The sequence below is a fragment of the Streptomyces sp. NBC_01244 genome, from assembly GCF_035987325.1.
Classification (GTDB): domain Bacteria; phylum Actinomycetota; class Actinomycetes; order Streptomycetales; family Streptomycetaceae; genus Streptomyces.
The window spans coordinates 1,035,270-1,148,535 of record NZ_CP108488.1 but is presented as its reverse complement, the minus strand read 5'-3'; the positions used below and the strand labels follow the sequence as shown (position 1 = coordinate 1,148,535).

Below are 113,266 nucleotides of genomic sequence, written 5' to 3'. Positions count from 1 at the left end.
GCGTCACCGGCTCCCTGACGGCCACGATCGGCAGCCACGACAACGCCATGTTCACCGTGGCGCCCGGCAGCTGCGGCGCCGCGAGCGCGGTCGGCCAGATCCAGGCCGCACAGAGCGCATTCCAGAAGGAGGCGCTCTGCCTGGACGCCTACAACGGAGCCACCAGCGGTGCCAAGGTCGCCCTGTGGGACTGCACCGGCAACACCAACCAGCAGTGGAAGCGCCAGTCCAACGGGCTGATCTCCTCCCTCGCGAACAGCGGCCTGTGCGTCTCGGGTGACAGCGCCGGCCTCAAGCTGGCCACCTGCAACACGGCCGACGCCAAGCAGAAGTGGACGTACAACCGCGCCGGGCAGCTCAAGCAGGCCGACGGCACCTGCGCGGACATCGCCGGTGGCGTCCTGGACAACAAGGCCGCCGCCGTGACCACCTACAACTGTGCCGACCACCAGCCCAACCAGACCTGGAGCGCCCCGTTCACCACGCCCCCCGCGGCGTGACCCCGTCACACACCGCGGCCATATAGGCCCGCGAATGCGCCCGCGCCCCGCCGTCCCGCACTCGGGGACGGCGGGGTCGTCGGTTGAGGGACACTTCCCACGGTGTCCGGCGCCTTGGAGGTTGTTCGAGCGCGACAGGCCCGAGGTCAGCAGTGACAGCTCGTGTTCCCCGCCGACCAGAGGGAAGCTGCAATGCGCGGTCTCGGCTGCCTAAACACTCGCCCGGTGGGCTTACCCGCACGGCCGTGGCACTACCTGTTCTCCACGGATACGTGCTGTCGCGGGTGTATGCGGGGGCACTACGTACTGGGGGGCAGGCATACGCGTACCGGAACAGGTAGTACCACGGCTGTGCACCGCACCCGGTCCGGAGAGTCTGGATACACCACCCGATATGTCCGATCCCGGGAGTCCAGATGTCCACCGCAACCGTCCAGGTCCAGACCCGGTCCACCTCCGCGGACGCCGACCCGGCCCCCGTCCTGAGTCTCACCACGGACCACGTCGCGGGCATCCGCTCCCTGCGCCGGAGCGTCATCGAGACCCTCGGCTCCTGCGGCTGCACCGAGCTCCTGATCGACACGGCCGCGCTGCTGGCCACCGAGCTGCTCAGCAACGGTCTGCAGTACGCGGACACCGGCGGCGAGACCTGCACCGTCCGCCTGGACGTGTACTGGAACGGCCACGACCTGACCATCTCCGTGACCGACCCGGACCCGCGAGTCCCGGCCGCGCGGACCGCTGCCGTCGCCGACGACGACGAACACGGACGCGGCCTCGTACTCGTGGAAGCACTGACGACCTGCTGGGGCACCGTCCCCCGCTCGAACGGCAAGACCGTCTGGTGCCACCTCACCTGACAACGATGGTCCGTCCCGGGACCCGCATTCTTTCGACCCCGCCGGCACCCGGCGGGGTCGCTGTCCTACGTGACAAGCGGGGAGCGAGGTGGGCAGCCCCCCGACGGCGGCCTGCTGCCAACCGGCAGCCGTGCCGTCCACGGCCCACCCCCTCCCCGCACAGCTCCACCTACGAAACCGCCGCGCCGAATAGGGGTGGGTCCGCATTGTTCCGCTCGCCTCCAGGCCTTTTCCTGGAGATGTCCGGTCCGTGCTTCACCTCGGACGGGGGGCCTCGCCGCACTGGAGTCGCCATGAATCGCCCTCTCATCCCCCATCAGCGTCAGGTCGCTCGATCCGCTCCGATTTGGCAGGCCTCCGGCATTCCCTCCGTATCCGTGGTCCGTGCGGGCCGACAGATCAATGAGGCGTTGCACGGGTGGGGCGTGCCGGAGCTGGTCGCTGGTGCGGTGCGCATCGACTCGGGACTTGTGACGAATGCTCTGAGCCAGGGCATTCGACCCGTGTGGCACGCACTGCGGCAGGTGCTGTTCGCTGACGGTGGCAGCTCGGTCAGCATCGTGGTGGGTGACCAGGGCGAAGGCTGGGGGCTCCGTTCGAGTCAGGCGACCACTGCGGCGAACCGCGTCTCCTCCCGGGGACTGGACATCGTGGCCGTGCTCGCACTGGCTTGGGGCGCCAACCGTTCCTATGCGGGCCACCTCGTGTGGGCCGACTTGAGGTCCCTGGCGCAAGGCCCCCCGGGATCCTGTAAGCCTCGGCCCTGGGGACTGACGGAGTGGCACCTTCCACCGAGCACACCACCGTCCTGAACTCCATGTGGGATCAACCACCTGATCCCCTCCCACCCGCTGCCTGATGGCAGCGGCCCAGAACGACGGCTCGCGGCCGCCTTCCCTGCCCTGACCGGCGTGGCCGCGGGCCGTCTTCCATGCCAAGGCCGGCGGTCGGATCAGATACGTGATCCTGCCGAGCAGTCGCCGCCCCTCGCCTCACTCCTCCTGTGGGCCGGATCCTTTGACGACGCTGCCCAGCCAGACCGCAGGATCTACGATCAGTCCGCAAGGTCGGCGGAGCCGTAGACGCCGAACCTCCAAAGCGAGTAGCCGTAGCCGGTGCCGCGCTTCTCTCCGAGCATCCGGATGTGGCGTCCGATGCCGTCGAGGCCGGTCAGTGTCTCCGGGCCGCCGTTCCCGGTGGTCGTGGAGTAGATGTCGCTCCAGGTGTTGCCGTCGATCGATACTTGGATGCGGTATTGCTCGCCGTAGGCGGTCTCCCAGTCCAGATCGACCCTGGTGACCCGCCAGACAGCTCCGAGATCGATGCGAATCCACTGCGGGTCGGTGTGCTGGCTGGCCCAGCGGGTCGTGGCCGATCCGTCCACGACGCGCGACGGTTCACGGCCCGTAGCCTCCGTGCTCGACGCCGTCACCGTCACCGTCTTCCCGAGGGCGATGTCCACGGGGGCGGGGGTGAGCGGGATGGACACGTTCTTGCTGACGTCGGAGGAGCCGACGCGCATGGCGCAGAACAGGGCGATCGGGGTGTCGGTGTCGGTGTCGAACAGCAGCTGGGGTCGTTCGAGGTTGGCGAGCGGCAGGGTCGATCCGTCGGTCAGCTTCAGCTGGGTGAGTGACACGAGGGGGTGGGCCGATCGGTCCCAGGCGATGCCGTCCTGCGAGGTGACCAGGGCGAGGGCGCCGTACTGCGGAGTGAGGGCGTTGGTGCGGTCGGCGCCGCCGTAGAAGTCCTTGACGATGGCGTAGTAGCGCGTGCGTTGGTGGTCGTACCACAGGTACGGGTCCTCGGCCTGCGTCGTCGTGGTGGCGAGTGCTTTCGCGGCGTACCTGAACGGGCCTTGTGGCGAGCCGGAGGTGCCGACGACCGTGATGTACCGGCCCTGGGCGTCCCAGCATTTGTAGGTCATCAGGTAGGTGCCCGCGAGTGTCCTGTCGACCGAGGGATTGACCGCCATCTGGAAGGTGTTGACGTTGTCCGGTGCGGCGATCGGGGAGGCGCTGCGTTGCCCCCGTCCGTTGATCAGGTCGTCGAAGGTGTCGGCGACGACCACGCCGATCCGTTGTCCTGCGTGGTAGTTCAGCCACCTGGTGCTCTGGCCCGTGGTCGGCCTGGTGGCGATGTAGTAGAGGTACCAGTTGCCGTCGAACTCGCGGATGTGCGGGTTGTGCGCGTTGTACTGGTCCCAGCGGGTCGGGTCGTTGGTGCTGGAGAGGATCGTTCGGACGTGGGTGTAGGGCCCGTGGGGGTGGTCGGACACGGCCAGCGCTATCTCCGAGTACTTCATCCAGCCGCTGAAGCCGTAGAAGATGCTCTCCGAAGTGCCGCTCGCGCGTCCGGTGGAGCCGGTGGGCCAACGTGAGTAGAACGTGTAGTAGCGGCCCTCGTGAGAGGTGGGTGTGCCGCACCACACGTACCAGTTGTCGATGCCGAAGGCGTTGACGCTCAGATCGACGGGCTGGATGGCGGTCGGGAAATCCGGGTCGGGCGGCGGCGGAGCGGCAGCCGAGGCGGGTGGCGCGAGCGCGAGGGCGGAGTAGCCGCCGAGCGCGGTGGCGGCCAGTGCCACCGCGCCGGCCAGGACGGACCGCCGGGTCGGCGGGGCGGGGAGGTTTTGGGGGCGTTCCATCATCTCGATCTTCTCGTGAGCACGGATCGGGTTCAGTGACCGAAGACGTTGACGTCCCAGAGCGAATACCCCCAAGACGGATTGACCCGCTTGGTGAGGAGGAGCCTGACGTAGCGTCCGCTACCGTTCAGCCCGTTGAGGTTTACCACCCCGCCGGTGCCGGCGCTGGTGGACCACAAGGTGGTCCAGCTGCTGCCGTCGTTGGACACCTGGACCTGGTAGGCGGAGGCGTATGCGGCCTCCCAGTTGAGCCGCACGCCGGTGACCTGGCGGACCACGCCGAGGTCGATGCGCAGCCACTGCGGGTCGCTGTAGGCGCTTGTCCAGCGGGTGCTGGAGTTGCCGTCCACCGCGTAGGCGAGGGCGCGGGCGCTGTTGAGCGTGCTGGAGGCGGTGACCGGTGCCCGCAGGGCCAGGTTGGGGACGGCGACGGCGGATGCCTTGGCCAGGAAGGTGTCGGCCACTCCCGTGGCGACCTGCTGGGGGATTGCCGCGAGGGCGGTGCGCTGGGTGCCGAGGGTGGACAGCAGGTTGGCGGCCGTGCTGCCGTCCCCGCTCGCCGCCGCCTGCACCAGACGGACGGCGGTCTGCCCGGCCTGCCCGTAGCGGGTGAGCTTGTCCAGCCAGGGTGCTGCCTCTTCGAGGAACCCGGGGTTGTCGAGCCTGGCCGTGAGCACCGACTGCGCGGACGCCAGCTGCCCGAACCAGTCGTACAGCGCCTGCCCAGAGGCGGTGAGGTCCCTGTGCGCGGCATGGTCCGACCAGAAGGTCGCCGCCAGGGCGGTCAGGGTCGGTGACTCGGTGGTGGTGAGGATGGAGGAGTAGTTGTTCTCCGCGAACGCCCGCAGAGCCTGGTAGGTCTGGGTGTCACCGCCCGCGAACTCGAGCAGGGAGTTGCTCCAGGACGTGTCGGGGTTGTAGTCGGTGGGGTTCCAGGTGTAGTCGGCGATGGTGTAGAGCGGGATCAACGAGGTCTGGAACTCGATGGCCTGATTGGCCGTCAGGCCGACGGCGACGGTGTCCAGGTCTGCGCTGCGGCCCCGCAGTGGACCGAGCAGCAGGCGGTTGGTGATGTAGTCGTTGACCGGGTAGTTGTCGAAGATCAGCAGCGGGCGCCCGCCGAACTGGCCCTTCACCGTGGAGGCCTGGGCGGTGGTGATGGTGCCGGAGTCCACCTCGGGTCCGGTCCAGTAGACGGTGGTCCCGGACGGGATCAGGGCGTTGAAGCGGGTGCGGTAGGTACTGGCGGCGGTGCCGTGGTAAGCGGTGGGGATGGTGATCAGGCCGGCCCCGCTGTGCGTGGCGATGAAGTGCTGCTGGACGTAGCCGAGCACGTGGGCCTGGGCGGCGGCCAGCGGGCTGGTGTCGGAACCGAAGGCGGTGGTGTCGGCGGTGCAGGTGAACTTTTCCTTGACGTCGTCCCATCCGATGATGAAGGTGCGTACGCCCTGGTCGTAGACCTGCTGGAGCCGGGCGGTGAGCGCGTCCAGGTCGGCCTGCAGGCTGTGGCAGATTCCGGCGGAGGGGGCCAGCGGAGCCTCCGGGTTGATCCGGTACATCACGTCCACGTGCTGGCGCCGGCCCCGGGCCACCACTTCGGCGAGGTGGGGCAGCTCAGTGTCCGGGTAGAGCACGCGCCAGGTCGAGCCGGAGATCCTCGGGTCCCTTGCGGGCATGAAGGAGAAGGCGTTCATCTTGTGGGCGGCGAGGAAGTCCACCTCGGCGTCCTGGTCCGCAGCGGACCAGGGGGTGCCGTGGAAGATCTCCTTGCCGCCGCGATGCGCGAACCCGGGCCAGTCGCGGACGGCCACACCGGGCAGGGTGTGCGTGGCGGCGGCCTTGGCCAGCAGCTGGCGCAGCGTCTGCGCGGCATAGAAGGTGCCGGCCGCGTCCACGCCGGACAGTACGGCGACCGGGCCGATGCCGGCCTTGCCGGTCGCCAGCTCGTAGCCGCCCGACACCAGGCCGGCCGGACTGTCGGCCCCTATCTCGCCGAGCAGCCCGGCACTGTACGGGTTCTCGGTCGGCCCGCCGACCGAGATGGTCAGGGCGGCGCTGCTCGGGGTGGCCTCGGTGGTGACCGCGGCCCCGGCGGAGCGCAGGGTATCGGTGACGACGTCCACCGCGGCCGGGTCGGCCCCGGCCGGGGCGAGAAGGGTGACCTGGGCCGGGATCGCCAGGTCGAGGCCGGTGGCCCGGATGGACTGGGGGGTCGGTGAGACCACCGGCAGGGCGGTGGTGGCCGCCTCGGCGCGGGGCGGCGGCCCGGCAGCGGCGATGCCGACGGCCAGGCTCACGGCCAACAGGGCCGCTCCAAGGGGACGGACGACAGACACGGTGGAACCTCTCTTCGTGGTGATCGTGGTGATCGTGGTGATCGGGGGGATGGGGGGAATGAGCCGTTCGTCAGCCGACGTGGGACGGCACCTCGGCGGGCGGGCCCTGCTCGTGGACGCCGAGCTCGGCCAGCAGGCGACGGCGCAGTCCGGCGAAGGCCGGGGTGGCACGGTCGCGGTCGGGAGCCAGGCCCTCCTCGCGCAGGTCCAGGTCCAGTGAGATCCGGCCGTCGGTGAGTACCAGTACCCGGTCGGCGAGGACCAGCGCCTCGTCCACGTCGTGGGTGACCAGGAGGACGGCGGGGCGGTGGAGCGTGCACAGCCGGACGAGCAGGGCGTGCATCCGGATCCGGGTGAGCGCGTCCAGGGCCCCGAAGGGTTCGTCCAGGAGCAGCAGGCGTGGCTCGCGGACCAGCGCCCTGGCCAGGGCGGCGCGCTGGGCCTCGCCGCCGGACAGTGTGCCGGGCCATGCCCGCTCCTTGTTCGCCAGGCCCACCTCGCCGAGCAGGGTGCGCCCAGCGGCGCGGGCGCGGCTTCCGGACAGGCCCAGCAGGACGTTGTCGAGCACCCGGGCCCAGGGCAGCAGCCGGGCGTCCTGGAACACCACCGCGCGCTGCGCGGGCACGTCGACGCTGCCGGAGCCGGCCACCGCGCCGTCCAGCCGGCCCACCGCGCGGAGCAGGGTGGACTTGCCGGAGCCGCTGTGCCCGAGCAGGGCGGTGAACTGCCCTGCCGGGAGGTCGAAGTCGATGCCGTCGAGGACGGTCCGGCCGGCAAAGGACCGGGTCAGCCCGCGCAGGCGGACGGCTGGGGTGCTGGTGCGGGACTCACCGCTCAGAGCCCCACCGGTCTCGGGGGCTTCTTCGGTCACGAGGGCTTCGGTCAGCCCAGGGTGGTTCGCCATCGGAGTGCCTTTCGCTCCAGGAGTCGAACGAGGGTGTCGGAGACCAGGCCGAGCAGTCCGTAGAGCACCAGGCCGACGACGATCACATCGGTCTGGCCGAAGGTCCTGGCCTCGGTCATGAGGTAGCCGATGCCACTGGAGGCGTTGATCTGCTCGCTGACCACCAGCACCAGCCAGGAGACCGTGACCGAGAGCCGCAGCCCGGTGAAGAACCCCGGCGCGGCCCCCGGAAGAGCGATCCGCAGCAGGAACCGGCGGCGGTCCAGCTGGACGGTCCGGGCCAGCTCGGCCCACTTGAGGTCGAGCCCGGCCAGCGCCGCCTGGGTGTTGACGTAGACGGGAACGAAGACGCCCAGCGCCACCAGGATGATCTTGACCTCCTCGCCGATGCCGAACCAGAGGATGGCCAGGGGCACCAGGGCCAGGATCGGTAGGGCCCGGAGCAGTTGGGCGGTGCCGTCGAACAGGGCCTCGCCGATCCGGGTCAGTCCGGCTGCCAGGGCCAGCAACACCGCGGCCGCCACCCCGAAGAGCAGGCCGATTCCCGCGCGTTGCAGGGAGATCCACAGGTGCTGCTCCAACTGCCCGCTCCGGGCCAGGTCCCATCCTGTGGCGGCGACCGTGCCGGGCGGAGCCAGGGTCTCCGGGTCCAGCCAGCCGGTGGCGGCGGCGGTCTGCCACAGCGCGAGCAGCAGCAGGGGTCCCGCGGCGCGGGCGAAGGGGATCCGCCGCCGCGTGCGCGGGATCGGCGATCGAAACGGCCGCCGGCCGCCGGCCAGGGGTGCGGGGGTGGTGGCGCTGATCGGTGCGGCAGGCCGCACGGTGAGTGTCATGGCGTTCTTCCTTACTCCGCCTCGATCCTCAACCCGCCGACTTCGCGGCGGCCTGCTGTACGGCGTCGAAGCGCTGGTCGAAGGCGGCGGCGGCATCGACCTTGGTGGGCAGCGCCCGGTATTCCGCAAGAAGATCGGCGACCTTCTGCAGGGCGGCCGAAGCGGCGGCGTAGGTGGGGATGGTGGCGGTGCCGTTGTTGGCGACCACGGCGTCCCCGACGGCCTTGGGGAGCTTCTGGGTCTCCACGTAGTACTTCTGCACCCAGACGTCCTTGTGCGTGGTCAGCCACAGCTCGGCCTTGGTGAAGCGGGCGGACAGGTCCGCCAGGGCTGCCGCTTTGGCCGAGTCCGCGGCGACGGTGTCGGGGGCGATCAGGAACTGCAGCCCACTGGTGAGGTTCTGGTCGTCGGCGAGTTCGTGTGCGCCCTTGGTGCCGTAGGCGGCGCCGTACTTGGAGACCAGGGGCTCGGTCAGGGCGCCGACTTCCACCTGATTCGCGCCCAGCGCCGGCGGGGTGTCGGTGGGCGAGAGCTTGGCCAGGGTGACGTCGGAGGAGCTGAGGCCCGCGTTCTTCAGAGCCTGTAGTACGGCGACCTGGAGGGTGGTGCCCTCGGTGACGGCGACCTTCCTGCCCTTGAGGTCGGCCACGGTTTTGGCCGTGCTGGTGGGTGACGTCCACAGGTGGGTGGCGCTGGTGCTGCCCTGGACCGCTCCGACGATCCTGATCTTCTGGCCGGCGGCCTGGGCTACCAGCACCGGGGCGTCGGCGACGAAGCCGACGTCGACCGCTTTGGCGCGGAAGGCCTCCAGGACCGCCGGGCCTCCCTGGAAGGCGGACCAACTGATCTCGTAAGGAAGGTTCTTGTCCTGATCCGAGGCCGCGAGCAGGGTGTGTAGCAACTGGTTCTGGTCGGCCACCCGCAGGATGGTGCCACCCGGAACGCCACTGGGCAGGGCGACTGTTGCCGCGGCATCGGTCGTGGGTGTACTGGCGGCGCTCCCCGTGGCGCACCCGGTCAAGGTGGCAGTGGTCAGAGTGAGCAGTGCGCCGAAAACTGGTACGGCGGAGCGGGGCGAACGGGACATGGAGCTCTCCTAGGAACTGCCCGCAACGGTTCGGGCAGGGATGCGCAGAGGGGTGACGTGGCGTCAGTGGGGGACGAGCGGGAAGGCGGCGGGGAACTCAGCCGCGACAGCGGACACCCGGGAGGAGTGGACGGCGAGCGACGATGCGCACCGGTCTTCCCTCCCGCAGTGGATTCCGACTGGGCCCCATCGTGTTGACCCGGCCCTGCTCCAGTCAATTATTTCCGCAAACATCTTTCATACTGAGAAGTAATATTGCGTCATATTGCCAGTACGTGAACGCAACCCTTGGTGCAGCTCGGTGGGTTGACGATGAACCTAGTTCCGGGATGAAAATAAGTTTCATACCGAAGGGGTCTGCCACCTGTGTCAGTCGATCTACTCACCCACATCCGTGCCCTCCAGGACAGCCTGCCCAGGGCCGAGCGCGGCATCGCCGACCTGGTCCTCCAGGACCCGGGCGCCGCCGCCGAGCGCACCATCTCCGAACTCGCCCATGCCTGCGGGACCTCCGTGGCCACCGTCCACCGCTTCTGCCGGAGTCTGGACCTGCGCGGCTATGCCCAACTCAGGATCGGCCTGGCCGCAGAGGCCGAACGGGTGCGCGCCGACGGCCGGGCCGTGCTGGACCTGGGATCCGACATAGGCGCCGGCGAGCCGCTGGACCTCGTGGTGCGCAAGATCGGCGCCGCCAACGCCCGTGCGGCCGAGGAGACCGCCGCCCAGCTCGACCTGACCGCTCTCGCCGCCCTCGCCGACGCCGCGCAGGGCGCCCGCCGTGTCGACTTCTTCGGCGTCGGCTCCAGCGCGCTGGCTGCGGAAGACGGCGCCCGCAAGCTGCTCAGGCTCGGCCACGCCGCCGCCTGGTGGAGTGACGTGCACGCCGCGCTGATGAGCGCCGCGGTGCTGCGGCCGGGCGATCTGGTGATCGCCGTCAGCCACTCGGGACGGGCCCGGGAGGTGGTCGACGTGCTCACCGAGGCGCGCCGCTCGGGGGCGGTCACGGCCGTGGTCACCAGCAACCCCCGTTCCCCCGCCGTCGACAAGTCCGACCTGGTGCTGACCACCTCCGCGAGGGAGACCACCTTCCGCAGCGGCGGCATGGCCTCCCGCAGCGCCCAACTCACCGTCCTGGACTGTCTGTACGTGGCCCTCGCCCAGCGCTCGCATGACCGCGCCATGGACGACCTGGAACGGGTCCACGAGGCGGTACGCAGCCGCACCCTGGGCCGCACCCGAAGCTGAACGCCCTTCTCCCCACCCCGACAGGACTTCCCATGCCCGCAGAAGTGCCACCGGACCGCCTGCCGTCCACCGAGCTGCGCAACCGCGCCAGCACGGACCTGGACCACCTCAGCACTCCGCAGATCCTGGCCCTGATCAACGAAGCCGACGCCACCGTGCCGGCCGCGGTGGCCGCCGCCCTGCCCGGACTCGGCGACCTGGTCGAAGCCGGGCTCGCGGCGCTGCGCGAGGGAGGTCGCGTCCACTACTTCGGCGCGGGAGCCGGCGGACGGATCGCCCTGGGGGACGCGCTGGAGCTGGAACCCACCTACGGGGTCGGGCCCGAGACGCTGTGCCCGCACCTCGCGGGAGGCCCTAACGCCGCCTATCGGGCGGACGAGAGCGCCGAAGACAGCGGGCCCGACGCCGCCCTCGCCGACTCCCACCTGGCTCCGGCGGACCTGGTCATCGGCATCACCGCGAGCGGCCGTACCCCGTACGTGGCCGGCGCACTGACAGCCGCCCGCGCGGCCGGCGCGCGCACCGCCCTGATCAGCTCCGACCACACAGCGCCGCTCGCCCGCCTCGCCGATCTGCACATCGTGCTGGCGACCGGGCCGGAAGTGGTCACCGGATCGACCCGGATGAAGGCCGGCACCGCCCAAAAACTCGCCCTCAACGCCTTCTCCACGGCGCTGATGGTCCGCAGCGGCCACACCTGGTCCAATCTGATGGTGTCCGCCTCGGCCGGCAACGCCAAGCTGCGCGAACGGGCGGTCCGCACGCTGGTCGCCGCCTGCCGGGTGGCCCCGGCGGAGGCACTGGCCGCGCTGGACTCCTGCGACGGCGAGACGGCGACCGCACTGGTCGTCCTGGCCGGCGGGGCCTCTCCCTTGACGGCCCGTCAGGCGCTGGCCGCGTGCGGAGGCCGGCCCCGGGCCGCCGTTTGGGCCCTGGCCGGTCCCGGTTCCGGTCCCGGACCGGAGCCGCGATGAGCGCCTCCGGCAGTTCCGGCATCAAGCTCGGCCTCGACGTGGGCGGAACCACCACTCGGGCCGTCGCCCTGGATGAGTACGGCCGACTGCTCGGACGCGGCACGGCCCCCGGCGGCAACCCCGCCTCCCACGGCACCGCCACCGCGCTCGCCCGTCTGGCCGACGCCGTCCGGCAGGCCTTGGGTGGAGCGGACCCCGGTCTGGTGAGCCGCTGCCTGATCGGCCTCTCCGGCTATCGCGCCCTCGGCGACCGCACCGCCAGGGACGCCTTCGCCACCGATGCCGGCCGGGCCTTCGGCCTGCACCCTGGCACCCCGGTCCTGCTGACCTCGGACGCCGTCATCGCTTTCGCCGCCGGGACCAGCAGCCCCAGCGGCACGGTGCTGATCGCCGGCACCGGATCCATCGCCTGCCGGGTCGAACGCGGAGTGGTGACCCGGACCAGCGGCGGCCTCGGCTGGCTGCTCGGCGACGAGGGCGGCGGACACTGGCTCGGCCGCGAGGCGGTGCGCCGGGCACTGGCCGCTCTGCGGGGCGGCGCCTCCACCGGCCCACTGGTCGCGGCCGTCCTCGCCCGCAGCGGGTGTCACGATCACGACAGCCTGATCCGCTGGGCCTACCAGGGCAGCCCGCAACACCTGGCCGCCCTGGCGCCGTTGCTGGCGCCCGCAGCCGAACAGGGCGACCCGGCGGCACTCGGAGCGATCGAGCTGGCAGTACGCCATCTGCGCGACATCACGCGCGACGCGAACCAGGGGCACCTGGACGGACCCGTCGTCCTTGCAGGCTCGGTGGCCACCAGCCCCGGGCCCTTGCGGGACCTGTTGACGCAGTCGCTCACCCGTGCCGGAGCCGCTGCCGTCCTGCTCGCCCACGACCCGGCCCTCGCCGCAGCCGACAGCATGATCGGGCACGAGAGCCGACCGAGTCAGAGGGGTGGCGGTCCTGCCCAGTTGGGCCTGTGAGGTGGCAGCCCCGAGGTACGTGGATGCACGCTTCGTCACCGCTTCCGACAGGCAACATCGGCACGACGAGAAGGAGTGATCATGCGGGAGAACAGTGACGGGTGGGAGGTCGTTTCCGATCCGTCGCAATGGGTCGGCATAGTTTTCGTCGACATCGACGGAACCCTCGTACCTGCCCCCGGCTCCGCCGTACACGTGGCCCGCTATCTCGGCACGGAGGAGCAGATGACGGAGGCCGAGGCGGCCTATGCGGCCGGCCTGTTGACCAACCCCGAAGTCGCGGCGGTGGACGCGCTCGCTTGGGCGGGCCATACGGAAGAGGAGATCGACGGCTGGCTGACTCAACTGCCGCTCGTCGACGGAATCGCGGAGACGGTCGGGTGGTGCCGTGAGCATCGTCTGCTGCCGGTACTGGCCACCCTGGCCTGGCAGCCGATCGGGAGGCATCTCGGCAGGAGGTTCGGGTTCGCCGCCTACTGCGGGCCCGAGCTGGAGAGCGTCGACGGGTCGTTCACCGGCCGAGTGCAGGCCACCTTCGACGAGTTCGGCAAACGCGACTTCGCGCTGCGCTATGCGGAGAACCTCGGCCTCGGCCCGTCCCAGTGCGCCGCGATCGGTGACAGCCGTTCGGACCTGCCGCTGTTCGACGAAGTCGGTCTCAGCATCGCCTTCAACGCGGACCAGCAGGCACGTGACAGGGCCTCGACGACGGTGGACGGCGAGGACTTGCGGGCGGTGACGCCGCTTCTGGCGGATTGGTATCCGCGTACTCGCTGAGGCGCCCAGGAGCGTGCTGGTGTTGGGCACGGTCCGGAGGAGCCCGTCAGTGACCCGGGCCGAACGTGTGTGGCGGTCCCAGCTCTTCTCCACCTTCCAGCTGTTTCCAGCCGGATCTCGTCACTCGCGCTGTCGCCCACGGCGAGCGAGGAGGTTGGGCTCACCCTGCGGCGACCGAGGTGGTGTGGCGGCACACCCCATGACCCGAACGCCGGCCCTGCAACCCTTCCGCTACGACTGTGCCGGTCGGCCCCCCGGCTTGGCGGTCGCGGAGCGCCGTGAGGCCGGTGGCAAGGCGCCCGACGGCCATTGGTTGGCCTCGTTCGCGTAACGACCTTGGTGCACAGGCCTGGTTCGTGTTTACTAGGTGCACCATGGATGCGTGTTAGTGAGCGAAAGGTCGCAGCAGTCTCCATGTTGCGCATTATTTGAGTTTGCTTCTGCTCCCGGGATCTCCGGCTTCGTCGCTTGCGACGGCTGGGAGATGCAAGGGCGAGGCTGACGATGAACAAGCTGTCGTTCGTGGCGGCCCGCACGATCGGTGTCCTCACTCATCCCCGAGGCCCTCGAAGATCCGGCCGTGATCGACGGCCTCGGCCGGGCCCCGCGCGCTGTTGCGGATCACCCTTCCGCTCGCGATGCGGGGAGTCGTCACCGCGGTGATCTCTACTTTCATCGCCGCGTGGAACGAGTGCGTGATGGGGCTACCCCTCTCCACCATCCCGGAGAGCCGCCCCCCCCGGTCGGCATCGACAGTCCCATCGGCAACCACGCCGCCCGCCCCCTGCCGGCTTCCCGACGACCGGCAGGGGAGCCGGGCCGTTCTGCCGTCAGCCGCCCTGCAAAGCAAGAAGGGGTATGCGCATGCCGAGGCGCCGCCACGTCCTGACCGCAGCCGCTTCCGTTCTCGTCCTTGTCGCCTCTTCGGCCGGCTGCGCCGCCGAGCAGGACAAGGGCGTCACCTTGCGGCTGGCCTCGGAGGCGTAGTCCGTCCCCTCCGTGCGCTGCGAGGACTCGATGCCCCTGTGGGCTATGCGGTGCTTGATGCCACGTCCGCGTAACCATCGTCGCAGGTGGGCGTAGTCGTATCCCTTGTCTGCGTGGAGCCTGGCGGGCTTGCGTCGTCGGCGTCCGCGGCGTGAACGGATGGGCGGGATGCCCCGAACGAGGGGTTCGAGGGCCTGGCCGTCGTGCAGGTTCGCGCCCGAGATTCCGACGGACAGGGGCAGACCGGTCCGCTCGGTGATCAAGTGGATCTTCGATCCGTACGTGCCCCGATCGACAGGATTCGGACCTGTCAGGTCCCCCATTTCAGAGCCCGCACGTTGACGGAGTCCATCGCGCAGCGGGACCAGTCCAGCTCGCCGCGGGCGCCAGGCTCGTCGAGGACCAGGCGGTGAAGCTTGGCCCACACCCTGGCTTTCGTCCACTCAGTGAAACACCGGCGGGCTGTCGCCCCCGACGGCCCGAACGAAGCCGTCGGCAGCTGCTGCCATGTACAACCCGACGTGGCCGCGAACACGATCGCGGCGAGCACTTCCCGGTCGCCGTGCCAACGCCGGCCACCACTCTGCGGCCGCGAAAGCGCCTCCGGCACCACCCGTTGGAACAGCATCCACAATTCGTCCGGCACCAGCCGCTCAACGATCCCCACCACGGCCCACAGCCTACCCAAGTCGCCAATTGAGTTGGCGTCTAAGGGAGTTCGGTGCGCCTGCGACTCGCACGCGCTGTGCAAACGTGTACTCGTGTTGCGAAATCTTGTGTCATTTTTGTCTGCGCGTTTCGGGATCTTGTCCTTCCCGTGAAGAGGTGGGTCCCAAATCCGGTATGAGCGTCCGAACCCCCTTTTGTGCCAGGTGACATGTGCGAGACGGGCTGGGAGTGTCCGTGCCCAGCAAGCCAGTTCCTTGCACAGGCGGGCGGCAAAGCCGTCCGACTCCCCATGTACCTCTGGAGAAACCGCATGTCTCCGTATTCCCCCACCGGCGGCACGGCCCGCCGTCTCGCCCTCACGTCCGGCGCTGTCGTCCTCACCGGCACCCTGCTCGCCACCGGCGCCGCCACCGCTTCGGCGGGTGCCGCCACGGAGCGCCACGACGGCCCCTCCGTCGCGGCCACCGCCCATTCGATCGGTCTGGGCGTAGAGGAGAAGCTGGTCGTCAAGGACGTCGTCAAGGATGCCGACGGCACGGTGCACACCCGCTACGAGCGCACCTACGCGGACCTTCCGGTCCTGGGCGGCGACCTCATAGTCCACCGTGCCGCGGACGGCACGGTCAAGGACGTCACCAAGGCCGTCGAGACCACCATCACAGTCGCCTCGGTCACCCCGAAGCAGACCCCGGCCACCGCCGAGTCCGCTGCGCTTAAGGCGGCTGAGACCGCGAAGGCCACGGGCTCCGCCACGGACCAGGCCCCCCGCAAGGTCATCTGGGCCGCCGGCGGCAAGTCCGTCCTCGCCTACGAGACGGTCGTCACCGGCACCCAGCGCGACGGAGTCACCCCGAGCCGCCTGCGCATCGTCACCGACGCCAACACGGGCGAGAAGCTGTACGAGGTCCAGCTGATCAACGACATAGCCGACGGCATCACCGCCGGGGTCGCCTCCGGGGTCACCAAGCCGACCGACGCCCGGGTCGCCGCGGTAGGCACCGGCGCCAGCCAGTACAGCGGCACCGTCAGCCTCAACACCACGTCGTCGTCGAAGGGTTACACCCTCGTCGACAGTGCGCGCGGCGGATCCAGCACCATCGACCTGAAGCACCGTACGGGCGGCAAGGGCACGGTCTTCTCCGACGCGGACAACGCATGGGGCGACAGCACCCCTGCGAACAACCAGACCGCTGCGGTGGACGCCGCCTACGGTGCCGCCAAGACCTGGGACTTCTACAAGAGCGTCCTGCACCGCAACGGCATCAAGAACGACGGCCGCGCCCCGGTCTCCCGGGTCCACTACGGCAACGCCTACGAGAACGCGTTCTGGGACGACAGCACCTTCGCCATCACCTACGGCGACGGCGCGAACAACCAGCACGCGCTGACCCAACTCGACGTGGCCGGCCATGAGTTCAGCCACGGCGTCACCTCAGCCACCGCTAACTTGCTGTACTCCGGTGAGTCCGGCGGCCTGAACGAAGCCACCTCGGACATCTTCGGCACCGCGGTGGAGTGGAACGCGGACAACGCCCAGGACCAGGGCGACTACCTGCTCGGCGAGAAGATCGACATCTTCGGCAACGGAAAGCCGCTGCGCTACCAGGACAAGCCGAGCAAGGACGGCCGCGGTTCGGCCGACTACTGGAGCGCCGGCGTCGGCAACCTCAACGTCCACTACTCCTCCGGTGTCGCCAACCACTTCTTCTACCTGCTGTCCGAGGGAAGCGGCGCGAAGGACATCAACGGCGTGCACTACGACAGCCCGACCGTGGACGGCTCCACGGTCACCGGCATCGGCCGCGACAAGGCGGTGCAGATCTGGTATCGGGCGCTGACCACCTACTTCACTTCCACCACCAACTACCACGGCGCCCGTGAGGGCACCCTGAAGGCAGCCACCGACCTCTACGGCGCGGACAGCGCCGAGGCCAGGGCCGTGGCCGCCGCCTGGGCGGGGGTGAACGTCAAGGCCTGACCCCCGCGGCGCTGAACTGCTGAACTGAGGTGCACGAAGAGGCGGTGGCCGGGTTGCCGGTCACCGCTTCTCTTCCTGCCCGAGACGGAGGCGGGCATGCTGGTCGGTTGCCGCCAGCGGCCCCTGCTCGCGGCCGGCATGGACGAGAAGGAAGAGCTCAAGCGCCTGCGGCGGGAGAATGCCCGGCCGAAGGAGGACAACGAGACCCTCCGGAAGACCGCCGCCTATTTCGCGCGGGAGACCACACGGTGATCCGCTTCCGTTTCGTCGACGAGCACCGGAACGCCCACAGGGTGAAGTGGATGTGCGACGTTCTTGGATGGGACCGCTCCGGCTACTACACCTGGCACCAGAACAAGGAGGCACGGCAGGAGAAAGTCGATGAGGAAGAGGTCCTAGCCCGCCGCATCCGGGAGATCCACACGGACTCCCGGGATCCTATGGGGCTCCGCGGATCACCAGGAAACTCTGGGACCAAGGGAACGTGGTGAACCGCAAGCGTGACGCTCGTATCACGCGGGAGCGTGAGACCGTCGGGATAACGCGACGGAAGTCGCGGTCGCTGACGAGACAGGACCGCACGGCGCCGTCGGCGCCGGATCTGATTCTGCGGGACTTCACCGCGCCGATGCCCGGGCTGAAATCCGTCGGGGAACATCACCTGCCTGCCGACGGCCGAGGAGTGGCTGTACCTGGCGACGGTGACCGCTCTGTGCACGCGGGAAGTCGTGGGCTGGTCGATGGCCGACCACATGCGGACAACGCCCCCGCGGAGAGCTACTTCGCCACCCCGCCGTCCGGACCGGTATCCAGGGCGCGGTTCGGCTTCGCCGGGGACCTTCGGGTGGAAGGACGGCCTCATGGGAGAAGCAGACTGCCTGTCAATCGTCCCGGTGGGCGATCTCGGCAGCGATCTGAGTACGGGACGTGAAACCGAGCTTGGTGAGGATGCGTTCGACGTGCCCCTCCGCGGTGCGCACGCCGATCACCAGTGCCGCGGCGATCTGCTTGTTGGACATTCCCTGGGCCACCAGCTGCGCCACCTGTCGCTCACGCGCGGTCAGTGGATCGGGCTCGGCTTGCACGGTGTGGGTGTCGGCGGCCGTTGCAGGTTCGTCCTCGGCGCCGAGTGCGTAGGCGACGGCCTCGTCGGCGGTGAAGGCGAGACCACGACCCACCGCCGCCTCGAATCGTGCCTCGCCGAGCTCCGCCCTGATCTGTGAGCTGGCAGCCTCGATGCTTGCGTTCTCGCGTTCGGTCAAGGCGAAACCGGTGATGCGGAACAGCTGGCGGATCCGCTGGCGCGCCCCGTGCAGTACGGCGGCGCGATCGAAGTCGCCGTCACCTACCGAGGAACACAGCAGAAGAGTAAAAGCTGCGGAAATGCCGATCCCATTGTTGAAATCGCGGGCCATCGAAACGACCTGCCGGGCAGACTTGATCGCCGCCTTGTTCTCGCCTGCGAGGAACTCGGCGACACTCCGAGCGAGCAGCGCCCAGGTCAGACTGGAGCGGTCCCCGGTCGCCGCGCTGCAGCGTCGGGCCTCCTCGAAGGCGGTCATGGTCTCGTCGTAGTGACCACCCAGCCCATGTCCCACGGTCAGTTGGTAGAGCGACTCCATGCGTTCTGGCAGTGCGGCGTACTCTGAGCACGCCAGCGCCTTCTCCGAGAGGGCGACCGCTGTAGCGGGGTCGCCGCGCAGCACCGCCATTTCCGCCTCTGCGGCGTCCGCCCGCGCGGCTACCAGAGGGGAATCCAGGAAGTCGGCCAGAGCCCGGCACTCGCGCAGCGCTGCTTCTGCGGCGGCGAAGTCCCCCCGGTCGGCACAGATCCTGGTCAGATTCACAAGGGACGTGGCACGCGTCAGGGTGGGTTCCGGGGCCGCTGCCAGGGCCCGGTCAAGCCAGAGCCGACCCTCGCCGAGCTGGAAGGCTCCGAGCCAATATGGCAGCAGTGCGGCGGTGATTCGCAACCCCGCCTCCTCCTCCCCGGGCGTGGACAGGCAGTACTCCATCGCGGCGCGCAGGTTCGGGTACTCACGGCGCAGCCACCGGGACCACTTCACCTGGTCCGGGCCATACCACTGGGCCGCCATCCTCTCGGCCGACTCGAGGTACCAGTCGCGGTGGCGTCGGACCAGTTCCTGTTCCTCTTCCGCGTCCCTCAGCCGGGCACGTCCGTAGTGGGCCAGGGTCTCCAGCAGCCGGTACCGCACTTCCCCGAGCTGCTCCTCGGGCACCAGGACGGACTTGTCCACAAGCCCGGCGACCACGTCCAGGATCTGCTCGCGCGGGATGTCCGCACTGGAGCACACGCCCTCTGCCGCTTCCAGACCGAACCTGCCGGCGAAGATCGAGGCCCGGTCCCACAGCAGCCGTTCCTGCGGCGAGCACAGCTCATGGCTCCAGTCGATCGCCGCCTGCAGGGTGCGGTGCCGGGCCGGGACCGCCTGGTCGAGCGTGCCCCCGGAGAGCAGGGCGCTGAAACGCCGGGCGAGCTGCCCGGGCGACAACACCCGGATCTGGGCGGCGGCCAGCTCGATGGCCAACGGCAGACCGTCCAGTTTGCGACACAGCCGCACGACGTCCGGCCAGTCGTCCCGGGCCAAAGGAGCCCCGCTGGCCGCGGCGGCCCGCTCGGCGAACAGCACAAGCGCCGGATACTGCGAGGGCTCCGTGGCACTAGCCGGCCGGGGCGCAGCGGGCGGCAGGCTGGTGGTCAGGTGTGGAGGCGGCTGTTGGTGCCGTCGTGGCTGTCCGCGTGTTCGTCGTCGAACCAGTAGTCGCCGGCCGCGAGGTAGCGGAAGGAGTGTGCGCTGTGGGCGGGCAGGGCGACGGTCGTGGCGCGGGTGCCGTCTCCGCGGGGCTCCAGGGGGTGGGCTGCGGGGTTCCAGTGGTTGAAGTCTCCGACGACACTGACCGGCCCGTCCGGTGTGTCCTCGGGCAGGATGAAGGTGACCCGTGTACGGCCCTTGAGCTGCTTGCGTTCGAGCATAGAAATGACTCCAGCCACCAAGATTGGGAGAGGCCCGTGCATCCTCGCGCCGCTGCGCGCGTAGAGCAGCGGTATAGGCCGTGGGTCGGGAGGAGACCACCCGGGTGGCCGTGAGCCGCACATCGCGGACCGCCGCGGGGCCGCTCGAGCGGCGGCGAAGGCCCGGACGCGGGCGGACAGCTGCACACCTATGCGCCGGCCCTTGGAGTTCTGCAGAAGGATCAGAATCCTGCGGGCCTTCAGCCGGATCACGCCGCCGCCTCCCAGCCGTAGGCGCGGGCCTGGCGCACCCGCTCGACGCGCGCATGGCGGGCGAGCACCCGAAGGTGGTGCAGTCGGGGCGGGAAGCCAGCGCCCTGGAGAGGTCGATGAGCCGGCGGCGGGGTGAGCGAGCGCCTCGTAGGTCCGGATCCACCGCTCCGTTCGGCGGCTGCAGCGTCATGGGTTTCTCGTTTCTGCTCAGCGTGGCCGATGAGTTTGTGGCCCTTGGCCAGTCCAAGCTCGTGACACCCGAGGAAAGGACACCGCTATGTCGGAGCTTCTCGTCGACTTCATCACCTCCCTCGACGGCTACGCATCGGGAAAGGGATGGCCCGGGTTCTGGGGCCTCGAGGGCCCGGAGTACCTCGCATGGCTCGGGGACCAGCCCGAGGCCACCTACTTGATGGGAGCGAACACCTACCGCCTCATGTCGGGCTTCGCTGCAGGCGAGGTCCCCAATGGCCAAGACGAGTTCAGGCCCGAAGAAGAAGCGTCCGTCGACGAGCTCACGCGAGCGTCCAAGGTGGTGTTCTCCTCCTCACTCGAGGAGCCACTGACGTGGGCCAACTCCAGGCTCGTCCGCGACGACGCCGTCGAGGCGGTCCGCGCCATGAAGTCGAGTGGCTCGGGGCTCCTCAGCACGATCGGCAGCCTCAGCCTGTGCCGGTCCCTGCTACGGGCCGGACTCGTCGACCGCTTCCGGGTCGTGATGTTCCCGGTGATCACCGGGGCCACGGGCGAGGAACGCATCTACGACGGCTATCCGGACGTTGCCCTCGAGATGATCGAGCACCGTACCTTCGACGGCCGTATCCAGCTGGTCGAGTACAAGCCCCGGGTGCTTGAGCACCCGCCGCTCGGCGTCCCTGCGTGACGTCGCCCCGGCCGCCCGGTTATCGCCAACCCCAGACCAAGGACACAAGAGCGTTGTCCCCGGACACCGGCGGGCCACCGACCCCTGCGAGACAGCCGCGGCGTGGCCCCAGGATCTGCCCACCGAACAGGCCCCCTGCCTCACTCTCGTTGGCGGCGGAGCGTGCTGAGGGATCGTCGGCGTCCTGGCCCGGCTCCACAGCATGATGGCGGCGCCGCATATGGTTCGCCAGCAGGCCGCAGGCGAGGGCTACTACGGTCAGAGCGATGGTGATGGTTGCGGACGTGGGCGGCCGGCCTTCGGCGGCGTTGGTTCTGTTCATTCCTCCACCACCTGGAAGGCCCGCTCAGGGCGGTTTCGCCACCGCCTGCCGCAGCGCGTCGGTCATCTCGGCGCGGCGGCTCTTCGACTCGGGGACCTGCGCGTAGCCCTCCTCGTCGAAGTCGACGGTCTCTGGGAGGAAGGAGAGGCAGCGCGCGTGTCCCTAGCAGTGCTGGGAGTCGATCCGGATTCGGTACACCGCACTCACCGTCCGATCCGCAGGGTGAGCGGGCCCAGACCGTGCTCGGGTCGGTGCGGGAGAAGTCCGGCACGGCGGCGAGGAACTCCTGCAGGGCGATGACTAGTTCGCGCCGCGCGCGAGGTTGGAGGCGGCACACCGGTGGGGGCCGACGCCGAACGCGAGGTGCCGGTTGTCCCGGCGATCCAGGACATGTCGTCGGGGTCGTCGTAGGCCTCCAGGTCACGGTTGCCGGCGCCACAGACGAACACGACCGGCTCACCGGCCTTGATCCGATTGCTCCGCCCTGTCGGAGGGCGAAGGCGGCCTTCTCGGCATGCTGGGGTTCGTCGTGGTCGATTCGGGCCAGGACCATGCTGTCGTCGCTGGTCGGGCGGAATCCGTACTCGGAGAGCACGGCGCGGGCGAGGTAGCGGTCGGGGCTGCTGATGGTGGCGATCACAGCGCTGCTGTGGTCAGGGTGGAGGGCCAAGCGGACGTTGTGTCGGGTTTGGCGTGCGGCATGGGGCTCGATTCTCGGGTCCGGCCGCCGGGTGGCCGGCCGGACCCGGCTGGGTGGGCTATCGGGCGGATCGTGATGAGGCGCTTGGGGGGCTGGTCCGCTGAGGGGAGGGGCCGGCCCGGGAGGCTGGGGCAGGCGGTGCCGGCAGGCGGCCCGCTGGCGTCCGGCCGGTGGCCTGCTGCCAGCGGGCCCGGACCGCGGCGAGGTGGGCGAGGGCCCGGCGGCTGCCGGTGATCACCTGGTGCGGGGAGTTGTTCAGGTCCTGGGCGAAGGCCTGGACCTGCAGCCCCGTTCGGTGGGCGTGGTGCAGGAGGGAGCGCCGGAGGATCTGCTCGCCCCAGTGCTCTGGGCTTCCTGCCGGGGTGGCCAGCAGCTCCAGGGCTTCCTGTGAGCCGAACGCGGGTGTCAGCAAACCGTGTTGCTGGGCCTCCCAGAGCACGGTCACCCTGTCGACCGGCTCTGCCCGGCCGGCCAGGGAGATCAGGCACCGGTACAGCCCGCCGTACAGCTCGGTGGTGAAGTCCTCCGGGCGCAGCCACCGCATCGACGTCAGAGCCTCCGGGTAAGCGGTGGCCGTCGACAGCAGCAGCTGCTCCTCGCTGGCGACCTCGGGCCCCACCTGGAGGCCAGGTAGCGCCGGGGGCGGGGTACGCGGCAGGGAGCCGGGGTGGGAGGGGAAGGAACCGGCGAGCTGATCGAGCAGCGTGGTGAGAACATCTGCCCGGCTCAGTGTCACGGTGGCCGGGTCCGGTAGGCCCCGGTCGGTTGCCGCCTGGACGAGGAGACCGGCGTGCAGGAGGACGGTCCGCCGGGCGTGGTCGGAGCGGACCATCCGCGCGTACGCGGGTGCGTGAGCCGGGTCGGGGCAGGCCCCGGCGAGGGCGTGGAGGTAGCTGGGGGTCAGCCCGCGAGCGTGAGGGCGGGCGTGGGCGAGGACTGCTGTGATCCACACCGGCTCTTTGGCGTGGAGGTCCGGAGAGGGTGCGGGGAGTGCGGCCATCGCCGCGAAGATCGCCCGGTGAATGGCGGACGCGAAGCGATCCGGGCTGAGCGGGCCGAGCGTCTTGATCCGGTGCGGGTCGAGGAGAAGGCCGCCAAGAAGGGCCTGCTCGGCAAAGTGGACAGGTGGGTTCGGCGGGATGTCCGCCAGGCCGAAGTTGGGCGTGGAGTTTGGGGAGTTGGGCATCAGGCGGCCAGGATGAAGTCGGAGCGGGACAGGGTCTTGCCGAGGTGCGGCGCAAGGAGATGGCCGGCCAGCAGGGGCGGGACTGCGTTACCGATCTGGCTGAATTGCGCACCCTTCGTGCCCGCCCACGGATAGCCAGCGGGGAAGGTCTGCAGCGCCCCTGCCTCAGCGGCGGTGATGCGGATGGGATCGGGTGCAGCGGCTTCCGCGTCGGGAGCGGTGCCTGCCGGCCCGGCGACCCGCACGCACTCGTTCGCCCGGTGCCCGAAGAACAGGGTCCCGGTCGGTTCGTCGATCCCGCGGAAGGTGGCGTTGGCCTGGTTGTTGCTCCGCAGCGACCAGGCCCAGGGGTGCCGTCCGCAGGTCCAGGCTGGTGCGTCAGGGCGGGACGGACGCGTTCGTGTCCGCTTGGCTGCGGGGGACGATGCGGGGGGCTTCCAGGTGCCGCGGTCGCGGGCGTCGGTCAGGGTCCTGCGGGCTCCGGACGGGAAAGGCTCCGGGCCTCCGCCTGGCCCGCCGCCTGCGCAGACCGTCGGGACGGGGCGGTCCGTGGCGCCCCAGCCGAGCGCCTCTGCCATGGACACCCACTTCTCGCGGCCCGGGCCGAAGAACGACTCGGGCTCGGCACTTTGGGCGTGCGTCGGTGCCGGCGGCTCGGCTATGCGGGTCCGGGAGGCGATCAGGATCGCCCGCCGCCGGGTCTGGGGTACCCCGTAGTCGGCAGCGTTGAGGATTCCGGTCCAGACAGAGAAGCCCCAGGTCCGGAGTATGGAGGCGTATTGCCGCCAGAGCGGCAGGACGTCCGGGACCTCCTCCATGGCGATCCACTCCGGCTGGCCCACCGAGTGCAGGGCCTGGAGGTAGCGCATCGGCTCCGCGGCCAGCAGACTCCGGGGGTCCTTGCAGGAGGTCAAGAGCTTCGCCCGGGTGTCCCGTCCGGCGGCGAGGTCGGCGACGGCCTGGTGGACCAGCGGCTGGTCGACCAGGCCGAGCCGCTTACCGGCCATCGACCAGGCCTGACAGGGCGGGCTCGCTATGAACCCGAGCGTGCGGCCGACCAGCGGCCGCACCGGATACATCGCCACATCGGTGCGGATCGTCAACTGGCCCGCGCGGGCGCGGGTCTTGCACGCCCACTCGTCCCATTCCAGACCGACGTCGCGCACCCCGAGGACGTGCAGGGCGTGGCTCCAGCCCCCAGGGCCGGCGAAGAGGTCCACCACGAGCTTGTCCATCACGAGGCAAGCCCGAAGTCGTCCTTCCCCGGCTCGTCGGCGTCGCGTTCCGAGCGGGTGACGTGGTCGAGGGGAGCCACACCGAGCGGGACGCGGGAGCGGCGTAGAAACGGCTGCACTCCGGCGCCCAAAGAAGGGATGCGGTAGCGGGGATATTCCAAGAGAGCGGGTCCAGGAGTGGTGCGGGCGCCGAAGCGATCAAGGCGCGAGGGGGATGGGCAGCGAGGCGAGGCGAGGCGAGGCGGGAGGGGCAGCGGGCGCGAGGGCGCCCTGTGTTCAGCGGGTCCGTGCCGGTGCCGCAGTGGTGCGGGCAGGGAGCGGACTGGGGGTTGATGCGGGGGTCGGGGGGCGGCGTCGGAGGGATGCCGTCAGGGCCGTTGCCCCGCGAAGGGTGAGCCGGACCCGGTCGTGAGGGGGGCCTCCGTCGAAGGCCGGCGGTGCGGATCCGGGCTCTATTGCGACGAGCCCTGCCTGTTCCAGAGCGTGCAGGGTGTCGATGTGTACGGAGCTGCCACGGCTGTGGACGTATGGGTGTCCCTTGCGCTGGCCGACCACAACGTGCCCTCGGGCGATAGCGTGAAGTGCGGTTCGTTCGGCCGGTGTCAGGCTCTCGGCCACCGTGGTCGTGGCTGTCGTACGGCGGTGGATTTCCGACGCGACGGAGCTCGCGGACTCCACGGCCGCGACCGGAGCCAAAGCCGTCATCTCCCTTGCCAGCTGGATTTGGCGCTCGACCTCACCATCCCTGGAGGGGGGCTCGGCTTCCGAAGCCGGGGCGTCGAGGAGCGCTTTGGCTTCGGCGAGGTGACGGACTGCCTGCCCGGTGAGCACGGCGAGCTGCTTGATCCGAACTGCGGCCTCGGTCAGGGCGACGTTCGCGTACATCGGCTGATCCTCGATGGCCTGGGCAGCCTCCAGGCAGGCGCTCACCAGGAACTGCGCCGAGGCGTGACCGCGGTCGGCACCATAAGCCGGCCGGAGCCGGGCCAGGCTGTCGTTTAGCTGGGTGAACTGGTCGCCGAGCGCGAGTAGACGCACCACCGGAGAGGGCCGATCGGGGATGATCGCAGGGGCAGGGGCAGGGGCAGGGGCAGGGGCAGGGGCTGGTGGAGTGGGAGTGGGGGCGGGCTTGGTCGGGGAGGGCGTATCGGGGAGGGAGAAGAGGACGTCTTCGGTCAAGGGCGCGGGCCTTCGAAGGGGAGACGTCGCCGGATGGGCTGCTCCGCCACCAGGCAGTGATCAAGTTCAGCGGGCCGGGGCGGGGCCTGGGCGACGTGCAGGTGCGGGGGGTGCTGGTACGGGCGCGGGGCCAAGAAGCCGAAGGAGACGGTGCCCGTCGTCGGTCAGGTACAGCCGCTGTCCCTCGTGCACGCTGGTGCTGCAGTCTCGCTCGACGAGGCGCTTCTCGGTGAGGGAATTCACAGAGCGCAGAGTGACGGTCTCCGGCGTCTTGGCGGTCACGGTGGGCGCCTTCCCCGGCCACCGCCAGTACGTCACGGTGCTGGTGTGGACGAGGTGCAGAGCACGGTTGCTGGGCACTGGTCAGCTTGGTCACGGCAGGAGGTTGACGGGCGTTGTCCAGGGCTCGGCGACCCTGCTCGGTCGGCCGCAGTCTCTGCCCTGCGGCGAGGCTGCCGCTGGCGTCCAACCGGATCAGCTTCATTTCCGTGAGTGAGTCCACGGTGCCGGGGGAGATGCGGTCGCCGCTGCCGGCCCAGACCCGGCGGCGGTTGCGCCGGTCAGCGGAGAGGAGGACTTGGTCGTCCGTGATGAGGAGCAGGGCCTGGCGTTCTGCCCGGCTTAGTTCGGGCAGCGGGGCCGGTTCTGCGGCCCGGGTGGCCTCACGAAGCGCGGCGGTCTGCGTGAACGCGATCGCGTTGTGGCAGGCGGCGCGTGCGGCGGGGATCAGCCCGAGAGTGCGCGCGATGTGCTGGTCGAGGTCTTGCCTGTGGAGGGCTGGCCGGGCGGCTATCCGGCCGGTGACCGTGTCAGGGACGCCGTCGATGCGGTGGTACTCGGTGGCTATCGCGACCGCGCCGACGATGTGGGCGGTGACATCGGCAGAGCACCTGGCGAGCTGTCCGAGTGCCTCCACAGCACGATGGCCGGACACAGTGGTGTGCGCGTACGGCTGCTCGGAGGCGGTGAGGAGCAAGGCGAAGGCGGTGGTGGAAAGCCCCTGGGCGGCGGCGTACCAGGAGGCGAGCTCTGGCAGTGCGGGAGTTCCAGCGACTGGGTGTGCGCTGTCCAGAACCTCACGCAGCGTGCCGAGGTCGTGGGAGAGGGCCCGAAGGCGCTCGATGGAGCGATCGGCTTCAGAAGGCGGCGGACTCAGGACAACTCCTAGGATTTGGCGGGGATTACGGGGTCTGCGGGGGCGCGGTCCGTGGGCGAAGGGCTACCGGCGGGGCGTGGCACGCGGCCCTGCCGCGGCGGGTGCTTCGGCGACAGCCGTGCGGGCTGCGGCCTCCTGGGCTGCGCGGACGTAGTCCGTGTGTCGCTGGTTGGGTGCTTGATCGGCTACGTCCAGGTCCCACACCACCCAGTCGTAAACGTTCCGGCAGGCGAGGGCGCCGTCTTCCAGCAGGTTCGAGGCTCCGGCCAGGTGCCAGGCCATCTCGTACCCCGCTGCGGCATGGTGACCTTGGGGCATGGCGGCCGGCTGGGGCGCGGGAGCGGCGTCTGCGGGCATCGCGTTGTCCCTGAGTGCGGTGGTGAAGGCCAGACTGGCCTTCGCGGTGTCGCGTACCAGGGCGTGCATTGATTCCAGGACCCACGTGCGGCGATGCATCGACGTGTAGCGCGGGTGGTTGAACTGTGTAAGGAGCTCGGCCGATGCGCGTGCCAGGACCTCCGTCTGCAGGACAAGAGGGGTGATCTTGTTCTGTGCGTCGGTGCCGACGGTGTAGGAGATCTGGCGAACATCGCTGGTGAGCAAGTTGAGTTCGTCGTGGATCCTGTCGCACTCGGTGAGGGGAGCGGTCAGGTCGTCGCAGAGCTGCTCGTATTCATCCACGGTGAGGTCCTGGAACTTCTTGCGGGTGGGTTCGGTGATGGGATGCTCCAGGTGGTGGTTGGTGCCGGGTCCAGTGAGCGCGCGATACGCAGCTGTAGTGGGCTGCCGCTGGGGTGTGTGATCAAGGTGGACAGCGGCCGGGTGAGGGTGCTGTCGCGTCACGCCGTGGTGTCGAAGTCGGCCTGACTGGGTGCGACCTTGGCGATGGCTCGGGCGGTGATGGCCTTCGAAGCCCGGGCGGAGGCGGCGGACAGCTCGTCGGCGCCGGGCTCCAGGTACCAGGGACGCATGTCGAGCATCGCGGGGCGCATACCGGTGGCGAAGAGGAGTCCGGATCCCTTGGGGAGGGCTCGGATGGCATCGGCGGGCAGGATCCGTTCTTGCCGCATGGAGACGGAGGTGGACTTCCCGGAGTCGGAGGTCGAGGTGGAGGTGGTCTCGACGTCGTGGTCACCGATCATCCTGCTGAGCTTGTCGGCGAAGTCGGGGTCGTCGATGCCGCTGCCGATGACCTTGATGGTGGAGGCGCTCCACATGGCGTCCATGCCGGCGTCACCCCAGACGCGCTGGCCCTGCCTGTAGGACTGCAGGATCGTGATGGGGATGATGCCGCGGCTGCCGAGGTGGGAGTACAGGTCGGGCAGGTCCGAAATTTTGCACACGTTTGCGGCCTCGTCGAGGACGCAGATCATGGGCGGGTCGAGGCGTCCGCCGGCGCGCTCGGCCTGGGCCGTCGCGGTGCGCATGACGGAGTCCGCGCAAGCCGCGATGAGGGCAGAGGCGCCGCCGCCGCCGTCCTTGCTCAGGAGGAACAAGGTGTCGGTGCTGGTCACGAAGTCGCGGGGCTTGAACTCGTCCGCGTCCTTCTGCGGGGTGACCCACTTCGCGATGTCCGCGTTGAGGAGGCACGCGGAGTACTGCCTGCTGGTTTCGAAGATGCCGTCCCGTGTCTCCGGCGGCCCTTCCACGGTGCCCTTGAGCTGGGAGGCGACGGCGGTGAAGCCGTGGTCGCGCAGGAGGTCGAGCGGGGTGCGGTCGGCGGGGAACGCGAGCCAGCTCATGACGTCGGTGATGGGGCGCTCGTCGAGCGCGGCCGCGAGGAAGAGCTGCGAGAGGACGTTGCTGGCGGCCTTGGACCAGAAGTCGCCCTGCTGGCTGGCATCGACGGCGGCGGTCAGGAAGTGGCCGGCGAGGCGGCCGGCCCCTTCTAGGCTGTCGGCGTCGGCGAGCGGGTTCCACCACATGGTCCGCTCCGCGTGGGCGATCTGCTGCGGGTCCATCGACCAGGTCCGGCCCACCGCGCCGCGGGCGTCGAGGCAACAGGTGTAGGCGTCACCGGCGGCCTTGTTCGAGGTCAGGAGGACCGGTCCGGGGGCGGACAGGATCATGGGGATGGCCAGCGTGGTCGTCTTGCCCGACCGGGGTGCCATGATCGCGACGGCCACGTCCTCGAAGTTCATCCGGACCTCGGTACGGCTCCCGGCGATGTTGCCGAGGAGGATCCCGGTGTCCTTGGGCGCGAGGTTCTTGACCTCCTTCAGGCTGGGGCGCAGTGATCGGGCCTTGCCGTTGAGGGACTTGGCCAGCAGCGGTTCGATGTCGCGGGCCTTGGCCATCCCCACGACCTTCTTCTTCGTCCCCCCGCCGGCGCGCTTCTTCCACAGGCTGAGTGCGGCGAGTGCGATCGTGGCCAGGAGGACCCCGGGGACGATGAGGCGGCCGATCACCAGGGCGGTGCTGCCGGTGGTGGGCCACAGCCGTTCCGGGTGGAGGAGAGCGTTGGCCGGGTCGTACGGGGCCCAAGCGCCTGCACCGGTCAGCCAGGTGGTGCTGTTGCCGCCCAGCCAGGCGAGGTTGGCCCAGGGGATGGCCACGGCCAGGGCGCCGAGCAGCAGCTTGAAGGCCAGGTCGGTGAAGTCGTTGGAGGAGTCGGGTCGGTTGGGCGGCAAGCGGAGGTCCTAGGAGCGTTGGTTCAGGGACGGTTCGGAGGCGCGGCACGGCGGCGGGGAAGTTGCGGCAGCCCGGGAACGCGGGCCACGGGAGCGGTGAGACCGCGCGCGAGAACGTCGAGCTGAAGGATCGTTTCTGCGGAGCGGGCCCAGAGAGACAGGTACGGCCAGGCGGCATGGTTGCGGCGTTGCAGGACCGCCTCGTACTCGGCCCGCGTATCGCTGTCGCGGGCGAGGATCTCCTCGCGGTCCACCAGCCACTGGGCCTGGAGTTCCTCCAGGCAGCGGGCTGCGTCGCGCAAGCCCGCGCAGACGTCGGCCCAGGAAGCAGGCAGGACATCCGCTGGCAGCCGCGTGGCCTGGATCTCGGCGACGGTGACCAGCTGCCCGGTGCTGTAGGAGATCTTCCGGAACGCCCGCCACGTGGCCGCGTGCGCTGCGGAACTCGCGATCGGCGGTTCTTCGGTTTCGTCGCGGGGGTTGTCCCGTGCTGGTTCGAGGTGGGCGCGACTGTCGCGTACGTACACGGCCAGTTGCTGGAGGCGTAGCCGGTGGAGATCGGTGGGGGACAAGGCCAAGGGGAGGGGTGTCCTTCGAACGGCAGGGGAGCGGGGTTCCCGGAGGGCGAGCACGGGGTGCCGAGCCACCCTCCGGGATCAGCTACCGGCTGCGGCCCGTCGCCGCGGCAGGTGCGGCAGGTGCGGCAGGTGCGGCCGGGGCGGGCGAGTGTGGTCGGGCGGATGGCAGCTTGGCTGCTCGGGCGAAGGCTCGGGCCCTGGCGCGCGCCGCGTCCAGGCGTGCGCTGTGGGCTTCCACGATCTGGGGCCCGGCGGCGAAGACGGCGCCCTCAGTCGCTCGGTAGTGGGCGCCTTGGTCGTGTGAACCTCGGAGCAGGGCAGCCGGGTTGGCGAGCTCGTCGATCAGGCCGGCCATGACGTGGGTAGGGGTGGTTTGGTCGAGGGCGGCAGACCAGACCGTTTCGACCCCGCCGCCGTAGGTCTCCTCGACGGCCTGGATCCTCCACCAGAAGCGGTCGTCGTCCCGCTTGTCCGATCCGAACTGTTGGATCTTCAGTCCCTGGCCGGGTGCTGAGGCCTCGCGCCCGTGAGGTCCGTCGCTGGCGTTCCATCCGGCGGCGGCCAGCGTCTCCCATAGGTCTGGCGGAGCGTGGGCGGGGGCTGGTCGGATGAGGGAGTCGGTCAGTCCCGCGATGATCTCGACCGGGGTGTTGCGGGTGAACCCGGCGTGCCAGTAGCCGGGCACGAACATCAGGGCGCTGCCCACCGACCATGCCTGGTGTGGTGAGAAGGGGTCGAGGACGAGACCCAGCGAGCGGTCGGGGCTCGTCAGGGAAACCTGCGGGAGACCGCGGTCACCATCGTGCTTCCAGCCCGCCGCGCGCAGGCTGTGCGTGATGTGCCGGGGGTCCCCCGCACCGGCCAGGTGGCGGGGGCTGACCTCGCAGTGGAACTTGCCCTTCTTGTCTTCGATGAAGGCTCGCAGGTCCTCGTTCACGGGATGCTCTGGCCCCGGAAGGGAGTCTTGCGCAGCCGGCTGACGTCGAAGTGAAGGATGGTCCAGTCCTGGATGTCGTTAGCCGCAAGGGTGAGCCACTGGACGGTGTGTTCGACCTGCGGGCTCCATGGGACGGGTGCCTGCTGGACCAGGTAGCGGGAGGTCGCTCGGAGGGCTTCGGAGAGGCGGACGAGGACTCCGTGGTCCTCGTCGAGGAGGACGGCAGCCAGGTCCAGGGCCTGTTCGGGGGCGGGGCCCGATCGCAGATGTGCGGTGAGCTTCAGGAGTGTGTTCGCGGCCTCCTGGAGCTGCTCGGGCGTGATGTCGGTGGTGCTGTCGGGCATGTGCGTCCTGTGGTGAGGTGGTTAACGGCGGCCGGCTGCGGCGCCGCTCCGGGAGGTGTGGGCGCGGGGTGCGGCCTTGCGAGGCTGGCGGGCGGCCCACGCGTTCCTGGCCCAGGTCGCGGAGCGGGCGGCGGTGACGCGCGCCTGTTTCCAGGCGGCGAGATGGGAGGGCAGGACGGACACCGAGGTGGTGCGGATCCTGTCGGTGGCCGGTACGTGGCCTCGTGGCCGCATGACAGGCTGGGGGTCGGCGAGGGCGGTGGCGAACTCCTGGACTAGATGCATTGGGGTGGTCTGGGAGAACACGGCGTCCCAGGCCCGTCCGTGTTCGGTTCGGGCGCCGGCCCACCAGTGCGCCTTGCCCGGCCCGCTCTGGTGGAACTGGATCCAGGCGTCGCCGTCCGGGCTGGTCGCGGTGAAGTGCTTCCCGCGGGCGGTCGCCCAGTTCTGCTCCTCCAACGGCGCCCACACGTTCGGGGCGTGCGCCGGGCGGGGCTGCGTCAGCGCGTCGGTGAACCCCGCGATGATCTCGACGGGAACGTATGCGGTGAGGGTCACATGCCATGCGTCCTGTTCCGGGGTGGCTCGACCGGAGACCGTCCAGCCCGGGGGCGTGGCGGCGACGCTGTACCCGATCCGGACGGCCTGGTCGGGGCTGTCGAAGACGACCGGAGTACCGGCGCGGGGCGTCCTGTCGGCCCATCCGCTGGCACGGAGGTATTCGGTGACGTGCCGGATGTCGCCGCCCCCGGCCAGGTGGCGGGGCTCGATGAGGTAGTGCTGCTCAGGGAGCTCGGCTCCCGGTCCCCACCCCTTCCACTGCCGGCTCATCGGCCCCGCCCAGTCAGCGGGGCCGGCGGGGGAGGCGCGAAGGCGGTGGCGGGCTTGGCCGGAGCGGGTTCGCAGGCTGGCCACTGGGCGATCTCGGCTTCGGTGCCGAGGAGCTTCTCTGCTTGGCGGAACATTGCGTCGCGGGAGTTGGCGAGGTCTCGCCAGATGTCAGCGTCTTCGACGCCGGCGTCCTGGGATCGCTTGGCCATCCGGCTGACCGCTCCCAGGACGTTGCTGACCTGGTAGAGCAGCCCGTCGTCAATCTCGAAGACGGGTGCCAGCAGTGCTGCGGCGTCCTCGGCGGGTAGTCCTTCGTCCAGTTGTGCAGCCAGGGCGGCGAGGGTGGGACGGAAGTCATTGAGGTCCTGCGCGGTGACGTTGAACAAGCGGCCTCCTTTCAGGCATCGGGGTGAACGGGGTGCTGCCCGGGACTGCAGCGCGGGGAGCGGCGGCGGCTCCCGCCGCCTGCGTCGAAGGGGGTCTTCGCCGTTCTCGGGGTGGGGCGGTGGTCGCTGCCGAAGGTGCAGTCCTTCAGGTAGCGGCGGATGAGGAGGAAGGCGAGCCGGGGTCTGCGCCGGACGGAGATCGGAGGAGGCAGGACGGGGTTGGGTGTTGAGGTGATCGGGTCTCCAGCACGTCAGGAACGCCGGCGTGGGGCGGCGCCCGGCGCAGGGAGGCCTCGTGGCGGATGCGGCACTGGGCCATTCCGGGCGGTCATGGCCTCGGAGTAGGTCGCCTCGTCGAAGAGTTCGGGGGCGATGTTGACCCGGTAGCCGGCCTTCGTCCCGGCGGCCATGGCGCGGGTCGCGTGCTGCCGTTCCTCGTCAGGGCTGAGGGCGTCGGGGAGCCGGTGCCACACGTAGAGGGGCGGCAGGATGTTCCGCTCGAAGCCCTGGGCATCCAGCAGCTTCAGCAGGCGCTCGGGGGCTCCCGTGCGGGTGTCGGCGTAGACGGCCTTGTCGGAGTAGTGCCGGTAGATCTCAAGGTCGGTGCCGAATTCGTCAGCGTGGTTCAGAAGGGCTGTCCTCTCTCAGGATGGGTCTGTGGGGTGAGGTCACCGGCTTCGGACTGGGACGCCAGGGCCGAGGGCGGCTGGCCGTGCCGGGTTGGAGGTGAGCAGGGGACGGACAACGACACCGATACCCAGACGCTCCAGGCGCTGCGAGGCAAGGTGGATGCGGGCGATCTGCTCACGGTCGCCGTACGCGGCTGGTAGCACGAACATCCGGTCGTACGGATGGAACTGGAAGCCGGATCCGTACAGGACGTCGGCGGCGCCCTCCGCTCCTGATACCGCGCCCACGACTCCGTCGGGATACCAAGCCATGCTGACCCGCCCAGTGAGCAGGGGTGGCACCGGACGGCGGGGGACGGGGTGCTCCGTGTTTCGCCTGACCTGCTGCAGGGCTGCTTCGTACCGGGGCACGAGTCGCCGGCTGACCTGTGAGGCCGCGCGGGCCGGTTCTGCGGGGACGGTGATGCCGTTGGGCTCCTCCACCTTGTGGAAGGCGTCCGGAGCGGCATCCGGTTCCAAGGCTCCGATCATGAACTGGCGGGGCAGCATGGGTCGGTCGAAGACGAGCAGGCGGGCTCCGTCGGCACGGCTGAGGACCGCCTGGTGGCCAAGGACGAAGTTGGAGGCCGCGTATCTGATGGCACCGATGTCCCACAGCGAGTTGGTCGTCGGGATCTGATCGGTATACGTGGCGTGGCGGGTGTACGTGCTGGTCCAGGTCGGGCCTGGCAGGCGGGTGGCGAGGGAGACGGCGAAGGCGGCGAGGTCATCGCGCCGGCGGGGTGAGGGCATGGGGAACCTTGTGCGTGGTGGGGGAGTTCAGCGTCCGCGTCGTACTGCGGGAGCCGGGGAAGGTGGTGGTGGACAGGAGCAGACGACGGAGGCTTCACGCTCGGTGCTCTCGACTCCGATGCAGGCCGGACGGAGCGGGTGCGCGGTGTGCCGGTCAGCGAGAGCGTTGCGATACGCGGAGATCTCGGTGGTGACCACCGCGATCTTCTCCGCGAGGCTGCGGATTCGTGCGGCGTGATGGGGGTCGGCGTCTGCGCCGAGGCCGGCGAAGAACTCGGCCGCTGCTTCGAGGACCTCGGCTGCGGCCGGCAGGACACCGTCTGCGGGAGCCACAAGCTCGGTCAGGGCGGCCGTGGCGTCCTCGCTGTGCTGGGCGTCCCGGATTCTCTGAGCGAGGTTCGCGACCTGCCCGCCGAGCGTCAGGTCGTGGAAAGCCACCTGGTGTGAGGCGAAATCGGGATCGTGCTGTACGGCGTACCCGGCGGCCTTCAGCAGTGCGACCGCTCGTTGGGAGAGGTGAAGCTGCTCTTCAGCGTCGAGGCCGTACGGCAGGCGGTAATAGCGGTCATGAGCGCGGACCACATTGATGAACTTCGCGCGCTGCAGTATTGCTTCGGCTTCCGCGTCCCCGCCGCGGGCGATGACTTCGGCGGAGTGCGGATCGCGGGCTATGTATACGACGCGGTCGGACAGGGCTATGGGGGGCTCCAGATGGGTCAGCGTCCCCGCGGGCCGGGAATGCTCGACTGGGTGGGAGCTGGCGGTACGCGGGGCATGTGCGGTTGGGGCGGACGGGTCCATGAAGGGCCGGCGAGGGTGGCGATGGTGGTGACCTCGGCGTTCAGTGCTCGCAGGTGGGTAACGACGGCCGCGATCCGAGTGCTGATGTCGTTGGTGTGCCCGAAGCGATAGGACAGGGCCTCGGAGGTGCGGGCGCTGATTTGGGTGGCTCTGGCCAGCAGCCCCCGGTCGGGATCGGCCAGTTCTGCGAGCAGCTGGTTGGTGTCCGCTCCGAGGTGGACGGGTGGCTCGTGAGGTGCGCTGTCCGGCGCCGGGGAGTGGAGGTCGAAGTCGCGTTCGAGACGTCGTGCCTCGGCAAGGAGGGTCCGCGCGAGGGTGTGAGGTACTTCGGTCCACGAGCCGTCGGCGCGGATGAGGTTGGCGACGATGTGCAGGGTTCCCGATTCTCCGAGGAAGGCCACCCAGCGGGATCCTGGGGCGTCTGCGGGAGCGGTGATTCCCGAGGCCTGGGCCAGCCGCTCGGCGATCTGCTCCCACGCAGCTGGATGCTGTGGGCGGTCAAGAGGGTGGAGCCGGACCTCCAGATGCAGGACGGCGTGCCGGTCACCCCCCGGGCTGGTGGTGAAGGGGTGCTCGTGGAAGGGTTCTTCGAGGTGCTCGACCCAGTCCTCGGCACTCCACATGCGGGCGTTCTCCTCCAGCACCGGTCGCTGGCTGAGGGCCGGCCCGTGGGCCACGACGGTGAAGTCGGTGAGCTCGTCGACGTGGAGTACCGGCCGGCCGAGGGCATCCTCGAAGACGTCCTCGACGTGAAAGAGCCGGGGTCGTACGCGGGGGATCACAGGCCCTGCTTGGCGTCGGCGACGTGGACGAGCTGGTCGAGTGCGGTCAGGCTGTACCACCCGCAGTCGATCTCGGTGTTCTCGTCTGCTGAGGAGAGGCGTGGCAGGAGGAGTTCCTCCAGGGCCCGCATGTGGATCAGGCAGTCCGGGCAGTGCCGGTCCAGGTGGATGAGGTAGCGCGGGTGGCCGGTGACGAAGGTGTGCTGGCCGCCGAGCGGGTTGCGCAGCCGCCAGCCGTCCTCGTCGGTGGGGGTGTGCCAGGAGGGGGCTACGACGGTGACGGCGTCGCCGTAGAGGCTGTCCCCCGCCACGCCGTGGATGATGACGACTCGGTCTCCGGGGGCGAAGTGGCCGTGGGTGATGTCGCGGTTGGGAGTGAGCGCGTCCTGGGGCGTGGCGTAGGGCGGGCGGGGAACAGCTTCGGGCATGGACGGGTCCTTCCGCGAATGGGTGCCGGGTGGCGGTGGGGATTACTTCAATGGTGCGGAGAATCCCGGATTATCGAATTCGCGGAATGTGCGATAGAAGCGGCTACAGGTGGGGGTTCTCGTTGCCGCGGTCGGTGTCGGAGGCGGCTTCGACGAGCTCGGGGAGGTCGCTCCCCTCGGCGTCGCGCTGGTCGATCCACCAGCCTGCCCGGCGGATGCCGCGGACGGCTTCCTCCAGCGTGGCCCACTCGGATTCGTCCCAGGACCCTTCGACCACCAGACCCTCGTACGCAGCGGTGACCAGCTGATGTCGGCTGCGCTCACCCCACGCCAGAGCCCGCTCGGGCCCTTCCAGCGGGGGCATCGAGAACTTGGCAGCCCACTCGTCGGCGGCTGCTTGCTCCTCGGCGCGCTTCCCGGCGAGCCAGGCTTCCCGGCTCTCGGTGTCGCCGTCGCGAGCGGCCTTCCAGCAGGCTGTGCAGTCCTTCGTGCCGAGCCATCGGGCGAGACCGGCGCGTTTGTCGGCAGGGCGGTTTGAGAGATCGTGCTCGACCTGGTGGCCGCAGGGGTGATCGATATTCCAACGGGTCGGAACCCCCGGGGAATTCCGGTTGATGGGCGTTACGTTCGAGGTCGGGCTGCTGGTCTGGGGCTTCAAATCGAGTGCCCTTCGTTGGCGGTTGGGGTGGTGGCACGCGTCGCTGCGGACGGTCGAGCATCAGGTGCACGATTCATGCGGCGGACGGAGGTGGTCTCGAGTGCTGGGCGGTGGTCTCGGGGACGCTTCCGCCTTCTGCGTCGTCTCAGCGTGACCTGCGGATGGCGTCTGTGGCCGCCGCGGCGATGGCGGCGGGAGCACTGGAGGGCCGGGGCAGGTACAGCAAGGTGGTCCCCGGCAAGTGGTGGGACCCCGCGGTGAGAGTGAGCTGGAGTACGGCGCAGCCGGCGGTCGTGAGCTGTCTGACGCGGGTGACGGCTTGAGCGGTTTCGTCGCTGCCGTACCGGGCGTCGGTGACGATCACGAGGAGGCGGCCGGCGCCGGGGCGGCTGAGTTCGAGGCCGTGGTCGAGTGCGTCGATGGCGTCGCCGAGGTTGTGGTGGCCGCCGTTGGCGTCGAACGTCGTCACGCGCTCTGGTGCCTGGTGGGTGGGTCGGATCAATGCGGTCAGGTGCCTGTCGTAGGCGATGGTGGCGGTGAGGGAGTCGGGGTCGGTCAGGGCAGCTGCGCGTGCCACGATCCAGGCAGCGGACGCGACGGGCGCGCAGGCGGCACGCATGGAGCCGGAGACGTCGACGGCGATACCCACACGCAGCGGTGGGGTGGGGGAGTTCCGGCGGCGGGTGTGGGTGAAGGGTTCCGCGGTGGGGACCGACCCGGCCGCGCGCTGAGCGTCGCGGGCGAGGGCCGCGCGCATGTTGAGGCGGCCGGGCGGGGTGGGGCTGGTGGTCCGCTCCTCGGTCCGCTCGCGGTAGGCGGCGGCACGCAGGGCACGGCTCAGGCGCGCGGCGGCACTCTGCTCGGCGGCGGTGGGCCTGCGGGTGCCGGTGACCGGGTTGCTGTAGGGCGCCGGTGTGCCGTCGGGGGTGACGGTGGTGCCGCGGGTGTTGAAGACCGACTTGGCGGTGGCGGCGGCTTTGCGTCGCTGGCCGGCCTGCTGGGCGCGGTCCTGAGCCTGCGCCTTGGACTGCGCGGCCATGGCGTTGGCCGCTGCGGCCTGTGCCGCGCGGTCGGCGGCGTCGGTGGCGGCCGTGCTGTCCATGACGACCCCCACGGCGCCGGACAGCAGATCGGTGAGGTTCTCCGGCACGGGCAGGGCAGGGGCCGCGGTGGCCAGAGCGTCGCACCATTCTTGACCGTGCGCCAGCATGGTCGGGGCGTCGTGGTCGGCGCACTGGTGGGCTGCGGTCCAGATGCGAGTGAGGGTGGCCAGCAGGTCTACGCCCAGTACCTTCTCGCACAGGTCGGCGACGGCCCGGGTCTCGCCGGCGTCCAGGATGCCGATGTCACGGCGGCCGAGGATCAGGGCCGCCACGGAGGCGGCGTGCTCGATGCCCTGGAGGGTGGGGTGGGCGATGTCGGGCATGACCAGGGTTCGGGCGCTGGTGCGCAGGTACGTGCGGTCGGTGGGCCGCCTGGTCAGGTGTGCGCCTTCGACGCGGCTCTCCTCCAGCAGGAGTGCGGCCTCGACGACACGGGGGTCCGCTCCGGCAGGGGGTGTCCAGACGGAGTGGGCCGCGTGCGCGGCCTCGTGGACGAACACTCCCCAGGCGGCGGGATACCGCTCCTCGTCGCCCACGATCCGCGGATGGATCTCGTGGGGCTGGAGCGGGGCGAACAAGCCGGAGTCGAACTCGACCTCGCCCAGAGTGGGGAAGAACGCGGCGGGTGCGCCGCTGCGCGTGCCGGGGCGGCAGGTGACGAGGAGGTCCTGGCGGCCGGAGAGGGCGACCAGCCGGTCGCCGAGTTCGGCTCCCACGCGCAGCCACGCGTCCGGGGAGGAACGCGGATGCGCGGGCGGGGCGCCGTCGTCGTCCCATCGCGCGAGGTCGGCGTCGTCGTCCGCCATGGTGACGGGGTACTGGACGTGGTGGTGGGCGCTCATCGCGAGCGGCCCCGGTGCGCGGGGACGGTGCTGCCCGGGGGCTGCCGGACGGCCGAGGCCGGGAGCTGCTTGCCGAGGGTGAGGGGAGCGATCTCCTTGACGCCGACAGTCTTGATGACGGCAGCGGCGACGGCGTCGCGATCCTCCAGAGGAGCGATGCCGACCAGGTTCGCGAGCGCGGCTTTGCTGCCGAGGACGGCCTCGGTCTTCTGGTAGCTGAGCAGCTCTCGCAGTTGGGGGGCCCAGCCCAGCTCGCCGAGTTCGACTTGGCGGGCGAGGTGTCGGGCGACCCGGACCACCCGCGCATCGATCCTCAGCGCCAAGGCGAGGTCATAGTCCGTGCCGATCTGGATCTGCACGCTGAACCGGGACGACAGCGCCTCCGTCAACACCGAGCCGTGGACGCCGGGATTGTGGCCCGCCACCACGTAGAAGCCCGGCTCGGCCGTGATGGTCTCGCCCTTGTGGGCCTTGACCTGGATCTGCCGGCGCCCGTCCATCGCGGGATACAGCGCCGCCAGGACCTTCGGTGAGATCAAGGTGGCATCGTCGATCAGCAGGGCGCGGCCCTCGGTCATCGCGGTGACCAGGGGACCGTACTGGAAGACGTAACCTCCGCCGTCGGCCTGCGTGTACTCACCGATCAAGTCGCCGACCGTGGTGTCGCCGTCACCGGCGACGGTGAGCAGGTCCGGGAAGGCCGCCTCGACCAGACTCGTCTTGCCGGTGCCCGGAGGGCCGTAGAGCAGCACCGGCACGTCGGCGTCGCGCAAGCGATTCAGCGCCTCGACGTCGGGCAGATCGGCCAGCTCCCGGGGGTGGTAGAGCTGGCCCCCCGCGCGGCGGATCGGGCCGGTCTGCCTGGGCGTGGCTGCTGCGGGAGTGGTCGTGCGGCTCGTGGTCGTCTGGGCGCGGGGAGAGTGGGTGCCCGGTGGGCTGATCACAGCGGCCTGCGCGGCTGCGGCGGTCTTCGCGTTCGCGCGGAACTCCGGTTGCCCCTTTCCGCTTTGGTCGGCTTCGCCGCGTCGCACCAGGGTGAGCGCGGCGTTGCGAACGGCGCCATGGGAGTGGCCCAGCTGCCTGGCCATGTCACCGATGGTGAGAGTGTCCGTAGGCCGGTCCGCCAGCAGTCGGGCTACCTTGGCCCGTAGTTCGCCGCCCTTGGTGCGCGCTGGACTGGTAGGCGTTCCGGGTGTGGTCAAAGCGGGCTCCCTTCAACAGGTGGGTGTACGGGCGGGGTTGGCGATGCGCTGGAGAGGCCGGCCGCTCTGGGACGGATCACGGACTGTGCCGACCTCGGCGACCGGGCCAACCGGGGCGTTCCGGCGGAGCTCACCGGTCGACCGGGGGCTCGGTCCAGGTGCAGGGGATGGTCGGCGACGGGCAGTTCGCTGGCTGCCGAGCAGGCTCGTGCGTCCGCTTCGTACCGGGTTCCGTCGCCTGGCAGGCGCAGCCTGGCGTCTCTTCGAAGCCGTCCTGGAACAGGATCCGCCGGGCGGCGGCGTTGTAGCCGGTGGTGGTGATCTCGCCGGTGATGGTGTGCCGGATCGTCATGAACGGCTCTGCTGGTGTTTCGGGCAAGGCGGATCTCCTATCGGTGATGGCAGGAAAGCGGTGGGGTGTTGGGCGAAAGCGAGGCGTGCCCGGAGCTTCCAGTGCTATCGACTTCGTGCTGTGCCGGTGACGGTGCCTGTCGGTGCGGCGACGGGTGCCGGCCTGGGAGTCGGGACCACGGTGCTGGTGAGGGATGCTGCGCGCTGAGGCGACCGCGCCGTGGCTGCGCCGGCGATGCGGGCCTGGCGCTCGGCGAGCCCGTGGCGCAGGGTGGGCCGCGGCGGGTCGGCACTGAGCTCCGGATCGAGGGTGAAGTCCGCCTGGACAACGAGGCCCAGGCTGCGGATCGCGGTCACGGCCTGACGTGCCCGGCGCTGGCCGTCCTGACCAGGCTCGGTGAGGCGGTGCAGGTTGGTGCCGGGGACGGGTTCAAACTGGACACGTTCGAGGGCCCAGTCGCGTAGATGGTCGGTCAGACGTGGGGTGGACGCGGCGACGAAGCCGTACTCGGGATGCCAGCCGAGGTGCAGGTGCGGAGATTCCAAGGGCTCAAGGGGCCTTTCATCGTGGGGAGCCAACGCCTGCTCGCGGACCGATGGCGCTGCGTGGGTCGGCTAGAAGTTGGTGCGGGCCTCGCGTGCGGCACCGAGCAGGTCGACGCCCAGCTGGTAGAGCAGCCGGTCTGCGACATCGAAGAGATCGCTGGTGTGCGCGTAGCGCCGGGCGAGGGCCGGCTCTTCGTGTTCCCGGCACCACGTAGCGGCGCCTCGAAGAAGGTCGCGCAGGCCGAGCAGCGCACCGTCCGCTCCGGTGGCGCCTTCCACAAGGAGGTGGAGTGCCTCCGCTGAGGGGACCTGCGCGACCTGCTCAGCCCAGGCCCGGACCGCGCGGCCCGGATCTGGGAGCTCCAGGCCGGCGAGGTACGGTCCGGCTTCCAGGCGGGCTTGTCGGCGAAGGTCTGCAGGCCCCGGCGGCGGATTAGCCTCCGGTTGTGCTTCGTCCCTGGCGGTGGCTTGGGAGGAGCCGCTGCCGCTATCGCGTGTCACCGTCGTACGGATTTGACGGGAGCGGTGCTGACGGGAGCCGGCTTGCGGACGGTGGTCGCCGGCGGCGTGCGCCGTCCTGGGAGCCAGGCACGGACGTCATCGGGGAAGACGGTCATAGGGTCCTGATCCCAGGCCACGACCGATCCCGTGACGGTTTCCGAGAGTGGGAGGACCTCGATCCCGTGCGGGTGCAGGACGTAGGCCCACTGCAGCCACCCCTGTCCGGCCGCGGCCTCGTTGCACGTCATCCGCTCTGCGGGGCTGCCGTCGAGGGGGAACATGTTGTCGATGGTCGAGCTCGGCCCGGGGCCGCCGTGCGGGCCGACGACGTGCTGGCGGACTTCGTCGGGTGCGCCGTCGAGGAGGTCCTCCCCGAGCGAGTTCCACCCGACGGCGGGCGAGTCGATGAGGTGAGCGGCGAGGGCCTCGGTGTCACCGGCGAAACGGTGCTGATGAGCCGCGAGCAGGAGGGGGAGGTGGTTGCTGGGATATCCATCCCAGTGAACGTAGATCCCGGTAAAGCCGGTCTCCGTGGGGCGGGCGATGGTGGCTCGGGTTGCCAGGGTGACTCCAGGTGAAGGTGGCTCGCTCGTGGCGCGGCATGGATCGAGAGGGGAAGGGCGCCGTCTGGTCAGCGGGTCGGACCGGCGGTCCTACCGGGTGGCAGGACTGGTGCGGGAGGCGGGACGGGCTTGGTGGGAGGCCGGAAGGCGTACTTCCAGGGATGTGCCGAGGTGAGCGTGATCGCGTAGCCGTAGGCGCGAAGGAGAGTCGCGGCGGAGCGGACGAGGTTCTCGCTGTCGCCGGCGGGGCCCCGAAGGCGGCACAGGCCGGACTCCGGATCCAGCAGCCAGGGTGAGCCGTGCTGCAGTAGGAGGCGCGCCGCGTGCTGCGACAGCACGTTGATCAGGGGGGTGCCGTCGAGGTCCCGGCCGAACACGACGCTGTTCACTTCTCCGAACCGCGTCTCCCGCGACACTCGCGCAGCGGCAACCCGGTAGTGCCAAAGGAACCTGCGGTGGCGCATGACGGCGGCGGCCCGTACCGAGTCCCTCGGTACGGAAATCGCGGCCGGGCCTTCGGTCACGCCGTACGAGTTGATGCCGGCGGGGAGCACTCCGGCCACGAGAACCTGCCGCGGCCGTCCGGGCCTTTCCATCAGGTAAAGCTGATAGCCGTGGGGATGGGTGAGCACGGCCCGCTCGCCATCCTCAGCGTGGCGCAGGGCCCTCCACAGGACGCCGTCTTCCCTGTCCCAGGAGCGCTTCTCGGCGGGATCCCAGCCCCTTGGCCCTGTGGCGTAGGGGCTTCGACGGGACGTTGCGCTCCATCCGGCACCCAGGCGGGAGGCGACCTGCTGGGAGAACTGGGACAGGGGGCCGTACGTGGTCGAGGCGTCCAGAGGTTGCTCCTTGCCCGGATTCGTCATCCGCCGGCCACTGGATGGTGGAAGTGCGCTACCGGATAGCCGAGGGCGGCCACGGCGTGTACGGCTTCATGGACAAGGTGGACCTGCTGCTCGCCGGGCAGTACCCCCGGTGCCACGTAGCCGTGATAGCGCGGCGAGTAGGTGAACCCGCGACCCCACAGCAGCCGTTGGAGCGACGTCTTGGAGGCTCGGTCCAGCGGGCCTGGTGTGTGCAGGCCGATGCGGATGCTGGCGGGGTGGTGCACGGAAGGGGGCCTCTCTATCTGGTTGTCCTGGGTCAGCGCCGGATACGAGGAGGAGGCCCAGGGGTGGGGAGTTGCGCGACTGCGGTTGTCCGCTTGAGGCCGCTGGCAGGCGGAGTCGGGGTGATCAGGGTCTTGGCGGAGCGGATGGCCTCGCCGGCCCGACGTAGGTCTTGGCGAGCGTCGGCATGGGCGAGCACCAGATGCCATTCCTCGTGGTGCCGGGAATTGCTGGAAGGTTCAACCTCGCTCCTGAGAGCCTCGGTCAGGCTGCGCACAGCAGCGGCACTCAGGGACGCGGCGGAAGCAAGGTGAGCGAGCGCGGTGATACCTCGGACCGTCGGGAGCTGGTTGGGCCTCGTTGCCTCGTCGAGCACTGCGTTGGTGGCACGCGCGAGTTCTTGCGCCCGGCGCACCTGCTGGTACAGCAAGGGCTGCAGGGAAGCGCTGGGTACCTGGCCGGACGCGTTCAGCAGGACGATGCTCTGCGTGGCCTGCTCGAACCCGTATGCGAGATCGTCGAGGCCACGGGGCCAGGTGTGGTCGGTTGCCTGCTCCCAGGTGAAGTCGTACTCCTCATGGGGGCTGAGGAGTCCATTCTCGATCTGGGCTTCGCGATCGGCGAGTTCGCTTTGGACGAGTGCGTCATCACGGGCGGCTGCGCGGTAGTCCGCCCAGTCGGCCTCGCTTAGTCCGGATGGTCGGTTCATGGTCATCCGATCGGATCTGGTCAGCGGGTGTGCGTTGGCCGGCTTGCGGGCGGCCCTACTTGCCGGGGCACCGCCGAGATGGGGGCCGTTGGCGCGCGAAGACGGCGGGCGACATGAGCGTCGACGGCGGCAAGCAGGGGAGCGAGCTGGTGGCCGTGCTCTGCATCAGGGCCTGCGGGCGGTGTGCTCCCAGCGCGGGAGTCGTAGACGACGGAGAAGTCGGTCCAGTCCTCCGCGGGTGCCTGGTGGGTCACCAGCCAGCCGCTGTCCTCGGGGCCGATGATGAAGACCGAGTCGTGGCCGGGCGGATAGGCGTAGACGAGCCCGTACTGGAGACCTTGCTGGACGTCGCAGACCATGCCGCGCTCGCGGAGCGGGGTCGTCAGGTACGCATTGTTCGCCCACGCCCGCTGCCACGCGGGGTCTTCGGTCTTGCGATGGTCGGGGAGCGGAGCCAAGGGGCGCGGCCCCTCGGAGGAGGTCATCGCTGCTGGCCGTCATCGAGAAGGCCTTCGGGATCCGGCAGTGGATCGTCATCGTCGAAGGGGTCCTCCGCTTCCGAGGCGACGTACCCGAAGACGGTCTTTTCCAGCTCGCCGAGGAAGTCGAAGCCGGTGTGCTCGCGGAATGCATCGAGACGCTCGGCGACGTAGCGCTGGCGGTCGATCTCGGCTGTTGCGACCTGCGCAAGGTTCCGGGTGGACAGGCGGCCCCACTCCAGGAGGTCGTTGCGGGTGGCGCGGTCCATCCAGACCCAGATGCCGTTGCCCAGCTTCAGGATGCCTTCGGGGTGGAACATTCCCGACTGCCGGCGCGGCTTGGGGCTCCGGCGCTCGCCGAACCCCCGCACGATGCCCTGGACGAGCTTGTCGGCTGCCGCGGCCCGGACATGTACTTCGAGATCTTCGTGGGCGAACCGCGTGCGGAGCTCGTTTTCGAGGTCGCCCTTGCGGAAGCGGCCGGTTTCGTCGGTGACAGTGGCGGCGGCGTCCTCGACGATCTGCCACAGGCGGGCGTCGGACTGGGCACTCATCCGAGATCACGCTCCCGCAGGGTCGCGGCCATCTCTGTCAGGGCGGTCATGGCGTTCTCGATGACTTCCTGGGTTATGGATCTGCCCGGCAGCACGAATTCGGGGTCGAACTTGCCGGCGGTGTTCGTGCCGCGCGCCTGTGCGAGGGGCGGGACGACCTCGCACAGGAACTGGGTGGCGACCTTGCGCTGGCGTACTTCTTCCTCCGCGCGGGCTTTCCGCTCCGCCCAGGCGCCGGCCAGGGTCAGTTCTCCTTCGACCACTCGATCGGCCAGTTCCTGGTCCTCGGAGCGGAGCCGGGCAAGCTGCGATTCCGCCGACTCGGCGCGGTTCTTCGCTTCGCGTGCCGTCTTGTAGGCCTCGTCGATGGTGATGGCACCGTTGATGACGGGATCGACCAGATCGGGTGCGTGGCGCAGGACGGTGTTGGCCTGCCCGATCCGGCCGAGGGACACTCCCGCCTGTTCACTGACTGAACGAGCGGACTGTTCAGCGGCTGAACGGTGCGATCGTTCAGTGATTGAAAGGGCCTTGGCCGCGATCATGGCCAGCTGCCCCTTGGTCAGGTTGCGCCGACGCGCGTTCACAGAGAGGGCGTACGCGTCGGCATCGTCGCCGTCGTAGGTGGCGAAGACCGGCTTGACGCCGATGAGCTCGCAGGCCTTGAGGCGGTTTCGTCCGTCGAGAAGGCGTCCCGCGCTGTCCAGGACGATGGGCTGGAGCTGGCCGAGCTGGCGGATGTCTTCTGCGAGCGCGTGGAGTTCGTCCTCGTCGAGCATGGGGAAGATCGTGGCGGTGGGGTGGAATTCGATGATCGGTTCCTCAGTTGCTGGGCTGGCCAGGTAGCTAGTGCATCCGGGCATCTGTGTCGAAGAGGGCGGCTTCGTGGGGGTGGAGGAGGTGCTGGACGATGAAGGATCGTCCGGCGACTCGCCATAGTCCGCGGCCCCGGTTCAGGTGGGAGATGGCCTGGGTCTCGACGCTGGTGAGGCCGAGGAGTCCGGCGGCTGCGGCGAGCTGGTCGTTCTCCTGGCGGTAGATGATGCGGGTGGAGCAGTCGGCGAGGAGACCTTCGGCGAGGGCGCGGCCTCGGGAGCCGACGTCTCCGGCGGTGAGCAGGTCGGAGAGCCGGTGGATGACCATCAAGTTGGCGATGCCCAGGCCGCGGCTCAGCTTCCACTGGGCCTGCATGCGCTCCAGGAGGCCCGCGTGCCTCATCAATCTCCACGCCTCGTCGTAGACGACCCATCGGCGGCCGCCGCCCGGGTCGGTGAGCGCGGACTCCATCCAGGCCGATGCGCAGGTCATCGCCAGCACGAGGGCGGTGTCGTCTCCGGACCCGCCCAGCCGCGAGAGGTCGATGGTGAGCATCGGGCTGTTGGGGTCGAAGCGGATGGTCGACTGGGCGTCGAACATGCCGCTCAGGTCTCCGTGGACCATGCGCCGTAGGGCGTGGGCGAGGTCGCGGGCGGCGTCGCCGAGGTGGCCGGACATGGTGCCGCCGGCCTGGTCGAGGAGGTTGGGCTGGTTGAGGGTATGCGCGATGTCGCCCAGCAAAGGGGTGCGTCCGGCAGCGGTGGCCGCCTGGACGACGGCATCGAGGGCGACATCCAGCGCGGTGTGCTCCATGGGCTGGAGGTCACGGCCCAAAACGGTCCGGGCTAGCGACCCGAGGAGCAGGAGACGCCGCTTGCGGATCTCGCCGGCCCAGTCGGCCTCGGTGACGCTGGGCGGGCGGGGTGCGGCGTCCAGCGGGTTGAGCTTGCCGGGCAGGCCGGGGCCGAGGGCGATGGAGGTCCCGCCGAGGGCCGTGGCGACTGGGGTCCACTCGCCCTTCGGGTCGCAGGGGACGTACACCTTGTATCCGAAGGCGATGCTGCGGAGCGCGAAGCTCTTGGCGAGGGCGCTCTTGCCCTGGCCGATGACGCCGGCGAGCAGAACGTTCGGGTTGGTGAAGCCCTCGATCTTCCCGTACAGGGAGAAGGGATCGAACGTGAAGGACGCCTCCGCGTGGACGTCGCGGCCGATGTAGACGCCGTCTGCGCCGAGGCCGCCCTCGGCGAGGAAGGGGTACGCGCCGCTCGCGGTGGCCGTGGTCATGCGGTGTGCGGGCAGCCGCAGCTTGTTCCCGCGGGCGGATGCGGCGCCGGGCCGGCCCGAGGGCGGGTACAGCGCCAGCGGCATCTCGGCTTCGGTCGGCAGGTGTCCGCCGGGGAGTGAGGCAGCCGTGTTGCGGGCCTTGGCCTGGGCTTCGGCGAGCTGGCGGCGCGCGGTTCGGCGGGTGGCGCGGTCGGTGCCGTGGGGGGTGAACAGGGGTGATGCGCTGGCGCGGCGTGCGCGGCGTGCGGGCCGGTGGGTCATCGGGGGCGGCCTGATCTCGTGAGGGCGGGGTGTTCATCGCCCGCAGTGGGTGACGTGGCCGCGCAGGTCGGCGGGGGTGGTCTTGCGCCGGATGGCGTGGCCGGCGGTGAGGTGGCGCTGGCAGATGGTCAGCACGGGCGGTCCCTCGGGAAGCCGGTTTGGATCGCAGTCCTCGGCCGCGCCGGGGGCCGCGGCGGTTGTTGCCGGGAGGGTGTGGAAGGCGTCGTGGACTTCGGCTGCGGCCTGCCACAGGCGGGTGTGGGCGCCGGCGAGGTGACGGCCGGCGGTCGGCCAGGTGGTGCGGGTGGTGTCGGCGAGCTTGTCGAGGAGCTGGTGGAGCGCTGTGAGGTGGGCGTGCACGGTGTCGAGGTGTGCCCGGACGGCGGGGGCTGGGGTGCTGGTGGTGGTGCCGCGGGTGTGGTGGCGGATACCGGCGGTGGCGGCGCGCAGGTAGGGGTGTGAGTCGGGGAGCGGGGTGGGGGGTGTCACGGAGTCCTTCCTGCGGGGCAGGGATGGTGCGGCGCGGCTAGAGGGCGGCGCGGGCCAGGGGCAGTGCGGCGAGGGCGAAGGCGTCGGGCTGCTGGAACAGGAGTCGGCGCAGGTCGACTTGGGCGGTGACGGCGGCGGTTTCGATCTGTGCGCAGGCCGCGTCGAGGAGGGCGTCGGTCTCGGCGCTGACGGTGATCAGGCCGGTGAGGGCGACGTCGGCGTGGCCGGCGATCAGCTGGCGCTCGCGGTCCTTGACGTCCGTGTACTCGACGTTGTCCTCTTCGCTGTCGACCATGCCCTTGCGCCGGCGCTCGGCGACGTCGGCGATGATCGTCGCCTTGCGGCGCTGGACATCGCGCAGGGCGGCCGTCAGGGCCTGCGGTGCGTATATGAGGGAGAAGCTGCGCCGGACGCCGGCGCTGAAGAGGAGGCCGTGGAGGAAGCCGGCGCCCGTCTCGGTCCGCGGCCAGGCCTCGACCCAGTAGGTGGCGTGGCGTGCGGAGTCGGTGGCGAGCCGGTCGCTCTCCTCGATCTGGACCACGGGTCCGGCGGCGGCCGGGTCGGCCTCGGCACGGCCGTTGGGAGACCACTGCTGCAGGGCGGACATGGCCTTCGGGTCGTACGCGGTGCGGATGACGGCGGAGATCTCGCGGGCGGTCAGCCAGCCGGTGACGGTCAGGCCGGAGGAGCGGGCGGCCTGGGCTACGGAGCTGGTGGTCGTGGCCATGACGGTGAAGGCTCCGGCGAGTCCGCCGCCGGCCTGGGAGATGAGGCGCTTGGCGGCCTTGAGGTCCAGGGAGATCGCGATGTACGCCTCGTGCGGGGCGGCGGTCGGTCCGGCGGAGGCCAGCAGCTCCGAGTACACCTGGCCGGCGACGGGGGTCTGGGCGTTGCCGTGCTGGGCCCAGTGACGGGCCAGCCCGTCTCCGGAGTCGGGCACCGTGCGCTCCAGGACCTGGATGGTCGCGACGTGCCCGGTGCGGGCGATGCTCGCCAGTGCCCGGCCCCAGTTGGCGACGTTCGCGTTCTGGGTGCCCGGGTCGAGCAGCGCGAACGCCCGGGAGGTGACGCGGGCGACCGCGGTCAGGGTCTGCTGCTGGGGGTCGTGGACGGCGGCGGCCTGGGAGCCGTCCGGTGTGACGACGCGCAGCGAGGCGGTGGTGCCGGGGAGGTGGAGCAGTCCGTCCACGCGGGGCCGGGAGACTGCGCGGGCCAGCCACATGGTCTGTCCGGTGCGGCGGCGCTGTGCGTAGCGGACGATGATCGGCGCCCAGTCGATCAGGGACCGGCCTTGGCGGCGTACGAAGGTGAGGGTGGCGATGGCCGCCCAGAGCGGGGTCAGGGTGAGGGCGCCGAGCAGGCCGGAAGTCACGACGGTCGCGAGGAGCAGCGCGAGGGTGATCGAGACGAGGACGAGCTGGGGGAGGGTGAGGCCGAGGAGGATGCCGCGACGGGAGCGGATGGGGAACTTCACCGTCATGGGGGAGAGCGTCAGGTCTGACAAGGGAAGGGCCGTTCAGGTACGGGCGGGAGGCCGGGGTGGGTCCGTGGGACGCGCCGGAGCGGGCGCGGCGCGTCCCACGGGGCTTCCTGCCGTCAGCGGATGGGGATCAGTTGCCGGCGGGAGGTGGCGTCGGGGCCGCCGGTCCGGTTGCCTGGCCTGCGTCGGCCGACGGGGAGGCTCCCTGCGGAGGCGGGGAACCGGCACCCCGGCTCGACCACTGCGAGCCGCCGGAGTCCGGGCTGGCGGGGGACCCGCCACCGGGCTGGCCGGAGGGGCCGCTGGGCTGTCCGCTGGAGTCCTGCTGCGGGCTGGTCGGCGGAGGCTGGACCGCCTTCGTCAGCGTGCCCATCGCGGGCGACATGCTGCCGCCCTCCTGGGAGCCCTGCTTCTGCCCGCCGTCACCGCTCGACTGGGAGGCGACATCGCCGGGGAACCTACCGCTCGCAAGGGAGTCGGGGCCCTGGGGAGCAGCGGATCCTGCTGCCGCTCCACCGGCACCGCCTGTCGCGGCCATGGTCGCGACCTTGCGGGCCGCCTGCTCAGTGTGCTGACGGGCAACCTGTGCACCGGCTCCACCGGCGCGGTGAATCGATTCGCCGTCGGTGCCTTCGGCGGCCCAGTGCACGAAGCGGAACGTCGCGTACGGGGCGAGGAGGACCAGGCACATGATGACGATGCCGGCCATGACGTCGGCCAGGGCCTGGGTGCCGTCCTTGCCCTCGGTGTCGCCGAGAGCGGAGATCCCCAGGATGAAGATGACGGTCATCAGGAGCTTGGAGACGACGAGAGTTGCGGTGGCCTCGATCCAGCCGCGCCGCCAACGGCGTGCGACTTCCCAGCCGCCGCCGGCACCGGCGAAGACCGCCAGCGTGACCATGACCAGGATGCCGACCTTGCGCATCAGCATCACGCACCAGAACATGAACGCGCCGACGGCGGTGCCGATCCCGACGAAGGCCGGCACCATCCAGCCGAGCCCGGCCACGCCACCGATGACGGAGGCCTTGATGCTGCGCCGGACGGCCTCCTCCATGGAGGTACCGGCCGCCGCGAAGAGCCCGTCCGAGAGGGCGTCGACGACTTCGATCGCGACCGTGGTCAGGGCGATGGCGCTGAACGAGAAGAGCACGCCCACGAAGGTGCCGGTGAACGCCTGGGTCAGGGCTTGGCCGTCGCGCTTGATCGCGGCACGCACCAGCTGAGCGCACATGGTCGCCACGAGCATGACCAGACCGATGGGCAGCAACGTTTCGTAATTGTCCCTGAACCACGTCGCGTTGAGGTCGATCTTGGTGGTGGCGGTGATGCCGTCGACGGCGAGGTCGGCTGAGGCCATCGCCAGTTCCCCGACCGATTTCGCGATCCAGTTCCCGATGCCTTCGGTGATCGCCTTGCCGGGGTCGTTGGCGAAGTCGATCAGGTCGGCAGCGGAGCACAACTTGTTCGCCATGGGCAGGTCACAGAACCCCATAGGGGGATGCCTCCTTTCAGGGAGCGGGGCGGATCACGGCAGGGCCCGGGGCGAGATCGCGACGAGGGAGCAGTCGGCTCCTGGCCGGCACTGGACGGCGAGGGTGACCGAGCGGTCCTCGGCCCCGGCGCCGCCGCCGTTCCAGCTGATCTGCTGCTTGCCGGTGACGGTGACGAAGTAGATGTACGCGGTGGTCAGCGCGGCGGGATCCTCGGCCAGCGCCTGCTTGAAGCTGCTGGGGAAGCGGGACTCGGTGACGGTGGCCTTGGCGTGCTGGGCGTTGTCGTGCATCCGGGTCCACAGGACCGGGTCGGGGATCTGGGCCTGGATTCCGGGCCAGTCCGCATACTTCGTCTCCTGGGTGACCCAGCCGCGAAGACCGGCGAGGTGCTGGGGGTGGCTGGTGGTGCGGGTGTCGTAGGTCCACAGCACCTGGGCCGCTGCCTTCCCGTACGCGAGCGGGTCGGAGATCTTCGCGGGCGGGGCCACCGTGCCGGTCCCGCCGGCCGGAGACTGCGCCGGGGCCGTGGTCGGCGGTGCGCTGGCAGGGCTGGGGGAGGCGAGCCGGTTGGTTTCGGACCGTCCGGTCCACCAGGCGGCGAGTCCGGCGAGGGCGAGGAGGACGGCCAGGCCGATGGCGAGGAAGGTGATGCGCTTGTTGGCCGGCCAGCGGCCTGCGTGGCTGTACATAGGGAGGCGAGCGCGCTTGCGTGATCGTTTCGCCACTACTTGACCTGGGTGCCGAGCGTGGAGAAGAAGGCGACGGCGCCGTTAGCGGCCCCGAGACCGAGGGCCGCGCCCGCGCTGACCAGCGCGCCCTTCTTCCCGTTGGCCTCGCTGTTGTGGCCGCCGGTGAAGTGGCCCCAGGCCCAGACGGCGAGGCTGACCGAGAGAGCGCCGACGACGGCGACGATTGCGTAGAGGTTGATGGAATTGACGACATTCTTGAGGACCGACAGGCCCGGCAGGCCGCCTTCCTTGGGGGCGACGCCCGGGTCATAGGCGAGGTAGACGAGGTGATCGATCAGGGGCATGGGTGTGCTGAACTCCTTGCCCGCACGGGTAGTTCAGCCTCGTGCGGTGGCGTGTTCTGAGGGGAAAGCGACGGCGGAGCCCGGTGCGGGCAGCGCGCGGTCGCTGGGAAATCCGGTCGGGAAGCCGGATGGGAAGGACGGCCGTCAGACGGTCAGGGAGCGGGGACCATCCGCCGGACGGCGATGATGTCGCCGAGACTGGCTTGGGTGACGATCCGGACCGGCTTCCCTGTCCGTGGGGCCTCGATCGCGAGGGGCGTGCCCTTCGCTGAGCCGATGGCCATGGCCACGTGCTCGGGACCGTTCGGACCGGGGCGGGTGAACAGCAGGTCGCCCGGCTTGATGCCGGAAACTGGCACGCTGGAACCTTCGTTGACCTGCGTGTACGTGGTGCGGGTGAGGGTGATGCCGGCCGCGTTGTAGGACTGCTGGGTCAGGCTGGAGCAGTCGCACCGGCCCATGGGGTCCGGGCCGTGGGAGGCGAGGCAGGTGCCGCCCCACTGGTACATGGTTCCGAGCTGACCCATGGACCAGCGGATCGCGGTCTGCACCTTGGCCGGCGCGTCCTTGGGGATCTCGTACCCCTCGGGCACCGTGCCCTCGGGGATCGGCCCGAAGTCCCCGCCGCCCTCGCATCCGCCGCCAGCTGGGGGCTGTCCCCCCGGGGTGGGGGTTCCGCCGCCGGGCAGGACTTTCACGATGGCCTGCTGCAGGGCCTGGGCGAGCGGCTCCCACTGCGCGTACGCGCCGGGGAACCCGCTGAGCTGCACCTTCTGTGCGGCCTGGGTGATGGTCAGGCTCTCCCAACCAGGGACCTTGAGGAGCGCGTTGTAGAACTTGGTGCTCGCGTAGACGGGGTCGCGGATCTGCTCGGGCGTTCCCCAGCCCTGGCTGGGGCGCTGCTGGAACAAACCCAGGCTGTCGCGGTCGCCATAGTCCAGATTCCGCAGACGGGATTCCTGGATGGCGGTGGCCAGCGCCACGACCTGGCCGCGCTCGGGGACGTGCAGGGAGATGCCGGTGGCGACGATGGTCTTCGCGTGGGGGATCTGTTCGGCGGGAAGCTCCAGGCCTTCGACGCGTACGTCCTGGCTGGAAGAGCCGTTGCTGCCGAGGATCGCCTCGACGGCCTTGGCCACGGCCGCCGCGTCGGTACCCGACCCCGTGTTGCACGTGGTCGAGCGCCCGGCGGAGCCCGCCGCCGCTACGGCTGCGGTGGCTGCGAGGAGGAGCGGGGAGAGGCAGACGAGGCCTATTGCGGCGGCCAGCGCCTTCAATCGGGCCGCCTCAGCGCGGGGACGGGCTGGTCGACGGCGGCATCAGCTGCCTCAGGGCATGGGTGTGCCATGGGAGTTGTCCTTGGATGAGGGCCAGGCCGTGGCGCGTTGAGGAGCGGAAAGACGCCACGGCCGGCGGTAGGTGATCGGGGAGGCCGGCGTATCCGGTCGAGTTGCCGCTCGACCGGGTCCGGCGCACTGCTAGGTGATTCGGATCAAGGCATGCCTCCGGCACGGAAGTCGAGGAAGGGGATGTCCCACCGGGCCGTGCCGGTCGGGACATCCAAAACTCTAGGCGCCGATCCGGACTTACCGAAATGGCCGTGAGCGGCCATCGCCATTCCCGGATCGTGCCCTAGCCTTTTCGATATCCCCGCCACCGCTCCCCCCGGACGTCACTCTCCACGACGTCCAGGTGACGCCGCCGTCGCGCTGGGGATTCCCCCTTCACCAACCAGAATCGCGGTACACCCTTGCCCTTTTCCCTTCACCAGGGCGATGCGCTCAGCGTGCTCGCCACCCTGCCCGACGCCTGCGTCGACTCCGTCATCACCGACCCGCCGTACAACAGCGGCGGCCGGACGGCGAAGGAGAGGACCTCCCGTACGGCGCGGCAGAAGTACACCTCCAACGACGCCAAGCACGCTCTGCCGGACTTCACCGGCGAGAACATGGACCAGAGGTCCTATTCGTTCTGGCTGACGCAGATCATGACCGAGGCCCACCGCCTGACGAAGCCGGGCGGCACCGCGCTCCTGTTCACCGACTGGCGGCAGCTGCCGACCACGACCGACGCCCTGCAGGCCGCCGGCTGGCTGTGGCGCGGCGTCCTGGGCTGGCACAAGCCGCAGGCCAGGCCCCAGAAGGGCCGTTTCACCCAGAACCTGGAATTCGTCATCTGGGGAAGCAAGGGCGCCCTGGACGGCTCCCAGAACGAGGTCTATTTGCCCGGCTTCTTCAGTGCCTCGCAGCCCTCGGGCAAGGAGCGTCAGCACATCACGCAGAAGCCGGTCTCCGTCATGCGCGAGCTCGTGAAGATCTGCCCCGAGAAGGGCACTGTCCTCGACTTCTGCGCCGGCAGCGGTTCCACCGGAGTCGCCGCTCTGCTGGAGGGCCGCAGCTTTATCGGCGTGGAGAAGACCGCCGAGTACAGCCGGATCGCGGCCGACCGGCTTACCGAAACCCTCAACCAGACCCTCACCCGCGAGGACTTCATCCTCGCCGCATGACCGGATCCCGGGGCAGGGGTCTCCCTGCCCCGGTCGGACATAGCACCTGGTCCGTGAATTCCGAATCCGCGGATTCCCGGGCTGCTGGAAGCGGCACCACATTTCCCGCATTGTGCGGCGTCAAGGAGGACCCCCATGTCTGAATCCACCGATCCCGGCCAGGGACGGTTGGAGCCGATCAGGCTGGCAGACGCAGAGCTGGACAACCTGGAGGCCTCTGTGCGCCGGCTGATGGACCAGTCGGCCGAGCAGGGCCGTCTCCTGGACACGCTCTCCGCCGAACCACTGCCAGGGATGTCCCCGTTCGCCGGCATGCCGATGCCGGGCTCGCGCTCGATGCCGGAACCGCCCCCCGAGCCGCGCTTCATCCTCGCCCTCGACGGCGAGGAGTACGAGGCCGAGCTCGACGCCCTCACCGACTGGGTCCAGGACGTCCTCCTCGACGTCTACGGCGCCGAGGTCACCACCTCGACGCCCTGGTGCCAGCAGTGGCAGGAACACCTCGACGTCGTGGGCTGGCTCCACGCCCTGTGGATGGCCTACCAGCAGCACATGGAACCAGAAGCGGGCCTGTCAGGTCCGGCCGTGTGGCACCGCGACTTCCTCACCCACACCATTGCTGCGGTGCGTGCCCCAGGCGGCCCGCTCTCCGCTTGCATGACCGATCCGAGCCGGCCCTCCCACCGGCTGCTGCCCGGACCGAAGGCGCCCGTGCCGACCGAGGCATCGTGACCGGCCCGGCCGAGCCCGTGTACAGCCTGTCCTTTGACCCCCGGGCCCTGAACGACCTCCTCGCCGCGCCCGCCGACGTCCGCGATGTGGCGCTCTCCCGCCTCCAGGACGCCGTCACCGGTCAGCGTCACGGACCGGAACTGACCGGGGCTCTGGCCGGGTTTCGGAAGATCTACATCGACTCGGCCCGGTGGCGCATGGTCTACGGACTGCGCCCCGCACCGGAAGCGTCGGCTCACCGGAGCGAGGTGTTCGTCGTCGCCCTCAGGCCGCGCGCCCAGTACGAGATCTACAAGGTCGTCGCCGAGCGCCTGGGCATCGAACACCGACCCCTGAGCGCGCTGGCCCACGCCGCCCGGGCGCGGTCCCCGCAGACCGCAGCCCACCCCTACCCCATCACGGCAGGCCTGCCCACTGCTCGGCCCGCCACCACGTCTCCCGTCTCCCTCCACCCGAGAGGTCCCTCTCTTTGAGTAGCCGAGCCTGTCCCGCCGCAGCCCCCTGTACCTCCACGTCCTGCCCGCGGTCGGCCGCCAGCGCCGACATCGCGAGCACTACCAGCGCAACCTGCGTCTGCTCCCTCCTGACCGCGCTTCTGGCGGCCTTGAGCACCCGCGTGACCTGCTGCTGCACCTGCGAGGCGAAGGCTTCCGCGTGCTCGCGGAGGAGCGGCGCGCACTGAGCACCCAGCACGCCGAACCGCTCCAGATCCGCCGGACCGGGGTAGACGACTGGCCACTGATCGAAGCGTTCCACCGCGCGTGCACTGAGAAGTCCCTGCACAGCCGCTGGGGTCACACCCAGGTTCGGCAGCGCGACTGGGAGCGGTTGTCGGCGCTCTCGGAATGCTGGGTGGCAACCGAGGCCAGCGCAGTTGTCGGGCTCGTATCCGCCGGGCCAGTCCTGAGCGAACCCGGCACCGTTGACCTGGGTCTTCAGGTCGCCGACCCGCACCACCGCCGCGGCATCGGGACCCGCCTGATCCAGACCGCCGCCGACCGTGCACGGACAGCAGGCGCCCTCACCCTGCACGTGTACGTCGAGCGGTCCAACCGGCCGATGCTGGCCCTCCTGCGGCAGCTCGGTCCTACCGCGGAGCACCCCGTCGGCGCCCACCTCGAAGTACGGCTTCGGCTCTCACTCCTTGCTCTGCCGGCCGCACCCCGCCCCGCCCGACAGGACCCTCATGCCCATCCCCAAGAACCAGACCGGCATCGATGACCGCATCGAAACCGTCACCGGGAAATCCATCGAAGCCCTCTGGCGCCTCGACGACAGCAACCTGCTGACTGAGCCCGTCACGCAGGTGGTCCGCGCGCACCGCGCCCTGGCCCATGCGCAGGCCACCTTGACCTTCAACCGGGTCCTGCTCCAGCGGCTGACCAGCGGACAGTTCGAGATCGACAGCGCCGTACTCGGCCGGATCGACCGGGGTCTGGGCCAACTGAAGGAAGCCGTCGAGACCCGCGACCAGCTCCTCGGTGAAGCCCTCACCCTGCTCGTACCGCTGGAACAGCACGCTCCCCGTCCTTCCCGGTCCCTGGGCCCCGACATCTCGCCACCGGACTTCGCGGCGCTGCTCGCCATCGCCCGCGGCGCAAAGCTCCACGAGAACCTCATGACCCGGCGCATCTCCGTCGCGACGGCAGCCGGGGCCAAGATCACCCAGTACGACTTCGAGCGCCTTGAGGACGCCGGCCTCGTCACCCGCGACACCTCACGCCCCTTGCACGCCGGCCAGCCCGTGTCCGTCACCGACCTCGGCCGCTCAGTCCTCGCAGGCAGCCGCCCAGCCATTGGCACGCATCTGCCCCCACAGCCGGGCTCCCGAACCCCTTCCCGTTCCCCGCTGGCCTGACCCAGCCACTGCCGAAAGCAGGCACGTGCCGAACCCCGAACGCCAACCCGTCCTGAGAATCGACGGCTTCGAGCCCGCCGACGATTCAGTCGACGACGATTTCTACGACGCGATCGACTCCAACCTCGACCACCTGGGCCGGATGGCCGAGCATCACACGCCCGACGGCCGCCACAGCTACCACGTGATGTTCGACGAATCCGTCACCTGGGGGATCCCCGGACTTCCCCAGCTCCTCGCCCTCCACATCGACCGCAACCTGAAAGCCAAGACGTTCACCTTCGAATACGCCAGCCTTCCGCTCCCGGTGATGGTGCAGTCTTGGCTGATTTCCCGAGGATGCCCGCGTGACGAAATCCGGCTCCCGAAAGGCATGGGGACCGCGCCCGCTGACAAGCGCACGGCTGCGCTGCAGGAGCGGCTGATGGGGGACGGAGACCACTTCGCCCTCCTGCACAGCAACACCGACGACTCGCTGCCGGCGCCGGTCGTGGTCGTCGTCCTGCGCGCCCTCGACGAGAAGGATCCCCACCCCTACCGGGTCCTGCACGAAGTTGCCGACATGGGAGCCTTCACCCACACCCTCCGCGAGGGCGTCTTCCCCACTTACGAAGCCGCGATGGACTGGATCGACAGCCCGGACGCACCCCTTCGCCCGGCGCCCCTCGCCTCCCGAACGGCCTTGCGCCCGGCGCTGGTTCAGCCCACGCTGCCCGGCCTCGCTCGTCGGCGCTGACAGTAATCCGGCGTACCGCCGTCGGCCCTATATCAGGCTCTTCGTGCTTATCGAATTCCCGGATTCTCCGGATGCTTAGAGAAGGCCGCAAGCGGAACATGTCTGCTGGTCGGCTACTGCATTTGCGAAAGGAGAAGACGTGTCATCCGACCACGTCATGGGTGTCCTCACCCAGCGCATAGAGGCGGCATTTCAGCAGCCGCTCGATGACCTCCGTCGAGTAGCGACCGCTACCGGCCGCGCGCATCCCGCCACCGAAGCGCTTCACTGGTACGGGCTGACCGCCGAAGCCCAGACCGTGGTGGACCGGGCCGAGAACACCCTGCTCGCGGCCATCGGCCGCGCTCCCGGCGAACTCACCCCGTCCCAGATGGCCATCGTCCACCAGGTCAACACCGCAGTCGCGGCGAGAGACGGCCGAGCCATGGTCCTGCGCCACCTCCTCGAACCCAACGCACGCCGGGTCTGGCGCGGGGAGCGCCCCCAGGCCCGCATCGCCACGCAGGTTTCCACGGCACTGCCACCCCGCCCGCCGGCGAACGCCAGCCGCGCCGCCGGACGATGAACACGCCCTTGCAGCGCAGCAGTCAGGACCAGGCGATCGAATCCGCGTTCAACGGGCCGGTTGCTGAGCTCCACCGCACGGCGACCGCCGGCCAGGCAGGGCCCGCGCTGTTTAGGGCGATGGAACTCCGCTCCTTCCTCGCCGTCGCCGAATCCCACGTGGACCGCGTACGGGACCGACTCCACCAGGCCACCGCGCCCGGCCGCGACCAGAGCGAACTCGACGCTGGCGACCTGCGCACAGACGTCGAGTGGATGAAGGCGGCACTCACCTCCCGCACCGAGATCGTCACCGCCCTCACCCGGCTGCTCCGCAGCATGCCCGGCCGAGAAGCCGCGGGCCCCCGCCGACACCAGGCCATCCCCACGGCCATCCCCAAGGCGAACACCGCCCCACCCGCGGCCCGGTCCCGACACCCCTGAAGGAACCCACCTGTCCGACCAGACCTCGTCCGAACTCCGCAACCGCATCGAAGCCCTCTTCGGCCAGCCGCTCACCGAACTTAAGCAAGCGGCCGCCCAGAGTCCCGACTCCACCCTTCTCGGCGCCATCCTCACCATCCACGGTGACCTGGTCTTCGCCGAACGCAGCATCGACTTCCAGCTGGACCGCCTGCGCACGTACACGGGCGAAGACCGCGACATCGGCTCCTTCGAGGCCGGCCACATCCGCGACAGCGCCGAGAGGCTGCACCGCGCAGTGACCGCGCACGAGGTGCACGCCAAGACCCTCGCCGCCGTGCTGCAGGGACTGCGCCGCACCGAGCCGCCCGTGGACCCGCCCGTCGCGAAGGCCGCCCGCGCCGTGTCCAGCACTTCCTCACGCACCCACTGATCCGAAACGCTCAGGAGATCCTCCCGTGGCTACCCCCGGCCTGCCCCGCCCCATCGCGAAAGACCTGTCCCGCGTCACCGAGGCTCTCGACATGCTCAGCCCCCGCTGGAGCGTGTGGATCCTGATGACCCTCGGGGAACAGCCCCTGCGCTACACCGACATCAAGACGCGGCTGCCGATGCTCTTCGACGCCCAGCTCTCCGGCCGGCTGACCACGCTCACCGCTGACGGGCTCGTCGACCGGCACGAGGAGTCGGCCCGACACGTCACCTACCAGCTTTCCGGACGCGGACGCAGTCTGGGAACGGTCATCGCCGCCCTCGCAACCTACGGGGACACCCACCTCGACAAGATCAAGAAGCCCAACCGGATCACAGGTGAACTGGAGCCCGAGCGGATACCCGCGGCCCAGCACGCCGAGGACACGCTCAAGCTGATCACGCCGAAGTACGCCACCTCTCTGTTGTGGGCCCTGCGCTCCCAGCCGAGCGCTTCGGGCCGAGAGCTCGCCGACGTCGTCCTCGACCACGCAGCCACGACAGCTCCGATCTACCAGCCGCTGCGCCAGCTCGTCGAGGATGGCCTCGTCGACCGGCTCGGCCACAGCAGCTACCGGCTCTCCCGCCAGGGCGAAGCCCTCACCAACACCTTCCAGGCCCTGTCCACCTGGGCCGCCGGCCGCGCCAAGGCCACCCCGCACCCGCTGTGGGTACCCGCCTCCGCTCCCAGCCGTCCGGCCATGTGGGCCGCGAACAGCTCGCCCTCCCAGCGGCCCGCATCGACGGTGGCCACGCCGGAGAGCACGGCGCAGCGGCCCACCGGCCTGTTCTCCCACGGGATCCCCGACCGGCCCCGATCCGGGTCCTCCATGGGAGGCCGCGTCCGATGACGCAGCCCAGGCACGAGACCGAATCCCTCGTGCGCGCGGCGACGCTTCTCAGCTACCAGTGGACCACGAGGATCATCACCGAACTCGACGACAACGGGCCCGTCGCCCGATGTCGAGGCAGCCTGCCGGCCACGTTCCCGGATATCCCGGTCGACGTCTTGAAGACGGCCGTGGCCGGACTGCGCCGCCGTGGGCTCCTCCGCCGCGAGACCCTCAGCACCGGCGAGCGCCAGCTCAGGCTCACGCAGGCGGGCGCTGGCCTTGCGGACGTGTACGACCAGCTCGGCCGATGGGCCCGCCAACACGACTATCCCGGCGGTCAAAGCGACTTCGTCAACCGAGTCGAAGCCACCCTCGGCCTGCTGCGCGACCCCAACACCGTCACCGTGCTGCTCAACCCCCATGCACCGTACGAAGCCAGCCGGGTCGCCCGAGCTGTCGACGCGGGCTTGGTCCGCCAAGGCGCACGCGTCCCGTGGATCTTGACCGACACCGGACGCGAACTGCGAGGACCGCTGGCCGAACTGCAGGCCTGGGCCACCGCGAACACCGCACTCGTCCAGCGCGTGCGGCACACACGGCCTGCCCCGCCTGTGGCCAAGGTGCAGGCGGCTATCCCCGGCGTAGCGAAGGGAGCCGCCCTGCCCGGAGCGGCCCCCCGGCGCTCCGCCTAGCAACGGGCCCCTCCACGCGGGCACGCTCCCGGCGCACCAGCGCCGGGCCGCGAGGGCTGAAGACTCCCGGCCACCACCCATCGGCCACACCCCGACTGAAAGTGATCATGACCCGTCACAGAGCCGCTGGTGGCCGCCACGCCCGCCTCCCCGACCACGGCATCTTCCGCCGCATCTACCTGCCGCGGACCATGGATGCCGCCGCGTTCAACCTGGGCACCTACGGGATCCCGCTGCTCGTCCTGGCCACCACGTCCTCGGCCATGCTGACCGGCCTCGCCTTCGTCCTGGAATGGATTCCCCGGATCGGAGCATTCGTCGGTGCAGGCGCAGCCGTCGACCGCCACGGCGCGGCTCGAGTCTTCCGTACGGCGACGACCATCCGGACTCTCGTCGTCACCACGGCGGTCCTGGCCCTGACCTTCATCGACGACAAGCTCATCACCACCGTCTCGGTGATGGCCCTCGCCGCCGTCATCGGCGTCCTCACCGAATATTCCTACGTCGCCGCGGAGACCGCCGGCGGCGCCGCCAGCCGGGAACCAGGCCGAGTCGAGCACCGCGTGCAGTCCGTACTGCTCAGCATCGACCAGTCCGCCACCCTCGCCGGACCCGCCGCCGGCGCCTTCCTCCTCCAGTACGCCGGCCAGCAGACCCTGCTCGTCACCATCGGCGCGCTCTCACTCCTGGCCGCCGTCACCTCTCCCCGGGACCGCCGGACCCAGCCCAACCCCGAGACCACAACCGTCCGCCAGGGCCTGCGCATGGGCTGGTCGACCCTCAGGGCACTCCCTGCCCTCGGATGGTTGATCGCAGGCCTGACCGTCAGCAACTTCGCCACCGGCCTCCTCCAGGCCGCGGCCCCCGTGATCGTCGTACAGAACTTCGGCCTCAGCACCGCGTCCGTCGGCCTCATCTGGTCCGCCGCCGCGACGGCCGCCCTCCTCGCAACGACCCTGTCCCGATTCGCCATCGACCGCTTCGGGCTCTGGCCCGTCGGCACAGCGGGAGCCCTGATCGCCTCTCTCGGCGGCATCGCCGTCTCCCAGGCCGACGCCTACATGCCCTTCCTGGTCCTCGTCGCCATCCTGATGGCCGGCGAAGGCTCCATGACCGTGGTCCTGCGCACCCTGCGCTCCCGCCTCATCCCGCGCGACGTCTTCGGCGCCACCCTCAGCATCACCATCCTGATCATGCTGCTGCCCTTCCCGATCGCCGGCGTACTCGTCGCCATCACCCCGCCTTCGGCACTCGGCCACGTCATGACCGCCTGCGCCGTGCTCCAAGCCATCGGCCTGGCCACCGCGTTCTGGCGCCTGCGCCGCGATCCCGCCCTGCACGACACGAGCAGACCGGCCCTCGAACCGGCAACCGCCTGAGCACCGACCCACGGAGAAGCCATGTCGTCCCCGAACCAGAACACCTCGTCGTTCAGCGCCGACCAAGCCGTGGCTGCCGGAAGCCTTCTGAGGAGCCTCACCTCACGACTCCGCACCCTTCCTCGGACCGAAGCGGAATCCCTCGCCAAGTCGCTCCTCGTCCCAGCCGGGCTCGTGCACGACATTTGCCTGCTTGTCGAAGCCGCGACTGCTCGTGCCGGAGCCGCGGTGCCCCCTGACCAGGGTCTGCTGCCCGAGCTCAGCCAACACCTGGCCGTCGCCGAGCAGCGACGTGGTGGCACTCCCTCCCCGGTCAGACGGCTACCGAACCGGTCTTCCTTTCCGGGCACCCGAGGTCTACCCCATCCCATGACCTCTGTCGCGCCGGAGTAGCCGTCCGTACAAGGTCACCCACCCGCGCTGACCCGGCACCTCAAGCGGGCCACCGCCCCTCCACCGAACACCTCTAGAACGGGACCCTTCCGACCCTTGCCTTCCACTCGCCCCGCTCCCTCCCGCCCGGTCGTCCTGGTGGTCGCCCCGAATGACTTCCTTTACCGCGGCTACTGCCTGGAATCGGTCGCGGCCGCCTACGACACCGTCGTCATCACCCCGAGCCCCATCACCTGGGAGCACGGACTCGTCATCGACCACGAGACGGCCGACCCGTACGACCGCGAGGCCCTGCTGACCGCGGGCGAACGCCTCGCCGCGCGCAACCCCGTTGCCGCAGTCGTCACCTGGAACGAAACGCTCCTCGTGGCGACCGCACACCTGGCCCAGCACCTGGACGTCCTCACCGACGACCCGCAGGTCCTCCATGCCTGCCGCGACAAGGCCACCAGCCGAGCCCAGTTCGCCCGCCATGCCGTTCCCTCCGCGCAGTCCATCAAGGTCGCCTCTCTCCTGGAGAGCGCCCTCGCGGCGGAATCCATCGGCTACCCCGTCGTCCTCAAGCCTGCGGGACAGGCCGGCAGCGTCGGCGTGATCCGCGTGGACAAGGTCGAACAGCTGCCCGAGGCATACGAGTTCGCGACCGCCGGCGCGAACCTGCACGGCGGCGACTCCAACGACGTCCTCGTTGAGGAGTACCTCGATGGACCGGAGATCTCCGTCGAGTGCGTCACCCATCAGGGCCAGACCACCGCCGTGGCCGTCACACGCAAGGAACTGGGCTTCGAGCCCTACTTCGAGGAGACCGGCCACAGCGTGGACGCGGCCGACCCGCTGCTCGCCGAGGCCGGCCCGATCGCCACGGCCGCCGTGGCCGCCCTCGGGGTGACGACCGGCATCTCCCACGTCGAGCTCCGGCTCACCGCGACCGGCCCGCGGATCATCGAGGTCAACCAGCGGATCGGCGGCGACCTGATCGGACGCCTCGTCCAGCTCGCCACCGGAATCGACCTGCCCCGCGCCGCCGCAGACCTCGCCCTTGGTATCGCACCCGACCTCACACCCACCCGCCGGCAGGCCGCAGCCGTACGCCTGCTCTACCCCGATGTCTCGGGAACCGTCATCGAGCGCGGCATCGACCCCAGCCTGCTCGACGCCGACTGGCTGGCTCAGATCAGCTGGATCAGCGAGGTCGGCGACCAGGTCGTCCTGCCTCCCGAGGGCGACGTCGATGTCGCCCGGGTCGGCCTCGTCGTCGTGACCGCAGCGGACGCGGCCCAGGCCGCCGCCCGTATCCAGGAAGCCCAGGACCACATCACGGTCGTCGTCCGCCCCACGCCGGGGAAACCCGTCAGCAGCACCGGGGGACAGGACTGATGGGCGAGACCCTCCCCGGCGCCGAAGCCGAAGACCTCGACGGCGATGTCTACGTCACCCCCCCCCCGCTACCTCGCCGGCTCCACCGCGATCGGAGACCCAGGGCTTCAGCCCCTGCGCGACCTGGGCTGGCCACTCGAACACGATGACCTCGGCAACTGCTACGTGACCGCACCCAACCGACGTGTTCGACTCGGCTACCTCCCCGAAGGCGAGGACGACGGCCTCTGGCGGATCTCCGCCTACCGCGACCCGCACGCCGCCCCTATCTGGGGCGTCTGCTTCAGCGACACAGCGCCCACTGAGTTCGTCACCGCGTTCACCGACGCCCTCGCGTAGAGCTACACCGAAGGACCCCAGGCCTACCTTCCCCACATGAAGGGGAGCGCCTACGACGGGCTCGTTCCGCTGATCCATAACGGGTGGAAGCTGACCCGTGCTGAAGAACGGACCCTCGAATGGACGTCGCCCGACAAACTTGCGGGCGTCGCCTTCACCACCGGTGACCTCGACCCCGAGATGGAGTTCACCACCCTGGACGCCCGGTGGCTCATGTGGGGTGGCCCGCAGGGATGGCACCGCTGGTACGCGACGGCCTCCTCCGAGACCCCCGTCAGCCTCGTCACCGCGATCACCGCCTCGATTGCGGATCCGGCCCCGATCCTCCGCTGGGAGCAGGAGATGCCAAGGGTGCTGCGCGAGCGCGCCGAGCTCACCCCAGTGCGACCGGCGCCGCCCAAGGCACCGACACCTCTCGACGTCGCCCGTGCCCGCCCCCGAACACTGCCCAGCGCCCGCACACACAGCGTGCCGCGCTGGTCGACCAGCACCGCACCGAGCGCGCGCCTCCCCGCACCCACCCGCCGGTCGGGCCGCTGAACATGAACCTCTGGAGGTGCTGAATTGTCCCTACAGCCACGCTGGTTCTTCGACCAGGAACTCGCCCTCAGCCTCCCCGGCGGCACGGTCATCGGACAGAGCTACTACGCAACGCCCAGCCCCCGGAGCCCACTGCGCCTGCGAGTCGACTTCCACCCGACCATCGTTCACCGCGAATACGGGGGACTGCGCGTCCGGATCCTCCACGAAGACAAGGGCACGATCGACGACGTGGTCCTGTCCTTCGCCGACCACCGAACCTTCGAGCGCCGCGACCAGGCCGCCGGCAGCTACCCGGGCCTCAGCGGGCACGGCGTCTTCACCGACTACACCACCGCCAAGGGCGGACCCGGCTGGTCAGGAGGCGACTGGACTCCACTGAGGGAAGCCATCACACGCTACGCCGACCTCTGGTTCCCCCCGAAACGTCCTCGGGGAGTCGTTCGGTCAGCCGCGGCCCCGACCCTTCAGGCCACGCCAGCGAAGCCCGCGACCATCCCCAGGCGATGAACCGCACGTCAGTAGGACAGTCACCCACTTCCACCCGATGTCCCCAGAACGGCAGACCGCTCTTCCCGAGCAGCCGCCCCCACCACCCACCACCAGGAGCAGCACCACTTGCCCAGCCGCCGCACAGCCCCGGTCCTCGTCCTCACCCTCACCGCACTTACCGCCACCGTTCCCTTCGCCCACGCCAACGCGAGCCCCGACCCGTCCACCCCGCCGCCGGCCCCGACCGGGCGCTCCGCGACGACGGGCGGGATCGAGATCCAGAAGAAGGACCCGGCCGGAGACGTCCTTGCCGGCGCTTCCTTCGCCCTCCTCGACGCCTCCGGCAAGCCGGCGGCCGAAGGGAAGACTGGCGCCGATGGCCTCCTGCGCCTCGACGGCCTCATGCCCGGGGCCTACCGCCTAAAGGAGACCGCCAGCGGGAGCCCGATCCACGACACCGTCGCTGACCAGGACGTCATCATCACGGATGCCGTCACACCCCTGGTGATCATCGACCCGTTCAAGGCGGCCGATCTGATCGTCAAGAAGACCGACAAGGAGACCGGTAAGCCCTTGCCCGGCGCGGTGATCAACGTGACGCCTGCCGGCGCAAAGGGGGAGGCGGTCACCCTGACCACGGGACCCGACGGCATCGCCAAGGCCAAGCTGCCGGTCTTCGCACGAGCAGGGACCGCCTACATCGCCACCGAGACGAAGGCCCCGGGCGGATACCAGCTGTCGGCCAAGCCGGTGACCGTCACCGCGAAGCCGGGCGCACCGGTCACCGCAGAGTTCACCAATTCGAAGATTCCGCCTACCAAGCCCCCGACCAGCACGCCGCCTACCTCCCCGACCTCGCCCAAGCCGAGCACTTCGGCCACCCCTTCGGCGACGGCCTCCGTATCCCCGTCGGGCACGCCCACGGTCGCCGAAACGGCGTCGAGCACCACCACCCCTGCGCCGACCGGCTCCCTTGCCAACACAGGGGGTGGAGCGGCCCGATGGATCGGCATCCTGGCCGGGGCACTGATCATCGCGGGCGGCGGAGCCGTCTGGGCCTTGCGCCGGCGGACAGAGCGAACGACCCACTAACCGCTCCTTCGCCGACGCCCTCCCACGCAGAACAGACGGCCAGCTCACTGGCCCCCTCCTCCAGGAGCTACATGACTGACTCCATCGAGCCCGACGTCCTGTACGGACAGACTCCAGGCAGTTCGCATCCGCTGTGGGTTGCCGTGCTCAAGGACCTACCCCATGCCCTTGCCGTACTGGAACGGCATGGCTTCCAGCCGACCATGATCGGCGATCTGGAACTGTTCGCGCTCCCAGAAGAGACCAGCACGCAGTTGAGCGCCGAACTGCACCTTGCGTCGTACACGGAGCTGGCCAACGCCGGCTACACGGTCATCTCCACCCCCGCGCACCCGGCCCTCCCCATCGAACTGCTCGGACGAATCGAACGACGTACGGTCTTGGGGCCCACCCGGCCGCCTTCCGCAGGGCCTGAACAGGGACAGGGGGCGAGCCCTGGCAGCCCGAGGACGGCTGCACCGGCCGCGAAGCCCGCTGTGCCGGATACCTTCCGCCGGCCTCCGACCCGTGGTGGCGGCTGACCGTGGCCTAGACCTCGCTGATCAAGTCGCACGTAAGTTCGAATGCATGTTTGAATGGATGGATGCAGTACCTCCGTTTTCCTGACGATCTCCTGGCGCTGGCAACAGCCTGGTTGTGCACGTACGAGGCGATGGCCGTCGTGCCCGCCGGAACGGGCACCAGCCTGCACCGGCGCCAGCTCATCCGGCTCTCCTGTGCTATCTCGGCTCACCCTTTCTGGGCGATGCCGGGGCGTTCGACGGCCGCACGGGTGGAGCTGCTGCGGCAGGCACGTGCGGATCGTTGGGCGCGTGCCGCGTGAAGCGGATCACGCCCAGGCAGTGGGCGATCCTCGAAGCGCTCCGCGATCATCTTGCTACGTACGGGGTTGGCCTCACGGTGCGGGAGCTCGGGGAGAGGGTTGGGCTGGCCAGCAGTAGCAGTGCTTCGCACCAGCTTCACCGGCTGGAGGCGGCGCGGCTACTGACCCGGAGCGGGAGGGAGTGGACGACGATGACGTTGACCGGCGCCGCGATGAAGCTGCTCGCCCACCGGCCCTTGGTGGGATCTCGTCGGGTGGTGTAGCTGGACCGGACGCAGGTGGCGAACAGCCGGCGGGCATCAGCGAGTCTCCGTGGGGTCTCCGGATAGGCCGCCTAGTCAGGGCTTGCGGTGGCGGCCTGGCTGCTTCGGCGGCGCCGGCTGCGCATGCTGCTGCGGCTGGGGTGTCGGGTAGAGGATCCGACACGCCTCCGCGAAGTTGTCCACGATCATCAGCGCCTGCCAGGCAAAACCGTCCCACTCCAAGATCATGCGCGGGGCATCGGGGTTCATATGGGCCGCGCGATGCGGGCCGCTTCCGAGCGTGACGGCCTTGAGCTCGCCGGGTGCACGCAGGCGCCCTTGGCGGCGTGCGGCCCACCGGTCGAGGGGTTCGTCGTTCATGGGCTTCCCTCCGTGAAGAGCAGCACCCTACCGAAGTCGCACAGCAAGCCGCTGCCATCTCCGGCGCACTGTGTGCATCCAGGCGGCGACACGTACCGCCACCGTCGTGCGTTGGGCGCGGAGCCCCATCCACAATCGAAGAACACCGAGCGAGGGCGGCACCCCATCAGGGGTGCCGCCCTCGCTCTGTGCTGTCCGGACATCGCTCACGGCAGACGGGTAAGACGCGCACACCTCTGGAGCGACCGGCCGACCCATGTCAAGGTTGACCCCTTCCCCGAAACCGCAGGTCAGAGAGGTGTTCGCGCATGACCGTCGAGATAGGACGCCCCGGTTTCTCCACGACCATCGAGGCCCTGCGGATCCGGACATGGATGCTCGGACGGGGCCAGCCCTCCCAGGTGATCGACCAGTTCACGGCCGAGGACTTCCACTTCGTGGTGGACGACAGAGCCGACATGCACATCGCCAGTAAGGACGGGCGCCTCTACCTCGGCTGGTTCCCCGACGGCCGACCGGGCCAAAGCGATGAGGGATGGCGGCTGGCCGTCACGGGAACGGCAACCGTGCCCGGCTACAGCATCGGCTTCGACGTCGAAACCCCAGCTCATCTCGTCGCCTCGGTGGTCGCCGCCGTCATCTCCACCTCACGTCCGGCCTGAAGCCCAGATCGTCGAGCACGACTCCTCAGCCAGCTCTTCAACAACCAGCCCCGGAGGCTCCGTGCGTCCCATCGCCAGTGACCCCACCAATACCGAGATCATCGAGCACCTTTTGCGCTACGCCCCCGGCACCCCGGTGCGCATGGCCATCAACCCCGAATTCCCCTACGCCCACACGCTGGGAGGCATCGTGCTGGGCGTGGGCCACGACGGCAGCCCCGTCATCTACATCGGGGAGGCGGGACAGGCGGGCTTCTTGCCGGCCCTCACCGCCCAGGAGCTGGGCTGGCACCCGCGCACCATCGTGCCGGCCAGGACGCGCCGAGGAGTAGGAGCCACTGACCAGTGACCATCCAGTGGAAGCCCCGGAGGCGCCCCTGAACGCGGAACAGCCCGAAGAGCGTCCGAGCGTCGACGTGCTCTGGGTCAGCCCGAGACACCTGGCCGGCGACGACGGAGAGCTGGCGGAACGTGTGGGAGACGAGCTCGTCGGCGCCGGATGGTCGTACTGGGTCACAGCACGCCGGACGCTCTTCTACGCGAGCCCCGATCAACTCCGCTGTGCCGAATGGGTCATGGCCGATCCGCTCACCACGGAGCTGGCTGACCTGCCCGTCGCCTGGGAGATCTCCGCACGCGAGGACTCGTCGCGCGCCACCGTGAACTGGACGGCCTACTTCACCCGCGGCGTGCCCTACGAAGCCGTTGCCACCTTCGCCCTCGCCGTTGCGGATCGCACGGAACCCGCGTGGGGTTTCGACGGCCCCGAGGCCGTCCCCGAGATGCTGGTGGCCGGCGGCTGGCAGGGCGACGTGGACGACCCGAACTTCACGCTCTGGGACGAGTCCTTCACGGCGTGCATGACCCGGGCGCCGCTTCCTGACGGGATTCATGACCAGGACCCCCGCCCCGATATGCCCGGCTGGCAGGCCTGGTCCCAGCCGGAAGTCGCGGGTCCGTATCTGTGGGTCGCTGCGTTCAGCACGTCCACACCGCATGAGCTGGTCGCGGCCTTCGCGGCAGGCCTGGTCGGCGAGGCGCCCGTTCCGCGCCGCGTCCTGCCGGCGTCTTCCCGGGCACGTCTTACGATCCGGCCTTCCCTCTGACGAGGGCGCAACTGGAGGTTGATCCGCGACGCACGTGATCCGCATACAGAGCCCTGGCCCCCAGCGAGATTCTTCGCTGGGGGCCAGGGCGTTTTCGGGGCGCGTCAGCCTGCGGGCTTCAGGGCCTTCGCCAGTGCCTTGTCCACGTGGGCGTCGACCAGGGCGGGGCTCCCCGAGAGGACGATCAGCACGTTGCCGGAGCGGACGGCGATCTGCTTCATCACGCTGGGGCGTCCGCCTGCCGTGAGCGTGAGGACGTGCCCCCACTGCTCGTCGCCGCGCTGGGGCGTGGTCACCTTCTGGACGGTCACGTCGATGGGGACGTTGCCAGAGACCATCTGGTACTTCGGGCACGACTCCATGGCGGTGAAGATCTCCCGGGACCGGACGGAGATCTTCTCCTCGGTGTCGCTGTGGACCTCTTCGCTCAGGTCGGAATCCTTCGAGGCGTACGTGAAGGACACCTTGGCCTGGTTGGGGAAGTCCAGCGAGCCGTCCGCCGGTCCGGAGCCGAGCTTCTCCAGAGCAGGGCACCCGACGACAGCCATGTCGTCGTGCTTCGACGTCGTCTCGGGCTTCACCCGGTAGTCGGAGCCCAGATCGATCAGGTCCAGCAAGCGGGGGCCGAGTTCAGCACTGGTCAAAGGCTTCGCGGATACGCCGGATCCGTCGCTGCTCTTCGCCTCTGCCCGGGCCGATGAGGCCGGCGCGGAAGGTGCGGCAGCCTGGGAACAGCCGGTCAACGCGAGGGCTCCCAGAGCCGTCAGGCTGAGCAGATTCTTGACGTTGTTTCGCATATGTGATTCCCCCCAGAATTCGTGTGCGGCCGTACGCTACCCCGATCACCTCGGGTGGGGTAGATCCATCTCGCCTGGTGTGTGATCAGAGGATCACTCCCGCGAAGGTTCCGTCGTAGCCGAACGAGGCCTCGCCATCCTCCCTGCTGGTGTAGAGACCCTCGACCGGCCCGGCGGTCCGCTCGTACCAGGCCGAGTCCAGCCCGGGAACGGGGGTGTCGTGTCCGGAGCGGCAGCGGACCCACACCCGCCCGCCGGAGTTCAGTACGAGCCAGTCGCGGTACACGCCGCACTCCGCGCAGGAAACCACGACCCCGTCCACGGTCAACGGCGCCCAGTAGCGCATCATCGACCCGGCCAGATCCCCGGCCGCCGGGACGTGGAGCTCCGCCGGTATCTCAAGCTCTACGTCCTCGGGCTCCATGTTGCTGGGCTCGGTACTCGCCGGGGCAGGCCGGGTGGGCTCCTCAGCCGCCGCGATCAGTTCTGCCGCGGCAGCACGGAACTCGTTGGCCTGGTCGTGGTGTCGGTTGTGCCGGCGGAACATGGGCGCCTCCCGGGCCTGGTGTGTGGTGGCAGGGGAGAATCCTCTCCCGGCAGCGGTTCGTACTTCTACTAAGGAAACGATCAGCGGCCCGGCGCCGGACGATCCTGTCGAGGGCTGCCCTGACCTGGGACGGAGCTCTGTCGCGAGCGGATGGTGCTAGCCCTGGTGCCCTTTGCGGGAGAGTCCGTGCCAGCGGCGGCAGGCAGGTCTGCCAACCGGCGAAGGCGCCACACCAGCACGTCGGACATCGACTCCGCGGTGTCCAACTCGCGGCGCGAGGCTGCCTCGGCCAGTAGCGGGACCACGTCATGGCCCGCGGCCTCGGCCTCGGCGAGCGTTGCGGCCAGCGCCGGCCACCCGGCCTCGTCGAGCACCCGCTGTGCGAGATCCGGGACCGCCTCGCGCATGGCGGAGCTGTATCTGCGCTGGAGAGGCAGGGTCAGCTGGCGGCCCCGTTCACGCAGGACGCTCAGCGGCGCCACGGCGGCGTTGCGGTACGCCGCACGCAGGTGCTCGGCTGTCTGCTGCGCCGCCGCGGCCTGCTGGGCGTGGCCCTTCTTCGCATGCCAGGCGGCGGCGGTGATGACGAGGAAGAACAGCATGTCGATGACCATGGCCGTGCCGGCGCCGTCCTCGCCACGCCCCAAGGCAGGACCGCCCCGTACGAGGTCGCGGGCTGCCTGACGCAGGACACGGTCCTGCTGCCGTTCGGCACGGATATGAGAGCGCGATGCCCGCTCGAACGCGAAGGCGGCGTCGGAGAGTTCACGCCGGGTGTGGGCGGCGCTGGTCTTGGCCAGGGCGTCGAGCACTTCTCCGACGTCGGCGATCTGGGCGGCTGCCGCGCCGTCGTCGTCCTGGCCGATGACCAGCAGTGCAGTCCACACCGCACCGGTCGCCGAGCGACGGGCCTGCGACGGCCTCGGCTGCGGGCTGCCGACCGCGGTCTCGTCGGGAGCCTCCTGCCCTTCGTATCGCTGGCGAATTCGAGGGAGGGAGAGGTCGGGAGCCAGCTTGGCGCCGGCGTAGAAGATCGGTTCGCCGTCCTTGTTCCGGTCCGAGGGCAGGGCGACCTTGTAGCCGAGGAGATCGCCGCTGGGTGCGACGCGGCGTACGACGAGGAGGCCGGAGGCGCCGAGGCGGTCGAAGAACTCGGCGTCGTTCGCGGCGCCGGCCACCGCGCGGCGGACGGTCTCGCGGAGCTCCTCGCGCGCGGTACGGGTCCGGCCGGTGCGCTCCGCCTTGTGCCGCTCGGCGCTGGTGGGGCGTTGAGCAGCGGTCTTGTCGCCGGTGTTGAGACGGCGCAGGCCGTAGTCGGCTTCGATGAGGCGCGCCTCGGCCTGGGAGCGGGCGGCATCGTTGTGGAGGCGGGGCTTGCGGCCGTCCTCGCGGACGGTCGTGGCGATGATGTGGATGTGGTCGTCGGCGTGGCGCACGGCCGCCCACCGGCATGCAGCGGGGTCGTCATCTGCGGCGATGCCGGTCGCGGCGACCATGCGACGGGCGATGTCCGCCCACTGTGCGTCGGTCAGTACCGGGTCTTCCGGGGCGGCGCGGACAGACAGGTGCCACACGTGCTGGTCCGGTCGCCGGCTAGCGGGAAGCGCGTCCACAGGCTGGTCGAGCAGCTGCTGCAGCTCCTTCAGGGTGGCCTCGATGTCCCGGCCAGGGTCCGGGGCGAGGCTGTCCCAGGCGGCGACCAGGTGGGGGTCGGTGTGCTCCTCGTGGGTGCCGGGGCCGTAGAGGTAGTGGAGCAGGCCGATCGTGCGGCTTCCGCGTTTGTGGACTCGGGGGATCATGCGCAGGCGCCTTAGCGGTCGATCAGCTGTTGGGTAGCGGCTTCCAGGCGTCGTGCGACCCGGTGGACAGCGGCGAGTGCGGCGTCGGTCTGAGGGGTGTCACCGCCGGAGTTGAGGATGCGGGCGATCTGGTTGATGTTGTTGCCGATGTAGCCCAGGTGCCGGCGGGCGGCGAACAGTTCCGCGACCACCTCACGTTCAGAGGCGATCTCTGCTGCTGTCTTGTGTATGTCTCGTGCTGCGGTGAGTGCGGCGTGAGCGATGAATCCGGCGACGGTCAGACCAGCTGCCTGGGCGCCGGCGGTGATCGCTGCGAGTTCGTCGTCGTTGAGTCGGGCGTTACGTACATGCGGGCGCTGCCCGCGCTGGTACGGACGGCGGCGGCGCGGACGAGAGGGGACGGGTTCGACGTGCTCGCACGTGCTGTCGTGGCAGGTGTGCGGCTGCTCCTCCGACTGCGATCCGCCCCCGGTCGCAGTCAACCCTCCTGGCGCCCCCCGGTGCCAGGAGGGCTCCCGGCTCCCCTGGGGGCCGGCTCCATTGGATACTCCGCCGACGGTGGAGTATCCAATGGGATAACTTGCTCGCCCTGAGGTCGAGTTGACGTGCGCCTGGTCGAGCTCGCGGATCGGATCCGAGAGCGGGTCGGTCATCGGCTGACGCCCCGGACTGCGTTCTCATCGCGCTGGACCTGGGCCGCGAGGTCCAGCAGGTCTTCGGGGCCAGGCAGCACCAGCACTGGTGACTTCGGCCCCTCCTGGACCAGCCATTGACCGGTGGGCACGGGCAGGGCAGCGTGCAAGTGCCCGCGGCGCACGAGTACATCAGCCCAAGCGGAGGCGACGGCGCCGGTGTTCGCCGACTGCGAGGGCTGGCTGGTGGTCGATGAGGACACGAGGACTCCTTGGGAAGGGAGCGGGGCGTCGGAGCTGTCTCCGGGCCGCCCCGCTCTGCGATGTGTTGCCGACTGGTCAAGACGCGCGTTGTCCGCGCGTCAGCGGGTTCGCCGTTTCGGTCGAGGCAGATGCTCCAGCGCGGGGTCCTCGTAGAGGACCTCTTGCAGCTCCCGGAACCGCTCGTTGCTGATCGTGAGGCGCTGGTCGCGTAGGTACGGTCCGATCACTCTGCGGGTCATTCGGCCGCCTGCCAGAGCCGCATCGCGCGCGATCGGGACGAGCACTTCCAGGGGGATCGGATCCGGGAAGGGGCCGATGGTCTGGTCCACCGAGTCTTCGACCCTCCGGCCGCCGTGATGGTCTGAGGCTGGTTCTGGTCCGGGGCCCGGAGGCTCCGGCACAGGTTCCGCATCATCAACGTGGTCCGCTGCCCGGTCTGGTCCGCCCTCCTCGACGGGGTGTGAGAGGTCTTGGTCCGCGACACCACCTGCGGCTTTGGCGTAACGGTCGTGTTCGGGCTCGCTGGAGACGAAGTCTTCCCCCGAGTGCGGCCGGTGGTCCGCTGCTGGGATGCCGCTGCTCACCGCGCTGAGCAGGGCTTGGTCCGCCTCGCGGACGACGGTCTGGCCGCCGGCCCCGTTGCGCGCATCGGGGTGCGCGGTGTGGTCCGCCAGCTCTTGGTCCGCCTGAACGTTGCTCGCGCGCGGGTGGTCTGGTCCGGTGGCGCCCTCCTCTGCGCCGGCGGACCGGGCGACGGGTGTGTCGGACCGGACCAGCGAAGTAGGTTGCTGGTCCGCAGGGTTGGTCCGCGTCTGGTCCGTGGGGTGGTGCCGCGTGATGAGGATGTAGAGGTGGACCGCGCCGGCGAGCGCGAGGGGGGCGAGCGTGGACAGGATCGCCACCACGGTGTCGCCCAGGCGCAGGCCGCTGGGACTGGGTGCCTGCTGGTTGAGGCGCACCGCGTGAAGTGCGTTCGCCCAGATGCTGGATGCGGTGGCCGTACCGAAGAGCGTCCACACGTAAAGCCGTGCACGCAGGGGGGCTTCGGCGAGCACCAGCAGGGCCCGTACGCCGTAGGCAATGAATCCGTCGACCACCAGCGGAAACAGGTAGGTCAGAAATCCGCGAACGTGGATGGCCACGGCCATCTGCTGGAGCGCGTCGTACGACAGCGCGCAGCCGGCCGTGCCGAGGGTGATGATGGCGAGGCGGTCCCAGAAGCCGATGGGGGCGGCGGCATGCGCGGGGGAGTCCATCACGCGGCTTCCCCATAGGCCGTGCGAGTTTCCGAGTCGCAGGAAGCTGCGGCGTCTGTGACGGCCACGGACGAGGCCTTCGCTGGTCCGCCGGCCTCACGCGTGGCGGACATCTGCTGGAGCCACTGGTGGTCGCGCGCCGATACCTCCTTGGCCTGCTCACGCATCAGCTTGCGGGTGTAGTCGAAATCGCTCTGCAGCAGCATCGCCAGACGTTCGACGCTCCACTCGCGGAGGTAGGCCTGGCGGACCACAGCGTTGCGTTCGGGGATCGACAGGGCGACATCGCGGCCCCGGAAGACGGCGTGTACGCGGTTGTAGTCCAGACGCTTGGCGACCTTGTTGTGGAAGGGGCGCCGGTCCTTCTCCGTGAGTCCGGCTCGGAATCCCTTCCGGGCGTCGCTGTCCATGGCGCCGTCGAAGCATTGCTGCACGACCGGGCAGCTCTTGCAGATCGCCCGGGCTTCCTCGGTGCTCTTGCTGTTGGTGGCCGTGGGGAAGAAGACCTCGTCCGCTTCGGCGGGGTCCATGCCGTAGCAGGAGCCTCGCTCGGTCCAGCTGCGATCGGTGATCCCGAGCATGCCGACGATGGGGTTCTCGTGGGTGGTGATGTATCGCAAGGTGCTCTCCGTGGTGCTTCACGGCCGGCACACGGTCACCACGGCGCGCGCTGCGACGGTGCAGCGCGGCGTGGCGGGTCCAGGCGGTGAGGGCGGGCAGGGGCGCGGACTTAGACGCCGCGCTGGTAGGGAAGTTGGTCAGGCCGAGGCTCGTGTCCGGCGGCGGTCCGGCCCGGACATGGCGATCTGCTGGCACATCCCCGCGAGGCGCGAGGCGACCCGGTCACCGATCTGCTCACGCAGGACCGGCTGCTCCGCTGGCATCGTGGCGGAACGGACCGGGGCGAGGTTGCTGGTGATCAGCGTCGGCAACTCGCGGTTGTAGCGCCAGTTGATGAGCCGGTACGTCAGCTCCTCGGTCCACCGGGTGGTCGTCGCCGCGCCCAGGTCGTCCAGGTGCAGTACGGGGATCCGCACGAGGCGCCGCATCATCCACTCCGGGTCGACACCCGCGCTGGGGCGCATTTCGGCGTAGAGGTCGGCAGCGGTGATGGACTCCCACCGCACCACGGTCCCCGTGGCGATCAGCGCCCGGAGCGCCCCGAAGGCCTCGTACGTCTTGCCGACCCCGGTCGCGCCGAGCAGCAGCAGCGAGGGGCCGGTCGAGACCTCCCGCCGTCCTCCCGTCGTGGGGGCGGTGGCGTTCGCGACGACGTCGTCCACCCACTGGCGGACACGCGGGTCCGTGATCGTCGCCTTCTGGTAGCGCGAGGGGATGCGCTGTTGGGCGGCCTCAAGCGCCGGGATGCCAGCGGGTGTGTCAGCCAGCGGTCGGTCCGGGTCGATCCCCAGCTCTGCGAAGCGTGCCGGCCAGCGGCGGACCACGGCGGCCGTGCCCAGCTTGTGCGGTCCGGAGGTGTCGAAGCGTCGGGTCACAGGGACTCCTCGTAGACGGAGCTGTCAGTGGGGTTCTGCCAGGGCTGATACGCGGGCCGGGCGCTGGCCCAGAGCCCCGCGCCGGAGGCGGACGCCGGGGGAGAGGCGTTCAGTGCCTCGTTGACCAGGCTCGGCAGGACGCTGGCGTGCAGGCCCTTGATGCGCAGCCGCTCCAGGGCGGTGCGGATGACCGCAGGATCGAAACCTTCTTCCAGCAGCCCCTTGGCGTGGCGGCCGATGAGACCGCGCACCGTCTGCGGCACCGGTTGCGAGCAGGCCGACACGTACTCGGCCACCAGGTCCTTTGCCGATACCGATCCGAGTGGGGACTCCGGCGCGGAGGCATCGCCCCCCTTAGGGAAAGATCCAGGATCCAGGATCCTAGATCCAGACGCCGAGCCCTCGCGCAGATGCGTCGAGGCCTCATCGAGAACCGTCTGACCTGCGACTTCCTCAGGATCCTCGGGGACAGCCTGGCGGAGGGCCGGGGGAGCCGCCTCCACGGCGGTCCTGCTGCCAGGGGAGGAGGCCGTGGGGGCCATGGACGGCACCGAATCTGACGAAATGGTGCGATCGAGGACTCGTCGAGTATTCGCCGAATCCTGCGACCGGTCGCCGCCGCAGAGCTCGGCCGGAGTGGTCGGAGCCGTCGTCCGGGCCGGAGCCGAGGAGACCGGGCAGGACGCTCCGTCGCACTCGCTGCACCTGTTGTGAGCCTGGTGTACGGGGCACCGCGGTCGCCGCGACGCTGAGGCGCGGTCGATCTTCTGGTGCTTCTCCCAGGTCACGAAGTGCAGGTAAGCGCCACCGTCGCACCCGGTGTAGCGGCAGATGAGACCAGCGCCGGCCAGCTGGTCGAGGTCCCTGGCTACGTCTGCCGGGGTGTGGTCGGCGCGGAGAGCCCAGAGCCGTCCGGCGATGATCGCGGGGTGGTCACGGAACCGACCGTGGTCGTCAGCCTGGGTGAGCAGGCCGAAGAAGGTGACCATGGCAGTGACGTCGACCGAGGCCAGGTCTTCCGACTCGAAGGCCTCAGGCTTGATCGTGCGGATACGTGCCATCAGACATCGCCGCTGTCGAGGGCGGCGGACCGCAGATCAAAGGTGCGACGTTCCGCCCAGCTGGCTGCAGGGTAGGTGCGGATGATCCGGCGGGCGGCGACGTGCGCCTGAGTACGACTGATCCGCACCGATCGGCCATCGGAGCCGGTCGCCCTCACGTCGAGGTGGGGCCATGCCGTCCGGCCGTCCTGAAGCCGGATCTGCAAGGAGGCGACTTGCGGCAGCATGATGGCGAGCCTCTGCGCCAATGCGCGGGCTCGGAGGGTTGGTGTCTCGGCGCAGGCCGGATTCAGTGGCCTTTTGCGCAGGGCGCTGGTCATGCAAGACTCTCCGGTGAGGTAAGCCCCACACCGGTGTGCCCCGTCAGAAGGGCCGGTGTGGTGGTGATTGATGGATCTCCCGCCCGGGCAAGGGTTAGAGGTCCATTCGGTGTGCGGCGTCTGGGAGTTCGCTCTCCCAGGCGCCGACTCTGTTTCTGGTCCGGTTTCGCTCCCGCTGTCTCGCTGCCTGCCTCCAGCTCGTCGTCTCTCGCCTTCTGCGGGTATGCCCCTCGGGTGACGACGAACATATGCGGATGCCGCGACAAGATCCAGACTTAGCTAACGAAATACCGATCAGACGTGATCGGGGTGCCAGCATTGACGCTCACTGTGGACCTGCGGAGTGACGCAATTGGTGTGGCGATCGCCGAGACGATGCGAGTGAAGCTCGTGATCATGATTCCCCCTGCAGCAGCCAGTTGTGAGCGGATCTTGAAATGGTCGGTCGGAGGGATTTAAACCCGACTGACCAGCCTCGTCAATCTATGACAAAGAGTCCTATTTCGGGCGCTAGTTGCTTCGTGCCTCGTCGCGGGTGCTGCCGCCTCGCCCTTGCAACTTGCCCTCGCTGGAAGGGGGATGGGGTCACTTCGCGAGGGGGTGGCCCCGGCGTTGTGGGGCGGAGCGGGTCTAGCGAGCTGAAAGTCGGCAATTTGTTGCCGATTCCCAGATCGGAAATCAGTTGCCGATTTCCGTGTCCGATTCGCTCTCAAACGCACCGTGTGCCCCGGTGGGATCGTTCTGGGGTGTGAACTTGCAGCGAGGTGTCATTGGTCACAAGGGGGTGATCTTGACCCTGAAGGCAGGAGCGCGGAGTCGAGGGGGCGGGGTGCGTTCCCGGTTTGACTCTTCGGTCGATTGGGGGAGGCGCGGCCGTTGGGCGGAGTGCCTTTGGCGGGCGCACCTGATGGTCGTGTCTGATCCGAGGCGGGCTTCTCTGCTCTCGGAGGGGCTGGGTACTCGTTGAGTCGTGGGCCGCCTATGGTCATGGCGCGTCGGGGGCCTGCGGGGCACTTTCGAGCGAATCCGCTGGTGGAGCCTGAGTGGGAGAAGGGGAGGGGTGCTTCTGGGGGTCTTTGGTCTGGAGTGCTTGGGCACAAGGTCCTTGCATCTGGATCTGGTGCGTGGTCCTTCTGGTCGATATTCCTGTCGGTGCGCGTGAAGTGTGAGCTTTGGAGGGGTAAGCGGGCGTATTCTCGAGATGCCTGGCCTCGGGGGCGACGGCTTGTCGCCAAAATCAGCGCATCCGGTAGCTGTGAGAGCTGCCGCTTATTTCTCGCTACCCGAATGAGGTGCCGCCGCTATGCAACACGGAGCCGATCCGATCCCGCCAGGTGATCTGGATTCGATGCCTGGTCAGGTGATGGGGTTCGCGGGCCTGCTCAAGGCGTGGCGTGCGTCCGCCAGTGCGCGCCGGGGGCGGACGATCACACAGAAGGAAGCTGCGGCGGCTATCAAGCGCTCCGTTCGTTCGTACGGCGCCATAGAGCGGGGTGCTACTGCCACCAGGCTCACCAGTGAGCAGTGTGAGGCGCTCGCCGAGCTATTGATGCTGAGCCGGGATGAACGCCGAGCCTTGATGCTCCACAGTCTTGGCACCTTGCCGGAGACGGCGCCTCGCCGGCCCGACCCGCGAGTTAAGAAGGCCCTGCAGCTGTTCATCGATCAGCAGATGCCCAGTCCTGCCTACCTCAGTGACGGCACGTGGTCCATCTTGGCGTATAACCATGGAATGGCTGAATGGTGGCCATGGGTGACGGAGCCTGACGCGAATCTCATGAGGTGGGCGCTGCTCTCGCCTGAGGCTCGCGTTCAGTACTCCGACTGGGAAAAGCATGCGGAGGTTTACGTTCGTCTGCTGAAGTTCGCTTTGGCGAGCCGGAGTGGGGACAAGGCTTTGCTGCGTCTCATTTCGGACGTCTGTGCCGACCCAGACGTTGATCGAATCTGGAAAACGCATTACGACCTTGGTGCCGACCGTGACGGTCATGTATTCCACATGAACGTTCCTGCTCTCGGCGAGACTGTGGAAGTAGTCAGCCATGTCCTCTTCCCGGCAAGCCTGCCCGAATGTCGACTCGTAGTCATCACCTGGGTGGAGGGGGACGAGTCCAACAGCCACAGCCTTGACGCCCTGGGTGGTGTGCGCGATTCCTGGGCGGAGAGGGCGAGCGGTGTCCGCCATGACTCCCGGGACTGGACACGCCCTGCTGAGATTCCTCGACGAAGCGTGTCCTGTTGTACGCCGGACGAAGCCGCAGCTCTTGCTGGCGATGGTGGTATCCATCTTCCGGCGCTGAGCAAACATGTTGGCCCTGACGTGCGGCTGACGCTGTCACCTTCGAGCGGGTCTGTGATCTGGGCGACTCGGGAGTGCGGAAAGTGGGCCGTTGCGGAGTTCGACGCGTCGGCTGTCCTGTCACACTTCCCACTCGCACAGGATCCGGACACCACGACAGAGCTCGATGCCCTAACGCGTACCACTTTGGCCTGCCCCCACCGGCCGGCCGGTACCAAGCGATCCCGGGCAGTCTCGCGCGGGCAGATCAGAGCCATACGAGCCGGTGCGTGTCCGCCAGTTGCCGCTGGCCGGATCTAGCTGGAGAGCGACTGCGGTGAAGTCGCATGACGATCCCACGCGAGCCTCTGCTCAACTCGTAACGGATGCAGCCGGCTAGTCGCAGCTTTGCTGTCTTGTGGACGGAACACATTGTCGAATTTCCCAGGAGGAGCCATGCCCCGTTTCAACTACCTGTGTCCCATCCGCTGGTCAGATATGGACGCCAACAGCCACGTCAACAACGCTGTTTACCCCCGCTATCTTGAAGAAGCGCGGATGAACATGTTCGAGGCGCTTGTGCCCAGCGATCCCACGGAGCGCCTCAGTAAGAACTTCCTCCTCTCGGAGCAGTGGATGAAGTTCTCCAAGCCGCTTGTCTACAGCAAGGAGCCGGTGGAGATCGAGGTGTGGGTGACAAGATTGAAGGGCGTCTCGTTTGAACTCGCCTATGAGATTAAGGACAGCGGAGGCGTGTACGTGTCCGCGACCTCCAAGATGGCTGGCTTCGACTCAGTTGCCGGACGCGTTCGTCGCTTTGATGACGACGAACGCGCTGTCCTTGGCAGCTTCCTGGACGAGTCATAGAACTGGATTGAGGTACAGGGCGGTGTGGAACATCGCCGTGCCGTTGGGTGACGACCTCGGAGAGTGCGGCGAGCGTGGTCTGGAGCGATGACGGCCGTGGCGGCGATGGCGGGTTCGATCTGGCCGGTCATGGCGAGCCAGGCGAGTGCCTTCCAGGCTGCGAGCAGGAAGAAGACGCCGCAGGCCGGTGCGGAGGAGATCGGCAGGCCCGCGGTGCCGCGTCCCCGTTCCATTGGGCGAGGCAGAGGGCCTCTCGGCGTGGGGTTGGCTGGGGCCCCCGTCAGAGGCCCCATGCTTGCTTCCGGCTACCCCTTCATGGCGCCCACCAGGGCCGCTCGCTCGGTCAGCGTGCGGACAGCCTGGATCTTTGCGTGGGGTTTCAACCTACGTCGCATCGTGTCGAAGTGCTCGTCTCCCCTGGATGAGGAGAGATGCTCGTACTCGTCCAGGAATCTGTTCCACGAGTCGCACGCAGCCTCCACGTGTCCGTAGGAGTGCTGGCGTTGTGCGAGCACTGCATAGGAGTGCAGGCGGCCTTGCCGCTGTCCTGATGGCTGAATGCGGATGGATTCCTTTAGTGCACGGATGGATCCGGAAAGGTCACCCGTTTCGTTGAGTACGTGCGCTTCGTGAAAGAGGAGGGCGGTCCGGTCATACCCGCCGACGGAGTCCTTGCCGTCGTCAGCCCTCGCCAGAGCATCGCCGGCTTCCCTCAGCCGGTTGAAGGCCTGCCGCCGGTCTCCCACCATTGCGGCCCCGTGGGCCTGTTGGCCTCGCAAGAAGGCAGTCAGGCGCGGTCCGGCCACCGGAGCTGCCTCGGCCGCCGAGTCAGCCAGCTCCAGCGCTCGCCGTCCATAGCCGAGGTTCGAGGCCTGCAACGACATCCCGCGGAGCGTCCGGCAGTACGTGATGTGGTCTTCCGCCTCACCAGCCAGTTTGAGGGCGGACACGTAGTACTGCTGGCCCAGGCTATGTGCCCGCTCGTACATGGCCATCCAGCCCGTGAGGTAGGTCAGGTCGGAGGCGGCCGCGAGCATGTCGCGTCGGACCTCGTCGGAGGCTTGCGCCTTCAGCCATGGGCCGACTGAGTTCACCAGGAAGGCCGCAGCCATCGGGCGAGCATGCCCCGCGCCCAGCTCATCGAGGATGTCAGCTATCCGGTCGGTCATCGTTCGCACGATGGCAACCTGGCCGGTTCCGATCCTCGTAGTGGCCTTCCCCGGCAGTACCGGCGCAGGCTCAGCAGCCACGGCCAGATCAGGGAACAGGGGAACGATCAACGCTGCGGAGAAGATTCCGGCGGCGAGAATGCCGCGCCGGGACGGGTCCATATCGGCCTTTCCGAGGTCTACAAGTTCCCCCACAGTGTCCTGGGTTGTCGCAGACGGCGGCGGCGTGAGACCAGCCTCGGAGAAGGTGACGGGGCGGCCCAGTTTCCGCGCGAAGGCCTCGATGATCAACGCTCTGACCTGTGAACGAGGCTGATGGCCGGCGATCCACTGGGAGACAGCCGGCTGGCCGTAGGTGAGGCTCAGTCCGGCCTCGGCACCAACCCGGTTGATGATGCTCGCGAACTGAGACCGGGACCAATTCGCCTGGTCAAGGAGCGAGGGCAAGCCCGTGTTGGGCGTGCGTGAGCGTTCCGCCATGTGCAACTCCCGACATTGCATGGCTTGCATACTCTGCTGACCTCTCCACGGTACTCGCGGAGCGTGCTGGTGCGGTTACCTCTTCACAGACCCGAGCAGGCTGTGACGAGGGAGGCCCAGGTGACCACAGTTGCCCCCGATCAGAATGAACAGACCGACGTCGAGCACGACTTGTGCTCAGACGACCTTCCGGTTGACCTGGAGACGATCCGCCAGAGCATCACCCTGGCGAAGGCCCTCGGGCTGCTCGCGCCCCGGGCGGAGATCGACGAACTCGCCCTGCACATGCGGGCCCACTTGGCGCTGCTCCTGGCCGAGGACATCGGCGATGAGTCCCAGCTTCGGGAGTTCTACCGGCGCGGGTACCGGCTCCTGGAGAGCGCCCGCCGGGTGACCGGGGCGACAGCGAACTTCGTGGCGTGGGAACACCTGCAGCGGGTTACGTCGACCACCGAGAGCTGTGCCCGCCTGTGGGAGATCCGCCACCAGCACGCGGGCGCTGCGTGAGCGCGGTTGAGGATCAACCGAAACTGCCCGCGGGAGACCTGCGGTGATCCGCAGCGCAGCCGGACCGACGGAGTACCACCGGGCAGGGGCCCGGCTGGTCTCCTGGGGCCGTCGCGCCCAGCGGCGCATACCCGGGCCGTGAGGACGGTGTCCCGACCAGAGGGACCACACACGTGCCACGGCGCCTGGCCGTTCTCCGCGTACGACGCCCCGGTCGTTACCCCCACGGGTGCGGTCAGCTCGGGGGCCGCAGGGCCAAGCACGACTAGAAGCATCACCTCATCCGGAGCGCGAAGTTCGTCCGGATGCTCCAGGAACTGAACGACAGGGAGCCAGCACGTGACCGAAACCGTCGAAGAATCCACCGCGTCCGCCGAGGAGCTGCGTACCGCGATGACGGACCAGCTCGTCAGGGCGGGCACGATCCGCACCAAGCGGGTCGAGGCCGCGTTCCGGACCGTTCACCGTCACGCGTTCGCACCGGACGCACTGCTCGTTGAGGCATACACCGCCCACGAGGCCGTGCGTACGAAGAGGGACGAGTACGGCATCGCCACCAGCTCCGTCTCGGCCCCCGACATCCAGGCGATGATGTTGGAGCAGGCAGATCTCCAGGTGGGAATGAGGGTCGGCGAGATCGGCTCCGGCGGCTACAACGCTGCCTTGATGGCCGAGATCGTGGGGCCGAACGGATCGGTTGTCACGATCGACATCGACTCCTACGTGACCGACCGGGCGCGCACCTTGCTGAACGCGGCGGGCTACGGCTGGGTGGAGGTGTTCCTCGCCGACGCGGAGCACGGCTTGCCCGACCACGGGACGGTGGACCGGTGGATGGTTACCGTCGGCGCCTGGGACGTTCCCCCTGCGTGGACTGATCAGCTGGCAGAGGACGGGCGGTTGGTCGTGCCTCTGCGGATGCGCGGCCTGACCCGGTCGGTCGCCTTCGACCGCGATGGTGACCGTCTCGTCTCCCGGTCGGCGCAGGTGTGCGGGTTCGTCACCATGCAGGGTGAGGGGGAGCACGCGGAGCGTCTGCTGCTGATCCGGGGCAAGGAGATCGCCCTCCGCTTCGATGAGGGGTGGCCGGCCGACGCCGAGGCCCTCAACGGTGTGTTCGACACCGAGCGTGTGGAGACGTGGTCGGGGGTCAGCGTCGCGCGTACCGAGCCGTTCACCGGCCTCCAGATGTGGCTGGCGACCGCTCTGGACGGCTTCTGCCTGATGGCCGTGGACCCTGATCTGGACACCGGCCTCGTCGCCCCGCAGAACAAGCAGTCCTGCCTCGCGCTCCTCGATGGCGACTCCTTCGCCTACCTGACCATCCGCCGTGACGGGAACCGGGCCGAGTTCGGTGTGCACGGTTACGGCCCGCGCGCCGAGGCCGTGTCCGCGGCCCTGGTGGAGCAGATCCGGACGTGGGATCGCGACCACCGGCAGGACGAGCCGGTGATCTACGCCTACCCGATCAGCACCCCCGAGACCGACCTGCCCGCCGGGCGCGTCATCACGAAGCGGCACCGCCGCATCGTCATCTCCTGGCCCCACGAGGGCCAGGCCGACCACCGCACCATCAACGACAAGGAGAACTGATCATGACCCACCAGATCGAACAGGCCACCACCAAGCTCGGCGAATTCAACCTCGACCTGCGCGTGGTCGAGTCCGCCACCCCGGTCGCGAACCTCCTGCGTGCCACCGACGACGGCTGTGGCTCGTCCTGCGGCGGCTCCAGCACCGCGTGCGCCTCCTTCACCGGCGACCCTTCCTGACCCGGTCCGCCACGAGGTGGCCGAGCCCTCACCGCCGGCCGCGGTGAGGGACGGCAGCTGATCTATCCCGCCGCCGGGCACACGGTCGTGTGCCCGGCGGCGTCACGAGGACACCACGACGACAACGGGGGGCACGGGACTATGGCGGGTCGAGGACGGCTGTACCGGGCTGCGGAGGTTGTGCTGGTTCGGGCGACCACCCACCCTGGGCACTGGGTGCCGGCGGTGGACGTGGACCTGACGGGTCCGGGCGGAGTCGAGCGGGGCCGGGGCTGGCTGGCGGCCGTCCACGCCCACGAGCAGTTCCGTGAGGCGTTGGAGGCGGCGAGCCCGGTCTTGGTCGCGCAGACCGCTGCGGTTCTGGCTGCTGACGGTCCGGACGGGCGGGACGTTCGACGGCTGGTGCACTCCACCGCCGCCTACCTGCTGCGCTGGCAGGGTCGGGCGACGCCGTTCGGGTACTTCGCGGGGACCGCTCCCGCCCGCGTCGGTCCCGACCCACAGGCGGACTGGGGGACGGAGCATCGGGTGGTGTTGCGGCCGGAAGCCGACTGGCTCGGTGCCGTGGGCGACCAGTTGGTGGACCGGCCCGAGGTTCTGGAAGGGCTCCTCGTGGTGGTGAATCCGGCCGCCGTCGTCCGGGGAGGGCGCGTCGTCGCCCCGGGCCGGGCGCCGGCCGAGGGCCTGGCACCCCTGGAGGTGTCGGTGGCGGCCACCGGGCCCGTCCGGACCGTGCTGGACGCCGCCCAGGTCCCGGCCGTTTTCTCCGATGTCGCCAAGTCCGTCGCCGCCGCCTTCCCCGATGCCGACGCCGCCTCGGTCCAGGCTCTCCTCGCACAGCTGGTGGACAGCGGCGTCCTGCTGTCCTCGCTGGACGCGGTGGCCACCGACCCCGAACCCGTCGCCGTCCTGCGTGCGGTATTGGGCGGCCCTGCCGTCCACCACGAGCCGCTCCTGGCTCCGACGGAGAAGTCCGCCGGAGGTGTCTCGCCCACCTGGCCGGACACGGTGCTCACCGCCCAGGTCACGATCCCCGCCAACGTCCTGTCCGAGGCGGAGAATGCCGCCTCCGCCTTGCTGCGGCTCTCCCCGTACCCGTTCGGCGCCCCGACCTGGCGCGACTATCACCAGCGGTTCCGGAAGACGTATGGCCACGGCGCGGTCGTGCCAGTTATGGACCTGGTCGCGGACTCCGGGCTCGGGTTACCGTCTGGCTATCTCGGCGCCGCCCACCCGTCGCCGGCCCGGAACCTCTCCGCCCGCGACGAGAGGTTCCTCGCGCTCGCCCAACAGGCCGCGCTCGACCGGGCCCGTGAAGTCGTCCTCACCGAGGAGCTTCTCGCCTCGCTCGCCGTGGTCGGGGGCGCCGACTTGGTGCCGCCGCCGTGCGTGGAGCTGGCCTTCCACCTCCACGCCGACAACGCCGAGGCTGTGCGGCGAGGCCGGTTCGAGGTGTGGGCGGCGTCCGCTGCCCGCCCGTCGTCGTCCATGGCCGGACGCTTCACCGATCTCCTGCCCGAGGATGACCGCGACGCGTGGATTGCGGCGCTGGCCGGTCCGCCCGGACCGCTCCCCGCGCAGCTGCTGTTCCCGGCACGCAGGCGCCGCAGCGGCAATGTGGTCCGTACCCCGGCCGCGACCGGCAACACCATTGCCCTCGGCTGGCCCGACCGCGGCCCCGGCAACATCCCGCTCGCCGAGCTCGCCGTCACCTGCGACGCCCGGCACCTGTACCTGATCTGGTCCTCCACCGGCCAGGTGGTGGAGCCGCGCGTCCTTCACGCACTGGAGCCGGCCGTCATGACGCCGCCCCTGGCCCGCTTCCTGGCCGAACTCGCCGGGGCCCGCCGCACCGCATGGCGGCTGCCGGACTGGGGCGCGGCCTCCCGTCTTCCCTACCTCCCCCGGCTGCGGCACGGGCGCGCGGTGCTGGCCCCGGCACGCTGGCTCCTGGCCGGCACTGCCCTGCCCGGCCCGGCAGCTGCCCCCACCCTCTGGGAGAAGGAGTTCGAGCAGTGGCGGTCCCGCCGCGACGTCCCGCCCTGCGTGCTCTTGGTCGAAGGCGAGATGCGTCTGCCGCTCGACCTTGACGTACCCCTGCACCGGGACCTGTTGCGTGCACGCCTGACCAGGACGGGAGAGGTGGCACTGCGGGAGGCACCTGCCCCGGCAGACGGGTTCATGGGCCGTGCCCACGAGTTCCTCACCGTCTTACACGCCGCCGAACCGGCCCCGGTCCCGCGGCGCTGGTCCACCGTCGCGGCGACGGCCCCGGAGCAGCCTGGCCTCTCCCGCACGGTCTGCGCCCACCTGCACGGGCACCCGGGGAGGCAGGACGAGATCCTCACCGAGCACCTGCCCCGGCTGCTGGCCGGATGGAATCCGGCGCCCCTCTGGTGGTTCACCCGCCACCACGACAGCAGCCACCCCGAACGTGACCGCCCCCTGACCTTCACCATGCATGTCGACGAGGGCGGGTTCGGACCGGCAGCCGCCCGCCTCGGCAAATGGGCCGACGGACTGCGTCGCCAGGGCATGGCCGCCCGGCTCGACCTGGCCGCCTACCAGAGCCAGGACGGCCGGTACGGGTACGGACCCGCTCGCGCCGCAGCCGAAGGGGTGTTCGCGGCCGACAGCGCCGCCGCCCTCGCGCAGATCACGTACGCCACCCACACCGGTATCCCCGCCGAGGCGCTCACCGCTGCCTCCCTCACCGACCTTGCCACCGCCTTCGCCCCCACTCCGGCCGAGGGCTGGTCCTGGCTGTCCGCCAACCTGCCGCGCGAGTCCGGCCCGGTGGACGCCGTCCTGGTGCGGCAGACACTCGCGCTGGCCGACCCCGACACGTCGCGCCACGAAGCCGGCGCCCGCCCGCTCCTGGCCGCGTGGACGGCCCGCGCCGCCGCTCTCACCTCCTACCGCTGGGCTCTGGACGGTCAGCGCGAAGACCCGCTGACCGTCCTGCGGTCGCTCCTTCACCTCCACCACGTGCGTGCTCTCGGCGGTGGCCCCGACCGCGAGGCGCTCACCCTCCGCCTCGCCCGCACCGCTGCCCTCGCCCACACCCACCGCACCGATCGCCGCCGAGGTCGCTCATGAACGCCACCACTGTCCTCGCGACCCGGTACGGCCGCCGTCTTCAGACCCCTGACCCGGCCGCGGACCCGGCGCTGGGCCAGTCCCTGAGCCAGGGAGCAGCCGGAATCGCGCTCTGGCACGTGGAAAACGCACGGTGCGGTGCCGGGTCGTGGGAGCCGGTGAAGGCGTGGCTCGCGGCAGGGGCCCGCGCCGACGTGACGGCCACCGACTCCGCCTGTCTCTCCTACGGGGCGCCGGCCCTCGCGTTCGTCCTGCACGCCGCCGGGGCCGACGGCACCGCGCGTGACCGTCTCGACGCCGCGACCGCAGCCCTGGCCCACCGTCGCGTGGCAGCCGGCCGGGCTCGTATCCGGTCCGGTGCCCTCCCGGCCTTCGCCGAGTACGACCTCCTGCACGGTCTGACCGGTATCGGCCTCCACCTCCTCCACCACGCCCCCGGTGATGACGCACTCGCCGCCGTCCTCAGCTACCTCGTCGCCCTCACCCGCCCGGTGACCGTGCACGGCGAACAGACGCCGGGCTGGTGGTGCGTCCACGACCCCGCCCGCCACTACACGCCGGGCGGACACGCGAACTTCGGGATGGCCCACGGCATCACCGGCCCCCTCGCTCTCCTCGCCCAAGCGGCGCGCCGGGGAATTCTCGTGGAAGGCCAGATGGAGGCCGTCTCCACCTTGACGGACTGGTTCGACCGGTGGCGTCAGGAAGGAGAGGGCGGCCCGTGGTGGCCAGAGACGATCACGCGAGCCGAGATGGCGACCGGCCGCCCATCTGGCTCCGGTTCCGGCCGTCCATCGTGGTGCTACGGCATCCCGGGCATCTCCCGCGCTCTTCAACTCGCCGCCCTGGCCACGGCTGACACCGGCCGTCAGGAGGCGGCCGAGAACGCACTGGCCGCTTGCCTCGCCGACGCCGGCCAGCTCGGCCGGATCACCAGTACGGGCCTGTGTCACGGCATGGCCGGACTGTTCCAGACCGTCTGGAGGACTGCCCAGGACGCCCGCACGCCCGACCTGTCCGTCGCCGCAGACAGGCTCGGCACCGTTCTCATGGGTCAGCGCGCCGAGAGCGACCCCGGACTCCTAGAAGGAGCAGCCGGACAGGCCCTCGCCCTGGCCACTGCCGCACGAGGCCGACCGCCCGCCTCTGGCTGGGACGCGTACCTCCTCATCAGCTGACCCTCGACCGGCGCGGGTGGCTGACGCCACCTGTGCCGACCACACCTGTCTCGTCCCCTTCCCCGGAGAGGATCCATCCCGATGACCACCCTGCACGTCCCCGAGCAGACCGAGAGGGCAGTCCTCGCGGTGCTGGCCGGGCAGTCCGTCGCCGCAGCTGCCATCCACGCCGGGATCGATGCCGAAGAACTCGGCGACGCCACCGCCCTGTACCGGGCCGCAGGGCAAGCCGCGCTCGCCGAGCAGGTCGCCAGTCGCGACTGGCACCAGTCCCGCGTCGAGTTCGCGGACTTCGACCGGGCCGAGGACATCGCCGCCCACCACCTTGCCCCCCGTCTACGTCCCCTGGAGGACTCCGGCCTGCTCGCTGCCTGGTGGTTCATCCGTAAGGCACCCTGCTGGCGGCTGCGACTCCTACCCGCCGCTGGTGCTGATCCCGGCCACCTCCACGAGGCCTTGTCCGAAGTCCTCGGATCCCTTGTTCAGTCCGCCGAAGTCCTGCGTTGGTGGCCCACCGTCTACGAACCGGAAGTTACGGCCTTCGGCGGGCGCGAAGGCATCGACATCGCCCACGGTCTCTTCCACGCAGACTCGCGCCACTTCCTCGAACGCACTCACCACGTCCCCGGCCTCGGGCGGCGTGAGACGTCGCTTCTGCTGGTCACGGCAATGCTGCGGTCAGCCGGGCTCGATTGGTTCGAACAAGGAGATGTCTGGGACCGGGTCTCTCGGCTACGCCCCCTGCCCGGCGACGTCACCCCCGGCAACCTGGCCCAGACAGCCAGAGGCGTTCACCGTCTCCTGAGCCTCGACACCCGACCGCTGACGGCTGGTGGAGGGGCGATGGAGGCCATCGCCCCGTGGCTCGCCGCCTTCGAAGCCGCAGGCCAGGGCATCGCGCACGCCGCACAGAGCGGCAACCTCCAGCGTGGCCCCCGCCGCGTACTGACGCACCATGTGATCTTCCACTGGAACCGACACGGCCTGTCCGCCCGCACTCAGGGAGTCCTCGCCCACGCCGCCCGCGCCGCGATCCTGGCTCCCACCGCAACCAGCTGACCAGTGGCAGGTGCGGAGGAGTCGCGTCGATAACTCAGCAGGCCGGGCTGACCCATGGCGTCGTCTGCTCGCGCTGAGCTTCCGGCGTCTGATCAAGGCCGTTGGATACGACCTGCACGTCACGGACTTCGACGCCGTCTGCGCCACGCCCAACCACGACATTGCGCGGTACTTCGAGCAGATGGGGCCGCGAGGTCCTGTCACTCAGCTGGCCTGGCCGGGCGAAAAGCTGGACCCGACTTACTGGGCAGCGGCAGCTGATCGCACCACCTAAAACTTGCCGTGGGCCAGCACCATCCGGTGTCGCTCCTCGTGACGGGGCCTACGCCCAGTACGAACAGCCCAAGGATTCCCTGGTTCCGAGGGTGTCGGAGAGCCGGTCTCGAACCGGCCGACGGCTGATGAGCGCCGGAGGACTTGGTTATCCGGTCAGCGATGTAGGTGCTCCTGATGAACCCGATCAGGGCCCAGGCGCAATGGACCGCCCCCGCGCACGGAGTCGGCCCTGAGGATGCAGACCACGACTCGACGGCCGAGTGGTGGATCGAGTGGATGATCCATCTGCCCAGCTGCAACGCGCTGAGGGTGCGGGGTGTTCGCTGGCTGGCGCCCAGTATCGCCGTGCACTTGGCCGTCCTTCCCGATCGGCGACCAGCCCTTTGGATATCGAGGCTGGCGGCTCCATTTCTGTAGCCCAAGGTCCACGAAGGGGAAGTCGTTCCGGTACCGGCCTTGCCGCGCAGGTGGTACGCGGTCTGCCGTTGAGGGGCGGTCGATGAATCGAATGTGATCGGGTACAGCTCGGCCGGGTGAAGGCCCGGACGTGGGTGAATGCCGCAATGGTGGCTGTTGTCCGTTGGCGTTCCCTGTGCCGGAACCAAGTCGAACATTCCCAGTTCGCTGGTGGCAGACGAAAAGGCACGCGACAGGTGTGGAGACCTTGCCGCAATCCATGTCAACGTACTGACCTGCCCAAAAGGTGGTGGTCATAACGTTGGTCTATGGGGGGCAGTAGCCGGTCGGGCCATGTGAAGCGGTTGTAGGTCATGCCGTCCGGATCGACCAGGCTGAATGAAGGCGGAGCGGTGTGGCCGTTCAGTGAGCGTATATCAGCTGATCCAGGAATTCGGAAATCTCGAATTCTCTGCAAGATTGGTCCCGTCGCACCTGCTGCACCCGGTGAGACGATTGCGTGGGTCTCATCGCCTCCGGCTTTCGTGGGTGTGAGGAATATGTTCTTGGAGAGGGGAAAATGTTGGCGCGCGGAGGGAGCTACGTTTTGCTTACATCGGCTGAAGTCGCTGATTGGTTGAAGGTCAGTGAGGTAACGGTGAAGAACAAGCATCGGGCGTGGGGGCTCAGGTCGCAAAAGGTTGGGCGTCTGTTGCGCTTTCGTGAGCGCGACGTTGTGGACTACCTCGACCGAATGTACGGGTGAGAACTGATTTATCGGACGGCATGGCTAGAGAGAAATTTGGGGCGCTAGCTTGGCAGCGGTTTTTCAGAAGTGCAAGGAAGAGGCTCGGAGCAAGAACTATCCGTGCGGAGGGGTAAGATGTGGTCACCCTTGGACTGTCCGGTATAGGGAGCCTGGTGGCCGCAGTGGACGCCAACGTGAGGAGACCTTCGAGAAGAAGGGAACGGCGGACGCATTCGCGGCGAAGATCGAACGTGAAAAGGACCTTGGAACCTACATAGAGCCGCTCGGATTCATGACGCCACTCGTAGAGGTGTACCGGGAGTTCATTGCCTCTGGTGAGCGCGTCAATGGAACGCGCTATCAGTACGAGACAAGCCTTCGTCTGCACGTCAGGCCGTACTTCCAGAACAAGCCGATCGGCGCGGTCAAGCCCAAGGACCTCACCACCTGGCTCCGGTGGATGGTCGAGGAGCGCGGCTACGAACCGAGTACAGCTGTAAACCGGTACGAGACGCTCAGTGGCGTATTCAGCTTCGCCGTCGCCAACGACTACATCGTCAAGAATCCTTGTCGGCACGTACAGGCCGGCCGTAGGAGGGCGAAGCGGAGGGTCAAGAAGACGATCCACCTGCCCACGCTGGAAGAGATCGCTACCATTGCAGCCCACTTGCCCGGACCGTACCAGCTCCTGGTGTGGCTGATGGCTGGATGCGGGCTGCGCATCGGCGAGGCCAGCGCGGTGTGCCTCCAGCAGATCGACTTTGAGGCCGGGGTCATCTACGTGGACAGGCAGATTACCCAGGATGGCGAGAACGAACAGCCTAAGACCCGTCGCCAGAAGGCTGCCACTAAGGGACGGGGCCGAGCACACTGCATCCGCCACCTGAAGTGGCGCGACCAGGATGAAGGACGGGCCGTCCCTATCCCGGGAACCATCGTGGAGAGGATCCGGCAGCACGTCGAGCAGCACGGAACCTACCGGGTCCCGACGGGCTTGAATCGGATCGAGGGCGACTACCTGTTTTCGAACGTGGGTGGCACCAACATCCTCATGTACTCGCTCGTGGACCGGCTCTGGCGGAAGGCCAAGGCTGCTGCCGGGATCACCCGGAAGATCACCCCCCACTGGCTCAGGCACTTCTTCGCCTCGGCTGGACTGTCCAAGGGCGTGCCGGTGACGGACATGGCCGAGTGGCTCGGACACCGAGATCCCAAGATCACCTACCAGACCTACGCCCACGTGATGCCGGACGCGCCGCAACGCTTGCGCACGGTAATGGACTCGGTGTTCACCCTCGAATCGGAGCTGACTCTCCCCCTGTCGTTCGAGGCGCTCGCCGAGGCTGCCTAACGGGGAGCGGCATCTTCGTGCGACGCAGGCCGCGCTCTACTCACAGGACGTCAGTGAGGCCTTCTCGGCGATACAGCGCGATCGGCTCGAGCAGCGGCTTGCGGTGTTGTGTCGCGGCGAGCAGGTGGCCCGGCGGCTCCGTCGGCGGCTTCTCGGGGTCCGGCGGCCGGGTTGCGTGGTCGCGGAGGTGGTGGAACTTCGGCAGCTCGGAGGCGACGATGCCGAGGTGGGGGAGTGGGGCCCGCAGACTTCACTCGCCGGCGACGTAGCGGTGGCGGTTGGCTCGCCTCGCGGCGACATTGAGGAGGTACAGGCTGAGGGCGGCCCGCCGCGGGCGCCGGGCCGGCTGCCGTCGGGTACGGGGACGACGGCATCGGCTTCTCGGCCCTGGGTCCGGTGGGCAGTGGCGCACGCTCCCCGAGCAGTTCCGACGTTCAGTCTTCCCGGCTGTGGCAGACCTCCTGGCGTTCGCCAACCAGGGCCTGTAGAGGGGGCGGGGTGTGGGCCAAGCAGCTCTGGAAGGAGCGTACTCTCCGTGCCGCAGAACTCGTGGGCTCCACCTGAGAGGCCCGCAAATACCGCATGATTGTACGAAGTTGAGGGTGTCGGAAGCGGCCTGCGCGGCGACCAGCTCGGCCTGAGTCGCTTCAAGTCCGGCCTGCTCACTGCGCCGCGCGGGCCTGCCAGATTCGGGCGCGTGACTTGGAAGGGTGTCGTTCGTTAAGGCTGGATGACGCGGCGTGGTCCAGGGGTGCGTACGACAGGGAGATCGTCGCGATTGCCGTCGCCGTCGAGCGCGTCGGCTGGCAGTAGGCGGTAACGGTGCAGGATGCCCGCCAACTGCTCGGGCTCGACATCGATTGCAGTCACCAATGCGGCCAGCAGCTCGGCACGAGAGGTTCGCTCACCTGCTGCCGCAGCGGCACGTACCAGTAGGTTCAGTCTGGTGTCGACGACACCAGGCCAGCTCACCGAAGTCACCTGGCGATGCTGTTGGCGCAGCAATTCCATAGCTCCCCCTCGGTGACAGTCAACACATATCGAATATATATTGCGCCCATGGTGATGCTGCTGCAAGACCGTCAGACCTCCGGCCCTGCCGAGACGGCCCCTAGGGTGGTGCGTGTTTCAGGGCGGGTGCTGCAGCCGACACCGGTGTTCGACACGTATTGGCGCTTCGCCTCGGCGCGGCAGGAGGTCTACGAGGGACGGCTTGTCGGCCGACCTCAGCCTTGGACTCACGACCCGATCCTGTCGCAGTACCGCTTCACCAACTGCTACCGGGCTGCCGACCGCGTCAGCCAGACATTGATCGCCGACGTGATCTACCAGGGTTCTCAGGAATGGGAGGAGGTCTTCTTCCGGACCTTGCTGTTCAAGGTGTTCAACAAGGAATCAACCTGGCAGCTACTGACCCGAGAACTCGGCGAAGTGCGTTGGGATGTCTACGACTACGGAGCCTACGACCGAGTCCTGTCGGGAGCGTTCGCCAAGAGCCAGCGGCTCTACTCCGCCGCATACATCGTGCCTCCGCCGCAGCTGGGGGAGAGGCGTAAGCATCTCAACCACTTGAGGCTGTTGGAGATGATGATGGCGACGCGGGCAGCAGAGCGCGTCCTGGGTGCAGCGACGATGCGCGAGGTGTATGAGGTGCTGCTCTCCTACCCGGCACTCGGGCCCTTCCTTGCCTATCAGTTCACCATCGACCTCAACTATGCCTCCGAGATGCCCTTCTCGGAGATGGACTTCGTCATGCCGGGCCCGGGTGCGCGCGACGGGATCCGCAAGTGCTTCGGTCGTTCGGCCGACGGCATTGAGGCCGACGTAATCCGTTACATGGCTGACTCGCAGCAGGAGCACTTCACCCGTCTGGGGCTTCCTTTCGATGGATTGAAAGGACGCCCCCTGCAGCTGATTGACTGCCAGAACCTCTTCTGCGAAGTCGACAAGTATGCCCGAGTTGCGCACCCCGAGATCGCAGGCATCAGCGGACGTAGCCGTATCAAGCAGTCATACCGCCATGATGTCGCCCCGCTGCGCGCCTGGTTCCCGCCGAAGTGGGGCCTGGTCGGCTGAGAGCCTGAACTCAGCCGACCAACTCACGTTTCTACTGTGGCAGAGCCCCGGAAGTTAGGCTCCGAGGTCGAACAGAGGTGCGTTGGCTGTGGCGGCTTGCAGGTGGCCAAGTTCGGTCTTTGTGCAGTCCAGGCGGGCGCTGCCGGCCATGACGGTCAGCGTGCCTGGTTTCAAGCCTGTCTGGCGTGCCACCCATTCGCAGAGGTGGCCGAGCGCGAGGTAGTTACCGTAGGCGCGCTCGAACATGTAGTGGCTGCGGTAGTAGGCGGCTAGGTGGACGCTATCCGTGGAGGCGTCCATCTGGAAGGAGCAGTGGCTCAGGCAAGGAAAGTCTCGCGGCTGAGTGTCCAGCGCGGCCGCGCGGATGACGGCTTCAGTCTCCGGTGCGGATTCGGGTGGATCGTCTTCGTAGGCTGCTTCAGTGTCTAGAACGTGAGCCGTGCCGGCCTCATAAACGGCGCTCCATCGTGCGGTCTTACGCAACGACTCCATGCGGCTGATGACCCGGGCAATCTGGTCAACTGGCTCGGACTTCTTATCGGCTCCTGGATAGGCGATGAGCCGACCGAAGTAGGTGCCATGGGCGTTTCGCCTCACCCTCCGCAGCCGCGGATACAGAGCTCGGTAGCGTTCGGCGAGTTCCTCATGGGTCGCGCAGGTCGCGGCGAGCTGGACGGGGAAGAGGGTGTTGACGACGGTGTCGATTGGATAGAGCGGATCCGTGCGGGCCGCCCGGCGCCGGTCGAGCTCGCTGCGCAGGCCCGAGTTCTCCTGCAGCGGGTTCGCGATGCGTACCACGGTGTGGAATGCCCTCGACTTTGGCAGCGATGCAAGCCGCTCGCATGCTTCGAGCCATGCGGTGGAGACATCGGGGGCGTCGACGGTGAAGGTGTGCAACGGCTCACTCCTTGTCGGCCAGGCTGCGGATCGTAGAGCTGGGTGAAGCGACGAAAGGGCGAGGCCCGGGGGTTAGTCGCGGTAGTAGTCGGAGCCCTGTCGGTCGGGTGTCCGGCGGACGATCAGATGGAAGAGGTCCGGGCTGCTGGCCGCCGTGGCGGTTAGTGTGCACGCGCCATGCAGCTCCTCACCGACCCACACCGCCTGAACCTGGGGGAGCGCGTCGGGTAGATCCAGCAGTGAGATCTGGCCGCTGACCTCGGGCAACGTGGTGCTCAGGCCCAGGGGCAGGTGGTCGAAGCTGCCGCCGGGAATCTGCAGCAGCAGGCAGTCGCCGACAGCTGCATACACGGTGGCCCGGTGCGCCGAGGGCGTCAGCACGTGGAGGTGGGCCTTGGGGGCCAGTGGCAGCGAGCCGGCGAGTTCTGCCTTCAGGGCGCCAGGGGAGTGCTTGAGCCAGAGCGTCTCGGTCGATCGGTCGATCATCTTCAACCGCACAAGGTGCCGCACGGTCGTGGCGTAGGGGGTGCCCATCCAGCGCGCCATCCGGTAGACGTCGTGGGGGGATCCGGGCCGGTCCGTCAGGCCGCAGCGGGCCAGTGCAGCCCGTGCAACCGGCCGTGGCATCAGGAACCAAGAAGCGAATGCCTCAGCGTCCCGTTCGTGTTGCGGCCAGCCCTCTCCCCACCGTCCCACCTCCTGGTCCTTGTGGTCGTAGCTGGTGCCGTGGCCCAAGCGATGGTGGCCGAGCTCGTGGGCTGCGGTATGCCGCATGCTTACCTCTTCCAGCCCGACGTTGATCAGGCATGCAGGACCTCCCTCCGAGGCGTCCACGTATAGCCCCAGCAGGCCGCCCAGCCCCCGCCCCATCACGTCGATGCCTTCGGCGCGCAGGGAACCGAAGACATCGACGTAGCCGGCCTCGTGGGCGACCGAGAGGTCCTTGTGTGCTTGAGCAGCCGCGATCATCGCGACCCCGTGAGCATCGTTCCAGCTCACTCCGCCTGCCCCGCTCGCAGGGGAGAAGGAGCCTGATCCCCTTCGCGCTCCTCTGCCTCTCGCTTCGCGTGCAGGTACTGGATGAACCTCGCCACCTCGATGCGGTCGCCTTCGCTCAAGGGCTGCTTCGTGCGCGGCAGACCGGCCAGAGCATGCTCCCCAGCATCGGCGGCCTCGTCCTCGTCGAGGAAGTAGGACACAGATAGCCGGTAAAGGCGGGCGAGCTTCTTCAGCTCCATCACCTCGACCCGGCGCACACCTCGCTCGATGTCGCTGACTGCCGAACGCACAATGCCAGTGCGCTCAGAGACCTGCTGCTGGGACAGTCCCAAGTACTCACGCGTTTCCTTGAGCCGCCGGCCCAAGTGGGAGCGCTGCTCGGCCTCGGCCCCCGGGTCGGACTGTGCCTTGGCATTCATCGTTACTGCTCCTTCGACTGCATGGTGTCGTACACGGTCTCGGCGAACGCCCACACCGAGCGCAGGGAGCGGCCAGCCTCGGCATCGGCAGGGACGGACACCCCGAAATGTTGCTCAACCCGGGCCAGGATCTCCATCACCAGCACTGAGTCGACTGGCAAGTCCTGTCCCCTTGCCGCCAGTTCCTCGTGCACTTCGTCTGCAGGGCGGTCCTGATACCGAGCCAGGAAGTCGATGACGATGTCGACGATCTCCTGAACGGTGTGCGGCGGCATGTCTTGCATCCGGCCCTTTCCTTCAACTTCCGGACAGAGGACTTGACGTGACCTACTGTAGAGCTCTGTCGGGAAATCCGACAGAGCTGCCTGAAGATCCTTCAAGGAGTGTGCGTGCACCTCGCCCGTTATCAAGAAGCCGCCCTCAAGACCTTGCAACCCGCCACCGGTGACATCGACCCAGTCCTGGTACCCCTCCTCGGGCTCATGGGCGAGACCGGCTCCGTGATCAGCGCCTACAAGAAGCGACTGCGTGACGGGGCTGAAGCCACACACTCGAAGCAGCAGTTGCGTGAGGAACTCGGCGATGCCCTGTGGTACATCGCTGCGCTTGCCCACCGACTCGACCTCAGCCTTGAGGACATTGCCGCCGCAAGCCTGGAGAAGGCTAAGGATCGTTGGCGTGCCACGCCCGATAGTGAGCGTCCTTCCTTCGACACCGCCTACCCGCCTCACGAACAGCTTCCCCGCCGCACCATCGTTACCTTCACCCCCACCCCTCAACCTGACGGACGGACCGTCATCGTCGTCACCCGCGAAGACGGTGCCACTGCGGGCAGCCCTCTCACCAGTGCTAGCCACGTCGAAGACGACTACCGATTCCATGACGCCTTCCACCTCGCCCACGCTGCAGTCCTGGGCTGGTCACCCGTCAGCCGCTTTCTGCTTGGCTGTAAGCGACGGAGTCGCCCAGGCGTCGACGAAGCAGAGGACGGTGGCCGCGCGATCGCAATCGAAGAGGGCATCAGTGCATTGGTCTTCTCCTATGCCAGCCGTCACCACTACTTCGAGAACGTCCGTCACGTAGACCACGAGCTACTGACCACCATCGACCACATGACAGCCCACCTCGAAGTGAGCGTGCTGAGGGCCGCCGACTGGGAGAAGGCAATCATGGTCGGCTACGAGGCCTGGCGGCAGCTGCGCAAGCACGGCGCCGGTCGGCTTGAACTCGACCTCGATGCACAGACTCTGTCGTTCCTCGAGCCCTGACCCGGCGCTGCCAGTCAACTCGGCGCAGAAGGTAGTGCAGCAGGATGGGTGGATGGAAGCGGTGTGCTCGGTGTGCGCGTGGCCGGTCCAACTCCGGTGTATGAAGAGGACGTCGCCTTCGGCGAAGACGTTCTGCTTCGCGTGCATGCTCGGGGATCGGTACTCGAGGCGGATCCGGTCCCAGCCCTGTTCGGTCCAGACACGATTCGGCAGCTGAGGCAAGGGCCGGGGCGCGCCCATCGGGTGAAGGCGCCAGAAGGACTCTCGGGTGAGCGGGGTATCGGCAGTCATGACGTGATCCACGGAAGCACCGCTCCAATCGGCCGCCGCTCTCTAGGGCTCCGGTCCACTGTGCGGCCCATTGCGGCGGGCCATGCGCTTGGCCGGGTCGGGGTGGCTCTGTGGGCCCTGAGAGAATTGCAGGCGAGAGTTCAGTCGGAGGGGGAGCGTGTGCAAGCGGTACAGATCATCGGGGTGCATGGGATCGGTCAGGCCGGGTCGTCCCGGCGGCAGTTGACCGAGGATTGGGGCAAGGCGCTCCAGCGCGGCATCAAGGAGTTCACCGATCGGCCCGGCCAGACCCCCACGCTCCACATGCCGCACTGGACACCACTGGTGATCAAGGGTACGGACCGTCTGGGACCGGAGGACGATCCGTTCGGGGAGTCCGTACTGATGGCCTCCGAGGAAGAGGAGTTCGTCGCGGACGCCCTCCGTGACGCGGTCCGCCCCGAGGACCTGGCCTTCGCCGAGGAACAGGCACTGGCAACTCTCGGCCCCCCGAAGTTGTGGTCACCACGCATCACCCGCCTCGCCATGGCATACGACCGCCGTTTCGCTCGCGGGGGCGCGCAGCTCTTCGTCCGGTCTATGCGAGAAGTCCGCTTGTACCTGACGGAGCCGGACCTGGCGGCGAAGGTCCGGGCCCTCGTCCGGGAGGAATTCACTTCCGCCACCTCGGTGGTCATCGGGCACTCCCTCGGCAGTGTCATCGCCTACGACCTCTTCCGCCACCAGGACGTGGGCGCCGCACACGGCGCCCACGGACCCGCCGTCCACACCCTCGTCACCTGCGGCTCCCCCCTGGGGATCCCCTCGGTACGCCGGCTGATGGGGATCGCGGACGGCGAGCGCCTGGGACTCCCCGCCCCCATCAGGTGGATCAACGTCTACGATCCCGACGACTTCATCACCGGCGGCGCCGGCCTGGCCGCGGCAGCGCGGAACCTCACCGACGCCGAGGTCGAGAACGGCAGCGGGGACCCGCACAGCGCCGTGCGCTACCTCCGCAAAGAACCCGTCGCCCACGCCGTGGTGGGCGCCCCGTGGTGACGCGCGTGCCGGCCCCGAAGACGTTCACTCGCCGCCTGGTCGTCATCGCGGTCACCGAGTACGACGACGACACCCCGGCCCAACAGGACGAATTCAGCGCCGGCATCTCGGCCCAGGTGGCCACCGTCGAAGGCTGGTGGGCCAGCCCGGTCCTCGAGGTCAGTCGCCGCTTTACAGCCTCCCGTCCCAAGCAACTCCACAGCCTTCGCGACCTCAGCGACTTCCTCTTCGACGAGGAACTCGCCGATGTGGACGACGATGAGGCCCTGGTCGTCTACATCACCGGTCACGGCCTGGCCCCCGACAACTCCCCCCAGCACTTCCTGCGCCTGCCGGCTTCCGACAAGGAGAGGCCGCTCAGCACCGCGTTCCCCACCGCGGACCTGATCACGACCGTGCTGGACTCCCGGGCCACGCACGTACTCGTCATCGTGGACTCCTGCTTCTCCGGTCGACTCGAAGACGAGCTCAAGCACAAGCTGAAGGCGCTCCGCGCTGAACGCCGCAGACTCGGCTCGCTCGTCGTGCTCGCCGCCGGAGACGACGAGAGCAGGCCCCGTCTGGGCCAGTTCACGAACCTTCTCCGGGCCGCCCACGAGCACTGCGCTGACGAGGCCAACGGCTATGCCGAACCCCACCTCAGCTGGCAGGAGTGGGAGGGCATCATCAGCAAGGTCTTTGACGACGACACCATGGCCGACCTCCACTACATCTGGCCCACCCCCTCCGCCACGGTCCAGCAAGCACAGCAGCATCCGAGCCCCTGCCTCCCCAACCCCGGCTACGCGGGGGTCGAACCGGTGCTCGACGCCTCCGTCAGCCAGGTCGGGTGGACCCGGACCGAACTCGACAGGTACTGGGTCTCGCGCGCCTCCGGCGAGACCGGGGCCCGCACGCCGGGCTGGTACTTCACCGGCCGGACCACCTTGGTCAAGCGCATGCTCGCGTTCCTGGGCGGCGACGAAGGCGTACTCGTCGTCACCGGCGAGGCTGGCTCCGGGAAGTCCGCCCTCCTCGCCCGCATCGTGACCCTCAGCGACGCCGGGTTCCGGGCCGACGAGACCTACGGTCCTCTCCTCGCAGCCCTCCCCGAGGAACTCGACGTACCCGAAGGCTCCGTGGACGCGGCCGTGCTCGCCCGGAACTCGGACCCGGACGAACTCGCCCAGGCCCTGTACGAGGCACTCGGCGGCGTCTGCGGCCCGGCGCCCGCCGCCGGAACCGCCGTGGACAAGGACGCCGGGCCCCTGACCCGACTGCGCAGGCTCGTACGCGACACCGCCCGGCATCGCGGAGGTGCGCTGACCCTCGTGGTGGACGGCATCGACGAGGCCCGGAACCCGACGCGCGTCATCACCGACCTCCTGCGCCCCCTCACCGACCTGCGCATGGAGGGAGCCGAGACCGAGCAGCCCGCCGTCCGGCTGCTGCTCGGCATCCGAAGCTCCGGGGGCGACCCGTCGGCCAGCAGCACCGCCGCCGGCGCCCCCGCTCCCTCGGACCTGCTCAGCCTGCTCGTCCGGGCCACGCACTCCGGGGAGCCGATCCGCACGGACGACGCCGGTGCCACCGCCCCGGACATCGCCGCTTACGTAGGTGCTCTGCTCCAGGCCCCCTTCGAAGGCCAGGACGACTCCACGTCGGTCCCGGACCCCGCCCGCCACCACGAGCTGGCCGAGGCGGTGGCCCAGGAGGTGTCCCCGTCCTTCCTGGACGCCCGTATCGCCGCCGAACGCCTGCGAGCGTTGTGCGTCCTGCCCGACCCCGAGGATCCCGAGTGGCGTCGGACCCTGCGCCAAGGCACCGAGGCCCTCCTGCGTGAGGACCTGGCCGAGGTGGCCCGTTCCCACGGCGCCCCGGCCGAACACCTGATGGCCGCGCTGCGGGCTTCGGCGTTCGCGCGGGGGGCGGGACTCCCCTGGTCCGACATCTGGCCGGCCGCGGTGGAAGCGCTGTCCCCCGGTGCGGTCCACGACCCGGACGCGGTCATCCGCCAGGTGCTGGACAGCCGCCTCACCGGCTATCTGACCACCGCTGTCGAGGACGGCCGTACCGTGTACCGCCCGATCCACGAACGCATCGCCGAAACCCTCCGGGACTCACCCCACACCCTGCTCGGAGTACCCGAGCAGGCGGCGCCGGAAGGCCTCGCCGCCGAAGGAAATCCGACCGAACACGCCAGGCTGGCCTCGGCATTCGGACTGCTGCTCCCGGCCTCACCGGATCAGGCCCCGCACCCGTACCTACGGCGCCACCTGGTCGCGCACGCCGCTGCCGCCGGGCTGCTCGACGACCAGTACGTCCCCCGGCGGTTCCTGCCGTGGGAGACGAGCCGCACGGTCCAGGCCTCTCTCGGCCTTCCGGCCGACGCCGATGCCGAGTCCGTGTACGTGGCCTCCTGGGCCCGCCTCGAACCCTTCCTCGCCGATGCGGGTGTCGCCGCCCGGGCCGACAGCCTGCGGCTGTGCGCCCTGGCTTCGGACCTGGAACGGGACTCCGTCCCGGCCGAAACCGGTATGCGGGAAGGCGGATACGCGTCCGGCATCACCCCCCGGTGGAACCGGCTGAGGGTACCCGGCAACATCCTGGGCCGAACCCGGGCCGACCTCTCCTCGCTCGTCTCCTTCACCCTGCCCGACGGCAGTCCCCTGGTCGCGGCGGGAGACCAGGACGGTGAGGTCTCCGTATGGGACCCGCTGACCGGCGCGGAGTTCGGACAGCCCACCCGCCGCGGGCCCTACGCCCGTGCGCTGGCCGTGCTGAGCGGCCCCGGCGGACAGCCTCTGATCGCGGTCGGCTGCGCCGGAGGCGTCTGGACCCTCGATCCACAGACGGGCGACGCCACTCACTTCCCGATATCGGAACCGGTGTATGCGCTGGCCGAGTTCACGGCGCCGGACGGGCGGGCCCGGCTGGCCGTCGGCACCCCGAACGGGCTGATCGTCTGCGATCCCGCCACGGGACGGGTACTGTCCCGCCTGACACTCGAAGATCTCGGATGCGGACCGGTCAGGGCACTGGCCGTGCTTCCGCTCGGCTTGGGCACGACGATGCTCGCCGCAGGCGGTGATGACGGCACGGTCGCCGTGATGGACGCCGACTCGTTCCGTGTCGTGACCTCGGTGAAGGGCCCGGGCAGGGGTGTGGCCGCGCTCGCCCTGTTCAAGACCTCCGACGGACAGCCCCGGCTCACGGTGGTCTTCAAGTCGACGCAAAACGTTCGCAGTTACGATCCTTTCACCGGGGCCGAGAACAAGGCCGCCCGCATCCCACAGCCCGCGGCGTCCATCGGGCTCTACCCCCATCCCCTGCTCGGAACACTGCTCGCACTCGGCGGGGTGCACGGCGGGCCCGTCCGTCTCTGGGACCCCGAGGACGGATTGGAGACGTACGCAGCCACCTCCGATCACACGAAGCGGGTCAAGGGGATCGCCGTCATCGACAGGGGAGCCCGGACACCCCTCGTGGTGTCCGGGTCCGCCGACCGGACCGTGCGGATCTGGAATCCCGAGTCGCTCATGTCGAGGTGGGAGTCCCACCTCGAGGAGAGCGGTGACGGTTCGCACCTGGCGGTGGCGGCCGAAGCAGGAGACGGGGCGATGCTCCTGGGGCCGGCTCCATCGTCCGGCCTCGAATTCCGGTCCGCGTCCACCGGAGACGTGCTGCACCGCGTGGTGTGGCCCGCCGACTGGAATACGGGCGAGCTGACGGCGCTCGCAACACACACGTGGAGCGACGGATCCGCCTCCGTCATCGCCGGTCTGCGGGGTGGCGTCATTGGGCGCTGGGACGGACGGGACGGCTGGACCCTCCTCGCGAGAGAGGGCGGGCCGTCGACGAGGGTGCGCGCACTCGCCACGTTTTCCGCCGATGACGCGGACCGCGCCGTGCTCGTCAGTGCCACGAGCCTGAGGGTCATAAGCTACCAGTACCTCGCCACCGGCGAGCGGTACTGCGCACCCCTGAGCAGCAACGAGGCGGTCCGCTGCCTGTCCGTGCTGCCGACCGCCTCCGGTCCGCTCGTCGCATACGCCTCGGGCTTCGCCGTACGGTTCTGCCGCGTCGGGGAACCCTCGCACCGCCGCCTGCCCCCGTACATCGGCTCCACCGCCTCACTCGCCGTCTGCCCGGCGGAGGACGGCAGCGCGCTCCTCGCCACCGGCGGCGCCGACGGCTCCGTCCGGCTCTGGTCTCCGGATGCTCCGAAGCGGGAGGCGTACCCCGTGCTCAAGGGCCACCGCGGGCCGGTCTCCGCGATGGCCCTCCTGCGGCCGTCGCCCGCCTCGCAGCCGTTCCTCGTCAGCGCCGGCGGCCAGGACACCACAGTGCGCCTTTGGGACCCCTGGACCGGAGAGGAACTGGCCCGCCTGGTCACGGGTACCAGGCTCACGTCCCTCTGTGTCCTGCCCGCCGACGGGCCAGCAGAGAACACGGCTCCCATGATCGCCTTCGGCGGTCCGGCGGGAACGGCGATGGTGACGGTACGACGCTGACCGCCCTCGGCGCCACGACCCTCGGAGCAGGGGACGACGGGTTACCGTGCAATCACACTCCTGGTGGGGCCACGTTGACTCCGGCGCCACTCGAGCTCTCGGGCTCTTGACATACAGAGAGTGATGAAGGCTGCGTTGTCGATGTCCCTGGCGGAGACGCAGTTGTGGTGTCGAGGCGAAGGGGCAGCGGCCCTCTTCGGATCCCGTGCTGGTTTGGTGCTGGTTCGCTGCCACCTGACACCCCACGTCAGCACCCCTCGCAACCCCCCCCGTGCTGGTTTGGTGCTGGTTACGCAGCGTTGAGCGCGATGTGATCCGGTCGATCCGATACTGAACGGGCGGGGTAGGGATCCGAGATTGCTCCGCCTCTGAGTGCGATTCGCGCTCGGTGTCGGCCGGCGCGTCTTTCTGGGAATTCGAGCGCGTAACCCCGATTGGCTGTGGGGGCTCGGGCCGATGCAGGACAGGAACTTGCCCGGGGTGAGGCTCTGCGTCGCGAGCACGGCGGTGCCCGCCTTGAACTCGCCGTCGGAGGTGAGGGCACTCTCGCGCAGGAAGGCGTTGCCCTCCTCGAGGTCCGTGGCTGGCCGGTTGAGGAGGCCCTCGCGTCTGAGCAGCGTTCGGAAGCCCCTCGGGCCTCCTCGTCGTGCGGAGGGTCGCGTTCACACGGGGCTTCTGAGGACTCCTTGGGCTTACTGCGGTCACGGAGGGCAGTGCCGGGGCCTGGCAGTGGCCCACGGCGAGTCGGCATCGACGATCGGGTTCGCAGGGGACTTGGGACGGTTCGAGTCCACCTGAGCCGAGGTTAGTTGGACAGGCGCGTCGTGCGTCAGGCCGAGGCCGTGTGGTTGGTGAGCCCCGGCCTGACGTCCGCGGACTCAGGCGAGGTGGTCCAGGGCCCAGGTGATGACGGCACGGAGAGCACCGGATACGGCACCTTGCAGGGCTGCTCCGGCCAGGGCGAGGCGTTCGTGGTGGGTCAGACGCGTGCGGGACATGTAGTCCTCCACAGGGAGTGTGGTGGGTGGGTGGTCAGCCGGCCGGCTTGCTCTCCACCCTGAGTCCTGTGGGGAGATCCACTCTGAGTTGCGATGCGCCGTGAACAGGCACGGCTATTCATGCTGTTCACGCCATGAGGGCGACCAGGATCGAGGACGATGGTGCGATGAGTGGCGACAGATGGGGTGGCCGGCCGATCGCACAGGAAAGCGCGGAGCAATGCCGCCCCTGAGGCGGGCGCGGGTGGCATGGCCACCCACGCTGCGCGAGCTCAAGGAATTGCTGTACGAGGTCTATCTGGGGGCGGGTGCACCCAGCTTGGATCAGATCGCCGGGGATATCGCGGCAGATCAGGGGCTGGCGGGGGCGCCGAGCCGGGACACGGTGCACCGCGTCATAACCGACGGCCGGTCTGGCCAGCAGGCTGACGTGGTCGCCGTGGCCACCGTTTTGGCTCGCCGAGCTGCTTGGGATACGCAGGATCTGGCGGGGCGAGTGCGTGATCTGTGGGTGCGGGCCCAGATGGCGCAGGGCGCGGGGCGCCCGGTCAGCGACTTCCGCGGTGACATCCGCCTCATCCTGGACGCAGGCCTGGGGGTCCACCCTGCGTTGGATACCGATGGCGCTCGCGATAGGTTCGGAGTTCTGCCCTCCTATGTCCCGCGGGAGCACGATGCGCACCTGAGGGCAGTGGTCGACGCGGCGGAAGCCGGGCGCAGCGGGGTTGCGGTGCTGGTCGGTGGATCGTCCACGGGCAAGACCCGTGCTTTGTGGGAGGCCGTCGATCGCTTGTCGGACGGCTGGCGGCTATGGCATCCCTTGAGCCCCACCGTCTCTGACGCGGCACTGGCCGAGGTAGGGAACGTCGCTCCGCGGACGGTGGTGTGGCTCAACGAAGCGCAGCACTATCTGCGCTCGGACCCGCATGGCGAGCGGGTCGCGGCGGGCTTGCGGGAGCTGCTGCATGATCCGTCACGGGCCCCGGTGCTGGTCCTGGGGACCCTGTGGCCCGAGCACTGGGACACGCTGACCAACCGCACCACCGCCGACGGGCATGTCGGCGTCCGTGAACTGCTCGTCGGGCACAGGATCGACGTGCCTGACTCGTTTGCCCCAGTCGACTTGGTCGCCCTCGGAGCCACCGCCGACGATACTGTCGATCCCCGGCTCACGCAGGCCATCCAGTGTGCGGACGATGCGCAGGTCACCCAGTACCTGGCCGGCGTGCCCAACTTGATGGACCGCTACCACGTGGCCCGGGGAGCTGCGCGGGCTCTCGTTCACGCGGCGATGGACGCGCGCCGCCTGGGCGCCGACCCCCAGATCCCCTTGGGTTGGCTCGCGGACGCCGCCCCTGGGTACCTCACCAACACTGAGTACCGAGCCCTCGCCGGCGACTGGCTGACCTCAGCCCTCGCCTACGTCACCAGTGACTGCAATGGCCTGCCCGGCATTCTTACCCCTGTCAACGCCAGCGGCCCCCGCAACCAACGCACCCGCCGCCGGCTTGCGGCGACCTCCGTTGGAAGGCACTCAGCCCCCCAAGCGCAGGGGCCGTACTTCCTGCTCGCCGACTATGTCGACCAGCACGGCCGCCATCACCGCGCCGAGGTCATTCCGCCCATCGACTTCTGGACCGCAGCCGCCCACCACGCCCACCCGGCAGACCTCACCACACTCGGAGACGCCGCGTGGTCGCGAGGCCTATACCGCGACGCCGCCCAACTCCACAAGCAAGCCGTTGCCCACGGTAACACCGCCCCCGCGGCCGCCCTTGTCGACCACCTTCGCAGCCTGCATCCCGCCGATCTCCATCCCTCTCGATGGGTCGCCACGAGTGCCTCTGCTGAGAATCCGTCCGCTGTCGTCAGGCTGTTGATGCAGCTGCAGAAGATGGGGGCGGATGAGCAGGTGACCACTTTGGCGGAACGGGCCGCTGCTCATGTCTCCCTGGATAACCCGCGTTTCGTCGCCAGCCTGCTGCAGGTGCTGCGGAGTATGGGGGCGGATGAGCAGGTGACCACTTTGGCGGAACGGGCTGCCGCTCATGCTTCCCTCGACAATCCGCGAGCCGTCGCCAGTTTGCTCAGGGTGCTGCGGAGTATGGGGGCGGACGTGGAGGTCACCAAACTGCTGGCCCGCGACCCTGCCGCTGTGGCCTCTCTCGCCAACCCGCTGGACGTCGCCGACCTGTTGCAGGAGTTGCGGAGTATGGGGGCGGACGTGGAGGTCACCAAACTGCTGGCCCGCGACCCCGCCGCTCTCACCTCCCTCAACCATCCAACCTTTGTCGCCATTCTGTTGCGGGAGTTGCGGAGCATGGGGGCGGACGTGCAGTTCACCGCCTTGAGTGAACGGGCCACCAGCCACTCCGGCGTCGACAACCCGTTCGACCTCAAAGAGCTGTTCGACGAGCTGCGCAGGTCGGGGGCAGACGAGCTGGCTGCCGCCTTGGCCAAGCGGACCGCCACCCACATGCCGCTCATCAACCCGTACCTTGTCGCCGAGGTTTTTGAGGAGCTGGGGAAGTCGGGGGGCGGCCCGGCCACCACCTTGGCCGAGCGGGCCGCCACACACATTGCCCACATCGATCCGCATATCGTCGCCGTGATCTTGGACAAGATGCAGGAGGTGGGGGCAGCGGACGAGCAAATCTCCGCCTTGGCCGAGCAAGCCGCCACCCACATCGCCCTCGACGCCCCGCATGCCGTAACCCTTCTGGCGGCGGAGCTGCGGAGGGTGGGGGCGGCGAACGAATACGTCACCACCTTGGCCAATCGGGTCGCCGCCTACGCCGCTTTCGCCTCCGTGGACAACCCGACCGCCGTCATAAGGCTCCTGCGGAACGTGGGGGTACACGAGCAGCTGGCTGCCTTCGCGGAGCGGGCTGCTGCCCAGATCCCCCTCATCAATACGCGTGCCGTCATCGAGCTGTTGGAAGAGCTCCGGAGTATGGGTGCGGACGAGCAGGTCAGGATCCTGCTGGCCCGCGAGCCCGCCGCTCACGTTTCCCTCGACCATCCGATCGCCGTCGTCAAGCTGTTGGAGGAGCTCCGGAGTATGGGTGCGGACGAGCAGGTCAGGATCCTGCTGGCCCGCGAGCCCGCCGCTCACGTTTCCCTCGACCATCCGATCGCTGTCGCCGCGCTAATGAAGGAGCTGCAGGTGATGGGTGCCGACGAGCAGGTCACTGTCCTGGCAAAACGGGCCGCCGCCCATGCCTCCCTCAACAACTGGCACGCCGTCAGCAGTCTCCTGAAGGAGTTGCAGGGGATAGGGGCGAACGAACAGGTCACCACCCTGACCCAGCGGCTCCCTGCTGCAGGACACTTCGATTGGTTCATTGGCCTTGGCGAAAACCGGGAGCAATTCCGACTAGGTCGTGAGCCTGACGGGAGCACCGCTCCAGCGTGGACGTGGGACGACTTGGACTGAACCATCGGGTCCCGGTCAGCGGGGCCTGCGGCGCCGGAACGCCGAGGGGCAGAGGGCCGGTTCGGCCGACTCGGGCTCGGGGCGGGATGGCGATAAACGGGGACGGGCCGGTGGTCCGGGGCGCTGGCCCACCGTACCGCTGGCCGTTGTGGGCACGGTCCGCTCCGGTGGCCTCGATGGGCCCGGCGCCTGCATGGGCTGTCAGCGGTAGCCGGTAAGCCCCGGACGTACGCCGTCGCGGCCCGCACGTGCACCGTCGCCTCGTCCAGCGGCCATGGTCAGGCGGGTGGCGGCGCACATCTCGAGGAGGAACCGTACGTGATGTGCCATCATCCACGCCTTGCGTAGGCGGACGCGACGCGAATGAACAGCGAGGGCGAGGCTTCCTCTTCCCCATGCTCTCCATGATGGACATCCTCCTGGGGACGAACCCCTGATCTTGAAGGCCCGTCAAAGCGGATCAAACACATTCGGGCGTGCTTGCGATATTGAGACCAGGTGGCCTCAGAGGCTCTCCGGTCTGTGTTGTACAGAGCGTGACGGAGATCGCCTTGCTGATGCCCTTGGCGGAGATGCCGTCGTGGTGTCGGGGGAAAGGGCGAGCGGCCCCCCTTCGGATCCCGTGCTGGTTCGGTGCTGGTTCAGGCGTCCTGTGTGGTGGAAAACCGCAGGTGGCAGCTCTGATCGGATGAGTTGTCGTACCACTCGATGGTGGTCCCGATGAGGCTGGCGGCGACGATCCGCCGGATTCCGGATGGAGCCTGCGGGACGGTTCCGGGGGAGGCCATGTGCACCACTTCCAGGGTGTCTGCGGGGACGTCGGGTGTGGCCACAACGTAGAAGTCCGCAGTTCACCGGCATATGTGGCCCGCCATCACAATCGAGCCACGACTGATGTGCCCACGCACCACATGACCCGAGCACCTGCTCCCCAACCCCTCCGGTACGGAACCCGAGCCAGGTGGGAGAGCCGTGAGGTCGTCGCCTGCGCAGAGTGACAGGAGCGCGCGTATTCGGCTTTAGGAGGTGGTCGCCAGCAGTTCGGGCAGGTTGCGCATGTCGTCGAACACGACGGTGCCTGGCCCTTCCAGCCGCGAGGCCGGGGTGAGGCCACCGCAGAAACCGAAGGCCCGCATGCCGGCGGCCCTGGCTGCCTGCACCCCGTATGCGCTGTCCTCGATCACCGCGCACCGCTCGGGTTGTACCCCCATGGAACGTGCAGCGTGTTGGAAGAGGTCGGGAGCGGGCTTACCCCGGCGGACGTCGGCCGCACTGAAGATGCGGTTCTCGAAGTGGTTCGTCAGATCGGCGATCTCCAAGTTTCGCCGGATGCCGGCGTGATCGCCATTCGATGCGACGCAGACGGCGGTGGTGATGCGGTTCAGGGCCTCCGCGATGCCGTCGACAGCGGTCAGTTCGGCCTCGAAGGCCTCCTCGTACAGATGCGCGTACCGCTGCTGCCATCCCTTCTCCAGGCGCCGTCCGAGTCGTTCCTCGACAACTGCGGTGTAGACCTCGGTGGACGAGCCGACGAACCGCTCGATGATTTCAGAGTCGGTGAACCCGCACCCCAGGTCAGCCATGATCATCGCGTCTACTTTGACGCATATCTTCTCGCTGTCCACCAGTACGCCGTCACAGTCGAAGATCACCAGTTCAACAGGGGGCTGCGTCATGGTCGGCAGCGTAGTGGGGTGGTGGTGCACGACCCGCACCGCGTAGGGCTGTCGTCGGTTTTGGCGGAGTTTCATCCCGGGCTGCTCACACCCGACAGGGCGATGGCCGGTGGGCAGAACGACAGGTTCCCCGTCGGCGTCGACCTTGAGAGCCCTCTCCCGGTGCTCGCGCAGGGTCTTCTGGTGGAGCCGCGCGTAAACGGCCGTCATTTCCGGCGACATGTGATCAAGCAACTGCTCGACGATGTACTGCGGGACGTCCGTGTTCGCCGAGGAGACGAATGCGCTGCAGCCAGTTCTCCATGAGGCTGCGGCACCAGCTGTCCGAGATGGGTTTGCTGCCGTTGAGGGTTGCCTGCCCGCTGGGGAACAGGAAGCGGCTCCCGGCCGGCGATGGAGGGGTCAGATCTGGCGAGAGGCCAGGATGGTTCGCGAGGGTGTGAGATGGTCGACGTCCATGTGGACGATTGCGGCCGACCCGGGCGAGGTGGTTTCGGCGAGTTCCAGCAGGGCGTTGTCCTGACGCTCCAGCCGCCAGTTGACGTAGGCCAGCAGCACTTGGTGCAGTTGTCTGATGCCCTTGCGGGCCGCAGCCGCAGTCGGTTCCCCGATCAGGTGAGAGTTGTCCAGGACAAGGTCGAAGCAGGACCGGTCGGTGTAGAGGTCGACCGCGCGCTCCTGCCAGAGGTACGCCCGGGTGAATGCGTCCTTCTTGTCGAGCAGGCGCAAGCTGTCGTCGGTGGAGATGACGCCAGGCAGCCGTGACACGCTGCACTTCCAGGCGCGCGAAGCCCGATCCGAACCGAGCCAGACATTGATCTGCCGGCCCGGGTGCAGCCAGGGTGCGAGCACTGCGTCGACCACCATCGGCTCATCGGCGGCCAACAACTCACCAATGGTCTCATCCACCCTGCGATCGGCGGATCCGCCCGCGCGCATTGATTCGATCTCGTGCAAACGACTGAACCAGACCTGATCGGCCGAGCCTGCTTCGACCTGTAGTTCCTGCAGCAGCAGGTCGGTGAAGTGCACCGCACGGAAGCCGAGTGTTTCGGCCAACAGCTTGGCGTGGGTTGTCTTGCCCGCGGCCGTGAGACCGCTGATCACGATCTTTTGCGTCATCCCCGCCTCGCGATCAAATCCGTCCGCGTGTACGTAATCCCCAAGGAGTGAATAAGGCACTGTATCCGGCTAAGGGCCGCGTACCATACCCTGCAGCGGGTCGGAGACGGTGCTGCGCGCGGCACCAATAGACCGACGGGTGGCTGTGGTGGCCGGCCGGGGGACGCGGGGTGATCTTGTGGATGCAGGACCTTCATCGCATGACGCCGCATGTCCGGACCAGACCGTGCGCAACGAGGCGGGCGGCACGGTCCTCGGGCACTTGGTTCAAGTGGGCACCCTTCATGGCGATATCGCCATCCGTGAGTCGCCGCGCGTGCAGGTCGTCCCACGGCAAGTACCGCCGGCCAACCCGCGCTTCACCGGGCGGGCGAACGAGCAAGAGGCGATGTCAGGAGTGTGGGCCGGCCGAGAGGCCCGGCTCGGTGGAACTCCGGCCATCGTGGCCATCGACGGGATGGCCGGAATCGGCAAGACCAGTCTTGCTGTCCATTGGGCTCATCGCAATGCAGCCGAATTCCCTGACGGCAGTTTCTATGTGAATCTCCGCGGTTTCGACCCGCTGCTTCCCGCGGTCGAGCCACAGAGTGCGATCAACGAACTCTTGAACTCATTGGGTGTCCTGCCACGCGAGATTCCGCCCACGTATGCCGCACAGGAATCCCTCTACCGCAGTCTGCTGGCCGACCGCAGTGCGCTCATCCTCCTCGACAACGTCTGCTCGGTCGAACAGGTCCGGCCGTTGCTTCCGGCAGCGGCCAACAGCTTGGTCGTCGTCACCAGCAGAACCGAGTTGCCCGGTCTCGTGGCCCGTTTCGGCGCAACCGTCATCAAGTTGGCGCCGCTGTCCCTCACGGAATCCGAACAGCTTCTAGGGGCCCATCTGGGCTCGGACCGGGTGGCGTCCGACCGGGCGTCAACGCGTGCGCTCGTCGACAACTGCGCGCGACTGCCGCTGGCGCTGTCGATCGTGGCGGCGCGAGCTGCCTCGAGACCCGAGTTCGGGCTGGCGGACATCGCTGAGCAACTGAACGACGAGTCCAGCCGGTTGGACTACCTGAACCTCGGCGAGATCGAGAGCGACGTACGCGCGGTCTTCTCGTGGTCCTCCGCGGGGCTGTCGGACCAAGGCGCGCTGCTGTTCCGGATGATCGGCTCGTATGCCGGTCCGGACATCAGCCTGGTCGCGGCCGCCTGCCTTGTCGGAGCCCCGAAGCCCGCCGCCCTGGGCGCCCTGGGGGAACTCACGCGGGCCAACCTGATCGAAGAGTACCGGCCCCGCCGTTACCGGCTGCACGACCTGGTGCGCGTCTACGCCGCGGAGCAGGCCGAACACGACGAACCCCGCGTCAAAGCGGCCGCGGTCAGGCGCCTGCTCGACCACTACCTCCACACGAGCGCGATGGCTGACCATCTCCTTGACCCTCCGCGGCGGATGATCAGTCTCGACCCGCTCGCGGCGGACGTCCACGTACCCGCCATGAGCCGATACGACGAGGCGCTCAGCTGGTTCGACGATGAACATCGCAACGTCCGCCACGCCGCCGAGACCTCCTCCACGCAGGGCTGTCATGGCCATACCTGGCGCCTGGCATGGGCGGCCAACACCTACTTCTACTGGCGCTCGCAATGGAGCGAGATCGTCCGCATGCAGCGGCTGGCGGTGGCGGGAGCGCGAGACCTCGGAGATTCCAAGGCCGAGGCCAAGGCGTTACGGGGCCTTGGCCGCGCGCTGACCAGGCTGGGCCAGTTCCACGAGGCCGGCTACTGGCACCGGAAAGTCCTCGACATCTGCACGGAGCTCAACGACACGGTCGGCCAGGCGACCACCCACCACGCACTGTCCTTCATGTTCGACAAGAAGGGTGATCTGGTCGCGGCGCTTCACCATGCCGAGGCCGCGTTGCCTCTGTGGCGGGCGGAGGGGAACAGGGCGCGGGAGGCCCGAGCCCTCAGTGACCTCGGGTGGGCCCATTTCCGGGCGGGCAGCGTGGAGACCGCAGTGCAGGAGTGCAGTGAGGCCCTGTCGCTCTTCACCGAGCTGGGCAATCCGCACGGCAGGACGCTGGTACTGCAGAACCTCACTCGCATCTGCATGGCCACGGGCCAACTGTCCGAGGCCGCCTCATATGCGCAGCAGCAGATAGCGCTGGAAGCGCAACTGGGCAACCAGATCTCCGAGGCAGCGGCCTGCGAATTGCTCGGTGACATCCGGTCCAGTCAGGGGCTGGACGATGAGGCGCTGGCCGCCTGGCAGGCCGGCGCACGGATACTGCGGAGCACCGGTCGCTCCG

Annotated in this window: 116 protein-coding genes and 2 pseudogenes (2 of these 118 only partly in view); 54 read left to right on the top strand and 64 right to left on the bottom strand. The window is 69.0% G+C overall.

Translation table 11 applies throughout. The annotated features are described in order from the left end of the window. Window positions 1-500, top strand: partial view of a ricin-type beta-trefoil lectin domain protein gene (locus OG247_RS04935; RefSeq protein ID WP_327251045.1) — the final stretch only. The gene continues 1,198 nt to the left of window position 1, outside the view; 500 of the gene's 1,698 nt are visible here — the last part of the coding sequence; its start codon lies off the left edge, out of view; the stop codon is at window positions 498-500. A 416-nt stretch (window positions 501-916) separates the two neighbouring features. After that, a complete protein-coding gene (locus OG247_RS04930) occupies window positions 917-1,360 on the top strand; it encodes an ATP-binding protein (RefSeq protein ID WP_327251044.1) in 444 nt (147 codons plus the stop codon). Window positions 1,361-2,414: 1,054 nt separating this feature from the next. On the opposite strand, the gene OG247_RS04925 is transcribed toward OG247_RS04930, so the two are convergent. From OG247_RS04925 to OG247_RS04905, 5 genes are all read right to left on the bottom strand, one after another. Next, window positions 2,415-4,007: a discoidin domain-containing protein gene (locus tag OG247_RS04925; RefSeq protein WP_327251043.1), complete on the bottom strand. Its 1,593-nt coding sequence runs from the start codon at window positions 4,005-4,007 to the stop codon at window positions 2,415-2,417. A gap of 32 nt (window positions 4,008-4,039) precedes the next feature. Next, window positions 4,040-6,343 (bottom strand): beta-N-acetylglucosaminidase domain-containing protein, encoded by a 2,304-nt coding sequence (locus tag OG247_RS04920; RefSeq protein WP_327251042.1) that lies wholly within the window; start codon window positions 6,341-6,343, stop codon window positions 4,040-4,042. 70 nt (window positions 6,344-6,413) lie between these two features. Beyond that, window positions 6,414-7,247, bottom strand: a complete 834-nt coding sequence (locus tag OG247_RS04915; RefSeq protein WP_327251041.1) for an ABC transporter ATP-binding protein — start codon at window positions 7,245-7,247, stop codon at window positions 6,414-6,416. Further along, window positions 7,226-8,080, bottom strand: coding sequence for an ABC transporter permease (locus tag OG247_RS04910; protein WP_327251040.1), 855 nt, complete (start codon window positions 8,078-8,080; stop codon window positions 7,226-7,228). Before OG247_RS04910 ends, OG247_RS04915 begins: the two co-directional genes overlap by 22 nt. A 28-nt stretch (window positions 8,081-8,108) precedes the next feature. Beyond that, window positions 8,109-9,167, bottom strand: a complete 1,059-nt coding sequence (locus OG247_RS04905; protein WP_327251039.1) for an ABC transporter substrate-binding protein — start codon at window positions 9,165-9,167, stop codon at window positions 8,109-8,111. A 366-nt stretch (window positions 9,168-9,533) separates the two neighbouring features. Here OG247_RS04905 and OG247_RS04900 point away from each other — a divergent pair, with 366 nt between their 5' ends. The 4 genes from OG247_RS04900 (at window position 9,534) to OG247_RS04885 (ending at window position 13,128) form a co-directional block, all read left to right on the top strand. Further along, the gene (locus OG247_RS04900) at window positions 9,534-10,412 is read left to right on the top strand and encodes a MurR/RpiR family transcriptional regulator (protein ID WP_327251038.1); all 879 of its coding nucleotides are present in this window, start codon (window positions 9,534-9,536) and stop codon (window positions 10,410-10,412) included. A 32-nt stretch (window positions 10,413-10,444) separates the two neighbouring features. Next, window positions 10,445-11,386 (top strand): N-acetylmuramic acid 6-phosphate etherase, encoded by a 942-nt coding sequence (locus tag OG247_RS04895; protein ID WP_327251037.1) that lies wholly within the window; start codon window positions 10,445-10,447, stop codon window positions 11,384-11,386. Continuing rightward, the gene (locus tag OG247_RS04890; protein WP_327251036.1) at window positions 11,383-12,351 is read left to right on the top strand and encodes an N-acetylglucosamine kinase; all 969 of its coding nucleotides are present in this window, start codon (window positions 11,383-11,385) and stop codon (window positions 12,349-12,351) included. The genes OG247_RS04895 and OG247_RS04890 overlap by 4 nt, the downstream gene beginning before the upstream one ends. 81 nt (window positions 12,352-12,432) lie before the next feature. Then, window positions 12,433-13,128, top strand: a complete 696-nt coding sequence (locus OG247_RS04885; protein ID WP_327251035.1) for an HAD family hydrolase — start codon at window positions 12,433-12,435, stop codon at window positions 13,126-13,128. A 547-nt stretch (window positions 13,129-13,675) separates the two neighbouring features. On the opposite strand, the gene OG247_RS04880 is transcribed toward OG247_RS04885, so the two are convergent. Beyond that, window positions 13,676-13,804, bottom strand: coding sequence for a hypothetical protein (locus OG247_RS04880; RefSeq protein ID WP_327251034.1), 129 nt, complete (start codon window positions 13,802-13,804; stop codon window positions 13,676-13,678). Window positions 13,805-13,992: 188 nt separating this feature from the next. Between OG247_RS04880 and OG247_RS04875 the strand changes: the two genes are divergently transcribed. Then, window positions 13,993-14,115: a hypothetical protein gene (locus OG247_RS04875; RefSeq protein WP_327257827.1), complete on the top strand. Its 123-nt coding sequence runs from the start codon at window positions 13,993-13,995 to the stop codon at window positions 14,113-14,115. Window positions 14,116-14,132: 17 nt separating this feature from the next. Here OG247_RS04875 and OG247_RS04870 read toward each other — a convergent pair. Beyond that, window positions 14,133-14,743 (bottom strand): annotated as a pseudogene (locus OG247_RS04870) (IS5 family transposase); the annotation flags it as partial. A gap of 351 nt (window positions 14,744-15,094) precedes the next feature. Between OG247_RS04870 and OG247_RS04865 the strand changes: the two are divergent. From OG247_RS04865 to OG247_RS44740, 4 genes are all read left to right on the top strand, one after another. Further along, complete coding sequence (locus OG247_RS04865) at window positions 15,095-16,762, top strand: M4 family metallopeptidase (protein WP_327251033.1); 1,668 nt, start codon at window positions 15,095-15,097, stop codon at window positions 16,760-16,762. 96 nt (window positions 16,763-16,858) lie between these two features. Further along, a complete protein-coding gene (locus tag OG247_RS04860) occupies window positions 16,859-17,014 on the top strand; it encodes a hypothetical protein (protein ID WP_327251032.1) in 156 nt (51 codons plus the stop codon). Further along, window positions 17,011-17,253 (top strand): hypothetical protein, encoded by a 243-nt coding sequence (locus tag OG247_RS04855; RefSeq protein ID WP_327251031.1) that lies wholly within the window; start codon window positions 17,011-17,013, stop codon window positions 17,251-17,253. The genes OG247_RS04860 and OG247_RS04855 overlap by 4 nt, the downstream gene beginning before the upstream one ends. After that, window positions 17,247-17,693 carry a hypothetical protein gene (locus OG247_RS44740; protein ID WP_442813219.1) on the top strand — a complete coding sequence of 149 codons (447 nt, stop codon included), beginning with the start codon at window positions 17,247-17,249 and terminating at the stop codon, window positions 17,691-17,693. The genes OG247_RS04855 and OG247_RS44740 overlap by 7 nt, the downstream gene beginning before the upstream one ends. Here the strand turns inward: OG247_RS44740 and OG247_RS04850 are convergent. Beyond that, entirely contained in the window at window positions 17,644-19,413 is a 1,770-nt protein-coding gene (locus OG247_RS04850) for an ATP-binding protein (RefSeq protein WP_327251030.1), read from the bottom strand. The genes OG247_RS44740 and OG247_RS04850 overlap by 50 nt on opposite strands. 68 nt (window positions 19,414-19,481) lie before the next feature. Then, on the bottom strand, window positions 19,482-19,757 hold the full coding sequence (locus tag OG247_RS04845; RefSeq protein ID WP_327251029.1) for an isoamylase early set domain-containing protein: 276 nt from the start codon (window positions 19,755-19,757) through the stop codon (window positions 19,482-19,484). A gap of 529 nt (window positions 19,758-20,286) precedes the next feature. Here OG247_RS04845 and OG247_RS04840 point away from each other — a divergent pair. Beyond that, entirely contained in the window at window positions 20,287-20,892 is a 606-nt protein-coding gene (locus OG247_RS04840; RefSeq protein WP_327251028.1) for a dihydrofolate reductase family protein, read from the top strand. A 1,080-nt stretch (window positions 20,893-21,972) separates the two neighbouring features. Here the strand turns inward: OG247_RS04840 and OG247_RS04835 are convergent. Then, window positions 21,973-23,100, bottom strand: coding sequence for a DnaB-like helicase N-terminal domain-containing protein (locus OG247_RS04835; protein ID WP_327251027.1), 1,128 nt, complete (start codon window positions 23,098-23,100; stop codon window positions 21,973-21,975). Continuing rightward, window positions 23,100-24,335 (bottom strand): DNA cytosine methyltransferase, encoded by a 1,236-nt coding sequence (locus OG247_RS04830; protein WP_327257344.1) that lies wholly within the window; start codon window positions 24,333-24,335, stop codon window positions 23,100-23,102. Before OG247_RS04830 ends, OG247_RS04835 begins: the two co-directional genes overlap by 1 nt. A gap of 723 nt (window positions 24,336-25,058) precedes the next feature. On the opposite strand from OG247_RS04830, the gene OG247_RS04825 reads away from it, so the two are divergent. Together OG247_RS04825 and OG247_RS04820 are read left to right on the top strand one after the other, a co-directional pair. Next, a complete protein-coding gene (locus OG247_RS04825) occupies window positions 25,059-25,337 on the top strand; it encodes a hypothetical protein (RefSeq protein ID WP_327251026.1) in 279 nt (92 codons plus the stop codon). A 946-nt stretch (window positions 25,338-26,283) separates the two neighbouring features. Beyond that, on the top strand, window positions 26,284-26,682 hold the full coding sequence (locus OG247_RS04820; protein WP_327251025.1) for a hypothetical protein: 399 nt from the start codon (window positions 26,284-26,286) through the stop codon (window positions 26,680-26,682). 51 nt (window positions 26,683-26,733) lie between these two features. Here OG247_RS04820 and OG247_RS04815 read toward each other — a convergent pair whose 3' ends face one another. The 18 genes from OG247_RS04815 to OG247_RS04730 form a co-directional block, all read right to left on the bottom strand. Next, the gene (locus OG247_RS04815) at window positions 26,734-27,513 is read right to left on the bottom strand and encodes a hypothetical protein (RefSeq protein WP_327251024.1); all 780 of its coding nucleotides are present in this window, start codon (window positions 27,511-27,513) and stop codon (window positions 26,734-26,736) included. Continuing rightward, entirely contained in the window at window positions 27,510-29,300 is a 1,791-nt protein-coding gene (locus tag OG247_RS04810; protein ID WP_327251023.1) for a type IV secretory system conjugative DNA transfer family protein, read from the bottom strand. Before OG247_RS04810 ends, OG247_RS04815 begins: the two co-directional genes overlap by 4 nt. Window positions 29,301-29,323: 23 nt before the next feature. After that, window positions 29,324-29,878 carry a hypothetical protein gene (locus OG247_RS04805; protein WP_327251022.1) on the bottom strand — a complete coding sequence of 185 codons (555 nt, stop codon included), beginning with the start codon at window positions 29,876-29,878 and terminating at the stop codon, window positions 29,324-29,326. An 82-nt stretch (window positions 29,879-29,960) separates the two neighbouring features. Next, complete coding sequence (locus OG247_RS04800; RefSeq protein ID WP_327251021.1) at window positions 29,961-30,815, bottom strand: DUF317 domain-containing protein; 855 nt, start codon at window positions 30,813-30,815, stop codon at window positions 29,961-29,963. Further along, complete coding sequence (locus OG247_RS04795) at window positions 30,812-31,159, bottom strand: hypothetical protein (RefSeq protein ID WP_327251020.1); 348 nt, start codon at window positions 31,157-31,159, stop codon at window positions 30,812-30,814. Before OG247_RS04795 ends, OG247_RS04800 begins: the two co-directional genes overlap by 4 nt. Before the next feature lie 21 nt (window positions 31,160-31,180). Continuing rightward, window positions 31,181-31,990, bottom strand: a complete 810-nt coding sequence (locus tag OG247_RS04790) for a DUF317 domain-containing protein (RefSeq protein ID WP_327251019.1) — start codon at window positions 31,988-31,990, stop codon at window positions 31,181-31,183. Next, complete coding sequence (locus OG247_RS04785; protein WP_327251018.1) at window positions 31,987-32,376, bottom strand: hypothetical protein; 390 nt, start codon at window positions 32,374-32,376, stop codon at window positions 31,987-31,989. The genes OG247_RS04790 and OG247_RS04785 overlap by 4 nt, the downstream gene beginning before the upstream one ends. 668 nt (window positions 32,377-33,044) lie before the next feature. Further along, a complete protein-coding gene (locus OG247_RS04780) occupies window positions 33,045-33,797 on the bottom strand; it encodes a hypothetical protein (RefSeq protein ID WP_327251017.1) in 753 nt (250 codons plus the stop codon). A 27-nt stretch (window positions 33,798-33,824) separates the two neighbouring features. Beyond that, window positions 33,825-34,379 carry a hypothetical protein gene (locus tag OG247_RS04775; RefSeq protein ID WP_327251016.1) on the bottom strand — a complete coding sequence of 185 codons (555 nt, stop codon included), beginning with the start codon at window positions 34,377-34,379 and terminating at the stop codon, window positions 33,825-33,827. A gap of 134 nt (window positions 34,380-34,513) precedes the next feature. Further along, window positions 34,514-35,380 (bottom strand): hypothetical protein, encoded by an 867-nt coding sequence (locus OG247_RS04770; protein WP_327251015.1) that lies wholly within the window; start codon window positions 35,378-35,380, stop codon window positions 34,514-34,516. Next, the gene (locus tag OG247_RS04765) at window positions 35,377-35,808 is read right to left on the bottom strand and encodes a hypothetical protein (protein ID WP_267039834.1); all 432 of its coding nucleotides are present in this window, start codon (window positions 35,806-35,808) and stop codon (window positions 35,377-35,379) included. Before OG247_RS04765 ends, OG247_RS04770 begins: the two co-directional genes overlap by 4 nt. A gap of 103 nt (window positions 35,809-35,911) precedes the next feature. Continuing rightward, window positions 35,912-36,385 carry a hypothetical protein gene (locus OG247_RS04760; protein WP_267040058.1) on the bottom strand — a complete coding sequence of 158 codons (474 nt, stop codon included), beginning with the start codon at window positions 36,383-36,385 and terminating at the stop codon, window positions 35,912-35,914. Window positions 36,386-36,611: 226 nt separating this feature from the next. Beyond that, window positions 36,612-38,411 carry a hypothetical protein gene (locus OG247_RS04755; protein WP_327251014.1) on the bottom strand — a complete coding sequence of 600 codons (1,800 nt, stop codon included), beginning with the start codon at window positions 38,409-38,411 and terminating at the stop codon, window positions 36,612-36,614. Next, a complete protein-coding gene (locus OG247_RS04750) occupies window positions 38,408-39,499 on the bottom strand; it encodes an AAA family ATPase (protein ID WP_327251013.1) in 1,092 nt (363 codons plus the stop codon). Before OG247_RS04750 ends, OG247_RS04755 begins: the two co-directional genes overlap by 4 nt. Before the next feature lie 244 nt (window positions 39,500-39,743). Further along, a complete protein-coding gene (locus OG247_RS04745) occupies window positions 39,744-39,965 on the bottom strand; it encodes a hypothetical protein (protein WP_327257343.1) in 222 nt (73 codons plus the stop codon). Window positions 39,966-40,069: 104 nt separating this feature from the next. Then, window positions 40,070-40,510 (bottom strand): hypothetical protein, encoded by a 441-nt coding sequence (locus OG247_RS04740; RefSeq protein WP_327251012.1) that lies wholly within the window; start codon window positions 40,508-40,510, stop codon window positions 40,070-40,072. A 69-nt stretch (window positions 40,511-40,579) separates the two neighbouring features. Continuing rightward, entirely contained in the window at window positions 40,580-40,789 is a 210-nt protein-coding gene (locus OG247_RS04735; protein WP_327251011.1) for a hypothetical protein, read from the bottom strand. Window positions 40,790-41,007: 218 nt separating this feature from the next. Beyond that, window positions 41,008-41,292, bottom strand: coding sequence for a hypothetical protein (locus tag OG247_RS04730; protein WP_327251010.1), 285 nt, complete (start codon window positions 41,290-41,292; stop codon window positions 41,008-41,010). A gap of 33 nt (window positions 41,293-41,325) precedes the next feature. On the opposite strand from OG247_RS04730, the gene OG247_RS04725 reads away from it, so the two are divergent. Then, entirely contained in the window at window positions 41,326-41,589 is a 264-nt protein-coding gene (locus OG247_RS04725) for a hypothetical protein (RefSeq protein WP_327251009.1), read from the top strand. Window positions 41,590-41,642: 53 nt separating this feature from the next. On the opposite strand, the gene OG247_RS04720 is transcribed toward OG247_RS04725, so the two are convergent. From OG247_RS04720 to OG247_RS04660, 13 genes are all read right to left on the bottom strand, one after another. Beyond that, window positions 41,643-42,440, bottom strand: coding sequence for a hypothetical protein (locus tag OG247_RS04720; protein ID WP_327251008.1), 798 nt, complete (start codon window positions 42,438-42,440; stop codon window positions 41,643-41,645). Further along, entirely contained in the window at window positions 42,437-42,685 is a 249-nt protein-coding gene (locus OG247_RS04715) for a hypothetical protein (protein WP_327251007.1), read from the bottom strand. The genes OG247_RS04720 and OG247_RS04715 overlap by 4 nt, the downstream gene beginning before the upstream one ends. A 32-nt stretch (window positions 42,686-42,717) precedes the next feature. Next, window positions 42,718-43,398 carry a hypothetical protein gene (locus OG247_RS04710; protein WP_327251006.1) on the bottom strand — a complete coding sequence of 227 codons (681 nt, stop codon included), beginning with the start codon at window positions 43,396-43,398 and terminating at the stop codon, window positions 42,718-42,720. Window positions 43,399-43,412: 14 nt separating this feature from the next. Further along, the gene (locus OG247_RS04705; protein WP_327251005.1) at window positions 43,413-43,877 is read right to left on the bottom strand and encodes a hypothetical protein; all 465 of its coding nucleotides are present in this window, start codon (window positions 43,875-43,877) and stop codon (window positions 43,413-43,415) included. After that, window positions 43,874-44,425 carry a hypothetical protein gene (locus OG247_RS04700; protein WP_327251004.1) on the bottom strand — a complete coding sequence of 184 codons (552 nt, stop codon included), beginning with the start codon at window positions 44,423-44,425 and terminating at the stop codon, window positions 43,874-43,876. Before OG247_RS04700 ends, OG247_RS04705 begins: the two co-directional genes overlap by 4 nt. Beyond that, window positions 44,422-45,204: a ParB/RepB/Spo0J family partition protein gene (locus OG247_RS04695; RefSeq protein WP_327251003.1), complete on the bottom strand. Its 783-nt coding sequence runs from the start codon at window positions 45,202-45,204 to the stop codon at window positions 44,422-44,424. Before OG247_RS04695 ends, OG247_RS04700 begins: the two co-directional genes overlap by 4 nt. 67 nt (window positions 45,205-45,271) lie before the next feature. Further along, complete coding sequence (locus tag OG247_RS04690) at window positions 45,272-46,786, bottom strand: ATP-binding protein (RefSeq protein WP_327251002.1); 1,515 nt, start codon at window positions 46,784-46,786, stop codon at window positions 45,272-45,274. A 33-nt stretch (window positions 46,787-46,819) separates the two neighbouring features. Further along, window positions 46,820-47,275, bottom strand: a complete 456-nt coding sequence (locus tag OG247_RS04685) for a DUF6238 family protein (protein WP_327251001.1) — start codon at window positions 47,273-47,275, stop codon at window positions 46,820-46,822. Window positions 47,276-47,312: 37 nt separating this feature from the next. Further along, window positions 47,313-48,755, bottom strand: a complete 1,443-nt coding sequence (locus tag OG247_RS04680) for an SCO6880 family protein (protein WP_442813218.1) — start codon at window positions 48,753-48,755, stop codon at window positions 47,313-47,315. A gap of 130 nt (window positions 48,756-48,885) precedes the next feature. After that, complete coding sequence (locus OG247_RS04675) at window positions 48,886-50,250, bottom strand: SCO6881 family protein (protein ID WP_327250999.1); 1,365 nt, start codon at window positions 50,248-50,250, stop codon at window positions 48,886-48,888. 33 nt (window positions 50,251-50,283) lie between these two features. Next, window positions 50,284-50,940 (bottom strand): hypothetical protein, encoded by a 657-nt coding sequence (locus OG247_RS04670; RefSeq protein ID WP_327250998.1) that lies wholly within the window; start codon window positions 50,938-50,940, stop codon window positions 50,284-50,286. 35 nt (window positions 50,941-50,975) lie between these two features. Further along, on the bottom strand, window positions 50,976-51,284 hold the full coding sequence (locus OG247_RS04665; protein ID WP_327250997.1) for a DUF6112 family protein: 309 nt from the start codon (window positions 51,282-51,284) through the stop codon (window positions 50,976-50,978). Between the two features lie 152 nt (window positions 51,285-51,436). Continuing rightward, window positions 51,437-52,561, bottom strand: a complete 1,125-nt coding sequence (locus tag OG247_RS04660) for a C40 family peptidase (protein WP_327250996.1) — start codon at window positions 52,559-52,561, stop codon at window positions 51,437-51,439. 473 nt (window positions 52,562-53,034) lie between these two features. On the opposite strand from OG247_RS04660, the gene OG247_RS04655 reads away from it, so the two are divergent. From OG247_RS04655 to OG247_RS04600, 12 genes are all read left to right on the top strand, one after another. Next, a complete protein-coding gene (locus OG247_RS04655) occupies window positions 53,035-53,790 on the top strand; it encodes a DNA-methyltransferase (protein ID WP_327250995.1) in 756 nt (251 codons plus the stop codon). A 135-nt stretch (window positions 53,791-53,925) separates the two neighbouring features. Continuing rightward, window positions 53,926-54,522 (top strand): DUF4913 domain-containing protein, encoded by a 597-nt coding sequence (locus OG247_RS04650; protein WP_327250994.1) that lies wholly within the window; start codon window positions 53,926-53,928, stop codon window positions 54,520-54,522. Next, complete coding sequence (locus tag OG247_RS04645; protein WP_327250993.1) at window positions 54,519-54,995, top strand: hypothetical protein; 477 nt, start codon at window positions 54,519-54,521, stop codon at window positions 54,993-54,995. The genes OG247_RS04650 and OG247_RS04645 overlap by 4 nt, the downstream gene beginning before the upstream one ends. A gap of 181 nt (window positions 54,996-55,176) precedes the next feature. Further along, window positions 55,177-55,743 (top strand): GNAT family N-acetyltransferase, encoded by a 567-nt coding sequence (locus tag OG247_RS04640; protein WP_327250992.1) that lies wholly within the window; start codon window positions 55,177-55,179, stop codon window positions 55,741-55,743. After that, window positions 55,709-56,380 (top strand): hypothetical protein, encoded by a 672-nt coding sequence (locus tag OG247_RS04635; RefSeq protein WP_327250991.1) that lies wholly within the window; start codon window positions 55,709-55,711, stop codon window positions 56,378-56,380. The genes OG247_RS04640 and OG247_RS04635 overlap by 35 nt, the downstream gene beginning before the upstream one ends. A 25-nt stretch (window positions 56,381-56,405) precedes the next feature. Beyond that, entirely contained in the window at window positions 56,406-57,116 is a 711-nt protein-coding gene (locus OG247_RS04630) for a hypothetical protein (RefSeq protein ID WP_327250990.1), read from the top strand. Window positions 57,117-57,255: 139 nt separating this feature from the next. Then, a complete protein-coding gene (locus tag OG247_RS04625; RefSeq protein ID WP_327250989.1) occupies window positions 57,256-57,681 on the top strand; it encodes a hypothetical protein in 426 nt (141 codons plus the stop codon). An 8-nt stretch (window positions 57,682-57,689) separates the two neighbouring features. After that, window positions 57,690-58,103 carry a hypothetical protein gene (locus tag OG247_RS04620; protein ID WP_327250988.1) on the top strand — a complete coding sequence of 138 codons (414 nt, stop codon included), beginning with the start codon at window positions 57,690-57,692 and terminating at the stop codon, window positions 58,101-58,103. A 277-nt stretch (window positions 58,104-58,380) separates the two neighbouring features. Further along, window positions 58,381-58,515, top strand: a complete 135-nt coding sequence (locus tag OG247_RS04615) for a hypothetical protein (protein ID WP_327250987.1) — start codon at window positions 58,381-58,383, stop codon at window positions 58,513-58,515. Window positions 58,516-58,540: 25 nt separating this feature from the next. After that, a complete protein-coding gene (locus tag OG247_RS04610; RefSeq protein WP_327250986.1) occupies window positions 58,541-59,404 on the top strand; it encodes a winged helix-turn-helix transcriptional regulator in 864 nt (287 codons plus the stop codon). After that, a complete protein-coding gene (locus tag OG247_RS04605; RefSeq protein WP_327250985.1) occupies window positions 59,401-60,078 on the top strand; it encodes a winged helix-turn-helix transcriptional regulator in 678 nt (225 codons plus the stop codon). Before OG247_RS04610 ends, OG247_RS04605 begins: the two co-directional genes overlap by 4 nt. Window positions 60,079-60,185: 107 nt before the next feature. Continuing rightward, window positions 60,186-61,457 carry an MFS transporter gene (locus OG247_RS04600; protein WP_327250984.1) on the top strand — a complete coding sequence of 424 codons (1,272 nt, stop codon included), beginning with the start codon at window positions 60,186-60,188 and terminating at the stop codon, window positions 61,455-61,457. A gap of 102 nt (window positions 61,458-61,559) precedes the next feature. Here the strand turns inward: OG247_RS04600 and OG247_RS04595 are convergent, their stop codons facing one another. Then, window positions 61,560-61,724, bottom strand: a complete 165-nt coding sequence (locus tag OG247_RS04595) for a hypothetical protein (protein WP_327250983.1) — start codon at window positions 61,722-61,724, stop codon at window positions 61,560-61,562. Between the two features lie 222 nt (window positions 61,725-61,946). Between OG247_RS04595 and OG247_RS04590 the strand changes: the two genes are divergently transcribed. From OG247_RS04590 to OG247_RS04555, 8 genes are all read left to right on the top strand, one after another. Then, window positions 61,947-63,227 (top strand): ATP-grasp domain-containing protein, encoded by a 1,281-nt coding sequence (locus OG247_RS04590; protein ID WP_327250982.1) that lies wholly within the window; start codon window positions 61,947-61,949, stop codon window positions 63,225-63,227. Window positions 63,228-63,272: 45 nt separating this feature from the next. Then, window positions 63,273-63,566, top strand: a complete 294-nt coding sequence (locus tag OG247_RS04585) for a DUF317 domain-containing protein (RefSeq protein ID WP_327250981.1) — start codon at window positions 63,273-63,275, stop codon at window positions 63,564-63,566. Between the two features lie 36 nt (window positions 63,567-63,602). Next, window positions 63,603-64,106, top strand: coding sequence for a DUF317 domain-containing protein (locus tag OG247_RS04580; RefSeq protein ID WP_327250980.1), 504 nt, complete (start codon window positions 63,603-63,605; stop codon window positions 64,104-64,106). Between the two features lie 24 nt (window positions 64,107-64,130). Next, window positions 64,131-64,616, top strand: a complete 486-nt coding sequence (locus OG247_RS04575) for a hypothetical protein (protein WP_327250979.1) — start codon at window positions 64,131-64,133, stop codon at window positions 64,614-64,616. Window positions 64,617-64,724: 108 nt separating this feature from the next. Next, window positions 64,725-65,690: an MSCRAMM family protein gene (locus OG247_RS04570; RefSeq protein WP_327250978.1), complete on the top strand. Its 966-nt coding sequence runs from the start codon at window positions 64,725-64,727 to the stop codon at window positions 65,688-65,690. A 71-nt stretch (window positions 65,691-65,761) separates the two neighbouring features. After that, window positions 65,762-66,211, top strand: coding sequence for a hypothetical protein (locus tag OG247_RS04565; RefSeq protein WP_327250977.1), 450 nt, complete (start codon window positions 65,762-65,764; stop codon window positions 66,209-66,211). Between the two features lie 62 nt (window positions 66,212-66,273). After that, the gene (locus OG247_RS04560) at window positions 66,274-66,513 is read left to right on the top strand and encodes a hypothetical protein (protein ID WP_327250976.1); all 240 of its coding nucleotides are present in this window, start codon (window positions 66,274-66,276) and stop codon (window positions 66,511-66,513) included. Then, window positions 66,510-66,776 (top strand): LexA family protein, encoded by a 267-nt coding sequence (locus OG247_RS04555; protein WP_327250975.1) that lies wholly within the window; start codon window positions 66,510-66,512, stop codon window positions 66,774-66,776. The genes OG247_RS04560 and OG247_RS04555 overlap by 4 nt, the downstream gene beginning before the upstream one ends. A gap of 75 nt (window positions 66,777-66,851) precedes the next feature. Here OG247_RS04555 and OG247_RS04550 read toward each other — a convergent pair whose 3' ends face one another. Continuing rightward, the gene (locus tag OG247_RS04550) at window positions 66,852-67,136 is read right to left on the bottom strand and encodes a DUF6087 family protein (protein WP_327250974.1); all 285 of its coding nucleotides are present in this window, start codon (window positions 67,134-67,136) and stop codon (window positions 66,852-66,854) included. Between the two features lie 308 nt (window positions 67,137-67,444). On the opposite strand from OG247_RS04550, the gene OG247_RS04545 reads away from it, so the two are divergent. From OG247_RS04545 to OG247_RS04535, 3 genes are all read left to right on the top strand, one after another. Then, window positions 67,445-67,798 carry a DUF317 domain-containing protein gene (locus OG247_RS04545; protein ID WP_327250973.1) on the top strand — a complete coding sequence of 118 codons (354 nt, stop codon included), beginning with the start codon at window positions 67,445-67,447 and terminating at the stop codon, window positions 67,796-67,798. Window positions 67,799-67,859: 61 nt separating this feature from the next. Further along, the gene (locus OG247_RS04540) at window positions 67,860-68,147 is read left to right on the top strand and encodes a hypothetical protein (protein ID WP_327250972.1); all 288 of its coding nucleotides are present in this window, start codon (window positions 67,860-67,862) and stop codon (window positions 68,145-68,147) included. 7 nt (window positions 68,148-68,154) lie between these two features. Beyond that, window positions 68,155-68,904, top strand: a complete 750-nt coding sequence (locus OG247_RS04535) for a DUF317 domain-containing protein (protein ID WP_327250971.1) — start codon at window positions 68,155-68,157, stop codon at window positions 68,902-68,904. A 104-nt stretch (window positions 68,905-69,008) separates the two neighbouring features. Here the strand turns inward: OG247_RS04535 and OG247_RS04530 are convergent, their stop codons facing one another. From OG247_RS04530 to OG247_RS04485, 10 genes are all read right to left on the bottom strand, one after another. Beyond that, the gene (locus tag OG247_RS04530) at window positions 69,009-69,548 is read right to left on the bottom strand and encodes a hypothetical protein (protein ID WP_327250970.1); all 540 of its coding nucleotides are present in this window, start codon (window positions 69,546-69,548) and stop codon (window positions 69,009-69,011) included. Window positions 69,549-69,786: 238 nt separating this feature from the next. Continuing rightward, window positions 69,787-70,248: a hypothetical protein gene (locus OG247_RS04525; protein ID WP_327250969.1), complete on the bottom strand. Its 462-nt coding sequence runs from the start codon at window positions 70,246-70,248 to the stop codon at window positions 69,787-69,789. Between the two features lie 80 nt (window positions 70,249-70,328). Further along, window positions 70,329-72,047 (bottom strand): relaxase/mobilization nuclease domain-containing protein, encoded by a 1,719-nt coding sequence (locus tag OG247_RS04520; RefSeq protein ID WP_327250968.1) that lies wholly within the window; start codon window positions 72,045-72,047, stop codon window positions 70,329-70,331. Between the two features lie 11 nt (window positions 72,048-72,058). Continuing rightward, window positions 72,059-72,529 (bottom strand): plasmid mobilization protein, encoded by a 471-nt coding sequence (locus OG247_RS04515; protein WP_327250967.1) that lies wholly within the window; start codon window positions 72,527-72,529, stop codon window positions 72,059-72,061. A gap of 167 nt (window positions 72,530-72,696) precedes the next feature. Then, complete coding sequence (locus OG247_RS04510) at window positions 72,697-72,942, bottom strand: hypothetical protein (protein WP_327250966.1); 246 nt, start codon at window positions 72,940-72,942, stop codon at window positions 72,697-72,699. Window positions 72,943-73,041: 99 nt separating this feature from the next. Beyond that, window positions 73,042-74,199, bottom strand: a complete 1,158-nt coding sequence (locus tag OG247_RS04505) for a DUF2637 domain-containing protein (protein WP_327250965.1) — start codon at window positions 74,197-74,199, stop codon at window positions 73,042-73,044. Then, window positions 74,199-74,819, bottom strand: a complete 621-nt coding sequence (locus tag OG247_RS04500) for a WhiB family transcriptional regulator (RefSeq protein ID WP_327250964.1) — start codon at window positions 74,817-74,819, stop codon at window positions 74,199-74,201. Before OG247_RS04500 ends, OG247_RS04505 begins: the two co-directional genes overlap by 1 nt. A 138-nt stretch (window positions 74,820-74,957) precedes the next feature. Then, complete coding sequence (locus OG247_RS04495; protein ID WP_327250963.1) at window positions 74,958-75,695, bottom strand: ATP-binding protein; 738 nt, start codon at window positions 75,693-75,695, stop codon at window positions 74,958-74,960. Further along, window positions 75,692-75,991 (bottom strand): hypothetical protein, encoded by a 300-nt coding sequence (locus OG247_RS04490; RefSeq protein WP_327250962.1) that lies wholly within the window; start codon window positions 75,989-75,991, stop codon window positions 75,692-75,694. The genes OG247_RS04495 and OG247_RS04490 overlap by 4 nt, the downstream gene beginning before the upstream one ends. Window positions 75,992-76,755: 764 nt before the next feature. Then, window positions 76,756-77,076: a transcriptional regulator gene (locus OG247_RS04485; protein ID WP_327250961.1), complete on the bottom strand. Its 321-nt coding sequence runs from the start codon at window positions 77,074-77,076 to the stop codon at window positions 76,756-76,758. A gap of 1,303 nt (window positions 77,077-78,379) precedes the next feature. Between OG247_RS04485 and OG247_RS04480 the strand changes: the two genes are divergently transcribed. Both OG247_RS04480 and OG247_RS04475 read left to right on the top strand, forming a co-directional pair. After that, the gene (locus OG247_RS04480) at window positions 78,380-79,675 is read left to right on the top strand and encodes a helix-turn-helix domain-containing protein (protein ID WP_327250960.1); all 1,296 of its coding nucleotides are present in this window, start codon (window positions 78,380-78,382) and stop codon (window positions 79,673-79,675) included. Window positions 79,676-79,810: 135 nt separating this feature from the next. Then, the gene (locus tag OG247_RS04475; protein ID WP_327250959.1) at window positions 79,811-80,221 is read left to right on the top strand and encodes an acyl-CoA thioesterase; all 411 of its coding nucleotides are present in this window, start codon (window positions 79,811-79,813) and stop codon (window positions 80,219-80,221) included. A gap of 9 nt (window positions 80,222-80,230) precedes the next feature. On the opposite strand, the pseudogene OG247_RS04470 reads toward OG247_RS04475, so the two are convergent. Both OG247_RS04470 and OG247_RS04465 read right to left on the bottom strand, forming a co-directional pair. Then, window positions 80,231-80,406: pseudogene (locus OG247_RS04470) on the bottom strand (ABC transporter ATP-binding protein); the annotation flags it as partial. Window positions 80,407-80,526: 120 nt separating this feature from the next. After that, window positions 80,527-81,870, bottom strand: coding sequence for a hypothetical protein (locus OG247_RS04465; protein ID WP_327250958.1), 1,344 nt, complete (start codon window positions 81,868-81,870; stop codon window positions 80,527-80,529). Between the two features lie 120 nt (window positions 81,871-81,990). Here OG247_RS04465 and OG247_RS04460 point away from each other — a divergent pair, with 120 nt between their 5' ends. The 8 genes from OG247_RS04460 to OG247_RS04425 all read left to right on the top strand — a co-directional run bounded on the left by OG247_RS04460 (window position 81,991) and on the right by OG247_RS04425 (window position 92,256). Next, entirely contained in the window at window positions 81,991-82,377 is a 387-nt protein-coding gene (locus OG247_RS04460; protein WP_327250957.1) for a hypothetical protein, read from the top strand. 339 nt (window positions 82,378-82,716) lie between these two features. After that, complete coding sequence (gene fxlM / locus OG247_RS04455) at window positions 82,717-83,970, top strand: methyltransferase, FxLD system (protein ID WP_327250956.1); 1,254 nt, start codon at window positions 82,717-82,719, stop codon at window positions 83,968-83,970. Window positions 83,971-83,972: 2 nt separating this feature from the next. Next, window positions 83,973-84,149, top strand: a complete 177-nt coding sequence (gene fxlA / locus OG247_RS04450; protein ID WP_327250955.1) for an FxLD family lanthipeptide — start codon at window positions 83,973-83,975, stop codon at window positions 84,147-84,149. Between the two features lie 225 nt (window positions 84,150-84,374). Continuing rightward, the gene (locus OG247_RS04445; RefSeq protein WP_327250954.1) at window positions 84,375-87,248 is read left to right on the top strand and encodes a lantibiotic dehydratase; all 2,874 of its coding nucleotides are present in this window, start codon (window positions 84,375-84,377) and stop codon (window positions 87,246-87,248) included. Further along, on the top strand, window positions 87,245-88,426 hold the full coding sequence (locus OG247_RS04440) for a lanthionine synthetase C family protein (RefSeq protein ID WP_327250953.1): 1,182 nt from the start codon (window positions 87,245-87,247) through the stop codon (window positions 88,424-88,426). Before OG247_RS04445 ends, OG247_RS04440 begins: the two co-directional genes overlap by 4 nt. An 81-nt stretch (window positions 88,427-88,507) precedes the next feature. Then, window positions 88,508-89,485 carry a thiopeptide-type bacteriocin biosynthesis protein gene (locus OG247_RS04435; protein WP_327250952.1) on the top strand — a complete coding sequence of 326 codons (978 nt, stop codon included), beginning with the start codon at window positions 88,508-88,510 and terminating at the stop codon, window positions 89,483-89,485. Between the two features lie 1,252 nt (window positions 89,486-90,737). Further along, window positions 90,738-90,923: a helix-turn-helix domain-containing protein gene (locus tag OG247_RS04430; protein WP_327257342.1), complete on the top strand. Its 186-nt coding sequence runs from the start codon at window positions 90,738-90,740 to the stop codon at window positions 90,921-90,923. 49 nt (window positions 90,924-90,972) lie between these two features. Continuing rightward, window positions 90,973-92,256, top strand: a complete 1,284-nt coding sequence (locus OG247_RS04425) for a tyrosine-type recombinase/integrase (RefSeq protein ID WP_327250951.1) — start codon at window positions 90,973-90,975, stop codon at window positions 92,254-92,256. Window positions 92,257-92,976: 720 nt separating this feature from the next. Here OG247_RS04425 and OG247_RS04420 read toward each other — a convergent pair. Then, complete coding sequence (locus OG247_RS04420; protein WP_327250950.1) at window positions 92,977-93,267, bottom strand: hypothetical protein; 291 nt, start codon at window positions 93,265-93,267, stop codon at window positions 92,977-92,979. Between the two features lie 48 nt (window positions 93,268-93,315). Here OG247_RS04420 and OG247_RS04415 point away from each other — a divergent pair, with 48 nt between their 5' ends. Then, window positions 93,316-94,332 (top strand): nucleotide kinase domain-containing protein, encoded by a 1,017-nt coding sequence (locus OG247_RS04415; RefSeq protein WP_327250949.1) that lies wholly within the window; start codon window positions 93,316-93,318, stop codon window positions 94,330-94,332. 54 nt (window positions 94,333-94,386) lie between these two features. Here the strand turns inward: OG247_RS04415 and OG247_RS04410 are convergent, their stop codons facing one another. The 4 genes from OG247_RS04410 to OG247_RS04395 form a co-directional block, all read right to left on the bottom strand. Continuing rightward, complete coding sequence (locus OG247_RS04410; RefSeq protein WP_327250948.1) at window positions 94,387-95,229, bottom strand: hypothetical protein; 843 nt, start codon at window positions 95,227-95,229, stop codon at window positions 94,387-94,389. Window positions 95,230-95,301: 72 nt separating this feature from the next. Further along, window positions 95,302-96,228 carry an ImmA/IrrE family metallo-endopeptidase gene (locus tag OG247_RS04405; protein ID WP_327250947.1) on the bottom strand — a complete coding sequence of 309 codons (927 nt, stop codon included), beginning with the start codon at window positions 96,226-96,228 and terminating at the stop codon, window positions 95,302-95,304. Next, entirely contained in the window at window positions 96,225-96,647 is a 423-nt protein-coding gene (locus OG247_RS04400; RefSeq protein WP_327250946.1) for a helix-turn-helix domain-containing protein, read from the bottom strand. Before OG247_RS04400 ends, OG247_RS04405 begins: the two co-directional genes overlap by 4 nt. 2 nt (window positions 96,648-96,649) lie before the next feature. Continuing rightward, window positions 96,650-96,931: an acyl carrier protein gene (locus tag OG247_RS04395; RefSeq protein WP_327250945.1), complete on the bottom strand. Its 282-nt coding sequence runs from the start codon at window positions 96,929-96,931 to the stop codon at window positions 96,650-96,652. A gap of 105 nt (window positions 96,932-97,036) precedes the next feature. Between OG247_RS04395 and OG247_RS04390 the strand changes: the two genes are divergently transcribed. The 4 genes from OG247_RS04390 to OG247_RS04375 all read left to right on the top strand — a co-directional run bounded on the left by OG247_RS04390 (window position 97,037) and on the right by OG247_RS04375 (window position 108,174). Further along, complete coding sequence (locus OG247_RS04390) at window positions 97,037-97,915, top strand: nucleoside triphosphate pyrophosphohydrolase family protein (RefSeq protein ID WP_327250944.1); 879 nt, start codon at window positions 97,037-97,039, stop codon at window positions 97,913-97,915. 513 nt (window positions 97,916-98,428) lie between these two features. Next, window positions 98,429-99,247 carry a hypothetical protein gene (locus OG247_RS04385; RefSeq protein ID WP_327250943.1) on the top strand — a complete coding sequence of 273 codons (819 nt, stop codon included), beginning with the start codon at window positions 98,429-98,431 and terminating at the stop codon, window positions 99,245-99,247. Continuing rightward, entirely contained in the window at window positions 99,241-103,740 is a 4,500-nt protein-coding gene (locus OG247_RS04380) for an NACHT and WD repeat domain-containing protein (RefSeq protein ID WP_327250942.1), read from the top strand. Before OG247_RS04385 ends, OG247_RS04380 begins: the two co-directional genes overlap by 7 nt. A gap of 1,218 nt (window positions 103,741-104,958) precedes the next feature. After that, a complete protein-coding gene (locus OG247_RS04375) occupies window positions 104,959-108,174 on the top strand; it encodes a hypothetical protein (RefSeq protein ID WP_327250941.1) in 3,216 nt (1,071 codons plus the stop codon). Between the two features lie 641 nt (window positions 108,175-108,815). Here the strand turns inward: OG247_RS04375 and OG247_RS04370 are convergent. From OG247_RS04370 to OG247_RS04360, 3 genes are all read right to left on the bottom strand, one after another. Further along, entirely contained in the window at window positions 108,816-109,007 is a 192-nt protein-coding gene (locus tag OG247_RS04370; RefSeq protein WP_327250940.1) for a hypothetical protein, read from the bottom strand. Between the two features lie 186 nt (window positions 109,008-109,193). Further along, the gene (locus OG247_RS04365) at window positions 109,194-109,850 is read right to left on the bottom strand and encodes an HAD family hydrolase (protein ID WP_327257341.1); all 657 of its coding nucleotides are present in this window, start codon (window positions 109,848-109,850) and stop codon (window positions 109,194-109,196) included. Between the two features lie 402 nt (window positions 109,851-110,252). Beyond that, the gene (locus tag OG247_RS04360) at window positions 110,253-110,972 is read right to left on the bottom strand and encodes a cytidylate kinase-like family protein (protein ID WP_327250939.1); all 720 of its coding nucleotides are present in this window, start codon (window positions 110,970-110,972) and stop codon (window positions 110,253-110,255) included. Window positions 110,973-111,198: 226 nt separating this feature from the next. Here OG247_RS04360 and OG247_RS04355 point away from each other — a divergent pair, with 226 nt between their 5' ends. Continuing rightward, a protein-coding gene (locus tag OG247_RS04355) for an ATP-binding protein (RefSeq protein ID WP_327250938.1) crosses the window boundary here: on the top strand, window positions 111,199-113,266 show its 5' portion. Its footprint extends 68 nt past the window's final position; the window shows 2,068 of its 2,136 coding nt (coding positions 1-2,068); the start codon lies at window positions 111,199-111,201; its stop codon lies off the right edge, out of view.

Bases quoted from the DNA above. Each gene is read 5' to 3' on its own strand.
- OG247_RS04930 (WP_327251044.1), top strand. From the start codon at position 917: ATGTCCACCGCAACCGTCCAGGTCCAGACCCGGTCCACCTCCGCGGAC.
- OG247_RS04925 (WP_327251043.1), bottom strand. From the start codon at position 4,007: ATGGAACGCCCCCAAAACCTCCCCGCCCCGCCGACCCGGCGGTCCGTC.
- OG247_RS04915 (WP_327251041.1), bottom strand. From the start codon at position 7,247: ATGGCGAACCACCCTGGGCTGACCGAAGCCCTCGTGACCGAAGAAGCC.
- OG247_RS04910 (WP_327251040.1), bottom strand. From the start codon at position 8,080: ATGACACTCACCGTGCGGCCTGCCGCACCGATCAGCGCCACCACCCCC.
- OG247_RS04905 (WP_327251039.1), bottom strand. From the start codon at position 9,167: ATGTCCCGTTCGCCCCGCTCCGCCGTACCAGTTTTCGGCGCACTGCTC.
- OG247_RS04895 (WP_327251037.1), top strand. From the start codon at position 10,445: ATGCCCGCAGAAGTGCCACCGGACCGCCTGCCGTCCACCGAGCTGCGC.
- OG247_RS04890 (WP_327251036.1), top strand. From the start codon at position 11,383: ATGAGCGCCTCCGGCAGTTCCGGCATCAAGCTCGGCCTCGACGTGGGC.
- OG247_RS04885 (WP_327251035.1), top strand. From the start codon at position 12,433: ATGCGGGAGAACAGTGACGGGTGGGAGGTCGTTTCCGATCCGTCGCAA.
- OG247_RS04880 (WP_327251034.1), bottom strand. From the start codon at position 13,804: ATGAAAGTAGAGATCACCGCGGTGACGACTCCCCGCATCGCGAGCGGA.
- OG247_RS04875 (WP_327257827.1), top strand. From the start codon at position 13,993: ATGCCGAGGCGCCGCCACGTCCTGACCGCAGCCGCTTCCGTTCTCGTC.
- OG247_RS04865 (WP_327251033.1), top strand. From the start codon at position 15,095: ATGTCTCCGTATTCCCCCACCGGCGGCACGGCCCGCCGTCTCGCCCTC.
- OG247_RS04860 (WP_327251032.1), top strand. From the start codon at position 16,859: ATGCTGGTCGGTTGCCGCCAGCGGCCCCTGCTCGCGGCCGGCATGGAC.
- OG247_RS04845 (WP_327251029.1), bottom strand. From the start codon at position 19,757: ATGCTCGAACGCAAGCAGCTCAAGGGCCGTACACGGGTCACCTTCATC.
- OG247_RS04840 (WP_327251028.1), top strand. From the start codon at position 20,287: ATGTCGGAGCTTCTCGTCGACTTCATCACCTCCCTCGACGGCTACGCA.
- OG247_RS04835 (WP_327251027.1), bottom strand. From the start codon at position 23,100: ATGCCCAACTCCCCAAACTCCACGCCCAACTTCGGCCTGGCGGACATC.
- OG247_RS04830 (WP_327257344.1), bottom strand. From the start codon at position 24,335: ATGGACAAGCTCGTGGTGGACCTCTTCGCCGGCCCTGGGGGCTGGAGC.
- OG247_RS04795 (WP_327251020.1), bottom strand. From the start codon at position 31,159: ATGCCCGACAGCACCACCGACATCACGCCCGAGCAGCTCCAGGAGGCC.
- OG247_RS04790 (WP_327251019.1), bottom strand. From the start codon at position 31,990: ATGAGCCGGCAGTGGAAGGGGTGGGGACCGGGAGCCGAGCTCCCTGAG.
- OG247_RS04780 (WP_327251017.1), bottom strand. From the start codon at position 33,797: ATGCCCTCACCCCGCCGGCGCGATGACCTCGCCGCCTTCGCCGTCTCC.
- OG247_RS04765 (WP_267039834.1), bottom strand. From the start codon at position 35,808: ATGCCCGAAGCTGTTCCCCGCCCGCCCTACGCCACGCCCCAGGACGCG.
- OG247_RS04755 (WP_327251014.1), bottom strand. From the start codon at position 38,411: ATGAGCGCCCACCACCACGTCCAGTACCCCGTCACCATGGCGGACGAC.
- OG247_RS04750 (WP_327251013.1), bottom strand. From the start codon at position 39,499: ATGGCCAGGCAGCTGGGCCACTCCCATGGCGCCGTTCGCAACGCCGCG.
- OG247_RS04745 (WP_327257343.1), bottom strand. From the start codon at position 39,965: ATGACGATCCGGCACACCATCACCGGCGAGATCACCACCACCGGCTAC.
- OG247_RS04730 (WP_327251010.1), bottom strand. From the start codon at position 41,292: ATGTTCCCCCTCGACGGCAGCCCCGCAGAGCGGATGACGTGCAACGAG.
- OG247_RS04720 (WP_327251008.1), bottom strand. From the start codon at position 42,440: ATGACGAATCCGGGCAAGGAGCAACCTCTGGACGCCTCGACCACGTAC.
- OG247_RS04710 (WP_327251006.1), bottom strand. From the start codon at position 43,398: ATGACCATGAACCGACCATCCGGACTAAGCGAGGCCGACTGGGCGGAC.
- OG247_RS04705 (WP_327251005.1), bottom strand. From the start codon at position 43,877: ATGACCTCCTCCGAGGGGCCGCGCCCCTTGGCTCCGCTCCCCGACCAT.
- OG247_RS04700 (WP_327251004.1), bottom strand. From the start codon at position 44,425: ATGAGTGCCCAGTCCGACGCCCGCCTGTGGCAGATCGTCGAGGACGCC.
- OG247_RS04695 (WP_327251003.1), bottom strand. From the start codon at position 45,204: ATGCTCGACGAGGACGAACTCCACGCGCTCGCAGAAGACATCCGCCAG.
- OG247_RS04690 (WP_327251002.1), bottom strand. From the start codon at position 46,786: ATGACCCACCGGCCCGCACGCCGCGCACGCCGCGCCAGCGCATCACCC.
- OG247_RS04680 (WP_442813218.1), bottom strand. From the start codon at position 48,755: ATGACGGTGAAGTTCCCCATCCGCTCCCGTCGCGGCATCCTCCTCGGC.
- OG247_RS04675 (WP_327250999.1), bottom strand. From the start codon at position 50,250: ATGGGGTTCTGTGACCTGCCCATGGCGAACAAGTTGTGCTCCGCTGCC.
- OG247_RS04670 (WP_327250998.1), bottom strand. From the start codon at position 50,940: ATGTACAGCCACGCAGGCCGCTGGCCGGCCAACAAGCGCATCACCTTC.
- OG247_RS04665 (WP_327250997.1), bottom strand. From the start codon at position 51,284: ATGCCCCTGATCGATCACCTCGTCTACCTCGCCTATGACCCGGGCGTC.
- OG247_RS04650 (WP_327250994.1), top strand. From the start codon at position 53,926: ATGTCTGAATCCACCGATCCCGGCCAGGGACGGTTGGAGCCGATCAGG.
- OG247_RS04635 (WP_327250991.1), top strand. From the start codon at position 55,709: ATGCCCATCCCCAAGAACCAGACCGGCATCGATGACCGCATCGAAACC.
- OG247_RS04605 (WP_327250985.1), top strand. From the start codon at position 59,401: ATGACGCAGCCCAGGCACGAGACCGAATCCCTCGTGCGCGCGGCGACG.
- OG247_RS04600 (WP_327250984.1), top strand. From the start codon at position 60,186: ATGACCCGTCACAGAGCCGCTGGTGGCCGCCACGCCCGCCTCCCCGAC.
- OG247_RS04585 (WP_327250981.1), top strand. From the start codon at position 63,273: ATGTCTACGTCACCCCCCCCCCGCTACCTCGCCGGCTCCACCGCGATC.
- OG247_RS04580 (WP_327250980.1), top strand. From the start codon at position 63,603: ATGAAGGGGAGCGCCTACGACGGGCTCGTTCCGCTGATCCATAACGGG.
- OG247_RS04565 (WP_327250977.1), top strand. From the start codon at position 65,762: ATGACTGACTCCATCGAGCCCGACGTCCTGTACGGACAGACTCCAGGC.
- OG247_RS04560 (WP_327250976.1), top strand. From the start codon at position 66,274: ATGCAGTACCTCCGTTTTCCTGACGATCTCCTGGCGCTGGCAACAGCC.
- OG247_RS04550 (WP_327250974.1), bottom strand. From the start codon at position 67,136: ATGAACGACGAACCCCTCGACCGGTGGGCCGCACGCCGCCAAGGGCGC.
- OG247_RS04545 (WP_327250973.1), top strand. From the start codon at position 67,445: ATGACCGTCGAGATAGGACGCCCCGGTTTCTCCACGACCATCGAGGCC.
- OG247_RS04525 (WP_327250969.1), bottom strand. From the start codon at position 70,248: ATGTTCCGCCGGCACAACCGACACCACGACCAGGCCAACGAGTTCCGT.
- OG247_RS04520 (WP_327250968.1), bottom strand. From the start codon at position 72,047: ATGATCCCCCGAGTCCACAAACGCGGAAGCCGCACGATCGGCCTGCTC.
- OG247_RS04505 (WP_327250965.1), bottom strand. From the start codon at position 74,199: ATGGACTCCCCCGCGCATGCCGCCGCCCCCATCGGCTTCTGGGACCGC.
- OG247_RS04485 (WP_327250961.1), bottom strand. From the start codon at position 77,076: ATGACCAGCGCCCTGCGCAAAAGGCCACTGAATCCGGCCTGCGCCGAG.
- OG247_RS04480 (WP_327250960.1), top strand. From the start codon at position 78,380: ATGCAACACGGAGCCGATCCGATCCCGCCAGGTGATCTGGATTCGATG.
- OG247_RS04475 (WP_327250959.1), top strand. From the start codon at position 79,811: ATGCCCCGTTTCAACTACCTGTGTCCCATCCGCTGGTCAGATATGGAC.
- OG247_RS04465 (WP_327250958.1), bottom strand. From the start codon at position 81,870: ATGGCGGAACGCTCACGCACGCCCAACACGGGCTTGCCCTCGCTCCTT.
- fxlA (WP_327250955.1), top strand. From the start codon at position 83,973: ATGACCCACCAGATCGAACAGGCCACCACCAAGCTCGGCGAATTCAAC.
- OG247_RS04440 (WP_327250953.1), top strand. From the start codon at position 87,245: ATGAACGCCACCACTGTCCTCGCGACCCGGTACGGCCGCCGTCTTCAG.
- OG247_RS04435 (WP_327250952.1), top strand. From the start codon at position 88,508: ATGACCACCCTGCACGTCCCCGAGCAGACCGAGAGGGCAGTCCTCGCG.
- OG247_RS04430 (WP_327257342.1), top strand. From the start codon at position 90,738: ATGTTGGCGCGCGGAGGGAGCTACGTTTTGCTTACATCGGCTGAAGTC.
- OG247_RS04420 (WP_327250950.1), bottom strand. From the start codon at position 93,267: ATGGAATTGCTGCGCCAACAGCATCGCCAGGTGACTTCGGTGAGCTGG.
- OG247_RS04415 (WP_327250949.1), top strand. From the start codon at position 93,316: ATGGTGATGCTGCTGCAAGACCGTCAGACCTCCGGCCCTGCCGAGACG.
- OG247_RS04400 (WP_327250946.1), bottom strand. From the start codon at position 96,647: ATGAATGCCAAGGCACAGTCCGACCCGGGGGCCGAGGCCGAGCAGCGC.
- OG247_RS04395 (WP_327250945.1), bottom strand. From the start codon at position 96,931: ATGCAAGACATGCCGCCGCACACCGTTCAGGAGATCGTCGACATCGTC.
- OG247_RS04375 (WP_327250941.1), top strand. From the start codon at position 104,959: ATGCCGCCCCTGAGGCGGGCGCGGGTGGCATGGCCACCCACGCTGCGC.
- OG247_RS04365 (WP_327257341.1), bottom strand. From the start codon at position 109,850: ATGACGCAGCCCCCTGTTGAACTGGTGATCTTCGACTGTGACGGCGTA.
- OG247_RS04360 (WP_327250939.1), bottom strand. From the start codon at position 110,972: ATGACGCAAAAGATCGTGATCAGCGGTCTCACGGCCGCGGGCAAGACA.